Annotated in this window: 111 protein-coding genes, 4 tRNA genes and 1 pseudogene (2 of these 116 only partly in view); 73 read left to right on the top strand and 43 right to left on the bottom strand. The window is 59.3% G+C overall.

Annotated features, from left to right (window positions below):
* The 8 genes from dnaE to ispD form a co-directional block, all read left to right on the top strand.
* Window positions 1-733, top strand: partial view of a DNA polymerase III subunit alpha gene (dnaE, locus tag LT42_RS14485; RefSeq protein ID WP_037014226.1) — the end only. The gene continues 2789 nt to the left of window position 1, outside the view; 733 of the gene's 3522 nt are visible here — the last part of the coding sequence; the start codon falls outside the window, past its left edge; it ends in the stop codon at window positions 731-733.
* A 127-nt stretch (window positions 734-860) separates the two neighbouring features.
* On the top strand, window positions 861-1808 hold the full coding sequence (gene accA / locus LT42_RS14480) for an acetyl-CoA carboxylase carboxyl transferase subunit alpha (protein WP_037014224.1): 948 nt from the start codon (window positions 861-863) through the stop codon (window positions 1806-1808).
* 80 nt (window positions 1809-1888) lie between these two features.
* The gene (gene tilS / locus LT42_RS14475; RefSeq protein ID WP_037014222.1) at window positions 1889-3226 is read left to right on the top strand and encodes a tRNA lysidine(34) synthetase TilS; all 1338 of its coding nucleotides are present in this window, start codon (window positions 1889-1891) and stop codon (window positions 3224-3226) included.
* A 271-nt stretch (window positions 3227-3497) separates the two neighbouring features.
* Window positions 3498-5129 carry a CTP synthase gene (locus LT42_RS14470; protein WP_037014220.1) on the top strand — a complete coding sequence of 544 codons (1632 nt, stop codon included), beginning with the start codon at window positions 3498-3500 and terminating at the stop codon, window positions 5127-5129.
* A gap of 15 nt (window positions 5130-5144) precedes the next feature.
* The gene (gene kdsA, locus LT42_RS14465; RefSeq protein ID WP_037014217.1) at window positions 5145-5990 is read left to right on the top strand and encodes a 3-deoxy-8-phosphooctulonate synthase; all 846 of its coding nucleotides are present in this window, start codon (window positions 5145-5147) and stop codon (window positions 5988-5990) included.
* 171 nt (window positions 5991-6161) lie between these two features.
* Entirely contained in the window at window positions 6162-7448 is a 1287-nt protein-coding gene (gene eno / locus LT42_RS14460; protein ID WP_037014215.1) for a phosphopyruvate hydratase, read from the top strand.
* 159 nt (window positions 7449-7607) lie between these two features.
* Window positions 7608-7886, top strand: coding sequence for a cell division protein FtsB (gene ftsB, locus LT42_RS14455; RefSeq protein ID WP_037014212.1), 279 nt, complete (start codon window positions 7608-7610; stop codon window positions 7884-7886).
* 10 nt (window positions 7887-7896) lie between these two features.
* Window positions 7897-8607, top strand: a complete 711-nt coding sequence (gene ispD / locus LT42_RS14450; RefSeq protein WP_037014210.1) for a 2-C-methyl-D-erythritol 4-phosphate cytidylyltransferase — start codon at window positions 7897-7899, stop codon at window positions 8605-8607.
* Between the two features lie 124 nt (window positions 8608-8731).
* Here the strand turns inward: ispD and LT42_RS14445 are convergent, their stop codons facing one another.
* The gene (locus tag LT42_RS14445; protein WP_037014209.1) at window positions 8732-9643 is read right to left on the bottom strand and encodes a LysR substrate-binding domain-containing protein; all 912 of its coding nucleotides are present in this window, start codon (window positions 9641-9643) and stop codon (window positions 8732-8734) included.
* Between the two features lie 103 nt (window positions 9644-9746).
* On the opposite strand from LT42_RS14445, the gene LT42_RS14440 reads away from it, so the two are divergent.
* The 8 genes from LT42_RS14440 (at window position 9747) to rpoS (ending at window position 17026) form a co-directional block, all read left to right on the top strand.
* A complete protein-coding gene (locus tag LT42_RS14440) occupies window positions 9747-10859 on the top strand; it encodes an S-(hydroxymethyl)glutathione dehydrogenase/class III alcohol dehydrogenase (protein ID WP_037014206.1) in 1113 nt (370 codons plus the stop codon).
* 94 nt (window positions 10860-10953) lie between these two features.
* Entirely contained in the window at window positions 10954-11799 is an 846-nt protein-coding gene (gene fghA, locus LT42_RS14435; RefSeq protein ID WP_037014204.1) for an S-formylglutathione hydrolase, read from the top strand.
* Between the two features lie 104 nt (window positions 11800-11903).
* Window positions 11904-12377 carry a 2-C-methyl-D-erythritol 2,4-cyclodiphosphate synthase gene (ispF, locus tag LT42_RS14430; RefSeq protein WP_037014202.1) on the top strand — a complete coding sequence of 158 codons (474 nt, stop codon included), beginning with the start codon at window positions 11904-11906 and terminating at the stop codon, window positions 12375-12377.
* Window positions 12374-13432 (top strand): tRNA pseudouridine(13) synthase TruD, encoded by a 1059-nt coding sequence (gene truD / locus LT42_RS14425; protein ID WP_037014199.1) that lies wholly within the window; start codon window positions 12374-12376, stop codon window positions 13430-13432. The genes ispF and truD overlap by 4 nt, the downstream gene beginning before the upstream one ends.
* Window positions 13420-14169 (top strand): 5'/3'-nucleotidase SurE, encoded by a 750-nt coding sequence (surE, locus tag LT42_RS14420; protein WP_037014196.1) that lies wholly within the window; start codon window positions 13420-13422, stop codon window positions 14167-14169. Before truD ends, surE begins: the two co-directional genes overlap by 13 nt.
* A gap of 41 nt (window positions 14170-14210) precedes the next feature.
* Window positions 14211-14846: a protein-L-isoaspartate(D-aspartate) O-methyltransferase gene (locus tag LT42_RS14415; protein ID WP_191944989.1), complete on the top strand. Its 636-nt coding sequence runs from the start codon at window positions 14211-14213 to the stop codon at window positions 14844-14846.
* Between the two features lie 178 nt (window positions 14847-15024).
* Window positions 15025-15918, top strand: coding sequence for a peptidoglycan DD-metalloendopeptidase family protein (locus LT42_RS14410; RefSeq protein WP_037014190.1), 894 nt, complete (start codon window positions 15025-15027; stop codon window positions 15916-15918).
* 103 nt (window positions 15919-16021) lie between these two features.
* Window positions 16022-17026 (top strand): RNA polymerase sigma factor RpoS, encoded by a 1005-nt coding sequence (gene rpoS, locus LT42_RS14405; RefSeq protein ID WP_037014187.1) that lies wholly within the window; start codon window positions 16022-16024, stop codon window positions 17024-17026.
* A 552-nt stretch (window positions 17027-17578) separates the two neighbouring features.
* On the opposite strand, the gene fdxA is transcribed toward rpoS, so the two are convergent.
* Both fdxA and mutS read right to left on the bottom strand, forming a co-directional pair.
* Window positions 17579-17902: a ferredoxin FdxA gene (gene fdxA, locus LT42_RS14400; RefSeq protein WP_037014184.1), complete on the bottom strand. Its 324-nt coding sequence runs from the start codon at window positions 17900-17902 to the stop codon at window positions 17579-17581.
* Window positions 17903-18138: 236 nt separating this feature from the next.
* On the bottom strand, window positions 18139-20706 hold the full coding sequence (gene mutS / locus LT42_RS14395) for a DNA mismatch repair protein MutS (protein ID WP_208855916.1): 2568 nt from the start codon (window positions 20704-20706) through the stop codon (window positions 18139-18141).
* A gap of 495 nt (window positions 20707-21201) precedes the next feature.
* On the opposite strand from mutS, the gene LT42_RS14390 reads away from it, so the two are divergent.
* The 3 genes from LT42_RS14390 (at window position 21202) to recX (ending at window position 23328) form a co-directional block, all read left to right on the top strand.
* The gene (locus tag LT42_RS14390; protein ID WP_037014178.1) at window positions 21202-21702 is read left to right on the top strand and encodes a CinA family protein; all 501 of its coding nucleotides are present in this window, start codon (window positions 21202-21204) and stop codon (window positions 21700-21702) included.
* 85 nt (window positions 21703-21787) lie between these two features.
* Complete coding sequence (recA, locus tag LT42_RS14385) at window positions 21788-22852, top strand: recombinase RecA (RefSeq protein ID WP_037014175.1); 1065 nt, start codon at window positions 21788-21790, stop codon at window positions 22850-22852.
* 8 nt (window positions 22853-22860) lie between these two features.
* Window positions 22861-23328, top strand: a complete 468-nt coding sequence (recX, locus tag LT42_RS14380) for a recombination regulator RecX (protein ID WP_037014172.1) — start codon at window positions 22861-22863, stop codon at window positions 23326-23328.
* Window positions 23329-23382: 54 nt separating this feature from the next.
* On the opposite strand, the gene LT42_RS14375 is transcribed toward recX, so the two are convergent.
* Both LT42_RS14375 and LT42_RS14370 read right to left on the bottom strand, forming a co-directional pair.
* On the bottom strand, window positions 23383-24498 hold the full coding sequence (locus LT42_RS14375) for an LOG family protein (RefSeq protein ID WP_037014170.1): 1116 nt from the start codon (window positions 24496-24498) through the stop codon (window positions 23383-23385).
* Between the two features lie 363 nt (window positions 24499-24861).
* On the bottom strand, window positions 24862-25287 hold the full coding sequence (locus LT42_RS14370) for a quorum-sensing-regulated virulence factor family protein (RefSeq protein WP_037014168.1): 426 nt from the start codon (window positions 25285-25287) through the stop codon (window positions 24862-24864).
* Between the two features lie 221 nt (window positions 25288-25508).
* Here LT42_RS14370 and LT42_RS14365 point away from each other — a divergent pair, with 221 nt between their 5' ends.
* Entirely contained in the window at window positions 25509-26240 is a 732-nt protein-coding gene (locus LT42_RS14365) for a tRNA-uridine aminocarboxypropyltransferase (protein ID WP_037014166.1), read from the top strand.
* Between the two features lie 59 nt (window positions 26241-26299).
* Here the strand turns inward: LT42_RS14365 and LT42_RS14360 are convergent, their stop codons facing one another.
* Complete coding sequence (locus LT42_RS14360; protein ID WP_037014163.1) at window positions 26300-27184, bottom strand: DMT family transporter; 885 nt, start codon at window positions 27182-27184, stop codon at window positions 26300-26302.
* Window positions 27185-27413: 229 nt separating this feature from the next.
* Between LT42_RS14360 and erdR the strand changes: the two genes are divergently transcribed.
* Both erdR and LT42_RS14350 read left to right on the top strand, forming a co-directional pair.
* On the top strand, window positions 27414-28061 hold the full coding sequence (gene erdR, locus LT42_RS14355; protein ID WP_037014161.1) for a response regulator transcription factor ErdR: 648 nt from the start codon (window positions 27414-27416) through the stop codon (window positions 28059-28061).
* Window positions 28062-28166: 105 nt separating this feature from the next.
* Window positions 28167-28535 (top strand): diacylglycerol kinase, encoded by a 369-nt coding sequence (locus tag LT42_RS14350; protein WP_037014158.1) that lies wholly within the window; start codon window positions 28167-28169, stop codon window positions 28533-28535.
* Window positions 28536-28562: 27 nt separating this feature from the next.
* Here LT42_RS14350 and LT42_RS14345 read toward each other — a convergent pair whose 3' ends face one another.
* Window positions 28563-29489, bottom strand: coding sequence for a LysR family transcriptional regulator (locus LT42_RS14345; protein WP_037014155.1), 927 nt, complete (start codon window positions 29487-29489; stop codon window positions 28563-28565).
* A 122-nt stretch (window positions 29490-29611) separates the two neighbouring features.
* On the opposite strand from LT42_RS14345, the gene fpr reads away from it, so the two are divergent.
* The gene (gene fpr, locus LT42_RS14340) at window positions 29612-30391 is read left to right on the top strand and encodes a ferredoxin-NADP reductase (RefSeq protein WP_037014152.1); all 780 of its coding nucleotides are present in this window, start codon (window positions 29612-29614) and stop codon (window positions 30389-30391) included.
* Between the two features lie 164 nt (window positions 30392-30555).
* Here fpr and tsaA read toward each other — a convergent pair whose 3' ends face one another.
* The 3 genes from tsaA to LT42_RS14325 all read right to left on the bottom strand — a co-directional run bounded on the left by tsaA (window position 30556) and on the right by LT42_RS14325 (window position 32521).
* Window positions 30556-31260, bottom strand: a complete 705-nt coding sequence (tsaA, locus tag LT42_RS14335) for a tRNA (N6-threonylcarbamoyladenosine(37)-N6)-methyltransferase TrmO (RefSeq protein WP_037014149.1) — start codon at window positions 31258-31260, stop codon at window positions 30556-30558.
* A gap of 17 nt (window positions 31261-31277) precedes the next feature.
* Window positions 31278-31739: a YehS family protein gene (locus LT42_RS14330; protein ID WP_037014146.1), complete on the bottom strand. Its 462-nt coding sequence runs from the start codon at window positions 31737-31739 to the stop codon at window positions 31278-31280.
* Window positions 31740-31810: 71 nt separating this feature from the next.
* Window positions 31811-32521 (bottom strand): rRNA pseudouridine synthase, encoded by a 711-nt coding sequence (locus tag LT42_RS14325; RefSeq protein WP_037014143.1) that lies wholly within the window; start codon window positions 32519-32521, stop codon window positions 31811-31813.
* 162 nt (window positions 32522-32683) lie between these two features.
* Here LT42_RS14325 and LT42_RS14320 point away from each other — a divergent pair, with 162 nt between their 5' ends.
* Window positions 32684-33679, top strand: a complete 996-nt coding sequence (locus LT42_RS14320) for an alpha/beta fold hydrolase (RefSeq protein ID WP_037014141.1) — start codon at window positions 32684-32686, stop codon at window positions 33677-33679.
* A gap of 145 nt (window positions 33680-33824) precedes the next feature.
* Here LT42_RS14320 and LT42_RS14315 read toward each other — a convergent pair whose 3' ends face one another.
* Together LT42_RS14315 and rimO are read right to left on the bottom strand one after the other, a co-directional pair.
* Window positions 33825-34280 (bottom strand): GNAT family N-acetyltransferase, encoded by a 456-nt coding sequence (locus LT42_RS14315; RefSeq protein WP_037014139.1) that lies wholly within the window; start codon window positions 34278-34280, stop codon window positions 33825-33827.
* A gap of 119 nt (window positions 34281-34399) precedes the next feature.
* Window positions 34400-35737, bottom strand: coding sequence for a 30S ribosomal protein S12 methylthiotransferase RimO (gene rimO / locus LT42_RS14310; RefSeq protein WP_037014136.1), 1338 nt, complete (start codon window positions 35735-35737; stop codon window positions 34400-34402).
* A gap of 269 nt (window positions 35738-36006) precedes the next feature.
* On the opposite strand from rimO, the gene LT42_RS14305 reads away from it, so the two are divergent.
* Entirely contained in the window at window positions 36007-37905 is a 1899-nt protein-coding gene (locus LT42_RS14305; RefSeq protein ID WP_037014133.1) for a potassium transporter Kup, read from the top strand.
* A 306-nt stretch (window positions 37906-38211) separates the two neighbouring features.
* Here the strand turns inward: LT42_RS14305 and LT42_RS14300 are convergent, their stop codons facing one another.
* The 4 genes from LT42_RS14300 to LT42_RS14285 all read right to left on the bottom strand — a co-directional run bounded on the left by LT42_RS14300 (window position 38212) and on the right by LT42_RS14285 (window position 42885).
* A complete protein-coding gene (locus tag LT42_RS14300) occupies window positions 38212-39504 on the bottom strand; it encodes a virulence factor family protein (RefSeq protein ID WP_037014130.1) in 1293 nt (430 codons plus the stop codon).
* A complete protein-coding gene (gene mprF / locus LT42_RS14295; protein ID WP_037014127.1) occupies window positions 39504-42146 on the bottom strand; it encodes a bifunctional lysylphosphatidylglycerol flippase/synthetase MprF in 2643 nt (880 codons plus the stop codon). The genes LT42_RS14300 and mprF overlap by 1 nt, the downstream gene beginning before the upstream one ends.
* Window positions 42147-42476: 330 nt before the next feature.
* Window positions 42477-42553, bottom strand: a tRNA-Met gene (locus tag LT42_RS14290).
* 255 nt (window positions 42554-42808) lie between these two features.
* Window positions 42809-42885 (bottom strand) — tRNA-Met (locus LT42_RS14285).
* 246 nt (window positions 42886-43131) lie between these two features.
* On the opposite strand from LT42_RS14285, the gene dinB reads away from it, so the two are divergent.
* Complete coding sequence (gene dinB / locus LT42_RS14280; protein ID WP_037014125.1) at window positions 43132-44190, top strand: DNA polymerase IV; 1059 nt, start codon at window positions 43132-43134, stop codon at window positions 44188-44190.
* 2 nt (window positions 44191-44192) lie between these two features.
* Here dinB and LT42_RS14275 read toward each other — a convergent pair whose 3' ends face one another.
* The 3 genes from LT42_RS14275 to LT42_RS14265 form a co-directional block, all read right to left on the bottom strand.
* A complete protein-coding gene (locus LT42_RS14275; protein WP_037014122.1) occupies window positions 44193-45149 on the bottom strand; it encodes a hypothetical protein in 957 nt (318 codons plus the stop codon).
* An 83-nt stretch (window positions 45150-45232) separates the two neighbouring features.
* Window positions 45233-46948 (bottom strand): proline--tRNA ligase, encoded by a 1716-nt coding sequence (locus LT42_RS14270; protein ID WP_037014118.1) that lies wholly within the window; start codon window positions 46946-46948, stop codon window positions 45233-45235.
* 173 nt (window positions 46949-47121) lie between these two features.
* Complete coding sequence (locus LT42_RS14265) at window positions 47122-48465, bottom strand: OprD family porin (protein ID WP_037014116.1); 1344 nt, start codon at window positions 48463-48465, stop codon at window positions 47122-47124.
* 982 nt (window positions 48466-49447) lie between these two features.
* Between LT42_RS14265 and LT42_RS14260 the strand changes: the two genes are divergently transcribed.
* Both LT42_RS14260 and LT42_RS14255 read left to right on the top strand, forming a co-directional pair.
* Window positions 49448-49873: an HIT domain-containing protein gene (locus LT42_RS14260; RefSeq protein WP_037014113.1), complete on the top strand. Its 426-nt coding sequence runs from the start codon at window positions 49448-49450 to the stop codon at window positions 49871-49873.
* 2 nt (window positions 49874-49875) lie between these two features.
* On the top strand, window positions 49876-50082 hold the full coding sequence (locus LT42_RS14255; protein ID WP_037014110.1) for a SlyX family protein: 207 nt from the start codon (window positions 49876-49878) through the stop codon (window positions 50080-50082).
* A 60-nt stretch (window positions 50083-50142) separates the two neighbouring features.
* On the opposite strand, the gene LT42_RS26555 is transcribed toward LT42_RS14255, so the two are convergent.
* Both LT42_RS26555 and LT42_RS26550 read right to left on the bottom strand, forming a co-directional pair.
* The gene (locus LT42_RS26555) at window positions 50143-50364 is read right to left on the bottom strand and encodes a cold shock domain-containing protein (protein WP_004667445.1); all 222 of its coding nucleotides are present in this window, start codon (window positions 50362-50364) and stop codon (window positions 50143-50145) included.
* A gap of 60 nt (window positions 50365-50424) precedes the next feature.
* A pseudogene (locus tag LT42_RS26550) lies at window positions 50425-50748 on the bottom strand (cold shock domain-containing protein membrane protein); the annotation flags it as partial.
* 448 nt (window positions 50749-51196) lie between these two features.
* Here LT42_RS26550 and LT42_RS14245 point away from each other — a divergent pair.
* The 17 genes from LT42_RS14245 to LT42_RS14165 all read left to right on the top strand — a co-directional run bounded on the left by LT42_RS14245 (window position 51197) and on the right by LT42_RS14165 (window position 64911).
* Complete coding sequence (locus tag LT42_RS14245; protein ID WP_037014103.1) at window positions 51197-51670, top strand: Dps family protein; 474 nt, start codon at window positions 51197-51199, stop codon at window positions 51668-51670.
* 404 nt (window positions 51671-52074) lie between these two features.
* Complete coding sequence (locus tag LT42_RS14240) at window positions 52075-52422, top strand: ribbon-helix-helix domain-containing protein (RefSeq protein WP_037014099.1); 348 nt, start codon at window positions 52075-52077, stop codon at window positions 52420-52422.
* 263 nt (window positions 52423-52685) lie between these two features.
* Window positions 52686-54461 (top strand): aspartate--tRNA ligase, encoded by a 1776-nt coding sequence (gene aspS, locus LT42_RS14235; RefSeq protein ID WP_037014097.1) that lies wholly within the window; start codon window positions 52686-52688, stop codon window positions 54459-54461.
* 130 nt (window positions 54462-54591) lie between these two features.
* Window positions 54592-55338 (top strand): YebC/PmpR family DNA-binding transcriptional regulator, encoded by a 747-nt coding sequence (locus LT42_RS14230; RefSeq protein ID WP_037014095.1) that lies wholly within the window; start codon window positions 54592-54594, stop codon window positions 55336-55338.
* Between the two features lie 125 nt (window positions 55339-55463).
* On the top strand, window positions 55464-55988 hold the full coding sequence (gene ruvC / locus LT42_RS14225; RefSeq protein ID WP_037014090.1) for a crossover junction endodeoxyribonuclease RuvC: 525 nt from the start codon (window positions 55464-55466) through the stop codon (window positions 55986-55988).
* A 60-nt stretch (window positions 55989-56048) separates the two neighbouring features.
* A complete protein-coding gene (ruvA, locus tag LT42_RS14220) occupies window positions 56049-56657 on the top strand; it encodes a Holliday junction branch migration protein RuvA (protein ID WP_037014085.1) in 609 nt (202 codons plus the stop codon).
* The gene (gene ruvB / locus LT42_RS14215) at window positions 56658-57713 is read left to right on the top strand and encodes a Holliday junction branch migration DNA helicase RuvB (protein WP_037014080.1); all 1056 of its coding nucleotides are present in this window, start codon (window positions 56658-56660) and stop codon (window positions 57711-57713) included.
* A 136-nt stretch (window positions 57714-57849) separates the two neighbouring features.
* Entirely contained in the window at window positions 57850-58320 is a 471-nt protein-coding gene (gene ybgC, locus LT42_RS14210) for a tol-pal system-associated acyl-CoA thioesterase (protein WP_037014078.1), read from the top strand.
* On the top strand, window positions 58310-59005 hold the full coding sequence (tolQ, locus tag LT42_RS14205; RefSeq protein ID WP_037014076.1) for a protein TolQ: 696 nt from the start codon (window positions 58310-58312) through the stop codon (window positions 59003-59005). The genes ybgC and tolQ overlap by 11 nt, the downstream gene beginning before the upstream one ends.
* Before the next feature lie 14 nt (window positions 59006-59019).
* Complete coding sequence (gene tolR / locus LT42_RS14200; RefSeq protein WP_037014073.1) at window positions 59020-59484, top strand: protein TolR; 465 nt, start codon at window positions 59020-59022, stop codon at window positions 59482-59484.
* The gene (gene tolA / locus LT42_RS14195) at window positions 59484-60575 is read left to right on the top strand and encodes a cell envelope integrity protein TolA (protein ID WP_037014070.1); all 1092 of its coding nucleotides are present in this window, start codon (window positions 59484-59486) and stop codon (window positions 60573-60575) included. The genes tolR and tolA overlap by 1 nt, the downstream gene beginning before the upstream one ends.
* Before the next feature lie 17 nt (window positions 60576-60592).
* Window positions 60593-61873: a Tol-Pal system beta propeller repeat protein TolB gene (tolB, locus tag LT42_RS14190; RefSeq protein ID WP_191944987.1), complete on the top strand. Its 1281-nt coding sequence runs from the start codon at window positions 60593-60595 to the stop codon at window positions 61871-61873.
* 53 nt (window positions 61874-61926) lie between these two features.
* Window positions 61927-62430 (top strand): peptidoglycan-associated lipoprotein Pal, encoded by a 504-nt coding sequence (gene pal / locus LT42_RS14185; protein WP_037014065.1) that lies wholly within the window; start codon window positions 61927-61929, stop codon window positions 62428-62430.
* A gap of 6 nt (window positions 62431-62436) precedes the next feature.
* Window positions 62437-63255 carry a tol-pal system protein YbgF gene (ybgF, locus tag LT42_RS14180; RefSeq protein ID WP_037014062.1) on the top strand — a complete coding sequence of 273 codons (819 nt, stop codon included), beginning with the start codon at window positions 62437-62439 and terminating at the stop codon, window positions 63253-63255.
* A gap of 179 nt (window positions 63256-63434) precedes the next feature.
* Window positions 63435-64082: a 7-carboxy-7-deazaguanine synthase QueE gene (queE, locus tag LT42_RS14175; protein WP_037014060.1), complete on the top strand. Its 648-nt coding sequence runs from the start codon at window positions 63435-63437 to the stop codon at window positions 64080-64082.
* A 15-nt stretch (window positions 64083-64097) separates the two neighbouring features.
* Window positions 64098-64772, top strand: coding sequence for a 7-cyano-7-deazaguanine synthase QueC (gene queC / locus LT42_RS14170; protein WP_162835407.1), 675 nt, complete (start codon window positions 64098-64100; stop codon window positions 64770-64772).
* A gap of 63 nt (window positions 64773-64835) precedes the next feature.
* Window positions 64836-64911: transfer RNA gene (locus LT42_RS14165), tRNA-Lys, on the top strand.
* Window positions 64912-65145: 234 nt separating this feature from the next.
* Here the strand turns inward: LT42_RS14165 and LT42_RS14160 are convergent.
* The 4 genes from LT42_RS14160 to LT42_RS14145 all read right to left on the bottom strand — a co-directional run bounded on the left by LT42_RS14160 (window position 65146) and on the right by LT42_RS14145 (window position 70017).
* Window positions 65146-65772, bottom strand: a complete 627-nt coding sequence (locus tag LT42_RS14160; RefSeq protein WP_037014054.1) for a glutathione S-transferase family protein — start codon at window positions 65770-65772, stop codon at window positions 65146-65148.
* A gap of 201 nt (window positions 65773-65973) precedes the next feature.
* Window positions 65974-68322, bottom strand: a complete 2349-nt coding sequence (fecA, locus tag LT42_RS14155) for a TonB-dependent Fe(3+) dicitrate receptor FecA (protein ID WP_037014051.1) — start codon at window positions 68320-68322, stop codon at window positions 65974-65976.
* A 217-nt stretch (window positions 68323-68539) separates the two neighbouring features.
* Window positions 68540-69517 (bottom strand): FecR domain-containing protein, encoded by a 978-nt coding sequence (locus tag LT42_RS14150; protein ID WP_037014049.1) that lies wholly within the window; start codon window positions 69515-69517, stop codon window positions 68540-68542.
* Window positions 69514-70017: a sigma-70 family RNA polymerase sigma factor gene (locus LT42_RS14145; protein WP_037014047.1), complete on the bottom strand. Its 504-nt coding sequence runs from the start codon at window positions 70015-70017 to the stop codon at window positions 69514-69516. The genes LT42_RS14150 and LT42_RS14145 overlap by 4 nt, the downstream gene beginning before the upstream one ends.
* A gap of 207 nt (window positions 70018-70224) precedes the next feature.
* Here LT42_RS14145 and LT42_RS25315 point away from each other — a divergent pair, with 207 nt between their 5' ends.
* The 5 genes from LT42_RS25315 (at window position 70225) to LT42_RS14120 (ending at window position 76130) form a co-directional block, all read left to right on the top strand.
* The gene (locus tag LT42_RS25315; RefSeq protein WP_081955392.1) at window positions 70225-70590 is read left to right on the top strand and encodes a hypothetical protein; all 366 of its coding nucleotides are present in this window, start codon (window positions 70225-70227) and stop codon (window positions 70588-70590) included.
* A gap of 175 nt (window positions 70591-70765) precedes the next feature.
* Complete coding sequence (locus tag LT42_RS14135) at window positions 70766-71458, top strand: type 1 glutamine amidotransferase domain-containing protein (RefSeq protein ID WP_037014040.1); 693 nt, start codon at window positions 70766-70768, stop codon at window positions 71456-71458.
* Between the two features lie 277 nt (window positions 71459-71735).
* A complete protein-coding gene (locus LT42_RS14130) occupies window positions 71736-73763 on the top strand; it encodes an FIST N-terminal domain-containing protein (protein WP_037014037.1) in 2028 nt (675 codons plus the stop codon).
* 53 nt (window positions 73764-73816) lie between these two features.
* A complete protein-coding gene (locus tag LT42_RS14125) occupies window positions 73817-74626 on the top strand; it encodes a helix-turn-helix transcriptional regulator (protein WP_037014033.1) in 810 nt (269 codons plus the stop codon).
* Between the two features lie 106 nt (window positions 74627-74732).
* The gene (locus LT42_RS14120; protein WP_037017289.1) at window positions 74733-76130 is read left to right on the top strand and encodes an NAD-dependent succinate-semialdehyde dehydrogenase; all 1398 of its coding nucleotides are present in this window, start codon (window positions 74733-74735) and stop codon (window positions 76128-76130) included.
* A gap of 413 nt (window positions 76131-76543) precedes the next feature.
* Here the strand turns inward: LT42_RS14120 and LT42_RS25740 are convergent, their stop codons facing one another.
* From LT42_RS25740 to LT42_RS25945, 5 genes are all read right to left on the bottom strand, one after another.
* Window positions 76544-76909 carry a hypothetical protein gene (locus LT42_RS25740; protein WP_152597677.1) on the bottom strand — a complete coding sequence of 122 codons (366 nt, stop codon included), beginning with the start codon at window positions 76907-76909 and terminating at the stop codon, window positions 76544-76546.
* A gap of 76 nt (window positions 76910-76985) precedes the next feature.
* Entirely contained in the window at window positions 76986-77675 is a 690-nt protein-coding gene (locus LT42_RS14115; protein ID WP_037014031.1) for a type 1 glutamine amidotransferase domain-containing protein, read from the bottom strand.
* 453 nt (window positions 77676-78128) lie between these two features.
* A complete protein-coding gene (locus LT42_RS14110) occupies window positions 78129-78731 on the bottom strand; it encodes a TetR/AcrR family transcriptional regulator (protein WP_037014022.1) in 603 nt (200 codons plus the stop codon).
* 147 nt (window positions 78732-78878) lie between these two features.
* Entirely contained in the window at window positions 78879-80738 is a 1860-nt protein-coding gene (locus LT42_RS14105) for an ABC transporter ATP-binding protein (RefSeq protein ID WP_037014019.1), read from the bottom strand.
* A gap of 27 nt (window positions 80739-80765) precedes the next feature.
* Window positions 80766-80933, bottom strand: a complete 168-nt coding sequence (locus LT42_RS25945; RefSeq protein ID WP_160176720.1) for a hypothetical protein — start codon at window positions 80931-80933, stop codon at window positions 80766-80768.
* Window positions 80934-80972: 39 nt separating this feature from the next.
* Here LT42_RS25945 and nadA point away from each other — a divergent pair, with 39 nt between their 5' ends.
* Window positions 80973-82031 (top strand): quinolinate synthase NadA, encoded by a 1059-nt coding sequence (gene nadA / locus LT42_RS14100; RefSeq protein ID WP_037014017.1) that lies wholly within the window; start codon window positions 80973-80975, stop codon window positions 82029-82031.
* A 178-nt stretch (window positions 82032-82209) separates the two neighbouring features.
* Here the strand turns inward: nadA and LT42_RS14095 are convergent, their stop codons facing one another.
* On the bottom strand, window positions 82210-83646 hold the full coding sequence (locus tag LT42_RS14095) for a M48 family metalloprotease (protein ID WP_037014015.1): 1437 nt from the start codon (window positions 83644-83646) through the stop codon (window positions 82210-82212).
* A gap of 146 nt (window positions 83647-83792) precedes the next feature.
* Between LT42_RS14095 and LT42_RS14090 the strand changes: the two genes are divergently transcribed.
* Window positions 83793-84044 (top strand): sulfurtransferase TusA family protein, encoded by a 252-nt coding sequence (locus tag LT42_RS14090; RefSeq protein ID WP_037014012.1) that lies wholly within the window; start codon window positions 83793-83795, stop codon window positions 84042-84044.
* Between the two features lie 34 nt (window positions 84045-84078).
* Window positions 84079-85149 (top strand): AI-2E family transporter, encoded by a 1071-nt coding sequence (locus tag LT42_RS14085; RefSeq protein ID WP_037014010.1) that lies wholly within the window; start codon window positions 84079-84081, stop codon window positions 85147-85149.
* A 103-nt stretch (window positions 85150-85252) separates the two neighbouring features.
* On the opposite strand, the gene LT42_RS14080 is transcribed toward LT42_RS14085, so the two are convergent.
* Both LT42_RS14080 and LT42_RS14075 read right to left on the bottom strand, forming a co-directional pair.
* Window positions 85253-85726: a peroxiredoxin gene (locus LT42_RS14080; RefSeq protein ID WP_037014007.1), complete on the bottom strand. Its 474-nt coding sequence runs from the start codon at window positions 85724-85726 to the stop codon at window positions 85253-85255.
* Between the two features lie 10 nt (window positions 85727-85736).
* Window positions 85737-86300, bottom strand: a complete 564-nt coding sequence (locus LT42_RS14075; RefSeq protein ID WP_037014004.1) for a glycine cleavage system transcriptional repressor — start codon at window positions 86298-86300, stop codon at window positions 85737-85739.
* Window positions 86301-86612: 312 nt separating this feature from the next.
* On the opposite strand from LT42_RS14075, the gene dapA reads away from it, so the two are divergent.
* From dapA to LT42_RS14050, 5 genes are all read left to right on the top strand, one after another.
* Complete coding sequence (dapA, locus tag LT42_RS14070) at window positions 86613-87491, top strand: 4-hydroxy-tetrahydrodipicolinate synthase (RefSeq protein ID WP_037014001.1); 879 nt, start codon at window positions 86613-86615, stop codon at window positions 87489-87491.
* Window positions 87492-87508: 17 nt separating this feature from the next.
* On the top strand, window positions 87509-88624 hold the full coding sequence (gene bamC / locus LT42_RS14065) for an outer membrane protein assembly factor BamC (RefSeq protein ID WP_037013999.1): 1116 nt from the start codon (window positions 87509-87511) through the stop codon (window positions 88622-88624).
* Window positions 88625-89383, top strand: coding sequence for an MBL fold metallo-hydrolase (locus LT42_RS14060; protein WP_037013994.1), 759 nt, complete (start codon window positions 88625-88627; stop codon window positions 89381-89383).
* Between the two features lie 49 nt (window positions 89384-89432).
* Complete coding sequence (gene purC / locus LT42_RS14055) at window positions 89433-90146, top strand: phosphoribosylaminoimidazolesuccinocarboxamide synthase (RefSeq protein ID WP_037017287.1); 714 nt, start codon at window positions 89433-89435, stop codon at window positions 90144-90146.
* Between the two features lie 104 nt (window positions 90147-90250).
* A tRNA-Ser gene (locus LT42_RS14050) sits at window positions 90251-90340 on the top strand.
* 114 nt (window positions 90341-90454) lie between these two features.
* Here LT42_RS14050 and LT42_RS14045 read toward each other — a convergent pair.
* Window positions 90455-90727, bottom strand: a complete 273-nt coding sequence (locus LT42_RS14045) for a DUF6555 family protein (RefSeq protein WP_052075284.1) — start codon at window positions 90725-90727, stop codon at window positions 90455-90457.
* Between the two features lie 354 nt (window positions 90728-91081).
* Between LT42_RS14045 and LT42_RS14040 the strand changes: the two genes are divergently transcribed.
* From LT42_RS14040 to LT42_RS14010, 7 genes are all read left to right on the top strand, one after another.
* On the top strand, window positions 91082-92770 hold the full coding sequence (locus LT42_RS14040) for an NAD-dependent malic enzyme (protein WP_037013985.1): 1689 nt from the start codon (window positions 91082-91084) through the stop codon (window positions 92768-92770).
* A 128-nt stretch (window positions 92771-92898) separates the two neighbouring features.
* A complete protein-coding gene (locus tag LT42_RS14035) occupies window positions 92899-94536 on the top strand; it encodes a GMC family oxidoreductase (protein WP_037013982.1) in 1638 nt (545 codons plus the stop codon).
* Between the two features lie 195 nt (window positions 94537-94731).
* Window positions 94732-96381 (top strand): phosphoethanolamine transferase, encoded by a 1650-nt coding sequence (locus LT42_RS14030; RefSeq protein ID WP_037013976.1) that lies wholly within the window; start codon window positions 94732-94734, stop codon window positions 96379-96381.
* The gene (locus tag LT42_RS14025; RefSeq protein ID WP_037013974.1) at window positions 96374-97033 is read left to right on the top strand and encodes a class I SAM-dependent methyltransferase; all 660 of its coding nucleotides are present in this window, start codon (window positions 96374-96376) and stop codon (window positions 97031-97033) included. The genes LT42_RS14030 and LT42_RS14025 overlap by 8 nt, the downstream gene beginning before the upstream one ends.
* A gap of 133 nt (window positions 97034-97166) precedes the next feature.
* A complete protein-coding gene (gene rnd, locus LT42_RS14020) occupies window positions 97167-98300 on the top strand; it encodes a ribonuclease D (RefSeq protein WP_037013971.1) in 1134 nt (377 codons plus the stop codon).
* Window positions 98297-98590, top strand: coding sequence for a YcgL domain-containing protein (locus LT42_RS14015; protein WP_037013969.1), 294 nt, complete (start codon window positions 98297-98299; stop codon window positions 98588-98590). Before rnd ends, LT42_RS14015 begins: the two co-directional genes overlap by 4 nt.
* A 129-nt stretch (window positions 98591-98719) precedes the next feature.
* On the top strand, window positions 98720-99652 hold the full coding sequence (locus tag LT42_RS14010; RefSeq protein WP_037013966.1) for a D-2-hydroxyacid dehydrogenase: 933 nt from the start codon (window positions 98720-98722) through the stop codon (window positions 99650-99652).
* Window positions 99653-99789: 137 nt separating this feature from the next.
* Here LT42_RS14010 and LT42_RS14005 read toward each other — a convergent pair whose 3' ends face one another.
* Entirely contained in the window at window positions 99790-100383 is a 594-nt protein-coding gene (locus tag LT42_RS14005; RefSeq protein ID WP_037013963.1) for a nitroreductase family protein, read from the bottom strand.
* Between the two features lie 298 nt (window positions 100384-100681).
* On the opposite strand from LT42_RS14005, the gene LT42_RS14000 reads away from it, so the two are divergent.
* The gene (locus tag LT42_RS14000) at window positions 100682-101131 is read left to right on the top strand and encodes a YcgN family cysteine cluster protein (protein ID WP_037013961.1); all 450 of its coding nucleotides are present in this window, start codon (window positions 100682-100684) and stop codon (window positions 101129-101131) included.
* Window positions 101132-101306: 175 nt separating this feature from the next.
* Here the strand turns inward: LT42_RS14000 and LT42_RS13995 are convergent, their stop codons facing one another.
* The 4 genes from LT42_RS13995 to LT42_RS13980 all read right to left on the bottom strand — a co-directional run bounded on the left by LT42_RS13995 (window position 101307) and on the right by LT42_RS13980 (window position 103576).
* The gene (locus tag LT42_RS13995; RefSeq protein ID WP_037013958.1) at window positions 101307-101678 is read right to left on the bottom strand and encodes a YgaP family membrane protein; all 372 of its coding nucleotides are present in this window, start codon (window positions 101676-101678) and stop codon (window positions 101307-101309) included.
* Between the two features lie 86 nt (window positions 101679-101764).
* On the bottom strand, window positions 101765-102253 hold the full coding sequence (locus tag LT42_RS13990) for an RNA methyltransferase (protein ID WP_037013955.1): 489 nt from the start codon (window positions 102251-102253) through the stop codon (window positions 101765-101767).
* A gap of 196 nt (window positions 102254-102449) precedes the next feature.
* Window positions 102450-102821 carry a YajD family HNH nuclease gene (locus tag LT42_RS13985; RefSeq protein WP_037013952.1) on the bottom strand — a complete coding sequence of 124 codons (372 nt, stop codon included), beginning with the start codon at window positions 102819-102821 and terminating at the stop codon, window positions 102450-102452.
* A gap of 68 nt (window positions 102822-102889) precedes the next feature.
* Window positions 102890-103576 (bottom strand): spermidine synthase, encoded by a 687-nt coding sequence (locus LT42_RS13980; protein WP_037013949.1) that lies wholly within the window; start codon window positions 103574-103576, stop codon window positions 102890-102892.
* A gap of 113 nt (window positions 103577-103689) precedes the next feature.
* On the opposite strand from LT42_RS13980, the gene LT42_RS13975 reads away from it, so the two are divergent.
* Window positions 103690-103977 (top strand): hypothetical protein, encoded by a 288-nt coding sequence (locus LT42_RS13975; RefSeq protein ID WP_037013946.1) that lies wholly within the window; start codon window positions 103690-103692, stop codon window positions 103975-103977.
* Between the two features lie 106 nt (window positions 103978-104083).
* Here LT42_RS13975 and LT42_RS13970 read toward each other — a convergent pair whose 3' ends face one another.
* Both LT42_RS13970 and LT42_RS13965 read right to left on the bottom strand, forming a co-directional pair.
* Window positions 104084-104551, bottom strand: coding sequence for a Crp/Fnr family transcriptional regulator (locus LT42_RS13970; protein ID WP_037013944.1), 468 nt, complete (start codon window positions 104549-104551; stop codon window positions 104084-104086).
* 113 nt (window positions 104552-104664) lie between these two features.
* Window positions 104665-106722: a S9 family peptidase gene (locus LT42_RS13965; RefSeq protein ID WP_037013941.1), complete on the bottom strand. Its 2058-nt coding sequence runs from the start codon at window positions 106720-106722 to the stop codon at window positions 104665-104667.
* Between the two features lie 152 nt (window positions 106723-106874).
* Between LT42_RS13965 and LT42_RS13960 the strand changes: the two genes are divergently transcribed.
* The 6 genes from LT42_RS13960 to LT42_RS13935 all read left to right on the top strand — a co-directional run bounded on the left by LT42_RS13960 (window position 106875) and on the right by LT42_RS13935 (window position 111485).
* On the top strand, window positions 106875-107378 hold the full coding sequence (locus LT42_RS13960) for a hypothetical protein (protein ID WP_037013936.1): 504 nt from the start codon (window positions 106875-106877) through the stop codon (window positions 107376-107378).
* A 51-nt stretch (window positions 107379-107429) separates the two neighbouring features.
* On the top strand, window positions 107430-108203 hold the full coding sequence (locus LT42_RS13955) for a class II glutamine amidotransferase (protein ID WP_037013934.1): 774 nt from the start codon (window positions 107430-107432) through the stop codon (window positions 108201-108203).
* 14 nt (window positions 108204-108217) lie between these two features.
* Entirely contained in the window at window positions 108218-108742 is a 525-nt protein-coding gene (locus LT42_RS13950; RefSeq protein ID WP_037013932.1) for a DUF2937 family protein, read from the top strand.
* Window positions 108743-109081: 339 nt separating this feature from the next.
* Window positions 109082-109846 (top strand): 5-oxoprolinase subunit PxpA, encoded by a 765-nt coding sequence (locus LT42_RS13945; RefSeq protein WP_037013930.1) that lies wholly within the window; start codon window positions 109082-109084, stop codon window positions 109844-109846.
* Window positions 109843-110547, top strand: coding sequence for a 5-oxoprolinase subunit B family protein (locus LT42_RS13940; RefSeq protein ID WP_037013927.1), 705 nt, complete (start codon window positions 109843-109845; stop codon window positions 110545-110547). The genes LT42_RS13945 and LT42_RS13940 overlap by 4 nt, the downstream gene beginning before the upstream one ends.
* Window positions 110544-111485, top strand: coding sequence for a 5-oxoprolinase subunit C family protein (locus LT42_RS13935; RefSeq protein WP_052075283.1), 942 nt, complete (start codon window positions 110544-110546; stop codon window positions 111483-111485). Before LT42_RS13940 ends, LT42_RS13935 begins: the two co-directional genes overlap by 4 nt.
* A gap of 110 nt (window positions 111486-111595) precedes the next feature.
* Here the strand turns inward: LT42_RS13935 and LT42_RS13930 are convergent, their stop codons facing one another.
* Complete coding sequence (locus LT42_RS13930) at window positions 111596-112774, bottom strand: vWA domain-containing protein (RefSeq protein ID WP_037013924.1); 1179 nt, start codon at window positions 112772-112774, stop codon at window positions 111596-111598.
* 46 nt (window positions 112775-112820) lie between these two features.
* A protein-coding gene (locus LT42_RS13925) for an AAA family ATPase (protein ID WP_037013922.1) crosses the window boundary here: on the bottom strand, window positions 112821-112954 show its final stretch. 712 nt of this gene lie beyond the right edge of the window; 134 of the gene's 846 nt are visible here — the last part of the coding sequence; the start codon falls outside the window, past its right edge — the gene reads right to left on this strand; its stop codon occupies window positions 112821-112823.

The raw sequence follows: 112954 nt of genomic DNA, 5'->3' as shown, positions 1-112954 counted from the left end.
CAGTCACGACAGCGGTCACGCCGATCTTTTTGGTGGTCTGTTCGTCGAGGCGGACGCCGACGTGTACGCGAATCATCGCAGCGCCAAGGAAGTCACCCTCAAGGAGCGGCTGCGTGGCGAGAAGGAAACCCTGGGTCTTTACCTGACGGGGCATCCGATCGATGAATACGAAGGCGAAATTCGCCGATTTGCACGCCAGCGCATCGTCGACCTCAAGCCTTCGCGCGAGACCCAGACCATCGCTGGCCTGATCATCGCGCTCCGGGTGATGAAAAATAAAAAGGGCGACAAGATGGGCTTCATCACGCTGGACGACCGTTCAGGGCGCATTGAAGCCTCGCTGTTCGCCGATTCATTCCAGGCCGCCCAGTCTTTGCTGCAAACCGACGCTATGGTTGTGGTGGAAGGTGAGGTCAGCACGGATGATTTCTCAGGTGGCCTGCGCCTGCGCGCCAAACGGGTGATGAGCCTTGAGGAGGCACGTACCGGGCTGGCGGAAAGTCTGCGTCTGAACCTGCGCGCCGAGGCGCTGAAGGGCGACCGGCTGCGCTGGCTGGGCGAACTGTGCAAGAAGCACCGGGGCGCGTGCCCGATCACCCTCGACTACACCGGGCAGGAAGCCAAGGCAGTGCTGCAGTTCGGCGAAGCGTGGCGAATTGACCCCGCGGACAGCCTGATTCAGGCGTTGCGTGACCAGTTCGGACGAGAGAACGTCTTCCTGCAGTATCGCTGACACCGATCAGCTCAACATTTGCGACTCGACACTTTAAACTCGACCGAAAGGCGCCCGCTCCATTAAGGTAGGGCGCTTATCGGATCAACCGGCCGGCCTCTTGGCCGTCGACCCAAGACGGATGCCTATGAACCCGAATTTTCTGGATTTCGAACAGCCGATTGCTGACCTGCAAGCCAAGATTGAAGAGCTGCGTCTGGTAGGGAATGACAACTCGCTGAACATCGGCGACGAAATCTCTCGACTGCAAGAGAAGAGCAATACGCTCACCGAAAGCATTTTCGGCAACCTGACCAGTTGGCAGATCGCGCGCATGGCGCGTCATCCGCGTCGTCCGTACACGCTGGACTACATTCAACACATCTTCACCGAGTTCGACGAGCTCCACGGCGATCGTCACTTCTCCGACGACGCCGCCATCGTGGGCGGCATTGCCCGTCTGGACGAGCAGCCGGTCATGGTCATCGGTCATCAAAAGGGCCGCGAAGTCCGTGAGAAGGTTCGCCGCAACTTCGGCATGCCGCGTCCTGAAGGCTATCGCAAAGCCTGCCGTCTGATGGAAATGGCCGAGCGCTTCAAGATGCCGATCCTGACGTTCATCGACACCCCCGGCGCCTATCCCGGCATCGACGCTGAAGAGCGTAACCAGAGCGAAGCCATTGCCTGGAACCTGCGTGTCATGGCGCGGCTGAAAACGCCGATCATCGCCACGGTCATCGGCGAAGGCGGCTCGGGCGGCGCACTGGCGATCGGTGTCTGTGACCAGCTGAACATGCTGCAGTACTCGACGTATGCCGTGATCTCGCCGGAAGGCTGTGCGTCCATTCTGTGGAAAACCGCCGAAAAGGCGCCCGATGCGGCTGAAGCCATGGGCATCACTGCCGAGCGCTTGAAAGGCCTGGGCATTGTCGACAAGGTGATCAGCGAGCCCCTGGGTGGCGCGCACCGCGATCCGGCCGCTGCCGCAGCATTGATCCGCGAAGAATTGAGCAGCCAGCTGAGCATGCTCCAGAAGTTCGATAACGAGGCGCTGTTGGCCCGCCGTTACGACCGCCTGATGAGCTATGGCCTTTAACCGGACCGTTCTCCACGACGAGCGTCACCGAACCCGGTGACGTCTCCCGGTCCGGCGAGCTTTAAGCAGGGTTAACCAGCATGAGCAAACCGGACAGCATCAAACTCGCACTTTCCAGACGTCTGCTGTCGCGCCTTGAACCCTGGCGCGCTGCAGGCGGCTGGCGCGTCGCATTCTCCGGTGGGCTCGATTCCACTGTTCTGCTTCATCTGCTGGCCGAATTGGCCAGGGCTCACGCATTTCCTCCTCTGACCGCTGTTCACGTCAATCATGGCCTGCAAGCGGTGGCTGCGTCGTGGCCGGTGCATTGCCGGCAGATGTGTCAGATTCTGGGCGTGCCGATGCAGGTCATCGACGTCCAAGTGCGTCCTGGCGCCAGTCTCGAACAAGCTGCTCGTGACGCTCGCTACGCCGCGTTCAACTCAACGCTTGGGGAGGGCGAAGTGCTGCTCGTAGCCCAGCACCGTGACGATCAGGCAGAGACGCTGCTGTTCCGCCTGCTGCGTGGCGCCGGGGTGCGCGGGCTGGCTGCCATGCCGGCGCAGCGTCCTTTGGGCGCTGGGCACCTGTTTCGCCCCCTGCTGGACGAAGCCCGCGCGACCCTTGAGGCCTATGCCCGCGAACAGGGCCTGAGCTGGATCGAAGACCCGAGTAACAAGGACAGCCGCTTTTCGCGCAACTATCTGCGCAGGGATGTGCTTCCCCTGGTGACAGCCCGCTGGCCTCAAGCGATCGCGAGCATGGCCCGCAGCGCCGCGCATCTGGCCGAAGCCCAGCAGTTGCTGGACGAACTGGCGATCCAGGACCTTGCTCCCGCCGAGACGCCGTGCCCCTGGCCCTGGCTCGATATGCCGTCCCTTGAGCTAGCGCCCCTCGAAGCGTTGTCACCCGCCCGGCAACGCAACGCATTGCGCCACTGGCTGGCCCCGCTGACTCGACTGCCGGACACCGACCATTGGGCCGGCTGGGATTCTCTGCGCGATGCCGGCCCTGATGGTCGGCCCATCTGGCGGCTGGCGGACGGGCAGGTCCACCGGGCCGAAGGGCGTGTGTGGTGGCTGTCGGGGATCTGGCTGAAAAACGTCGCCGGTTCACAACACTGGTCCCTGGCCTCGCAACCGCTCACGCTGCCGGGCAATGGCCTGGTGCAAATCCTAGGTGCAGCCCCCCCAGGCGGATTGCACGTGCATTACCGTCAGGGCGGCGAAACGTTCGACGTGCCCGACCGAGGTCGGCGCGACCTCAAACGGTTGCTCAATGAAAAGGGCGTACCGGTTTTTCTGCGCGGCCGATTGCCGCTGCTGTACCGCGGCGAACAGTTATTGGCCGTGGCGAACCTCCCCGGACTGGACGCAAGCCCCCGTGGCGACTGGCGATTGCACTGGTTGCCCCCGACGAATGACCAAAGTTTGAGCTGAAAGGGCGTTTCCGGTAGACTACGCTCCCTTCTTGATACAGCTTATGTCGATCCTTCCGGAACGATGCAAGTTGCCGATTACCAGCCAGTCTTTACTGGGCGATTCTCAAAAATGTGGCGAGCCACGGACAGACCTTTTCAAGGTCGTTCGCTGATGTGGGCGTGACAAATTCGAAAACGCACAGTGATGCAGCAGGTTGTCGGGGGCTTCGGCCTTCCTTCGCTTTCCCCGGCGGCTCTGACCGCTTTAACGCAGACTTCTAGGGTTTTTCATGACGCGCTACATCTTCGTCACGGGCGGTGTTGTTTCTTCATTGGGGAAAGGCATTGCCTCGGCTTCATTGGCGGCCATCCTGGAGGCGAGGGGACTTAAGGTCACCATGCTCAAGCTGGACCCCTACATCAACGTCGACCCCGGCACCATGAGCCCGTTCCAGCACGGCGAGGTGTTCGTCACTCACGACGGCGCCGAAACGGACCTGGACCTGGGTCACTACGAGCGTTTCATTCGCACCACCATGACCCAGAACAACAACTTCACCACCGGCCGTGTTTACGAACACGTCCTGCGCAAAGAGCGCCGTGGTGATTATCTGGGCGCGACCATTCAGGTGATTCCGCACATCACCGACGAAATCAAGCGTCGCATCATCAAGGGTGCCGGCGATGCCGACGTCGCCATGGTCGAAATCGGCGGTACCGTGGGCGACATCGAGTCACAACCGTTCCTCGAAGCGATCCGTCAACTGCGTTTCGAAGTGGGCGCCAAGCGCGCCATGCTCATGCACCTGACGCTGGTTCCGTACATCGCCACCGCTGGCGAAACCAAGACCAAACCGACTCAGCATTCGGTCAAGGAACTCCGTTCGATAGGCCTGCAGCCAGACGTGCTGGTCTGCCGCTCCGACCACCCGATCGACATCTCGTCGCGCCGCAAGATCGCCCAGTTCACCAACGTCGAAGAGCGCGCGGTCATCGCCCTCGAAGACGCCGACACCATCTACAAGATTCCGGGCATCCTGCACTCCCAGGGCCTTGACGATTTCGTCGTCGAGCGCTTCGGTCTGCAGTGCGGCAGCGCCGACCTGTCCGAGTGGGAAAAGGTTGTCGATGCCAAGCTCAATCCGGAACACGAAGTCACCATCGCGATGGTCGGCAAGTACATGGAGCTGCTCGACGCCTACAAGTCGTTGATCGAAGCCATGAGCCACGCCGGCATCAGCAACCGTACCAAGGTCAACCTGCGTTACATCGACTCCGAAGACATCGAGAATCAGGGCACCGGCCTGCTCGAAGGTGTTGACGCGATTCTTGTCCCGGGCGGCTTCGGTCTGCGCGGCGTCGAGGGCAAGATCACAGCCGTACAGTTCGCTCGCGAAAACAAGGTTCCGTATCTGGGCATCTGCCTGGGCATGCAGGTGGCGGTCATCGAGTTCGCACGTAACGTGCTGGGCTGGAAAGACGCCAACTCCACCGAGTTTGATCGCGCCAGCCAGCACCCTGTAGTGGGTCTGATTACCGAATGGGAAGACGCTACCGGAGCTGTCGAAACGCGCACCGAGACGTCCGATCTGGGCGGGACCATGCGCCTGGGCGCCCAGGAGTGCCTGCTTGAGCCGGGCTCTCTGGTCCACGATTGCTACGCCAACGACGTCATCGTCGAGCGCCATCGTCACCGTTATGAAGTCAACAACAAGCTGCTGCCGCAACTGGTCGAGGCGGGTCTGAAAATCTCCGGTCGCTCCGGTGATGGCGCACTGGTTGAAGTGGTCGAGTCCGCTGACCATCCATGGTTTGTGGCGTGCCAGTTCCACCCAGAGTTCACCTCCACGCCTCGCGATGGCCACCCGCTGTTCAGTGGCTTCGTCAAGGCAGCGCTTGCTCAACACCAGAAGAACGGCTGATAGGGAATTCATTACATGGCACAGAAAATCATCCGCGTCGGCTCGATCGACATCGCCAACGACAAACCGATGGTTCTGTTCGGCGGCATGAACGTTCTTGAATCCCGCGACATGGCCATGCAGGTCTGTGAAGAATACGTGCGCGTGACCGAGAAGCTCGGCATTCCCTACGTGTTCAAGGCCAGCTTCGACAAGGCCAACCGTTCGTCCGTGACTTCCTATCGCGGTCCGGGGCTTGAAGAAGGCATGCGGATCTTCCAGGACATCAAGCAAGCGTTCGGCGTGCCGATCATCACTGACGTGCACGAGCCTGATCAGGCGGCTGCGGTCGCTGAGGTCTGCGACATCATCCAGCTGCCGGCTTTCCTGTCCCGCCAGACCGATCTGGTGGTAGCCATGGCCAAGACCGGCGCCGTGATCAACATCAAGAAAGCCCAGTTCCTCGCGCCCCACGAGATGAAACACATCCTGGCCAAATGCGTCGAGGCGGGTAACGACCAGTTGATTTTGTGTGAGCGCGGTTCGAGCTTCGGCTACAACAACCTGGTCGTTGACATGCTCGGTTTCGGCATCATGAAATCGTTCGAATACCCGGTGTTCTTCGACGTGACACACGCTTTGCAAATGCCGGGCGGTCGCTCCGACTCCGCCGGTGGTCGTCGCGCTCAGGTGACTGATCTGGCCAAGGCCGGGATGAGCCAGGGCCTGGCCGGTCTGTTCCTGGAAGCCCATCCGGATCCGGACAATGCCAAATGCGACGGTCCCTGCGCCCTGCGTCTGGACAAGCTGGAACCGTTCCTGGCCCAGCTCAAGGCGCTCGACGAACTCGTCAAAAGCTTCCCGACGATCGAAACGGCTTAAAAACCCGCTTCACCGGCGCCGAGCCCTCCGGTAGAGTGCCGTTCGTTGTTTTCCCGACCAAAGGGTCGGGAAAATTGTCGTTTCCGGGCCTGCCCGTTGTCCTAGAGCCCTGAGACGCCGAATCGTTTTCCCAGCTGCGTCGTTTTCGTCAATCTTGGAGTGTTAACAACAATGGCAAAAATCGTCGACATCAAAGGTCGTGAAGTTCTCGACTCCCGTGGCAATCCCACCGTGGAAGCAGACGTGCTCCTCGACAACGGCATCATCGGCAGTGCATGCGCGCCGTCCGGTGCTTCCACCGGCTCGCGTGAAGCGCTTGAGCTGCGTGATGGCGACAAGAGCCGTTACATGGGCAAGGGCGTTCTGAAAGCTGTGGCCAACATCAATGGCCCAATCCGTGACCTGCTGCTGGGCAAGGACCCGGTTGATCAAAAGGCCCTGGATCACGCGATGATTCGGCTCGACGGCACCGAAAACAAGGCCAGCCTGGGCGCCAACGCGATCCTCGCCGTGTCTCTGGCGGCCGCCAAGGCAGCCGCTCAGGATCAGGACCTGCCGCTGTACGCTCACATTGCCAATCTGAACGGCACGCCGGGCGTCTACTCAATGCCGGTCCCGATGATGAACATCATCAACGGTGGCGAGCACGCTGATAACAACATCGACATCCAGGAATTCATGGTTCAGCCCGTCGGCGCCAAGACCTTCTCCGAAGGGCTGCGTTGGGGCACCGAGATTTTCCACCACCTCAAAGCAGTGCTGAAGGCGCGCGGCCTGAACACGGCGGTCGGTGACGAGGGCGGCTTTGCGCCAAACCTCAAATCCAATGCCGACGCACTCGATGCCATTGCCGAAGCGGTCGCCAATGCGGGCTACAAGCTGGGCACTGATGTGACCCTGGCACTGGACTGCGCGGCGAGCGAGTTCTACAAGAACGGCAAGTACGTATTGAGCGAAGAAGGCGAGTACGATTCGGCCGGTTTCGCCGACTACCTCGCTGACCTGGTCAGCAAGCACCCGATCATCTCCATCGAAGACGGTCTGGACGAGTCGGACTGGGATGGCTGGAAGGTCCTGACCGACAAAATCGGCGACAAGATCCAACTGGTGGGCGACGACTTGTTCGTGACCAACACCAAGATCCTGAAAGAAGGCATCGAGAAGAAAATCGGTAACTCGATCCTGATCAAGTTCAACCAGATCGGCACACTGACTGAAACACTGGAAGCCATCCAGATGGCCAAGGCAGCCGGTTACACCGCCGTGATCTCGCACCGTTCGGGTGAAACCGAAGACTCCACCATTGCCGACCTGGCTGTGGGCACCGCGGCCGGCCAGATCAAAACCGGTTCGTTGAGCCGTTCCGACCGTATCGCCAAGTACAACCAGTTGCTGCGTATTGAAGAGCAGTTGGGCGCCAAGGCGGTGTACCGTGGTCGCGGCGAGTTTCGCGGTTGATTGCAAAGATGTTAAAAAGGCAGCAGGCGTTGTAGGAGGAGTCGCTAAAAGGTGACTCCTCTTGTCGTCCTGATCCATAAGCCCGGTGACCACCGGGCTTATGGGCATTTGAAATGGTCGGTTTTGCTGTCTTTCTTCGCCGGGTAACAGATATTCACAATGCGCAGTCCTAACTGGTTGTTTCTCGTGCTGCTTTTGATGCTCGCTGGCCTGCAGTATCGCCTATGGGTAGGTAACGGCAGTCTTGCGCAGGTGGCCAGTCTGACCCAGCAAATCGCTGATCAACACGCTGAAAACGATGCCCTTCTGGAGCGCAACCGAGTGCTGGACGCGGAAGTGCTGGAGCTGAAAAAAGGCCTGGAAACGGTCGAAGAGCGTGCCCGTCATGAACTGGGCATGGTCAAAGACGGCGAAACCCTTTACCAGTTGGCTCAGTGACGTTGTCGCGATGACTCAATCCCTTCCTGCCTTCTGGGCAGTTATTCCCGCCGCGGGCATTGGCGCACGCATGGCGGCAGACCGTCCCAAGCAGTACCTGCAGCTGGGCGGCCTCACGATTATTGAACACAGCCTGCTTTGCTTTCTCGATCATCCCCGGCTCAAGGGCCTGGTGGTCAGCCTGGCTGTGGACGACCCCTATTGGCCCACATTGCCGTGCGCGCTGGATTCCCGTATCCAGCAAGTCGCTGGCGGCAAAGAGCGTGCGGATTCGGTGCTCAATGCGCTGCTGCACCTGCACGCCAATGGCGCCGATGACAATGACTGGGTCCTGGTTCACGATGCGGCGCGCCCGAACCTGACGCGTGCGGACCTCGACAACCTGCTGGCTGAACTCGCGGATGATCCGGTAGGTGGGCTTCTGGCGGTGCCGGCCAAAGACACCCTCAAGCGCGCCGACGCCAATGGCCGCGTGACCGAAACCGTGGATCGCAGCCTGATCTGGCAGGCCTATACGCCCCAGATGTTTCGCCTGGGCGCCTTGCACCGGGCACTGGCGGACAGTCTGGTGTCGAATGTGGCGATCACCGACGAAGCATCGGCCATCGAGTGGGCGGGCCAATCGCCGCGCCTCATCGAAGGACGCGCGGACAATATCAAGGTCACCCGCCCGGAAGACCTCGAATGGCTACGCCAGCGGCGCGTGGAATTCAACGGCTGATCCGTTTGCGATGAAGGCGGGTACATCCGCTGATTTTGCATGCGTAGGAGCGCTTGCCCGCGGACGCGATATGCCCGCGCCGTTGTTACAGCCTGACACTCTGCATTCGCGGGCAAGCGCGCTCCTACAAAGGATCGGCATGATTACTGTACTCATCCCGCGACGCCAGGCCCGCCTTCAGATAATCCACCAGCTTTCGCACCTTGGGCGACAGATGCCGTTGCTGCGGATAAAGCGCCCAGACAGCGGTGTTAGGTGGCTGATGAGCTTCCAGTAATGACACCAGCGAGCCGCGTTTTAGATGCTCCAGCACGTAGTAATCCGGGAGCTGGCAAAGGCCCGCTCCGCGCAGCGCAGCATCCAGTACCGCCTGCCCGCTGTTGCAGCGCCAATTGCCTTGTACCCGCTGAGAAAATTCCCTTCCGTTCTGCTGCAGCAGCCAGGTGTCAGAGCTGCCGATCAGACAATTGTGCCTGCTCAGCTCCGAGACGCTGTGGGGGCGGCCGTACCGCTCGATGTAGGAGGGCGAGGCGCACAAATACATTTTGCGCGGGGCGAGTCGCGCGGCAACCAGTCTGGATTCCTGCAAGCGACCCAGACGGATCGCCAGGTCCAGACCCTCATGGACCAGATCCAGCGTGTTGTTGGTCAGTTCGATGTCCACGCGCAGTTGCGGGTAGTCCGCCATGAAGCGTGTTACCAGCGGCGCGATGAACCGCTCGCCATACGCAACGGCGCAGGTCATGCGCAAGAGTCCCTTGGGCTCGCTGGTCAGGTCCGTCACCGCACGCAGCGCTTCCTCGCGCCCGTCCTGCAGCCGCTGGCAGTGATGCAGAAACGTTTGTCCCGCTTCGGTAAGCGCCACTTTGCGTGTGCTGCGATACAGCAGCCGCGTCTGCAAGCGTTCTTCAAGCCGGGCGATCTGGCGACTGATGTGCGAAGACGACACGCCCAGCCGTTCAGCGGCGGCAGTGAACTGTCCACACTCGGCGACGGCAACGAACTCATCCAGACCTTCCCAGCGATTTGCCTGCATCGATTGTCCCTGCACTGCATTAATGTTTTGCTTTCAGGCGGATTATTCATCAGCTGGCACTGTAATACACTCTGGGCTCGTTTTTATTTAGCTGGAGATCCTGATGATCAAGTCACGTGCTGCCGTCGCGTTCGCGCCCAATGAACCACTGCAGATTGTCGAAGTGGACGTTGAGGCCCCGAAAGCCGGCGAGGTGTTGATTCGTACCGTCGCATCCGGCGTTTGCCATACCGATGCCTACACCCTGTCCGGTGCTGATTCCGAAGGCGTCTTCCCGTGCATCCTTGGGCACGAAGGCGGCGGCGTGGTTGAAGCCATCGGCGAAGGCGTGACCTCACTGGCTGTGGGCGACCACGTCATTCCGCTGTACACCGCTGAGTGCCGTGAGTGCAAATTCTGCAAATCCGGCAAAACCAACCTGTGCCAGAAGGTCCGGGCCACTCAGGGCAAAGGGCTGATGCCCGACGGCACAACGCGCTTCAGCTACAACGGTCAGCCGATCTACCACTACATGGGTTGCTCGACATTCTCCGAGTACACCGTCGTGCCCGAAATTGCGCTGGCAAAAATCCCCAAGGAAGCGCCTTTGGAGAAAGTCTGCCTGCTGGGTTGCGGCGTCACGACTGGCATTGGCGCTGTGCTGAACACGGCCAAGGTCGAGGAGGGCGCAACCGTCGCCGTCTTTGGTCTGGGCGGTATTGGCCTGGCGGCGATCATCGGCGCGAAGATGGCCAAGGCTTCGCGCATCATCGCGGTGGACATCAACCCGTCGAAATTCGACGTGGCCCGTGAGTTGGGTGCCACCGAATTCGTCAATCCGAAAGACCACGACAAGCCGATTCAGGAAGTCATCGTAGAAATGACCGATGGCGGCGTTGATTACAGCTTCGAGTGCGTAGGTAACGTGAACCTGATGCGCGCTGCTTTAGAGTCGTGCCACAAGGGCTGGGGCGAATCGGTGATCATCGGCGTGGCCGGAGCGGGCCAGGAAATCTCAACCCGTCCCTTCCAGTTGGTGACCGGTCGCGTCTGGCGCGGTTCTGCATTCGGTGGCGTCAAGGGCCGCACCGAATTGCCAAGCTACGTCGAAAAAGCGCAGTCCGGCGAAATCCCTCTGGACACGTTCATCACCCATACCATGGGCCTGGACCGAATCAACGAAGCCTTCGACCTCATGCACGAAGGCAAAAGCATTCGTACGGTCATTCATTTCTGAAGAGCAGCGGCAAGCTACGAGCTTCTGGCCCGCCAGGGGAGGTGAATCAGCCCCTCGCCGCTTGAGGCTTGCAGCTTGCCGCTCGGAGATCCCCATGAGCCTGGAAAATATCTCGTGCCAGAAAAGCTTCGGCGGCTGGCACAAGCGTTACAAACATCATTCCGATGTGCTCGGTTGTGACATGACGTTCGCGGTGTATCTGCCTCCCCAGGCAGAGCAGAGTGGCAAGTTGCCGGTGGTTTACTGGCTGTCAGGACTGACCTGCACCGACGAAAACTTCATGCAGAAGGCCGGCGCCTTGCGCGTGGCGGCTGAGCTCGGCTTGATCATTGTTGCACCTGACACCAGCCCGCGCGGCGCTGACGTGCCGGATGACCCGGATAACGCCTACGACTTCGGCCTGGGCGCGGGCTTCTACCTGAATGCCACCGAACAGCCCTGGGCACGGCATTACCGCATGTACGACTACGTGGTCAGCGAGTTGCCGGCGTTGATCGAGGCGCACTTTCCAGCTTCGCAGAAGCGCAGCATCAGTGGTCATTCCATGGGCGGACATGGCGCCCTGATCAGCGCATTGCGCAATCCTGGCCGCTATCAGTCCGTCTCGGCGTTCTCGCCCATCTGCAACCCGATGGACTGTCCGTGGGGGCAAAAAGCCTTTTCGCGTTACCTGGGCGAAGACCGTTCGCGCTGGCGTGAATGGGATGCCACCGTGCTCATCGCCGAGGCCACCGAGCGCTTGCCGTTGCTGGTGGAACAGGGTGATCGCGACGACTTCCTCGACAATCAGCTCAAGCCGGACTCGTTGGTCCAGGCCGCGAAGGCTGCCGGTCATCCCCTGGAATTGCGCATGCAGCCTGGGTATGACCACAGCTATTACTTCATTGCCAGTTTCATCGAAGATCACTTGCGCTATCACGCACGGGCTCTGGCGGACTGAAACACCGCGTTCAATCGCAGCGGCACACGCAATTGAGCGCGGCCCGACCCCAACCGCAGCCAAAGTAGGTAGAATCACGCCCTGACTTTTCCAGGGCGTTTTTTATGCGTATTGGCCACGGCTATGATGTGCACCGTTTCGCTGAAGGCGATTTCATTACCTTGGGCGGCGTGCGAATTGCGCACACGGCGGGCCTGCTCGCTCATTCCGACGGCGACGTCTTGTTGCACGCGCTGAGCGACGCCCTGTTGGGCGCTGCTGCGCTGGGCGACATCGGCAAGCACTTTCCCGATACCGACCCGCAATTCAAGGGTGCTGACAGCCGGGTGCTGCTTCGCCACGTCTTGAAGCAAGTGCAGGGCAAAGGCTGGAAGGTGGGCAACGTAGACGCCACCATCGTCGCTCAGGCGCCGAAGATGGCCCCTCACATCGAGCGCATGCGTGCGTTGATCGCCGAAGACCTGCAGGTCGACATCGACCAGGTCAATGTCAAAGCCACCACCACTGAAAAGCTTGGTTTTACCGGGCGTGAAGAAGGCATTGCCGTCCACGCCGTCGCGCTGTTGATCAGAGCATGACCGAGCTTGAACTGCTGGGCCCGAGAGCTTACGGCGATGCGTTGGGTACTGCCGTGCTGAAGGCGACGGCCGAAGACTTCCAGGTTGATGAAGTGCTGGACATCCCGCTGTCCGGGGATGGTGAGCACTTGTGGCTCTGGGTCGAGAAACGCGGCTTGAATACCGAGGAAGCGGCCCGGCGCCTGGCCAAAGCGGCTGGCGTGCCGCTGCGCACCGTCAGCTATGCCGGTTTGAAGGACCGTCAGGCATTGACCCGCCAGTGGTTCAGCATTCAACTTCCGGGCAAGGCTGACCCGGATATGTCGGCGGCAGAAAACGACTCGCTGAAAATCCTCGACAGCATGCGTCACAAACGCAAGTTGCAGCGCGGCGCCCATGCAGCCAACGGATTTACGCTGCGTCTGACGCAATTGCAGGCTGATACGGTTCGGCTTGATGCACGCCTGGAATCGATCAGGCAGCACGGCATCCCCAATTACTTTGGCGCCCAGCGTTTCGGCCATGAAGGCGGCAACCTTGGCGAAGCCCGCCACTATGCCGAACGTCAGGCGTTGCCCGAGCAGCGCAATGTGCGCTCGCGACTGCTGTCCACCGCCCGCAGCTATGTGTTCAACCAGGTGCTCGCCGCCCGAGTCGCCGATGGCAGTTGGCAACGTGCGCAGGTGGGCGATTTGCTGGCGTTCACCGACAGCCGCAGTTTCTTCTCTGCAGGCGAGGCAGAGTGCAGCGATCCGCGGTTGGCGATCCTGGACCTGCACCCTACCGGGCCGCAGTGGGGCGAAGGTGAATCTCCGGCCAGCGGCGCTACCGCCGAGCTTGAAAACGATGTCGCCGCACGCGAGGCGTCACTGTGTAACTGGTTGATAAAAGCGGGAATGGAGCACGAGCGTCGTATCCTGCGACTGCCCATCGGGCGGCTGACGTGGCATTATCCCGAGCCTGACATTCTGCAACTGGAATTCGTCCTGCCGGCCGGGTGCTTCGCCACTGCTTTGGTGCGTGAACTCGTTGATCTGGCGACAGCAGGGCAGACGGACAGCTCATGCGTATTCTGATTTCAAATGATGATGGGGTCACGGCACCCGGCCTTGCCGCGCTTCATGGCGCGCTGGCGGGATATGCCGACTGCGTGGTCATTGCGCCCGATCAAGACAAAAGCGGCGCGAGCAGTTCGCTGACGCTTGATCGGCCACTGCACCCGCACACCCTCGACAACGGCTTTATCAGTCTCAACGGTACCCCGACCGACTGTGTGCACATGGGGCTGAACGGCCTGCTGCCCGATGAGCCTGACATGGTGGTATCGGGGATCAACCTGGGCGCCAACCTGGGCGACGATGTGCTGTATTCAGGCACCGTGGCTGCTGCGCTTGAAGGACGTTTTCTGCAGCGACCCTCATTTGCCTTTTCATTTTTATCCCGTCAGGTCGATAACCTGGCAACCGCCGCGCACTTTGCCCGGCTTTTGGTCGAAGCCCACGAACGCCTCGATCTTCCACCACGTACCGTATTGAATGTGAATATCCCGAACCTGCCGCTGGCCCATGTGCGTGGCATCCAGTTGACCCGCCTTGGCCATCGCACCCGAGCCGCGGCGCCCGTGCGCGTGGTCGACCCGCGCGGCAAGGCCGGTTACTGGATCGCTGCCGCCGGAGATGCCGAAGACGGCGGCCCGGGCACTGATTTCCATGCCGTCATGCAGGGTTATGTGTCGATCACTCCGTTGCAGCTGGATCGTACCTATCAGGACGGTTTCAACAGCCTGAACGCATGGCTGGAGGGAATGGCCTGATGTCGCGTGAGCAAGATGATCTGTTACGACGTGGCGTGGGGATGACATCCCAGCGTACCCGCGAGCGCCTGATTCAACGGTTGTGCGAAGAAGGCATTGCCAACACCCAGGTACTGGATGTCATTCGCAAAACGCCTCGTCACCTGTTTGTCGACGAAGCGCTGGCGCACCGTGCCTACGAAGACACCGCGCTGCCAATCGGCAATAACCAGACGATTTCGCAGCCTTACATGGTGGCGCGCATGAGCGAGCTGCTGCTGGCGGCAGGCCCGCTGGACAAGGTGCTCGAAATCGGTACGGGCTCGGGTTATCAGACCGCTGTGCTGGCGCAACTGGTCGAACGGGTTTTTTCCGTCGAGCGCATCAAGGTGTTGCAGGATCGGGCCAAGGAACGTCTTGTCGAACTGAACCTGCGCAACATGGTGTTCCGCTGGGGCGACGGCTGGGAAGGTTGGCCGGCGCTCGCACCTTATAACGGCATCATCGTGACCGCAGTGGCCACTGACATACCTCAAGCGTTACTGGACCAATTGGCCCCGGGTGGACGCCTGGTCATTCCAGTGGGTGCCGGGGAGGTCCAGCAGCTGATGCTGATCATTCGCGAGGAAAACGGCTTCTCCCGGCATGTGCTGGGCGCTGTTCGATTCGTTCCGCTGCTCAACGGGCCGCTCGCCTGAAGGCTATTTTGCGCGGTCAATGAATTCCCCAAGGCGCCGCCGGTCTACAGGCTGGCGTTTTGCGGCGACGCTTCGGTCAACGAGGGTCGCCTTGTTGCACACCATTATCCATGGCTGTCTGGTCGCTACACGGCACAAGGCGGCGTCTTTTTTCAGTCACCGGTAAAGGGAGTGGCGGGTGAGTCTCACAGTCATTCGGCAGCGTAGTTCTTCAACAAGTTTTCAGCGTCTGGTGATTGGAGTTGCCCTGAGTATCCTTCTGGTCGGCTGCTCCAGCACGCCATCGGGAGGCGTGCGCGTCGTTGATCGCAACGGCAAGTCCACCGTGCCAACGCGCCAGCCTGTCACCACGGGCCAGTACGTCGTGAAGCGTGGCGATACTCTCTTTTCCATTGCATTCCGTTACGGATGGGACTGGAAAGCGCTGGCTGCGCGCAACAATATTCCCGAGCCGTTCACTATCCATGTGGGGCAGACGATTCGTTTCGACGGCCGTGCCAGTTCACCCTCCACAGCGGTTGCAACCGGCCCGGCCAGTGTTCCGCAGACCACGACGAGCAGTTCGACATCGCCTTCCGGGTCGCTCAAAACCACGGTTATATCCAGGCCGGTGGGCGCTGTTTCCGCGACCACGCCACCCCCTTCGAGCAACTCGACGACCACGCCGGTCAACACCACGGTGGTCGCTGGCGCCCGTTCGCCGAGCGGCTGGACGTGGCCAACGAGCGGTGTTTTGATCAGCAAGTTCTCTTCAAACGGTAGTTTGAATAAAGGAATTGATATCGCTGGAGATTTGGGACAGCCTGTTTTGGCCGCGTCTGATGGGTCAGTGGTGTACGCCGGGAGTGGATTAAGGGGCTACGGCGAGCTGATCATCATCAAACACAGCGACACCTACGTCAGCGCATACGGACATAACCGTAGGCTTTTGGTTCGGGAGGGGCAGCAGGTCAAGGCAGGGCAAAGTATTGCCGAGATGGGATCCACGGGAACAGACCGGGTGAAACTGCATTTCGAGATTCGCCGCCAGGGCAAACCTGTGGATCCACTGGAATTCTTGCCACGTCGCTGATCGGTTGTCAGCCTGTTCCTGCGTAGAGGGGACAGGCTCAAGTGCTGCCATGGAAGAAGGCGTCACTGGAGCTTGAGGTCGAACTCACCAAAGGACTATAACAATGGCTCTCAGCAAAGAAGCGCCGGAGTTTGACATAGACGACGAAGTTCTCCTGATGGAGCCCGGAATCGTTCTGGATTCTGTAACGGATGAGAAGCCAGCTGCGCCTTCTGTTCGTGCAAAGCCCAAAAACTCTGCAGCACTCAAACAGCATAAATACATTGACTACACGCGGGCGCTGGACGCTACGCAGCTGTACCTCAATGAAATCGGTTTCTCCCCCCTGCTTTCCCCGGAAGAAGAAGTCCACTTTGCGCGCCTGTCGCAAAGCGGCGATCCGGCCGGGCGCAAGCGCATGATTGAAAGCAACCTGCGTCTGGTTGTGAAAATCGCCAGGCGTTACGTTAACCGTGGTTTGTCACTGCTGGACTTGATCGAAGAGGGCAATCTTGGCCTGATTCGCGCAGTCGAAAAATTCGACCCCGAGCGCGGGTTTCGTTTCTCGACGTACGCCACCTGGTGGATCCGTCAAACCATTGAACGGGCGATCATGAATCAGACGCGAACCATCCGTCTGCCCATTCATGTCGTCAAAGAGCTCAACGTCTACCTGCGTGCGGCGCGGGAATTGACGCAAAAACTTGACCACGAACCCTCCCCTGAAGAAATCGCCAACCTGCTTGAAAAGCCGGTCGGGGAAGTCAAACGCATGCTCGGTCTCAACGAGCGCGTGTCTTCGGTGGATGTATCGCTGGGGCCTGACTCGGACAAGACGCTGCTCGACACCCTGACCGACGATCGTCCTACCGACCCGTGCGAACTGCTTCAGGACGATGATTTGTCCCAGAGCATTGATCAGTGGCTCTCTGAGCTCACGGACAAACAGCGTGAAGTGGTGATTCGTCGCTTCGGGCTACGCGGCCACGAAAGCAGCACGCTCGAGGATGTAGGCCTGGAAATCGGGCTGACCCGCGAGCGCGTGCGCCAGATTCAAGTGGAGGGCCTCAAGCGTCTCCGTGAGATTCTGGAGAAGAACGGGCTATCCAGTGAATCACTCTTTCAATAGGGATCGATTCGCCCGTTCACTCTGCACACTGAAAAGCCTCGACGCGTCGGGGCTTTTTTTTGGGCCGCTGAATGGGCTTAAGAGTAGGTGCCCATCGGAGTGGCTCTGGTACCTCGCGCGTCACGACGGCAGCGATGTCTGCGATGCTTACTGAGGTTGTAAGCAGTTACTTACACGTGGCGTGAGTCATCGCCTCAGCTTGGGTTCAGCATGTCCCCATCAGATGAAGGTAAGCGATCAAATCATTGATTTAAAAGGCTATTATTTCGTTTGTAACAGGGGCGTGGAATTTTCCTGAAAAATTTCGGCTGTTGCTCCAGCCGGGGAAATGACTAATATCAGCCCTGTGCCAACGGATGGGTACAAGCGGTCAAGGATGACTGCTCAAGGACATCGCAGGACGCGATTCATCAGGATGATGAGCAAGGATTAAAGGGATTATGGAAACGTGGGCGGGTCATACCGCCCCTTTTTTCGTCTGCAGAAAAGTGACGACAGCTTTTCGAGCTCATGCAAAAAAGGCCCCGAAGGGCCTTTTTACGTTGCAACGCTCTAGCGTTCCAGGTCAGCGATCTTGCCGGTCTTGCCATCCCACTCCGCAGCATCGGGGAGCGCATCTTTACGCTCCGTGATGTTGGGCCAGACGTCTGCCAGTTCGGCGTTGAGCTGGATGAAGTTCTCCATCCCTGCCGGAATCTCGTCTTCCGAGAAAATCGCATTGGCGGGGCATTCAGGCTCGCACAGCGCGCAATCGATGCACTCGTCCGGGTGGATCACCAGGAAGTTCGGGCCTTCGTAAAAGCAGTCCACCGGACAGACTTCTACGCAGTCGGTGTACTTGCACTTGATGCAGTTGTCGGTGACGACGAAGGTCATTTCTAATTCTCTCCTCAGGCGGCGGCAGCAAGGCCGTTCAGTCCGGCTTGCCAGGTACGGGAAGTCCCCCGGCCGTAAAACTCAGCTTTTCGAGCAACGCGGCAGCCACGGTATGCTGCGGCGTTGTCCGACCTTGGTTCGCTGCGTTCAAACGCGGCCAGTGCGCTGTGAAGCCAGGCTAAAAGCTCACAGGGTCCCGAACCGCGCGGGATTCTAACAGCTTGTTACGGATCACGTTAGATGCGTGTTTTCATCGAATACAACAACTCAAGCGCCTGACGTGGAGTCAAGTCGTCGATCTTCAGGTTCGACAACTCGTCCAGCACAGGGTGCGGCAGACTCGCAAACATGTCGCTCTGCATGGGAAGCGGAGGCTTGCCTGGCTTGGCCTTGGGTTTTTCGTGGGGCAGGCTGGTGGTTTCGAGACGCAACAGATGCTCCTTGGCTCGCGTAATCACCCGGCCCGGAACGCCGGCCAACTGCGCAACCGCAAGGCCGTAGCTCTGGCTGGCAGGGCCCGGCAGTACGCGATGCAGGAACACAATGCGCTCGTTGTGCTCCGTCGCATTCAAGTGCACGTTGGCCACCAGCGGTTCGCTTTCAGGCAGGACCGTCAGCTCGAAGTAATGCGTGGCGAACAGCGTATAGGCACGAAGCTGCGCAAGGCATTCTGCCGCTGCCCATGCCAGCGAGAGCCCGTCAAAGGTGCTGGTGCCGCGTCCGACTTCATCCATCAGCACCAGACTCTTGTCGGTGGCGTTGTGCAGGATATTCGCCGTTTCGCTCATTTCAACCATGAACGTGGAGCGTCCACCCGCCAGGTCGTCGCTTGAACCGATGCGCGTGAAGATACGGTCCACCAGCGACAATTCACAGCTCGCCGCCGGTACGAAGCTGCCGATGTGTGCGAGCAGTACGATCAAGGCAGTCTGGCGCATGTAGGTGGATTTACCGCCCATGTTGGGACCGGTGATCACCAGCATGCGGGTGTTGTCGTCCAGGTCCAGGTCATTGGCCACGAACGGCGAGGACAGCACTTGCTCCACCACAGGGTGACGACCCTGCTCGATACGCATGCACGGTTCGTCAGTGAAGCGCGGACGGTTGAGGTCCAGATTGAGCGCGCGTTCGGCCAGATTGCTTAGCACATCCAGCTCTGCCAGCGCCGCTGCGGTGTCCTGAAGCGGCGCGAGGTGGCTGATCAAGTCCTCCAGCAGCGCCTCGTAGAGCATTTTTTCCCGGGCCAGTGCGCGGCTCTTGGCTGACAGCGCCTTGTCTTCGAACTCCTTGAGCTCTGGCGTGATAAAACGCTCGGCACCCTTGAGCGTTTGCCGGCGGATGTAATCGGCTGGCGCCTGTTCCGCCTGTTTGCTCGGCAGCTCGATAAAGTAGCCGTGTACGCGGTTGTAACCCACCTTCAGATTGGCGAGTCCGGTGCGCGCTTTTTCACGGGCTTCGAGGTCAATCAGGAACTGACCGGCGTTTTCACTCAACGACAGCAGCTCATCCAGTTCGCCGTCGTAGCCGGTTTTGAGTACACCGCCATCGCGGATGACTGCCGGCGGGTTATCAATGATCGCGCGTTGCAGCAGGTCCGCGAGCTCTGGATAGGTGCCCGCGGTTTTCGCGAGCTGCTGGATGTGCGGCGCTTCAAGCTCCGCCAGCGCCAATTGCAGTTCGGGCAACGCGCTCAGGGCATCACGCAGACGCGCCAGGTCACGGGGACGGGCATTGCGCAGGCCGATACGCGCGAGAATGCGCTCAATGTCGCCGATCTCCTTCAGCTGCGGTTGCAGGTTCTCGAAGCGGTAGCGCTCGAGGAAGCAGCCGATAGACTCCTGTCGCGCCTGAAGGGTCGTTAAATCGCGCAGCGGCCGGTTCAGCCAACGGGTCAGCAACCGCGTTGCCATGGCGGTCTGACAGCGATCCATGACCGACTGCAGGGTGTTGTCACGTCCGCCCGCCAGGTTAGTGTCCAGTTCCAGATTGCGGCGGCTGGCGCCATCGAGAATGACCGTGTCATCCAGGCGCTCATGACGCAGGCTGCGCAGGTGTGGCAACGCTGTGCGCTGGGTTTCTTTGGCATAACCCAACAGGCAGCCGGCCGCGCCGATGGCCAGGGTCAGGTTCTCGCAGCCGAAGCCTTTCAAGTCCTGCGTCGAAAATTGCTGACACAGGCTTTTATGTGCCGAATCGCGCTCGAAGTCCCATGGCGCACGACGCCGTGCCCCGCGCCGCTTTTCGGCTGGCAGGCCCTGCGGCCAGTCATCGGGAATCAGCAGCTCGACCGGGTTGATTCGTTCGAGCTCGGCCAGCAGGTTTTCCCAGCCCTTGATTTCCAGTACGGTGAAATTGCCGCTGGTGATGTCCAGCACGGCAAGCCCGAACAGGCGCTCGTCACCCAGCACGGCGGCGATCAGGTTGTCCCGACGCTCGTCGAGCAAGGCTTCGTCGCTGACGGTACCCGGCGTGATGATGCGCACCACTTGCCGGTCGACCGGCCCTTTGCTGGTCGCCGGGTCACCGATCTGTTCGCAGATGACCACCGACTCCCCCAGCTTCACCAGTTTGGCCAGATAGCCTTCTGCTGCGTGATAGGGGATGCCGCACATGGGAATGCTTTGCCCGGCTGACTGACCGCGCGCAGTCAATGTGATGTCTAGCAGCTTGGCTGCCTTCTTGGCGTCTTCGTAGAAAATTTCGTAGAAGTCACCCATGCGATAGAACATCAGCTGGTCGGGATGCTGATTTTTCAGCCGCCAGTACTGCTGCATCATGGGGGTGTGCGAGGTGAGGTCGGAAATTGCTTTATTCATCAGTGGGTTAGGCAAATTCTGTAGGAGATTGAGGCAGGTTTCGGGCGACGACGCGGATTCCACCTACGTGGTTCGCTGTCGGTTCCGATTGCTTTTGCGATGGCGGCAAGATTACCACGCACGTTCGCAGGCCGCAGGTCCGGGTGATTCGTCACGGCGCGTTTCTGAACCCCCACGAGGGCCGTTTAGCTGTCTAGGATGTCGAGGCACCGCCCGATTGGAGGCGGCAATATGAACAAGGATTGCTCTATGCAACGCAAACGAGGACGAGATTCAACCAACGGTCGCTTCATACCACTGGAGGAAGCCAGGCAGCGTCCACGGGAGACCATCGTGGAGACCGTGAAGAAACCCTGCTCCGAAAAACCGGAGCGCAAATAGTGTCTTGTGGGCGGATCAGGGGTCAGGTCGCATTCTGCCTTGCGCATCGAAGCTGCTCGTGTAGCGTGTCTTCTTTGCCCGCACCGACATGGAGAACTCCCCGTGGATGACATTACTCACTTGGCCGCTACGTTAGGCCAGCAGCTACTGGCTGCCGGCGCTCAGGTCAGTACGGCCGAGTCTTGCACCGGCGGCGGCATTGCCGAAGCCATCACCCGCATCCCCGGCAGTTCGGCCTGGTTCGAGGCGGGGTATGTGACCTATTCCAACCGACAGAAGACGCAACAACTGGCGGTCCCGCAAGCGTTGTTCGCGCAAGTCGGGGCCGTCAGCCGCGAGGTGGTCGAGGCCATGGCCAAAGGCGCGCAGGCTAACAGCGGCGCGCAGTTTTCGGTCGCTGTCAGCGGCGTTGCCGGGCCGGACGGCGGTTCAGAGGAAAAACCCGTTGGCACCGTGTGGATCTGCTGGGCAGCGGCGGAACGATTGATCTCCGAGCGCTTTCTATTTGCAGGTGACCGCGACGCGGTCCGCCGACAAACGGTGAGTGCCGCGTTAGAGGGCCTGCTGCGCCTCTCCCGTGGAGAAATACCAAATCAGGGGTAGGCGCGCGTCTGACCCTGTGGAATAATACTGGCTACTTATACAGTTATATCGGCCGTCAAGGCCTAACCTATTACGAGAGGATTCAATGGACGACAACAAGAAGAAAGCCTTGGCTGCGGCCTTGGGTCAGATCGAGCGTCAGTTCGGCAAAGGTGCCGTAATGCGCATGGGTGACCATGACCGCCAGGCTATTCCTGCTATCTCCACCGGCTCTTTGGGTCTCGATATCGCGCTCGGTATCGGCGGCCTGCCAAAAGGCCGAATTGTTGAAATCTACGGCCCGGAGTCTTCGGGTAAAACTACGCTGACGCTGTCGGTCATCGCAGAGGCCCAGAAAATGGGCGCTACCTGCGCATTCGTCGACGCCGAGCACGCCCTTGACCCGGAATACGCCGGCAAGCTGGGTGTGAACGTTGATGACCTTCTGGTTTCTCAGCCGGACACCGGCGAACAGGCCCTTGAAATCACTGACATGCTGGTGCGCTCCAACGCGATCGACGTCATCGTCGTCGACTCCGTGGCCGCATTGGTACCCAAGGCTGAGATCGAAGGCGAAATGGGCGACATGCACGTCGGCCTGCAAGCCCGATTGATGTCCCAGGCACTGCGCAAGATCACCGGTAACATCAAGACTGCCAACTGCCTCGTAATCTTCATCAACCAGATCCGTATGAAGATCGGCGTGATGTTCGGCAGCCCTGAAACCACCACCGGTGGTAACGCTCTGAAGTTCTATGCGTCGGTTCGTCTGGACATTCGCCGTACGGGCGCGGTCAAGGAAGGCGACGAAGTCGTCGGCAGCGAAACCCGCGTCAAAGTGGTCAAGAACAAAGTCGCTCCGCCATTCCGTCAGGCTGAGTTCCAGATTCTCTACGGCAAGGGCATCTACCGTAACGGCGAGATCATCGACCTCGGTGTGCTGCACGGTCTGCTGGAGAAGTCCGGTGCCTGGTACAGCTATCAGGGCAGCAAGATCGGTCAGGGTAAAGCGAACTCTGCGAAGTTCCTGGCGGACAACCCTGAAATCGGCACCACCCTCGAAAGGCAGATTCGCGAGAAGCTGCTGACTGCGGCCCCTGATGTAAAAGCCCAATCGTCCCGCGTAGCGACAGACGATGTGGCTGAAGTCGAAGCTGACGCGGATATCTGATCCCCGTCATGCCAGCTGTGCTTGATACACCCGTCGCTGTAAGGCGGACTGCAATGGACCTGCTCGCGCGCCGCGAGCACGGTCGGGTCGAGCTGACGCGTAAGTTGCGTCAGCGCGGCGCCCCTCCTGAATTGATTGAAGCTGCTCTTGACCGTCTGACGGAAGAAGGGCTGCTGTCTGAATCCCGATACCTTGAAAGTTTTGTTTCCTACCGTGCCCGTTCGGGCCACGGCCCTTTGCGTATTCGTGAAGAACTGGGTCAACGTGGATTGCAGCGCGCCGATATCGAACAAGCGCTGCGCGAGTGCGGCATCGACTGGCGCGAAAAGCTGGAAGAACTGTGGCAGCGCAAGTTCAGCGGGCAGCTGCCCAAGGACACCCGAGAACGTGGGCAGCAAATGCGCTTTCTGAGTTATCGCGGTTACCCGCCTGAACTGATTGGCCGTTTGCTAAGCGGGAAAAGCAGCGACGATTAATGATCAGCACACACACATAAAGGCGCACCTGGGTGCGCCTTTATGCATCTAGCCTCAGGTGGATTGCACAGGCTTGGCAGCCCGGGCTGGTTGGGTATGCCCAAGCCCAGCCCAGTTCTGTTTCAGATTTACGAAATCCACCAGTTCGCGCAAGCGGCCATGGTTGCGGCCGTTGAATTTGAACGCCAGGCGGGTGAGATGGCTGAATTGCGCCTCGTCATATTCGTCCTGATGTGCGTATTGCTGAAATTCATCGGCCAAACGCAAATCTGAAAACTGCTCTTGCAAGGTCTTGAGCGCGTGGTCATTCAGGGCGTGGTGCATGCGGATGACGAACGTATTCTTGAGCCAGCGGCTTGAATGGAAGTTGCTGTAGAACTGATCGATTTCGGCGACAGCTTCCTCAGCGCTGTACACCAGCTTCATCAAATTCATGTCGGCAGGAAGAATGTACTTGTTGGCTTCGAGCTCGTTCCTGATGAAACCGAGCGCCCCCTCCCAGAACGTTCCTCCGGGCGCATCCAGCAGCACAATCGGGACGAGAGGGCTTTTGCCGGTCTGGATCAGCGTCAGCACTTCCAGCGCCTCATCAAGGGTACCGAAGCCTCCCGGGCAGAGCACCAGGGCGTCAGCCTCTTTGACGAAGAAGAGCTTGCGTGTGAAGAAGAAGTGGAACGGCAGCAGGTTGCCTGTGCCATCCACGGTAGCATTGGCGTGTTGCTCGAACGGCAGTGTGATGTTGAACCCCAGGCTGTGATCCAGGCCTGCACCTTCGTGTGCTGCGGCCATGACCCCGCCACCGGCACCGGTGATTACCATCAGGTCCGCGGCGGCGAGCTGCTTACCCAGTTCACGGGCCAAGGCGTATACGGGGTGCTCAAGAGGCGTGCGTGCAGATCCAAATACCGTAACCTTGCGACGGCCTTTGAAACCCTCAAGCACGCGAAAGGCGTTCTCCAGTTCGCGCATGGCTTGCAGGGTGATTTTGGCATTCCACCGGCTTAGATCATCCTGAGCCATGCGCAGCACGGTCAGGGTCATGTCGCGGTAGAGCGCAAGATTCGGGCTGTCCGGGGCGACCGAACCGAGGAGTTCTTCTACCTTGAGAGCAAGGTCGATTCCGTTGTTCTTGAAGTGCTGAGGCAACGCGTCGCTGGGTACGTAAGGCATTACGCTTTCTCCTGATGCAGAATCAGTGCTCGACGCCATCGGGCGGGATCGCGACGCTTCGTGCGTCGTCGGCGCGTAACGCATCCGAAGGATGTGGCACCTGCCACTATGCGGCGCCTGATTCTGGCCTGATCCATGGGTGGCAAAAAGAAAACTCTGATGGCAAGCCCGACGACAGGCAACCCTTTCTTGCGCAAAGAGTGTGATGGGGCGTGACGGACACACAGACTGAAAGGGTCCGGCCCGGGCTGTTGCAAGGAGAGGCGTGCAATGGAAAAGGGAGGGACAGCGCAGTAGAGCAGGAAGGGCTGGGACCTGCGTGCTGAGCAAACTCGAAGCACGCAGACCGGAGAACGAGTTACATCACTTTTTCTTGGCAGGTGGTTTTGCAGCGCAATCGGCCGCTTTAATTTCCTGAGTAGTGATGAGTTTGTTGGTTTTGTATTCAGTGAACTGGTACCGCAGGATCGCGCCCTTGGCCATCAGCTGGCGATAGCCCGGGTTTCGGCAGACGCTGCCGCCCAATTGACCGCGGACGTCATCGAGGTTTTCACGCATTTGCGCGGCCTGGCCGGACTGAACGCTCAAGTGGTTGATGAGCATCTTGCCTTCGACGGTGTAGCCTTCGTCGAGAATGTCTTCGTTGATGGCGCGTGGCGTGCCGACACTGCTTTCCTTCGCGACTTTATCAAGCATCTGGCTCAGTTCGTAATCCTGCTTGGACGCCGCATTGGCGCACAGTGGAGCGAGGAGCAAAAGCGTGAGAGTGGGGGCGATGAGGCGCAGCATTGAATTCTCCTGGTGCGTGGACGGGTGGTGCAGAGGCTGGCCGTTGGACCGGCGACATTCCGAGGCGTTCACTGCTGGCGTGGCGGCTCTCAGGGCCGGTCAGTATAGGGATGAGCCTGGGCAGACACCAGAGAACACGGCGCGCCGGACTGCGTCTGATAGAATGCCGCGACTTTTCGACCTGCCGGATGCCCCTCGTGTCACTGCCTTCTTCCCCGTCAATGACCCAGACTATTTTTCACAAGAATTCGGTCGCCTGTCTGAGAGATGAGCGGGAGGAGGAGAGTACCAAGCCCTACCTGGCTCGTGGATCACGTGCGCCCAGGTGCCATTACTGTCGCGTGATTGAAAGCCATTGCCTGTGCAGATGGCGTCCAAAGGTCGAAACGCGGTCGGGGGTTTGCCTGATCATGACGAAAAAGGAAGTGTTCAAACCCAGCAACACGGGTTGGCTGATTGCAGACGTGGTTCAGGATAACCATGCGTTTGTGTGGTCACGCACTGAGGTCGATGAAAAGCTGATTGCATTGCTTAACGACCCGCAATGGCAACCCTATCTGGTGTTTCCGGGGGAATATGTAGCGGCCGAGCGCGTTACTGACACCGTGACCGTTGACCCAAACAAGCGGCCGCTGTTCGTGTTGATTGATGCTACGTGGACAGAAGCACGGAAGATCTTCCGTAAAAGCGCTTACTTTGACTCCATCCCCATTCTGAGCCTGATTCCCGAAAAGCTTTCGCGGTACAAGCTAAGGCGCTCGACGCGTAGCGAACATCTTTGTACTGCTGAAGTGGCCGCATTGTGTTTCGATCTGGCCGGCGATACTGAAGCGGGGTCGGCCCTAAGCTGCTACTTCGATGTGTTCAGTCAGCACTATTTAGGTGCCAAGAATCAGTTGCCCCTCGACCTGCTAAGCGATGCTCACCAAGAGTTGAAAGGCTACCTTGAATAACCATCAGTAATGCCCTTGCCAGCAAGCCGCCTTAGAACGGTTCGAGATGGCAGCATGAGTCAGGCGAGGGCTTTCTTCGGCCACAACTGCGCCAGCAGCATCCCGGCCAGCATCAATCCACAACCGATGTAACCACGCAGTTGCAGCGCCTCCCCAAGAATCCAGGCGCCAGCGATGGCGGCAAACACTGCTTCCAGCGACAGGATGATGGCCGCATGGGAGGCAATCGCGTGCTTTTGCGCCACTACCTGCAGCGTGTAGCCCACGCCCACCGCGACGATGCCGCCGTAGAGCAGGGCAGGGCCTGCGTCGATGATGGCGTTGAGAGCAATCGGCTCGAAGAACACCGCCAGCAGCAGACTGACTACCGAGCAGGTGGCGAATTGCAGGAAGGCGAGACGGATCGGGTCGTGGCGGCTGGCGAACAGACTGACCAATATCACATGCCCGCCCCACACGAACGCGCCGATCAGTTGCAGCCAATCCCCCGAAGCGACGTGAAAGTTATCGCCAATACTGAGCAGGCACATGCCCACCACCGCCAGCAGACACCCGAGCCAGGTGCCGAGCCCGGTCTTGTGACCGAGCAGCAACCCCAACAGCGGAACGACGATCACATACAGGCCAGTGATGAAGCCGGAGTTGGTCACACTGGTAAACAGCAACCCGACTTGCTGCAGATTGATCCCGAGTGCCAGCGCCAGCCCCATGATGATGCCCGCGCGCAGCATTCCGCGATTGAGCAGTGGCTCAGGCACGCGGGCAGTGCTGGCGTTACGCAGAATCAATGGCACCAGGCATAGCGAACCCAGCGCGAACCTCAGACCGGAAAACAGATACGGGCCGATATGGTCCATTCCCGCAGTCTGGGCGACAAAACCGGTGCCCCAGATCAATGCGGTAAGGAGCATGAGCAGGTCCGCTCGCAGGGCATGGTTTGGCATGATGGCACTCGTCAGGTCGGGGGCGCAGACTGTGCCGCAAAGCGTCAGGCTTGACCACCCCGACTTCGCTGGGCATCCTTGGCGCCGCCCAGCCGCAGTCCCTGTGTCGATATGCCGCGGGCCGCCCCGATCAGTGCAGATGTATATCGCGCTGGTGTGTCATTGAGGCAGGGCGGATGCCACCTTGGGTGTTGAAACGTCGGCGCTCAGCCACTTGCAGGATCATTAAATGCCCTACGAAATCCTGATTGCCGACGACCATCCGTTGTTTCGCAGTGCACTGCATCAGGCCCTGAGCCTGGGGCTCGGACCTGATGCAAGGTTGGTCGAGGCCGAGAGCATTGCTGACCTGGAAGCGCGACTGACCGAAAAGTCCGACTGGGATCTGGTTCTGCTGGACTTGAATATGCCCGGCGCTTACGGCTTTTCGGGCCTTGTGCTGCTGCGTGGTCAATACCCGCAAGTGCCGGTCGTGATGGTGTCCGCCCAGGAAGAAGCAGCCGTCGTGGTCAAGTCGCGCGAGTTTGGCGCCAGCGGCTTCATCCCCAAGTCCAGCTCCCTTGAAGTCATTCAGAAAGCCGTGCGTACGGTACTCGACGGGGACGTCTGGTGGCCGCCGCAGGTCAATGAAAGCGTCAGCGTGTCGCCCGAAGCCAAGGCCGCCAGCGAAGGCCTTGCCAGTCTGACGCCGCAGCAGTTTCGCGTACTGACGATGGTCTGCGAGGGGCTGCTGAACAAGCAGATCGCCTATGAGTTGAGCGTCTCGGAAGCGACGATCAAGGCGCATGTCACGGCGATCTTTCGCAAGCTCAATGTGCGCACGCGAACCCAGGCAGCGTTGTTGTTGCAACAATTGGAATCCATACCGCAGAGCTGAATCACCTGATTCCGCTCCAGGCCCCGGCTGGCGCGGTCGACCTTCACACTTTTTTGACCGTCGCCGCACTAGCCTCCACCGCTTTCATCCATCAGTAGTTTTCCTATGACGTCGCCATTCAAAGGTCAGACCGGCCTTAAACGTATTCTCAACGCATCGGGCTACTCCCTTGACGGCCTGACCGCCGCATTCAAGGGCGAAGCTGCGTTTCGCCAGTTGGTGTTGCTCAACGTCGTGTTGATCCCGCTGTCATTCGTGTTTCACGTCAGCCGTGGCGAGCGCGCGATCCTGATCGCGGTGTGCCTGTTGGCGCTGATTGTCGAACTGCTGAACTCGGCCATTGAAGCCGCCATCGACCGCATCTCTCTGGATCGGCATCCGTTGTCCAAGAACGCAAAGGATATGGGCAGCGCTGCCCAGTTCGTGGCGCTGACCATGATTGCGGTGGTCTGGGGCCTGATTCTGCTGGGCTGACAATTGCTTTTATTGTCGAGCTGCGCCTTAGGCGATGCTCGGCAGGACAATCTCGTCGCTGCGGTTGACGCCAGCGGTGAATGAGCGGCAGAGGTCGAGGAATTCGCGGATAGCGGACGTCTGATACTTCTGTTTGTGCCAGATGAAGTAGAACTGGCGCACCAGATCGAGCTCCGGCGTTTCAACCGCGACCAGACTGCCCCGACGGAAAGCATCGCGCAACGCCAGGCGCGAGATGCAGCCAATGCCCAGGCCTGACTCAACGGCGCGTTTGATGGCCTCCGTGTGTTCCAGCTCCAGCCGCACATTGAGGCTGTTCAAATGATGACGCATGGCCTGGTCGAACGTCAGGCGTGTCCCGGAGCCTTGCTCACGCAAGATCCACGCCTCGCGTGTCAGCTCTTCCAGAGACGCACGGCCTTTTTTCGCCAGCGGATGTCGGGGCGCGCAAAACACCACCAGTTCATCTTCAACCCAGGTCTGCACTTCAATGTCAGGGTGGCTGCAGTCCCCCTCGATCAGCCCCAGATCAATCTCGTAATGCGCGACCTGCTGGACAATGTTTGCGGTGTTCTGCACGTGCAGCTTCACCTGGCTCTCCGGATGGCGCTGCATGAAGCTGCCGATAAGCAGGGTCGCCAGGTAATTGCCGATGGTCAGCGTGGCGCCCACCGCCAGTGAACCGAAACCGGACTTGCCATTGAGCAAGTCTTCAATCTCCTTGGCCTGGTCCAGCAGCGCGACGGCTTGAGGCAGCAGCTGCCGGCCTGTGGCGTTCAGGCTCAGTCGCTTGCCTGCGCGGTCGAAGAGCTGGCAACTGGACTGGCGTTCCAGTTCAGTGATGGAAGTGCTCGCCGCTGATTGCGACAAGGACAGCAAGACCGCCGCGCGCGAGACGCTTTCCTGCTGGGCGACGGCCACGAAGATCTGGAGCTGACGTAGAGTAAATCGCATATCTATATAACCGATAACCTATATCTTGATAATTCAGTTAACAGATATTGTGTCTGCCACTAGAATGTCGCGCAATGGCGCATTGACCCGCGCACGTCATTTATCAGGAGCTCCCACGTACCATGAGCAACATGAATCACGAGCGTGTTCTCAGCGTTCATCACTGGAACGACACGCTTTTCAGTTTCAAGTGCACCCGTGATCCTGGCCTGCGCTTCGAGAACGGTCAGTTCGTGATGATCGGTCTTCAGCAGCCCAACGGGCGCCCGCTCATGCGTGCCTACTCCATTGCCAGCCCGAACTGGGAAGAGCATCTAGAGTTCTTCAGCATCAAGGTGCCAGACGGCCCGCTGACCTCGCAGCTGCAGCACCTGAAGGAAGGCGATGAGATCATCATCAGCAAGAAGCCTACGGGTACGCTGGTGCTGGACGACCTGAAGCCGGGCAAACACCTTTACCTGCTCAGCACGGGCACCGGGCTGGCGCCTTTCATGAGCGTCATCCAGGACCCCGAAACGTACGAGCGATTCGAAAAGGTCATTCTGTGCCACGGCGTGCGTTACGTGAACGAAGTGGCGTACCGCGAGTTCATCACCGAGCACTTGCCGCAGAACGAATTTTTCGGTGACATGCTGCGCGACAAGCTGATCTATTACCCAACGGTCACCCGCGAGCCATTTGAGAACGAAGGCCGTCTGACTGACCTGATGCGCAGCGGCAAACTGTTCAGCGACATCGGTCTGCCGCCGATCAATCCGCAGGATGACCGCGCCATGTTGTGCGGCAGTCCGAGCATGCTCGATGAAACCAGCGAAGTGCTGAACAGCTTCGGCCTGACCGTTTCGCCGCGCATGCGTGAGCCGGGTGACTACTTGATCGAGCGCGCGTTCGTCGAGAAGTAAAACCGTTCAGATACGACCCAATCGCCAATGAATCACCCGTGCTGCAATGCGCAGGTGGCGTCATCGGCGAATAGGTCAGTACAGGCACCTGCGTTTTGGGGTCTGAAAAAAACCGCCTGGAGGTCACGGACCAGGCGGTTTTTTTGTGGGCGGGCGATTGGGTGTCAGCTAACGGCAGGGACCACTTCCAGCACCCGGATAAGGCCTGACTGTGGATAGTGCCAGCGCACGTCCAGGTCCCAGAACTGCGCGCCATAGACTCGTTCGGGCGTGGGCGTCTGGTACGCCGGTCGAGGGTCTTGTGCCAGGCACTGCTCGATCAGCTCGGTCAACGGCTCGTCAAGGCGCAGGGCATGCTCCTGCGCCTGAATCAGCGCAGCATCCTCCCACTGCACCGGAACCCGCGCCGGCGCTGCGGCGGCCATGCTGTTACGTGCATCGGCGATGATGTCGGCGTAGGGCACGTAGGGTTTGATGTCCAGTACCGGCGTGCCCTCAAGCAGGTCGATGCCCGACAACCACAAGCGCCCCGGCTCGACCTTGTCCAGCTTGACCACCGATTGCCCGATGCCATTGGGCCGGTGGGTAGCACGCGTGGCGAACACCCCCATCGACTGATTGCCGCCCAGGCGTGGCGGCCGCACTTTGAGTCGCGGCGTGTCTTCCAGCGCCTGATGAAACAGGAACAGCAGCCAGACATGGCTGACCTGTTCCAGCCCCTGGACAGCGTCGCCCTGATCAAATGGCGCGATCAGTTCCAGCACGCCCCGCGCGGCGGGTGCAAGTTGGGGCTGTCTGGGGATCGCGAACTTCTCTTTGAAGCACGAGCGCATGAAGCCGATCGGCGCGACGCTGTAGGCCTGAGTCATCGATAGCCCTGCAGCGCTTAACCGCGTACGCGCAGGGTCAGACCACGCAGGAAATTGCGCAGCAGCTGGTCGCCGCATGGACGGTAGTTATTGTGGCCAGCCTTGCGGAACAATGCGCTGAGCTCAGGCTTGGACACCGGGAACTCGGCCGCTTTGAGGATTGCGTGCATGTCGTCTTCCTTCAACTCGAAGGCCACGCGCAGCTTTTTGAGGACAATGTTGTTGGTGATCGGCAGTTCGACCGGCAGTGCGGGCCGGCTCTCGTCCTTGCCGCGCTTGAAAAACACCAGGCCGTCAAGGAAATGCGCCATGACTTCATCGCTGCAAGGCAGGAAGCCTTCTTCTTCATCTTTCTTCATGTAGGCCGTGACATCGGCCTTGTTCGCGTCAAACCCGCCGAGCTTGATGATATCGACCACTTTGGCGTCGTTGATATCGAGCATGTAGCGGATGCTGCGCAGTACATCGTTGTTCATCATGGTGCGTGGTTTTCCTGGAGATTCGCAGATGAGCGCGCGCGGGACCTGATGCGGCGCTCGGGAAAAGGGATTCAGAATTTTTCTTTTTCGGTCATGTAGCGCCATTGGCCTTCAGGCACTTTGCCGATGGAAACGCCACCGATACGGATGCGCCGTACCGAAACAACTTTCAGCCCGACCGCTTCGCACAGCTGGGCAATGACGCCGGGCTGCGGGTTCTTCATGGCGAAGCGCAGACGGTTTTCGTTCTGCCAGCTGGCTTTGACCTTGGGCAGCTCCTTGCCCTTGTAGGTCATGCCGTGGTTCAGGCGGTTGAGACCGTGGGCAACCATGTCGCCAGCGATCTCGACGACGTACTCCTGCTCGATCTTGCTGCGGTCGTCGGTGAGCTTGCGCAGGATCTTCCAGTCCTGACTGAACACCATCAGCCCGCTGGCATTGGCCTGCAGCGTGGAGATCGCTTCCAGGCGCAGGAAGTGGCCCTTGAGCGGGCGCCGGCCAATGCTGTGATCGGCCGACAGTGTGCCGGGAGTGATCAACGTCAGCGCAGTCTCGGGCGCCATGCCGGCTGGGGCATTGAACAGCAGGGTCACGGCTTCGGGCGTATCGGCCTTCGCCTCTGCATTGAGCACCACTGTCTGGTTTTCGACCTTGAACTGGGGTTCGTCGACGACAACGCCGTCCACCGTGACCCAGCCGCCTTCAATGAACAGCTCGGCTTCGCGACGAGAGCAACCGACGAGCTCGATCAGGCGTTTGGAAAGGCGAATGGGGTCAGTCATGAGAAAAGCCGTAACAAAATGGAAAGGCGCCTATTGTACCCGTGCAGGCGCCGTTAATCGCGGCTGCATTGAAATTGGCGAGCGAATGGGGCCCCACTGGATGGATTTTTTCGGGAGCGACGCAGGTCTGTTCTCTATTCCTACACCGTTCGGAGCAAATTCATGACCAAATGGCTACCCGCGCTGTTGATGACCGTCAGCTTGCCACTGCTCGCCGCGCAGACCCCGTCTTACGGCCCGCAGCTGGAAGGTTTCCAGTATCCGTTCCCGGCGCAGAATTTCCGTTTTGAATCCCAGGGCACGTCAGTGCAGATGGGCTATATGGACGTCAAACCGACCGGCACTGCCAATGGTCGCAGCGTCGTATTGCTGCATGGCAAAAACTTCTGCGGTGCCACGTGGGAGGGGACTATCAAGGCGCTGAGCGCCGCAGGGTATAGGGTCGTCGCGCCGGATCAGATCGGCTTCTGCCGCTCCAGCAAACCGGCGGACTACAAATACACCTTCGAGCAACTGGCGCAGAACACCAAAGCGCTGCTGAGCCAGTTGGGGATTGATCACGTCACGGTCGTCGGACATTCCATGGGCGGCATGCTGGCGACCCGCTTTGCGCTGATGTACCCCGAGCAGGTGGATCAGTTGCTGCTGGTCAATCCCATCGGTCTGGAGGACTGGAAAGCCAAAGGGGTGCCGGATCGCAGCTTCGACGACTGGTACGCCCGTGAGCTGAAAACCAGTGCCGACAGCATTCGCAAATACCAGCAGTCGACCTATTACGCCAACGAATGGCGCCCGGAATTCGATCACTGGGTCGACATGCAGGCAGGCATGTTCAACGGCAAGGGCAAGGAGGAGGTTGCTCGGGCGTCTGCGCAGACATACGGCATGATCTTCAATCAGCCGGTGTTTTACGACTTTGAAAAGCTGAAGATGCCCACCGTGTTGTTGATCGGGCAGAAGGACAATACCGCCATCGCCAAAGACGCAGCGCCCGAGGCACTGCGCAAATCGCTGGGCAACTACCCGGAGCTTGGCAAGGCCGCCGCCAAACGCATACCGCAGGCGACGCTGGTGGAGTTTGCAGGGTTGGGGCATGCGCCGCAGATTCAGGACCCGCAACAGTTCAACAAGGTGCTGGTGGAAAGCCTGAGGCGCTGAGCCAGATCTGGCAGGCACACGCAGTCAGTGGAAACCGGCTCGTTAGCGAATGGGCTGGGTCAGACGATGCCCGGGGCGGCGACGTTCCGGGTTCGCCAGCAAGCCGGCTCCTACAGTCGCCACATCGCTCGGGGCCGGTTCAGTATCACAAACCCGCTTTCAACCGCATTCTCAACATCGGGTAGGGGCGGCCCAGCCCGTCCACTTCCGCCCGGCCCACTTCCTCGAAGCCCTGTCGCTGATAGAACCCCAGTGCTTGCGGATTCTGTTCGTTGACGTCCAGCTCGGTGATCTGGAAATGCTCGATGGCATAGTCCAGCAGCTTCTTGCCCAAGCCTATGCCACGGAAGTCGGGATGGATGAACAGCATCTCGAGCTTGCCTGGCGTAGTGCCGGCGAATCCGGTGATACGCAGATGCGAATCACGGGTGCAGAAAAGATTAACGGCGCCCAGGTATTGCGTTTCCAGAAGGTGCCGAAGCAGTGCGATGTAGTCATCCGGCAAAAAGTCGTGAGTTGCCCGTACCGAGGCCTCCCAGACTCGGGTGAGCTCGGCGAAATCCTGCTGCCTGGGTAAGTAGATGACCGACGGGTGGGTCATGGTTGCTGCTGCTCCCTGGGTGTCGACTTCATGTGGGGACGATAACCAGAAAAAACAAACCCCGCCGTTTTACGGGCAGGGCTGTGATGGGTGCAGTGGCTGTTCGACCGCGTCGCGACTTAGATTGGCTCAGCCCACAAGTCGTACTCATCCGCATCCACTACACGGCACATGACTTTGTCGCCCGGCTTGAAGTCACGGTCGCTTTCGACAAAGACGTTGCCGTCGATTTCCGGCGCGTCGAAGAACGAACGACCGACGAAGCCTTGCTCGTCCACTTCATCGATCAGCACTTCGATCTCTTTGCCGATTTTCATCTGCAGACGTGCTGCACTGATGGCCTGCTGGTGCGCCATGAAGCGGTCCCAGCGATCCTGCTTGATGTCGTCCGGCACGATCGGCGCATCCAGCAGGTTTGCCGGCGCGCCTTCGACAGGGGAGTACTGGAAGCAGCCAACGCGGTCAAGCTGGGCTTCGGTCAGCCAGTCCAGCAGGTACTGGAAGTCTTCTTCGGTCTCGCCCGGGAAGCCGACGATGAAGGTCGAGCGGATGATCAGGTCCGGGCACTGCTCGCGCCAGTTCTTGATACGCGCCAGGGTTTTGTCTTCGAAGGCCGGACGCTTCATCAGCTTGAGGATTTTCGGGCTGGCGTGCTGGAACGGGATGTCCAGGTAGGGCAGGATTTTGCCCGCCGCCATCAGTGGAATGATCTCGTCAACGTGCGGGTACGGATACACGTAATGCAGGCGCACCCAGACGCCCAGAGAGCTCAGCGCCTGGCACAGCTCGGTCATGCGTGTTCTGACAGGCTGGCCGTCCCAGAAACCGGTACGGTATTTGACGTCTACGCCGTAGGCGCTGGTGTCCTGAGAAATCACCAGCAGCTCTTTGACGCCGGCCTTGACCAGGCGCTGCGCCTCGTCGAGGACGTCGCCAATCGGGCGGCTGACCAGTTTGCCGCGCATGGACGGGATGATGCAGAAGCTGCAGCTGTGGTTGCAGCCTTCGGAGATCTTCAGGTACGCGTAGTGACGTGGGGTCAACTTGACCCCTTGCGGCGGCACCAGATCAATCAATGGGTTGTGATCCAGCTTCGGTGGGGCCGCATCATGCACAGCATTGACCACTTGCTCGTATTGCTGCGGGCCGGTAACGGCCAGCACGCTCGGGTGGACGCTGCGAATCACGCTTTCGTCCACGCCCATGCAGCCGGTGACGATCACCTTGCCGTTTTCAGCCAGCGCCTCGCCAATGGTTTCCAGCGATTCAGCCTTGGCGCTGTCGATGAAACCACAGGTATTGACCACGACCACGTCGGCGTCCTGGTAGGTCGGGACGACCTGATAGCCTTCCATGCGCAGCTGAGTCAGGATGCGCTCGGAATCGACCAGAGCCTTGGGGCAACCCAGGCTGACAAAGCCGACCTTGGGGGCGGCAGACGTGGTGACGGTGGACATTGACTAACCTCGGCGTAGGATGCCCGGCGAACGGCCGTGGCATTGACTGGGCGCTGGGTGCGCCTCTGATCAAAAAGTGCGCAATTCTAGCGGCGAGTCGAAGGATTGACCAGCGTTAAACCGAGAATTACGACGAGTGCTGCGCTATGCTTCGCGGCGTTGCGCCTGGCAAGCCTCGTCTGCCGGGCGCATCGGAATTTACCGGTGCGCTGCGGGTCAATCCGACAGCACCGGATCGCAGTGCTCGAGTCAGGGTTCAGGAGTGGTAAATGGTTCATGCAACGAGTCAGGCAGAAGCCGGGCATTCTTCGGCCAAGCCGTTGAGTCTGCTGGTGGGCGCGGTGGGTGTGGCCTATGGCGACATCGGTACCAGCCCGTTGTACACCATTAAAGAAGTCTTCGTCGGAGGTTACGGCGTGCAAGCCGGCCACGACAGTGTGCTGGGCATTCTTTCGTTGATCTTCTGGGCGCTGATCTGGGTGGTCTCCTTCAAGTACATGGCCTTGGTGCTGCGCGCCGACAACGACGGGGAGGGCGGCATCATGGCGCTCACGGCGCTGGCACGACGTGCGTCGGCCAGGTATCCGAAGCTGCAGGCGAGCATGATCGTGTTCGGGCTGTTCGGCGCGGCGCTTTTCTATGGCGACAGCATGATCACGCCGGCCATTTCCGTGCTCTCTGCAGTAGAGGGCATGGAGCTGGCATTTGACGGCCTCGATCACTGGGTGGTGCCGATCGCGCTCGTTGTGCTGGTGGCGCTGTTTCTGATTCAGCGCCACGGCACGGCACGCATTGGCGTGCTGTTCGGACCGATCATGGTGTTGTGGTTCGTGACCCTGGGCGTGCTCGGGGTACACGGGATCCTGCAGCAGCCGGAAGTGCTGCACGCCGTCAATCCGATGTGGGCTGTGCGCTTTTTCATCGACCATCCCGGCATCGGCGTTTCGGTACTCGGCGCGGTCGTCCTCGCGCTGACCGGCGCCGAGGCGTTGTATGCGGACATGGGCCACTTCGGTCGCAAGCCGATCTCGCGCGCCTGGTTCGCGCTGGTGTTGCCTGCGCTGGTGCTGAACTACTTCGGCCAGGGTGCGCTGGTCATTCAGGACCCGGAAGCGGTGCGTAATCCGTTCTACCTGCTGGCGCCGAGCTGGGCGCTGCTGCCTCTGATCGCCTTGTCGACACTGGCGACCATTATTGCCTCGCAGGCGGTGATCTCTGGAGCGTTCTCGATGACGTTGCAGGCCATCCAGCTGGGTTACATCCCGCGCATGTACATCCAGCACACCTCAAGTGATGCTCAGGGTCAGATCTACATTGGTGCCGTGAATTGGGCGCTGATGGTCGGGGTCATTCTGCTGGTGCTGGGCTTTGAGTCCTCCGGCGCACTGGCTTCGGCCTACGGCGTGGCAGTGACCGGCACGATGCTGTGTACGACGATTCTGGTGGCCTCGGTCATGTTGCTGGCCTGGAAATGGCCGCCGTTGCTGGCCGTGCCTATCCTGCTGGGTTGCCTGTTCGTCGATGGCATGTTCTTCGCGGCCAATGTGCCGAAGGTCGTGCAGGGCGGGGCATTTCCGTTTCTGGCAGGCATCGCGCTGTTCATTCTGATGACCACCTGGAAACGCGGCAAACAGCTGCTGGTGGAGCGCATCGACGAAGGCGGCCTGCCGCTTCCGATCTTCATCAGCAGTATCCGCGTGCAGCCGCCTCATCGTGTCCAGGGTACGGCGGTGTTTCTCACCGCACGTCCGGATGCGGTGCCCCATGCGCTGTTGCATAACCTGCTGCATAACCAGGTGTTGCACGAGCAAGTGGTATTGCTGACTGTCGTCTACGAGGACACACCACGTGTGCCAGCGGCCCAACGATTCGAAGTCGAGGCGTTTGGCGAAGGGTTTTATCGGGTGATCCTGCACTTTGGTTTCATTGATGAGCCAGACGTTCCGGCAGCACTGGGCCTTTGCCATTTGGCGGAGCTGGACTTCAGCCCAATGCGCACAACGTATTTCCTCAGCCGCGAAACCGTGGTGTCCTCGAAACTGGTGGGCATGGCGCGCTGGCGCGAGGGCCTGTTTGCGTTCATGTTGAAGAATGCCAACGGCAACCTGCGGTTCTTCAAGCTGCCGTTTAACCGAGTGATCGAGCTGGGGACGCAGGTAGAGATGTAAAGCAGCCTCGCCCTTGTGGGACCGCCTCTAGCCGGGCAGGCGTCGGGTGTTACGCCGCAAGATTGCTGGTGTGCAAACGGGCTTCTTCCCGGCTGAAGCCGGTCCCACTGAAACACCGCGCTTGCTTTGCGGGACCGGCTTTAGCCGGGAAGACGCAGGGCGTCATGCCGCGAGACTGGTGGTGTGCAAGCGGGCCTTTTCCCGGCTGAAGCCGGTGCTGCAGCGCCTGGCCTGAACTCACCGAGTGGCTTAAACAAAAAAATCCCCGCAATCGCAAGAGAGCGGGGATTTTTTATGGCCGTTTGGTTATTCGGCAGCGGGCTCTTTGCCTTTCCACTTATCGATGACCGCACTCAGGCGCTTGGCCAGGGCGGGGTAGTCCTCATCGAAGTGATGGCCGCCCGGCAGCTGCATCTTCTCGCCAGGTGCGGTGGCTTCGGTACAGCCGCTCTCGTCCTTTTCTTCGATCCCGTAGACACACAACACTTTGTCGCCGGGCAGCTTGGCCATTTCGGGGCCTGTGGCAGCCTCTTTGCCAGCCGCACCGAGCCAGCCTTCGACGGCAATCTCAAAGCTCCCCGTGCGGGCGAATGCAAGCAGGATGATGCCATCTACCCGTGCCTTGTCTTCCTCGGGCAAGCGGTTATAGATCGCAGGCAATACGTCAGCCCCGAACGAGTAACCCGCCAGCACAAAATGCTTGGCTCCCCACTTCTGCCGGTAATGCGCCATCAGTTCGGTCAGATCAGCGGCCGTCTGCTCAGGCGATTTGTGTTCCCAGTAGTAGCGAAGGGTGTCGATGCCAACGACCGGGTAGCCTCCCATCTTCGCCATGTCACCGGCGACCTCCTTGTCGAGGTCACGCCAGCCACCATCGCCGGAAAGGAACAGCGTCACGGTGTCGGAAGGTTGTGACGAGGGCACCTCGACGACCGGGATGTTTAACCCACCGCTGTCATCGCCACCGATCAATCGACGGCGCACTTCGTTGTTCAGCACTTGTGGGTACTTGATGTCGTAATCGCTGATGCTGGTTTCGGTGTTGGGCGCATCGCGTACCAGCGTAGCGCTTTCATCGTCCGGGCCGTCGTTCCAGGCGACCGTCCATTTGCCGTGGGCCGCAGCCTTCGGCACAGGTTCGGTGCAGCCCGGCTGATCGCGGACAAAACCCACTGAAATGGCTTGGGCATTGTCGTTGCTCTGGCCCGCCAGCCAGCGCCATGCCAGCGAAGCGCCCGGCCCGATGCCTGCGACCAGGTCAGGCGCGCCGTCGAGCTTCTGTAGCGCGGCGTTGAAGGTTTTAGCCTGCAATTGGCAATCATCTTTAGGCAGAGTGACCTGTATCACGCGGGCCGAAGCGTCGTAGCTCAGCGCGAGCAACTGCTTCTCGGTCATGGACTCCTCGGCGGTCACCGCAAGCGCCACCTGCGTCTTTACCTTCGTCGAAGGCACCACGCGAATCAGCGCCGAGCCATCATCGAGGGTGATGTGTTCCAGAGTCGGTTGCGCGGCAGGGCGGGTCCACAGCCAGTAAGCCACAGCTCCCAGCACAACAATCAACAGGGCTGCGAGCAAAAAGCGCAAGTAGCGTCGAATCATCAGCGTTTCACCAATCCAGTCAGGCCGCCCGCAATCAGGGCAGCGGTATCCGCCAGTGCCACGAGCGGATCAAGTCCTGCCGGCACGGCCATATATCGGGGTTCCCAGTCAGGCTGGAATTTGTCTTTGAAGCGACGCAGCCCCTGGAAGTTGTAAAGCTGTTCGCCACGACTGAAGACCATAGAGCCCAGACGCTGGGTCAGCGGTGCGCCACGGCGAGGTTGCAGCCCGGACAACGGCACCATGCCCAGGCTGAAACGGGCGTAGCCTTCTTTTTTGTAATGAAGGATGAGCCCGACCATCATGAATTCCATGGTCAGCTTGGGGGCTTCCGGGTGCGAACGCATGAGGTCCAGGCTCGCCAGGTCATTGCGCGAGGTCTCCAGCAGGTTGGAAAACGCCACTGGTTTGCCTTGGAAATGGACAATGGCGATGCGGAAATGCTTCAGGTATTCAAGGCTGAATCGGCCCAGCGAGAAACCTTTCTCACGGACATTCTTGCCGGTGAGCCAGGCGTCGGAGATGACCTTGAGCTCCTCCATGGGCGCCTGACCCACTTCGTAGATTTCCAGCGACAGACCATCGCGGCCACCTCTGTTCCAGGTGTAACGCAGGTCTTTCATCTCCTTGCCCTTGGCTTCGATGTCGAACTTGAGCAAGTCCACCCGGGCTTCTTCGCCCAGCTTGATCGCGGTCAATCCAATGTCCATATAGAACGGCAAGTTCTCTGCACGCACCTGATAAAACACCGGACGGGCGTGGTGAACGTCGCACAAATCGCGGAATTGCCAGATCAGTTCGGCGCGTTGTTGGGTTGGGCCGATTGGGTCATACAGCGCGACAAGGCTGCGGCCACGGTGGGCGTACATCAGAAAGGCATTGCCGTCCGGGTGCATGAGCACGGCTTTGTCACCGGTCAGAACCAGGCCGCCATCGGGCTGGCTGGAGGCCTTGATGATCTCGGCGGCTTTGGCCAGTTGCGCCTCATCCGGCAGATTGATCACCGGACGCGCCGTGCGCAGCAGCCACGTCAGCGAAACAATCAACAGCAACACCGCACTGCCCAGTGCCGAGCGCAGACCGCGCGGCGCATCGGCGTCCAGCGTGAACTGCCACCACAACTGGTGGCTGTACGGCACGTCCTGGTAAGCGAAAAGCAGCAACCAGACCGACGCACCCAGTACGCACACGCTGGCCACCAGATACAGCGGCGAGAATGGCAATTCCAGCAAGCGACTCGGCCGGTAGAACGAGCGGCGGAAGATTGCCAGCAGGAACGCGGTCATCAGCAGCAGGCTTGCTTCCTCCCAATCGAAACCTTTGAGGATCGACAGGATGGACCCGACGAATAGCAGGATGGTGGTCAGCATCCACGCTGCGGAAAGCCGGCGGCGCAAGCCCTGCGCGAGCAACAGGCAAAGGACGCCAATCAGACTTGCACCGAAGTGGGATGCGTCGATCAGCCGGTGCGGAATCAGGAAGCCCAGGCTCTCGAGGCGGGTGTCGATCTCGGGCGTCGACCCTGAAAACAGCAGCACCACACCAGAGAGAAACACCAGCAGCGCCAGAATCGGCGCGCCCAGCCCCGAGGCGACGCGCATGGCCTGCTGTGCGAACAGCAGTCTCTTCGCTTCGCTATAGAGCAATACCAGGCAGGCGATCAGCAGTGGCAATACCACGTAGATCAGCCTGTACAGCAACAGCGCGGCGGCCAATGGCGCAGCGCCCAGCTCATCGGCGAATGCTGCGAGCAGGATGGCTTCAAAGACGCCGACGCCACCGGGCACATGGCTGAGCACTCCGGCCGCCAGCGCCAGGAGATAAACCAGCAGAAATGCGCCAAACGGAGGTGCGGAGGGCAGTAAAAGATAGAGCACAGCGGCCGCAGCTGCGACGTCGAGTGCGGTGATGACCAGCTGCATCAGCGTCAGGCGTACGCCTGGCAGGCGCAAGGTTCGACGTCCGGCACGGACCAGCAAGTTATGCGGGATGGTTTGCTCCGGCAAACGTCGCCGGTAGACCGCGTATCCCAGAATCGCACTGATAGCCAATATCGCCACTGCACTGATCGCCAGGACTGGAACCGACAGGTGCAATGCCAGCGACGCGGCAGGCAAATCGCTCAACGTTGCCAATGCAGCCAGAGGCGGCAGCGCACAGCCCAGTGAAAGGCTGGCGAACAGCGTCATGTGGGCGACTTCGCCCGCACCGAGCCCCAGACGCGAATAAAGGCGATAACGCACCGAACCGCCGGAAAGCATCGACAGGCCGACGGCGTTACCGATGGCAAACGCGCAGAACCCGCCCATAACCAACGATTTGGCGGGCAACTGGACATTGGCGTAGCGACTGGCGGACCACTCATAGCCCAGCAAAATCACAAAGCCGATGGCGGTGGCGACCACTGCGCCAGCCAAAGAGGGCAGGGGCACGCTGAGCAGAGAGTCCTGCAGGGCGTAGATATCCAGCTCCATCAACATGTGCCGACAGGCAATCAAGGCAATGGCGAACAGGATAATGGTGACGCCTAACCCGATGGGCTGGCGATGCTTGCTGACCCATTCACGTGGACGCAGCCGTTTAGAGTGAGCCGGAGGATTCTCCGTCACAGCTTCATTTGTGTCGGACGGGTTGGCGCGCATCAATCACTCCTTGGATCGTGCGCGACAGGATGGAGGTATACAGCCAAGTTACCAATCCCTACGCGAAAAATAATTCAGGATGTTAGCGCTTCAACGTCTAACGGGCGAATACCACGGACACGCATCGGTGACCGTTCAGTCTAGGTTCAGTCGCTGGCCAGCGTATCGGCAGGGGAGATCAAAACTATTGCTCCCGGCAACATACAGTAACAAGACCTCTTGGCCGAACGCATCCCGGCTGTGGGATGTGACAAGGATTACTGCCGGCTGTTCGTCACCTTTCAGCGAGGCAAAAAAAAGGCCACTCTTTCGAGTAGCCTTTTTAGATGTTGGTTGCGGGAGCCGGATTTGAACCGACGACCTTCGGGTTATGAGCCCGACGAGCTACCAGACTGCTCCATCCCGCGTCTGTGTGGCGGCATTCTACAGCCGAACGAAGATGTGTCAACCTTTAACACCACATATCGACAAAATAACCACGTCGACGGGTCCATGACGTCTAAGCATCGGTCGCACAAGGCTTTTATAGAGAATCGCGCGTGACGGTCGGCGGCTCGGTTACGCTCATCTGGTTTGCCAAGGCCAACAAGGCCGGGTGAGATGAACTGGCCAAATGACGCCCACAAAAAAGGCCACTCTTTCGAGTAGCCTTTTTTGATGTTTGGTTGCGGGAGCCGGATTTGAACCGACGACCTTCGGGTTATGAGCCCGACGAGCTACCAGACTGCTCCATCCCGCGTCTGTGTGGCGGCATTCTACAGAGGATCGACGAGCTGTCAAGCAATAGGCAGAAAAAAAGGCTTTTTCTTCAAACGGTTAGCAGGAGGCGTTAGCTCGTGGCAGCGTCGGGCTCCGCCGTGTAAGTCGTTGACCACCCTTCATCAGACGACTGGGAGGCACCTTTGGTAGGGAGATAAGCTTTGGCAGTGTAAGACCCGTCCTGCGGATGAGATACTGCACGACCGTTTTCCTACGACCGTGTGTGATGCCGCAGCGCAAAATCATCCATATCGACTGTGACTGCTTCTATGCCGCCATTGAAATGCGCGATGACCCGCGTCTGGCAGGCAAGCCGCTGGCTGTGGGAGGGTCCGCCGATCGTCGAGGCGTTATCGCCACCTGCAACTACGAAGCCCGGGCCTACGGCATCCGTTCCGCGATGTCTTCTCGGCACGCGCTCACGCTGTGCCCGGACCTGACCATCGTCAAGCCGAGGATGGATGCCTATAAAGAAGCGTCCAGGGAAATTCAAACGATCTTCCGGGATTACACCGATTTGATCGAACCGCTGTCGCTGGACGAGGCGTATCTGGACGTCACGGAGTGCGAGCACTTCGCGGGCAGTGCCACACGCATCGCGCAGGACATTCGACGGCGGGTCTCCAATCAGCTGCACATCACCGTTTCCGCTGGCGTTGCTCCAAACAAGTTTTTGGCCAAGATCGCCAGTGACTGGAAGAAGCCCAATGGATTGTTTGTCATCACCCCCGACCAGGTTGAAGACTTCGTCTCCCAGCTGCCTGTTTCCAAGCTGCACGGGGTGGGCAAGGTGACAGCCGACAAGCTGGGTCGCCTCGGGATTGTCACCTGTACGGATTTGCGTGATTGGAGCAAGTTGTCGTTGGTGAGGGAGTTCGGCTCTTTTGGCGAGCGGCTGTGGAACCTGGCCCATGGGATCGATGATCGGCCGGTCCAAAATGACAACCGACGCCAGTCTGTCAGTGTGGAAAACACCTACGACACTGACCTGCCGGACCTCGCCAGTTGCCTGGCGATGTTGCCGACGCTGCTGGCCACCCTCAACGAACGCATCGCGCGCATCGACAGCCTCTACCGCCCGGGTAAGCCCTTCGTGAAGGTCAAATTCCACGACTTTACCCAAACCACGCTGGAGCAGGCCGGAGCAGGGCGAGACCTTGGCAGCTACGAACATCTGCTGACCCAGGCGTTCGCCCGCGGTGGCAAGCCGGTCCGACTGTTGGGAATCGGCGTGCGCCTGCACGACCTTCGCGCGGCTCACGAGCAACTGGAACTGTTTAGCTGAGGCTATTCGGCGCTGGGTGGCACCGCGACCAGTCGACCGGCGTCTTTGGCCAACGATCTGAGAAACTGGTGCTGCAACTGCGGATCGTTACGCGTCATTTCAATCAGCGACTGCTCCAGCTCACTGGCTTGCTCTTCAAGTCCCAGCTCCGACAGACGCTTGACGCGATGGACCCACTGGCTGACCTCATCGTCTTCCAGATCGTCGTAGATCAAATCGTGGGCCTCAAGCAGCTTCCCGCGCAGTGTTCGGCTGAGCGGCAAGGTGGCGTTTGCCTGGACGTTGCTCTGGTCATCCTGCACGCGGATCGCCAGCTGCGTCACATGGCTGAGATCCTGTTCGGCGAAGGGGCTGTCCAGCAGATTGACCCGCAGCACGCCATTGCGGTCCGTAGTCATTTCATGCGTTTGCTTGCCTGCGGTGACGTCGACCGGCGCATCGCTCCACGGCAGGCTCGAATGCTCGACGCGGTGGTCGCGCTGCACTTCATCGATGCCCGCCAGGTTTTGCTGGGCACGACCGTGAGACGGTGCATTCATGAAGGGGTTGATGCCGGCTACACCGTAGCTGAGCCAGTCTTTGGTCACGCTGTCCGGGAGGCTGCCAAACGTCAGCACGTTAACCACGTTTGCGCCCACCCCGGCCACGATCGCCACTGCTCCGAGCGGAATTTCGTAGACCTCCCGCCAGGGCTGATAGGGCGTGTATCGGTCGTAATGCCGCGTCACTTCAAATTCGGTGATGTCGAAAGTTTTCAGCTCGTGGATGCGTATCCGTCGCTGGGGTAACTCAAGCGTTTTGGGTTCACCGATGTCGACCTGAAAACTGTGCTGGAGCAATTTGCGCTCGACACGTTCTTCATGCTCGCTTCGTTGAGACAGATGATTGGCGCAGCCGCCGAGAAACAGGCTGGTGCACAAGACAGCGCCTGCGAGACGTGATGGATTTCGCTTGAACATGAGATCTCTGGGTGCAGATAGGCGCATAGCAGAAGCGTGGCGAATGAAGGTGCGCCTGCGGGGGTCGCAGGCGCGCGTTCCGGTCAGCGCTTGATCCGATCCTTGATGAAAGACAGCACATCGGCAACAGGCAACGCCTGAGCTTCGGCTTCGGTGCGGCTCTTGTACTCGAGGTTGCCCTCGGCAAGCCCGCGGTCGCTGACTACGATGCGGTGCGGAATGCCGATCAGTTCCATGTCGGCAAATTTGATGCCCGGACTGGTCTTCTTGTCGCGGTCGTCCAGCAGCACTTCGAAGCCCGCAGCGGTCAGTTCGGCGTACAGCTTGTCTGTGGCCTCTTTGACTGCTTCGGTCTCATAGCGCAGTGGCACGAGGGCGATCTGGAAAGGAGCCAGAGCGTCGCTCCAGATGATGCCGTTGGCGTCGTTGTTCTGCTCGATGGCCGCAGCCACTACGCGTGAAACTCCAATGCCGTAGCAGCCCATGGTCAAGGTAACCGGCTTGCCGTTTTCGCCGAGTACCTGGCACTTCATCGCGTCGCTGTACTTGGTGCCGAGCTGGAAAATATGCCCGACTTCAATGCCGCGTTTGATGATCACTGTGCCTTGGCCGTCGGGGCTTGGGTCGCCGGCGACAACGTTGCGCAGGTCAGCCACGGTCGGAACCGGCAGGTCGCGCTCCCAGTTGACGCCGAAGTAGTGCTTGTCATCTATGTTCGCGCCAATGGCAAAGTCGCTCATCAGCTCGACAGAGCGGTCAATGATGCACGGCAGCGGCAGATTCAACGGCCCGAGCGAACCTGCGCCGGCGCCAATGGCATCACGCAGTTCAGCTTCGGAAGCCATGACCAGCGGGCTGGCCACTTGCTCAAGATTAGAGGCCTTGATCTCGTTGAGTTCGTGATCGCCTCGGATGATCAGGGCGATCAGCTTCCCTTCTTCAGCGGCATGAACCACGAGGGTCTTCACGGTCTTTTCGATTGGCAGGTTGAACTGCTCGACCAGCGCCGCGATGGTCTTCGCGTCGGGGGTATCTACCAGGCGCATCTGCTCGGCGGCGGCAGGGCGGCTCGCTTCACGTGGAATGGCTTGTGCTTTTTCAATGTTGGCGGCGTAGTCGGAGGTGTCGCTGAACACGATGTCATCTTCACCCGACTCGGCGAGGACGTGGAATTCATGGGAGCCCGCGCCACCGATGGATCCGTTGTCCGCAACCACAGGGCGGAAATTCAGGCCCAGACGGGTGAACACGTTGCAGTACGCCTGGTGCATGCGATCGTAGGTTTCCTGAAGGGAATCCTGTGTCGCATGAAAGGAGTAGGCGTCCTTCATGATGAATTCACGGCCACGCATCAGGCCAAAACGCGGACGGATTTCGTCGCGGAACTTGGTCTGGATCTGATACATGTTGATCGGCAGCTGTTTATAGCTATTGAGTTCATTGCGGGCCAGATCGGTGATGACCTCTTCGTGGGTCGGGCCCGCGCAAAAATCTCGATCGTGACGGTCTTTCAGTCGCAACAGCTCCGGACCGTACTGTTCCCAACGGCCCGATTCCTGCCAGAGCTCCGCTGGCTGAATGCCGGGCATCAACACCTCAAGCGCGCCCGCTGCGTTCATTTCTTCACGCACCACCACCTCGACCTTGCGCAGTACTCGCAGGCCCATGGGGAGCCAGGTGTAAAGACCCGAAGCCAGTTTGCGAATCATGCCGGCACGCAGCATCAGCTGATGGCTGATCACGACCGCGTCGGATGGCGTTTCTTTCTGTGTGGCGAGCAAATATTGACTGGTACGCATGGTCGGCCGTTGTCGGTTGCTGTGACTGGGAAATGATTCGGGATTGTACGGTGGTGGTACCGCTGAGTACAGGCCGGGCGGGCGCCGCGGATGGAGGGAATGTCATACAGACGCCCATTAAAAAGCCCGGCGCGGGGGCCGGGCTTTTCATTAACGAGTGTCAGACAATGCGATTACAGGACCGAAATCGGGTAGTCGACGATCAGACGGAACTCGTTGATATCGCCTTCGCCTTCGTCGGCATTGGCGCGGTGCCATGCTTGACGAATACGGAACGACAGGTCTTTGGCCGGGCCAGCTTGAACAACGTACTTGGCCTCGACGTTGGTTTCGTGGTGGCTGCCGTCTTCGCCATACAGGCCGGCGTAAATAGCATTATTGCCTTTGGTGCCATCGATATTAGTACCGCTGACGTAACGAGCCATGAAGCTCAGGCCAGCCACGCCGTAGGGCGCCATGTTCAGGTCATAGCGACCTTGCCACGATCTTTCCCCAGGGGCGTTAAAGTCGGAGTATTGAATCGAGTTCGCAAGGAAGATCGAGTCGCCGCCCTTGTTGTTGTCGCCGATCCCGATGTAGTCGAACGGCGTGTTGCCATTAACTTTCTGGAACGCCAGGGTCAATGTATGCGCCGCCAGGAAGGAGTAAGCGGCGGAGCCCGACCAAGCGGTGTTGCTGATTGAGCCGGCCTTTGCGCTGCCAGTGTCTTTAGTGTTGTAAATGTTGAAGTCGAAAGCCAGTGCCTGATCGTCGGTCAACGGGAGTGCGTAGTTGATGTTGCCGTAGTACTGGTTCCACACGTCTTCGAGCTTGGCATAGTAGAAGCCTACGCCCAGATTATCCGTGATCGAATACTTACCGCCGCCAAAGTCCGCAGATCTGGCTTGCACGTTGGCGTATTGGGCGAAGATTGAGCCATCATGGCTTGTATCGTTTTGGCTGGTGCCCGAATAGAAGTGGCCAGCTTCAACGTCGAGGCCTTTGATCTCGCTGCTTTGAAGGCTCAGACCGCTTGCAGTTTGCGGCAACAGGCGCGAGCCACCCACTGCGAACACTGGGTTCTGAGGTTGCATGTCACCGATTTTCAATTCGGTTTTCGAAACCCGGAACTTGACGGCGCCACCGGCCTTGCCAAAGCTGTCGTGGTTGTCGCGGAAACCGTCGGAATTTGGTGTGGTATCCAGCGTCAAGTTGCCGGAACCCGAATGCTTGTCGTCGCCGCTGAGTTTGAAACCGGCGTAGCCGAACGCGTCAACACCCACGCCGATCAGGCCTTGGGTATAACCGGAGGTGAAGTTACCCCAGAAACCTTGAGTCCAGTCGCGTTGGTCCTTGCGGCCCTCGTCGTGCAGGATGTGACGGTTGAAATAGTAGTTACGAGCCTTAACGTCCAGCTTGCTCCCCTCTACAAAACCAGTTGCTTCGGACTGATCGCTTACGAATGCCGCAGCCGATGCCAATTGGGTGCTGGCTGCAGTAACGGCCAGTGCGATTGCGCTCCACTTCATCACTCTCATCGTGACTTTGCTCCTTTGGTTTTTAAGAAGAGTACTGCCGTCCACCTGTTTTTTTATCTGGCCGGCTTCTTTCTTTTTGGTGTCGGCGAAATCTATAGCACGCTGACATTATTGGCGATACTTACGAGCCTTTCCTTTCGGTTTTTTTACGGGCTGTCGCAGCCAGTGCTGTTCGTGTCGCGATTGAACAGCTTCCTTAGTCCGTGGATCGTGCAACTAGAGGAAGGGTGGCAAGGCGAGAATCGCTCTCAAATACCTCGACCCATCCCTGATGGCTTCCCCCTTGAAACGTCGCTGCATCCGTGTCGCCCCCGCATCCCGTTACAGCATGCTGGCGTTAAGGCTGTGTGTGACAAAGCAACAACCGTGCACAAAATTTCAACGAACATGAAAAAAATGTCGAAGGCGCCCTATTTACATGCGGTTAACAACGTAACCATTTGTATCTGTTGAATAAAATATTTTTAGATGGCCTGCGTAGTTGTCAGGATTTTTACGAGGCTAGCGTGTGCAGATGTCACTGGCGTTACCTGTTACTGCGTGTAAGTGGGTAAATCGCGGATAAGCGCCCCACTAATGGCGGGTAGCTGAGTCTTTTTGGTGCATTGCAAAGCCGCGCTGCATGGCTTTAGCACCGCTGACGGTTAAATGTCCTGGCGGTGATGTTGCGGTCAGCGGGAACTGGCACCGGCGTTTTGCTGAGAAGCCCGGCCGGCAAGGCCTGCGATGAAATCGAATGCATACTCCTCTCTTGGGCATCCGTGTAGGCAGGCGCATCATTCGAGTGCGTTGGAGAGTTTTTCGCGCAGGCTTGGTGCGAGTGGTGGCGCTGCTCATGGATCAACACTGAATCTGCAGAATGCTGCTAACCCCCCGCCCAGTGATTCGTCTGCGCTTCACGGGTATCCTGCCCCTCAGTCCATGTCAGGTTCTGGTCAGCCAGCCGAGCCGGCAAATCCATCCAGCGATCAGGAGTATTCACGTGTTCGTTCTAGATTCGCGCCTGCGGCAAGACACCCTGCCTATAGGTGACTTTCCGCTGTGCACATTGCTGCTGTCCAATGACTCGAATTACCCGTGGTTCATCCTCGTCCCAAAGCGTTCTGACATCAGTGAAGTCTTTCAACTGGAGGAGGCAGAGCAGGCGCAGTTATGGACGGAAACGACCTACCTGTCTGCCGTGCTGAGCCGTACCTTCGCTGCGGACAAGATGAATGTCGCTGCACTGGGCAATGTGGTCAGCCAGCTGCACATGCACGTCATCGTCAGACGCGTCGGCGATGCAGCCTGGCCGGCCCCTGTCTGGGGCAGGCATCCGGCCCGACCTTATTCAACGGATGAGGTCGGGCGGATCGTCTCGCAGCTTAAGCCGGTCTTGACCGAAACGTTCATTTTCAAAGAGGACTAACCATGGAGCTCGACTCCCGAGTGATGGAACTGGAGAGCCGTCTGGCGTTTCAGGACGACACCATCCAGGCCCTCAACGACGTGTTGGTGGCCCAGCAGCGCAGTATTGACCGCCTGGAATTGCAGATCACTGCTCTGATCAAGCGCCAGGAGGAAATGGGAGGGCAGGGCGATGGCTTTGCCGAAGATTCGCCTCCTCCCCATTATTAAAGGCAGGAATTGCAGCCATAAAAAAACCGCGCTTTGAAGCGCGGTTTTTTTTTGGAGATGTCAGCGGCGCGGCAGTGCGGCGATGACGTCTTCCGCTTGCAGTCCCTTGTCGCGGTTCATGACCGAAAACTCGACCCGTTGGCCTTCGACCAGAACGCGATGACCTTCACCCCGAATGGCACGAAAGTGAACGAAAATATCATCACCCGAGTCACGGGAGATGAAGCCGAATCCTTTCGAGGTGTTGAACCACTTCACCGTACCGGTATCCCGATTTCCCAGATCCTGAGACTGAGCGATCGGGGTAGGGGAGGAGCGGTAAAAGCTGACCGCCAGGTGCAGCGCCACCGCAATGACCACCGCCAGCAGGCTCACGAGAACGGCCGGTTGGCCGGCGATGGTTTCAAGTGGCACGAGCAGCGTGAGGATTTGAAGCACTACGGCAATAACGAGCAAACCGCTGACAAGATTTTGTAATTGATGACGTGGGCCTTTGTTCCAGTATGGAATCACCGGGGCCAGGACCAGATTGATGAGGCCGAAGAGCGCCAGGTACAGCGCATCCGGTTGGGACAGGTACGAAGACAGCGCTTCACTGCGCAGACTGGGTATGAAAGACAGCAGCAGGGCAGCTGCGCCTGTTAGCAGGTGGACTATTTTCAACATTTTGATGACTCACATTAAGATGGATCGCAAGGAAATAGCGGGTGACGTTCGGTACGCTTCGGGAAAAAGTGAGGCGTGATGCACGATTGTCGGTCCTGCCTATGCGCCACCGCCTGACGGCACTTTGGTGGCAACACGGCTGTATTTAACAGCAAAGGCGAGAGCTACTCAAATCAAGCGGTTAGCGTTCTCAGCGGTGGCTTGCGGGCCGGTGGTGTCAGTTTTTCCTGGATAGGTTGTCATGCTCGTCCCAGAGCAGTCGCCGGCGCTACCACAGCGCCGTCGCGAAAGCACTTTCACGGCAATTTAAAGTCGCTAATAAAGGAGAGGCATTTGGTCGTGGGTTGCTACGGCCGAACTAATCCCGACAGATGGCTGCGTCGGGCCGATGGTCTTGATAGAGTGGTCGGCAGTCGTTAAAACACACCATCATAGAAGAGGTCTGAACATGGCAATCGATATCGGCATCAGCGAAGAAGATCGCAAGTCCATCGTGGACGGTCTTTCCCGCCTGCTGGCAGACACCTACGTGTTGTATCTGAAAACCCATAACTTTCACTGGAACGTTACTGGTCCGGCCTTTCGTACGCTTCACCTGATGTTCGAGGAGCAGTACAACGAGTTGGCGCTGGCGGTCGATCAGATTGCCGAGCGTATCCGCGCACTGGGCTTCCCGGCACCGGGCACTTACTCAACGTATGCGCGTTTGTCTTCTATCAAAGAAGAAGAAGGCGTACCGGCTGCGGAAGACATGATTCGATCGCTTGTTCAGGGTCAGGAAGCCGTCACCCGGACCGCGCGGGGGATCTTCCCGCTGCTGGACAAAGTCAGCGACGAGCCGACTGCGGATTTGCTGACCCAGCGCATGCAGGTGCACGAGAAAACGGCCTGGATGCTGCGTTCGATGCTCGAAACACAGTAATGGGCCAGGGCGAGCATCGAAAACGATGCTCGCCCTGCGTGTCTAATTTCTCCCTCCCCCCTTCCGCATTTCCCCTGGCGCTTCGACGTCCATTAATCCTGGGCTCCCCCTGACCTTACGCGCTGCTCAGTGACCTTGCTTCACGCGTGGGCCCGCGGTTGCTCGCTGGGCAAATGGGGCAAAAGAACTCAGAAAAATATATATCTAATACCTCGGGACAGATAAATGTTCTGAGCTTTTTCAGCTTTCGGAAATCCCCCTTTCACCGTGGCAATCTCCTACGGGTTGAGAGTGCTCCTTCTGCTGGTTGCGCCTCGCGGAATACGGCTTGATAGGCACTTCTTTCATATGATTGCGAAGAGGTGCCGACGCCTATATCCGTGATCGCAAAATAGGGGGTCCGCATGAATCGGAATACTGATCAGGAGAGGTGGGAGCTGCCTCGATGTGTAAACGCCAGGGGAGACCCTTTTATCGACAACTTCAACATGAGCCTCGCCCAACCGCATGCCAGGTCGGTGAGGCTTAATGGGTTGGCCACCTGTCTGCGCCTTGAAGAGGTGTACTGGAATATCCTTTCCGAAATGGCACGATTCAACGACTGCTCCATAAACGCGGTGCTGTCCTATGTCGACCGCGAGGTTCACCTGCGTTACGGCGGCGTGAAGAACTTCAGCGGCTTGATCCGTGTGGTGTGCGTGGCTCACATACTGAGTGCCGAGGGGCTGAGGTTAACGCCGTCCCCGACCTGACCTGATTTCCGCGGGCCTGCTGCGTCGGGCCCGCATTCTCTGGCAGCCACTGCGAAGTCGCCCCTGGGCGCCTGCATCTTCTTTGCCGGTATCGGGCTGCGCGGCTGCACAGTGATGATTATCCCTATATAATCCCCCGCCTTACTGTGGAAGGCAGGAACCGGCCGCCGGGTCGGACTGCATGCCAAAGCTTGCGCACCCTCGCACCGGCGACGGGCGAAAGCTCCATCGAATTCCGAATTACGAGAAGTGAACACACGATCATGATGCGCAGCCATTATTGCGGCCAACTGAACGAGAGCCTGGAAGGTCAGGAAATTACCCTTTGCGGATGGGTCCATCGCCGTCGCGACCATGGCGGGGTGATTTTCCTCGACATCCGCGATCGTGAGGGCCTGGCCCAGGTGGTTTTCGATCCTGATCGTGCTGACACCTTCGCCATCGCCGACCGTGTTCGCAGCGAATACGTCGTCAAGCTGACCGGTAAGGTACGTGCGCGTCCTGCCGGCGCCGTCAACCCGAACATGGCGTCGGGCGCAATCGAAGTGCTGGGCTATGAGCTTGAAGTGCTCAACGAGTCGGAAACCCCGCCGTTCCCACTCAACGAGTATTCGGACGTCGGTGAAGAGACCCGCCTGCGTTATCGCTTCATCGACCTGCGTCGCCCGGAAATGGCTGAAAAGCTTCGTCTGCGCTCGCGCATCACTTCCAGCATCCGCGGCTTCCTCGACGGCAATGGCTTCCTTGACGTCGAAACGCCAATCCTGACTCGCGCCACGCCCGAAGGCGCTCGCGACTACCTGGTGCCAAGCCGTACGCATGCGGGCAGCTTCTTTGCCCTGCCGCAATCGCCGCAGCTGTTCAAACAACTGCTGATGGTTGCCGGTTTCGACCGTTACTACCAGATCGCCAAGTGCTTCCGCGACGAAGACCTGCGTGCCGACCGTCAGCCTGAATTCACTCAGATCGACATCGAAACCAGCTTCCTCAATGAAGCCGACATCATGGGCATTACCGAGGACATGATCCGCAAGCTCTTCAAGGAAGTGCTGGATCTGGAGTTCGATGATTTCCCGCACATGACCTTCGAAGAGGCCATGCGCCGTTACGGCTCCGACAAGCCGGACCTGCGTAACCCGCTGGAGCTTGTTGACGTTGCCGATCAGCTTCAGGCAGTCGACTTCAAAGTGTTCAGCGGTCCTGCCAATGATCCGAAGTGCCGCGTCACGGCCCTGCGTGTTCCCGGCGGCGCAAGCATGCCGCGCAGCAAGATCGACGAGTACACCAAGTTCGTTGGCATCTACGGCGCCAAAGGCCTGGCCTACATCAAGGTCAACGAGCGCGCCAAGGGCGTCGAGGGCCTGCAGTCCCCGATCGTCAAGAACATCCCTGAAGCCAACCTCAACGTGATCCTTGATCGCGTGGGTGCGGTTGATGGCGACATCGTGTTCTTCGGCGCCGACAAATTCAAAATCGTCAGCGAAGCGCTGGGTGCATTGCGCATCAAGCTGGGCCACGACCTCAATCTGCTTACGTGTGAGTGGGCACCGATGTGGGTCGTTGACTTCCCGATGTTCGAAGAGAATGACGACGGCAGCTTCTCGGCGCTGCATCACCCGTTCACCGCGCCGAAGTGCTCGCCTGAAGAGCTCGAAGCCAACCCGGGCACCGCACTGTCCCGTGCGTACGACATGGTCCTGAACGGCACGGAACTGGGCGGTGGTTCGATCCGTATTCACCGCAAGGAAATGCAACAGGCCGTGTTCCGTCTGCTGGGTATTTCCGAAGACGAGCAGCAGGAGAAGTTCGGCTTCCTGCTCGACGCTCTGAAGTATGGCGCGCCGCCACATGGCGGTTTGGCGTTCGGTCTGGATCGTCTGGTCATGTTGATGACCGGGGCTCAGTCCATCCGGGAAGTCATTGCGTTCCCGAAAACCCAGAGTGCTGCGGACGTAATGACCCAGGCGCCGGGTGTGGTTGATGCCAAGGCGCTGCGTGAGTTGCACATCCGTCTGCGCGAGACACCGAAAGCCGAGTAATTAAGACAAGAGTCCGGCGGACCGACCATTCGGTCCTCCGGTGCTCGCCCATATCGGGCAGGATTCGAGTGAAGCGTCTGCGTGTGAGTGATCTGCGCGGGCGTGCGTGTTTCAAGGTTTGGAGCGTGTTATGGCTGGTCATTCCAAGTGGGCGAACATCAAGCACCGCAAAGAGCGTCAGGACGCCAAGAAAGGCAAGATATTCACTAAATGGATTCGCGAGTTGACGGTCGCTGCTCGTCAGGGCGGCGGTGATCCGGCGTCGAATCCGCGCTTGCGTCTGGCGCAGGACAAGGCCCTTGGCGCGAACATGAGCCGGGACATCATCGACCGCGCCATTGCGCGCGGGGCCGGCGCTGCCGACGCCGATGACATGGTCGAGCTGGGTTACGAGGGCTACGGCCCGGGTGGCGTAGCAGTCATGGTCGAAACCATGACCGATAACCGCAACCGGACCGCGGCTGCCGTGCGTCATGCGTTCAGCAAGTGCGGCGGCAACCTGGGCACTGACGGTTCGGTTTCGTATCTGTTCGAGCGCAAGGGGCAGATTTCCTTCGCGCCGGGTGTGAACGAAGACGCACTCATCGAAGCGGCGATGGAAGCGGACGCCGATGACGTGGTAAGTCATGAAGACGGCTCCATCGATGTGTTTACCTCGTTCTCCAGTTTCTACGCTGTACGCAACGCGCTGGAAGCCGCCGGGTTCACGCCCGCCGACGCCGAGATCGTCATGCAGCCCACCACCAGTGCGGTGCTTGATCTAGACATGGCGGAGAAGGTCCTCAAGCTGATCGATATGCTTGAAGACCTCGACGACGTACAGAACGTCTATTCCAACGCTGAAATCCCGGACGAGGTGCTGGAGCAGCTCAGCTGATCTTCAGGCGAGTCGGAACTTGAGGCCGGAGCGCACGAAGCGTTGATCATCATCGCTATCGGCCTCCGGCTTCTGCCTTTATGCTGCATCCAACGGTTCGCGTCACCTCTCAAGCTGCAGGCGTTATGACTCTTATTTTAGGTATCGATCCCGGTTCGCGAATAACCGGCTTTGGCGTAGTGCGTGATACGGGGCGCGGCTGCGAGTACGTGGCATCGGGATGCATCCGAACGGGCACCGGTTTGCTTCACGAGCGGCTGCAAATTGTCTATCGCGGCGTGCGCGAGGTCATCCAGACCTACGGGCCGGTGACGATGGGCATTGAAAAAGTGTTCATGGCGCGTAACCCCGATTCCGCCCTCAAACTGGGCCAGGCACGCGGCGCTGCGATTGTAGCGGGTGCCGAAGAAGGCCTGGAAATTGCCGAATACACTGCAACTCAGGTCAAGCAGGCCGTCTCGGGAACGGGCGGGGCAAACAAGGATCAGGTGATGATGATGGTCATGCACCTGCTCAAGCTGACCACTAAACCGCAGGTGGATGCGTCGGACGCGCTGGCAATTGCCATGTGCCACGCCCATACCCGATCAAGCCTCATTCCCCACGGCCTCAATACCGCGCGCAGTCGTGGCGGCCGCTTGCGGCTCTGATGAAATTATTTGCGCTAGCCCGGTCCGTCGCAGCGACGGGCATCTGGAAAGGATTTATTCGTGATTGGACGTCTACGCGGTACGTTGGTCGAAAAGCAGCCGCCGCATCTGGTACTGGATGTCAACGGTGTGGGTTATGAAGTCGAAGTGCCCATGACCACGCTTTATCGCCTGCCGCATCTGGGCGAGACCGTGACGCTGCATATTCACCTGGTGGTACGGGAAGACGCTCACCTGCTGTTCGGGTTCTACGAAAAACGTGACCGCGAGATGTTCCGCGAGTTGATACGCCTCAACGGCGTCGGCCCCAAGCTGGCGTTGGCCTTGATGTCGACGCTTGAGGTGGATGAGCTGGTGCGTTGCGTTCAGGCGCAGGATACCTCGGCACTGACCCGCGTGCCGGGCGTAGGCAAGAAGACTGCCGAGCGTTTGCTGGTAGAACTCAAAGATCGCTTCAAGGCCTGGGACGCCTTGCCGGGTACGTTTGCACTGGTATCGGACGGCCCGGGTGCGCCTGTTCCGGTGGCGACTGCCGAGTCGGATGCCGTCAGCGCGTTGATCTCCCTGGGGTACAAACCCCAGGAGGCGAGCAAGGCCGTGACTGCGATTAAGGACAAGAATCTCAGCAGCGAAGACCTCATTCGCCGCGCATTGAAGGGGATGCTGTAAGTGATAGATGCTGATCGGCTGATCGCGGCCACCGGACGCGACCGTGACGAGCAACTGGATCGCGCGATCCGGCCGCTGAGCCTGGCCGACTACATCGGCCAGCCTACCGTGCGCGAACAGATGGAGCTCTTCATTCAGGCTGCTCGCGGCCGCAATGAAGCGCTCGATCACACGCTCATCTTCGGTCCACCGGGCCTGGGTAAAACCACCCTGGCCAATATCATCGCGCAGGAAATGTCGGTGTCGATCAAGAGCACGTCGGGCCCGGTGCTTGAGCGACCTGGCGACCTCGCTGCCATTCTCACCAATCTCGAGCCGCACGATGTGCTGTTCATCGACGAGATCCACCGGCTTTCACCCATCGTGGAAGAGGTCCTGTATCCGGCGATGGAAGACTTTCAGCTGGATATCATGATCGGTGAGGGGCCCGCTGCACGCTCCATCAAGCTCGATCTGCCGCCCTTTACGCTGGTCGGTGCAACTACCCGCGCCGGCATGCTCACCAATCCGCTGCGTGACCGTTTCGGTATCGTGCAGCGTCTTGAGTTTTATAGCACTGCGGATCTGGCGACCATCGTGTCGCGCTCGGCAAAAATTCTCGGGCTCTACATCGAGGACGAAGGCGCATTTGAAATCGCCCGTCGGGCACGGGGCACGCCGCGTATCGCCAACCGGCTGCTGAGGCGTGTGCGTGATTTTGCGGAAGTGCGTGCGAAGGGCGAGATCACCAAGGCGATTGCAGACCTTGCGCTGAACCTGCTGGACGTCGATGAGCGTGGTTTCGATCATCAGGACCGACGTCTGCTGCTGACAATGATCGAAAAATTCGACGGCGGTCCGGTTGGCGTCGATAACCTTGCAGCGGCCATTAGCGAAGAGCGTCACACAATTGAGGACGTGCTGGAACCCTATTTGATCCAGCAAGGCTATATGATGCGCACACCGCGGGGTCGCATGGTCACTCGACACGCCTATCTGCATTTTGGCCTCAATATTCCATCGAAAATGGGCGAGAGGGCGGTCATGGACGAACCCGCCGAAGACCCTGACGAATAACTCGACAATCGACCGATCTATTCGGGTGTTTCATGGTCAGACGGGCAGTCACCGAAATGTGATGTGCTGCTGGCGGCAAAAACGGTGAAAACAGTTGCCTGGCCGGATTGGCAACCTGAGGAGTAAGCACTAGAGTATGCGCGCGCAAAACGGGGCTCAGTCGTTCGCACATCGTTGTCGCGTTTATTACGAGGACACCGATGCCGGCGGCATCGTTTACTACGTCAATTACCTGAAATTCATGGAGCGGGCTCGAACCGAGCGACTGCGGGAGTTGGGGTTTGCCCAATCCGCAATGGCGGGTATCGAGAACCTGTTATTTGTCGTGCATTCCAGCGAGGCTCGTTACCACAAGCCTGCGCGGCTGGACGATGAGCTGCTGATCAGCGCCGAAGTAATCGAATTGAACCGCGCCAGCCTGCGCTTCATGCAACAGGTCAGGCGGGCTGCGGATGATGTACTGCTCTGCGAGGGGCAGTTTTTGGTGGCGTGTGTGCGCGCCGACAGTTTAAAACCCCGGGCCATTCCCGAAGCTCTGCGTACGGCCTTTGCCGGGCAGGGCGGCGCGGGGACACATTCAGAGCAGGAGATACAGCGTGGAAGCTAACGTCGTCGACCATTCCTCCATGTGGAGTTTGGTCAGCAATGCCAGCGTGGTTGTGCAGTTGGTAATGCTGATCCTGGTGGCCGCCTCGGTCACCTCGTGGATCATGATCTTTCAGCGCAGCGCCATGTTGCGCGCAGGGCGTCGGGCGCTGGACAGCTTCGAGGAGCGCTTTTGGTCAGGCATCGATCTGTCCAAGCTCTATCGTCAGGCGGGCAGCAACCCTGATCCGGATTCCGGCGTAGAGCAAATCTTCCGCGCAGGCTTCAAGGAATTCTCGCGTCTGCGTCAGCAGGCCGGGGTAGACCCGGATGCGGTCATGGAAGGTGTTGCGCGCGCCATGCGTGTTGCGATTTCCCGCGAAGAAGAGAAGCTTGAGCAAAGCCTGCCATTCCTGGCGACCGTCGGTTCAACCAGCCCGTATATCGGTCTGTTCGGCACCGTCTGGGGGATCATGAACTCCTTCCGCGGTCTGGCCACTGCGCAACAGGCCACGCTGGCTACGGTTGCACCGGGCATCGCCGAAGCCCTGATCGCGACCGCGATCGGTCTGTTCGCAGCGATTCCTGCGGTCATCGCCTACAACCGTTTCGCTGCTCGTGGTGAGAACCTGATCGGTCGTTACTACACATTCGCCGACGAGTTCCAGGCGATCCTGCACCGTAAAGTGCACACCAGCGAAGAATAAGCAGGTATTACCCAATGGCTTTAATCGCTCGCGGCCGACGCAACAAGCGCAAGCCGGTCGCCGAAATGAACGTGGTCCCCTACATCGACGTGATGCTGGTGCTGCTGGTCATCTTCATGGTCACTGCTCCGATGATCAACCAGGGCGTGAAAGTTGATCTGCCCAAGGTCTCCAGTGAGGCTTTGCCGCAGGACAACAACAATCAGGTCCTGACGATTTCGATCAAGGCCGACAAGACTTACTACTGGAACCTTGGCAGCGAAGTCGATACCGACAAGCAGATGGACAAGGCCATGACCTTGCCCCAGTTGACCAGCGCCGTGACCAAAATCATTGCGGCCGGTCGCGATGCGGGCAAGCAGACCCAGGTCTTCATCCGCGGTGACAAGACCGTCGACTACGGCGCCGTCATGGGCACGATGGGCGGGTTGCAGAAGGCCGGGGTCGGGAATGTTGGTTTGATTACCGAGGCCCCCTGATGCAGCCGATTCGAGAGCCGTCCGCCTCGGAAAGCTACTTCTGGCCGTCCGTCTGGGCGGTAGGGCTGCACGTCCTGATTTTTGGTTTGTTGTTCGTCAGCTTTGCAATGACGCCTGAGCTTCCCGAAGCCAAGCCGATCGTTCAGGCAACGCTCTATCAGTTGAAATCAAAAAGTCAGGCCACTACCCAGACCAACCAGAAGCTGGCCGGTGAGGCAAAGAAGTCCGCTGCGCGACAGACTGAAGTCGAACAGATGGAACAGAAAAAAGTCGAGCAGGAGGCGGTGAAGGCGGCGGAACAAAAGAAAGCCGATGCTGCTCAAAAAGCCGAAGAACAAAAGGCCGAGGAAGCGAAGAAAGCTGACGACGCCAAAAAGGCTGACGACGCTAAAAAAGCGGCCGATGATGCCAAGAAAGCCGAAGCCAAAAAAGCGGATGACGCGAAGAAAGTCGCTGAAGAGAAACAATTGGCTGATATAGCCAAGAAGAAAGCTGAAGACGACGCGAAGAAGAAAGCCGAGGAAGACGCCAAACGCGCGGCTGCCGAGGAAGCCAAGAAGCAGGCTGCCGAGGACGCGAAGAAGCAGGCTGCAGACGACGCCAAGAAAAAGGCTACGGAAGACGCGAAGAAAAAAGCGGCTGAGGACGCCAAGAAGAAAGCGACCGAAGACGCCAAAAAGAAAGCCCAGGATGCCGCTCGCAAATCTGCGGAAGACAAGAAGGCGCAAGCGTTGGCCGATCTGCTTTCCGACAAGCCGGAACGCCAACAGGCGCTGGCAGATGAGCGGGGCGATGAAGTTGCGGGCAGTTTCGATGATTTGATTCGCTCCCGGGCAGCCGAAGGCTGGGCACGTCCGCCTTCTGCGCGCAAGGGCATGACAGTGGTCTTGCAGATCGGCATGTTGCCGGACGGCACTGTCACTTCGGTGACTGTGGCAAAGTCCAGTGGCGACGGTCCTTTCGACAGTTCAGCTGTAGCAGCGGTCAAGAACATTGGTCGTTTGACAGAGATGCAGGGGATGAAGCCTTCGGACTTCGCGCCTTACCGTTCATTCAAGATGACATTCACACCTGAGGACCTAGCCTTGTGATTAACCTTCTTCGAGGAATGCTTGTCGTTCTTTGTTGCGCAGCGGGATTTGCCGCAGCTGACGAAAAGAACATTCTGGTAACAAGCGGCAGTGATCGTGCGACGCCTATCGCCGTTGTGCCGTTCGGTCTGCAGGGTGGGAGCGTCCTGCCTGAAGACATGGCCAAGATCATTGGCAACGACCTGCAGAACTCGGGCTACTACTCGCCGATTCCAAAGGAAAACATGATCAGCCAGCCGAGCCAGGCCAGCGAAGTCATCTTCCGTGACTGGAAGGCGCTGGGTGCTCAGTACGTGATGGTCGGCAGCATCGTTCCTGCGGGCGGTCGTCTGCAGGTTCAATATGCGCTGTTCAATGTCGCCACCGAGCAACAGGTGCTGACAGGTAACGTTTCGGGCACCGCTGATCAACTGCGCGATATGTCTCACTACATCGCCGACCAGTCGTTTGAAAAGCTGACCGGCATCAAAGGCGCGTTTTCGACTCGTATGCTGTACGTCACTGCCGAGCGTTTCTCGACGGATAACACTCGCTATACGCTGCAGCGCTCCGACTACGATGGGGCGCGGGCAGTCACGTTGCTGCAATCGCGTGAGCCGATCCTGTCGCCACGCTTTGCGCCGGATGGCAAGCGCATCGCCTATGTATCGTTCGAACAGAAGCGTCCGCGCATTTTTGTTCAGCACATCGATACCGGTCGTCGCGAACAAATCACCAATTTCGAAGGCCTGAACGGCGCGCCTGCGTGGTCTCCAGACGGCAGCAAATTGGCGATGGTGTTGTCGAAGGATGGCAACCCGGAAATCTACGTTATGAATCTGGCGTCGCGTCAACTGTCGCGAGTTACCAACGATTCTTCTATTGATACCGAGCCGTTCTTCGGTAAAGACGGGTCCACGCTTTATTTCACTTCTGATCGTGGCGGCAAGCCTCAGATCTATAAAACCAGTATTAATGGCGGGGGGGCAGAGCGCGTTACTTTCATCGGTAACTACAACGCCAACCCTAAGTTATCGGCGGATGAAAAGACGCTTGTGATGATCCATCGTCAAGATGGCTTCACTAACTTCAAGGTGGCGGCTCAGGATTTGCAGCGCGGTAGCGTAAAAATCCTCACAGACAGCAACCTTGATGAGTCGCCTACTGTTGCGCCTAACGGCACCATGGTAATCTACGCCACCCGCCAGCAGGGCCGGGGAGTCTTGATGCTCGTGTCCATTAATGGACGCGTAAGGCTCCCGCTTCCTACCGCTCAAGGCGAAGTCAGAGAACCTTCCTGGTCCCCTTACCTGAACTGACGCGGCGCTTTACGTTGTACTTAACACACTTGGGGTTCATTAGGAGTTTTACGATGGAAATGCTGAAGTTTGGTAAATTTGCTGCGCTGGCTCTGGCCATGGCCGTAGCTGTAGGTTGCTCGTCCAAAGGCGGCGACAATGCCGGTGCTGGCGGCGCTGCTGTAGATCCTAACGCTGGTTACGGCGCTAACTCTGGTGCTGTTGATGGCAGCCTGAGCGAAGAAGCTGCTCTGCGCGCTATCACCACTTTCTACTTCGAATACGACAGCTCTGACCTGAAACCAGAAGCCATGCGCGCTCTGGACGTTCACGCCAAAGACCTGAAAGCCAACGGCGCTCGCGTAGTTCTGGAAGGTAACACTGACGAACGCGGTACTCGCGAATACAACCTGGCACTGGGCGAGCGTCGTGCGAAAGCCGTTCAACGCTACCTGGTTCTGCAGGGCGTTTCGCCAGCTCAGCTGGAAATCGTTTCCTACGGTGAAGAGCGTCCAGTTGCTACCGGTAACGACGAGCAATCGTGGGCTCAAAACCGTCGCGTCGAACTGCGTAAGTAATTTGACATGCGAACGTGCCGCCGTGCTCTAACCGTTTTGGCTCTCACCCTTCCTCTTGCAGCGATGGGTGCGGTTCCTGTGGTCGATGACAACTCTGGCTCTGCTGGTAGCAGTTATCCGCCGTCGGGTTATGGTACGGCTGGCGCCTACGCCGGAGGTGCGGCTACGACTGCACCTTCGGCGCAAGGTCAGCTGTTCATGCAGTTGCAGCAAATGCAGGACGAGATTTCGCGGTTACGCGGAATGGTTGAAGTCCAGCAGAACGACATCCAGCAAATGAAGCAAGAAGCGCTGGACCGTTACAAGGATCTCGACTCTCGTATAGGAGCTGGCGGCGCACCTGCTGCACCAGCTGCCAATAATTCCACATCCGACGGCGGTGCCAATGCCGGCGGAGCACCTTCGACCCCTGCCGCCCAAGCTTCTCAGGCCAGCAGTGAACCCGGCGACCCGGCGAAAGAAAAGCTCTACTACGATGCTGCTTTCGACCTGATCAAGGCGAAGGATTTTGACAAAGCCAGCCAGGCGTTTGCCGCATTCCTGCGCAAATACCCAAACAGCCAGTACGCGGGCAACGCCCAGTATTGGCTGGGTGAAGTAAACCTGGCCAAGGGCGACCTTCAGGGCGCCGGTCAGGCATTCGCCAAGGTCAGTCAGCTTTACCCCAAACATGCCAAAGTGCCTGACTCCTTGTACAAGCTGGCAGACGTAGAACGCCGCCTGGGTCACACCGACAAGGTGAAGGGTATCCTTCAGCAGGTCGTTGCCCAGTATCCCGGTACTTCGGCCGCTCAGTTGGCCCAGCGGGACCTGCAGCGTCTCTGATTGCAGCGCAATCTGACCGCTGATTCAAGAAAGCCGCGCGTTGCGCGGCTTTTTTCGTTAGAATTCCGCCCCCGAAATTCCGGTATTGATTACGCTTCAGCGGATTCTGCGTGTGCAGGGTGTGCTGAAGTGCCTGACGGAGGCGGATGGCCTGTTTAGCCGTTACGCCCGTGGCCCCTATGCAAGACACATTACGCATCACCGAAGTATTCTATTCGCTGCAGGGCGAGACGCGCACAGCAGGCTTGCCCACGGTTTTCGTGCGTCTGACTGGCTGCCCTTTGCGCTGCGGTTATTGCGACAGCGAGTACGCCTTTAGCGGCGGAACCGTGCAGACCCTCGATTCGCTGATGGAGCAAGTTGCCAGCTATCGCCCGCGTTACGTCTGCGTCACCGGTGGCGAGCCCCTCGCTCAGCCGAACGCCATCCCTCTGCTGCAACGCCTTTGCGATGCCGGCTACGAGGTTTCCCTGGAAACCAGTGGCGCGCTGGACATCTCAAAAGTTGATACGCGCGTAAGCCGCGTCGTTGACTTGAAGACCCCTGGTTCCAAAGAAGTAGCGCGTAACCGATACGAAAATATCGAATTGCTCACGCCTAACGACCAGGTCAAATTCGTAATCTGCTCGCGGGAAGATTATGACTGGGCGGTATCGAAGATAATCCAGTACGGACTTGAGCGGCGCGCCGGCGAGGTATTGTTTTCCCCGGTCCACCGCGATCTGAACGTCACAGACCTGGCCGACTGGATCGTGGCCGACAACCTTCCGGTGCGTCTGCAGCTGCAGTTGCACAAGATCCTCTGGAACGACGAGCCGGGGCGCTGAATGAGTGAACAATCAATGAGTGACAAAAGAGCGGTCATCCTGCTGTCCGGTGGGCTGGATTCGGCCACCGTGGTCGCGATGGCGAAAGCTGATGGTTTCGACTGCTACACCATGAGTTTCGATTACGGCCAACGTCATCGCGCCGAGCTGCAGGCGGCCGAGCGCGTGGCATCGGACATGGGCGTCATCGAACATAAAGTCATTGGCCTGAATCTGAATGGCATCGGCGGTTCGGCATTGACCGACAGCAGCATTCCCGTGCCGGAGACGGCGGGTGAGGGCATCCCGGTGACTTACGTGCCGGCGCGCAATACCGTTTTCCTGTCGCTGGCGCTTGGGTGGGCAGAGGTACTGGGAGCCCGAGACATCTTCATCGGGGTCAACGCCGTGGATTACTCGGGATACCCTGATTGTCGCCCCGAGTTTGTGGAAGCCTTCGAGCGTATGGCCAACCTTGCGACCAAGGCAGGCGTTGAGGGGCAGGGCTTCACCATTCGTGCGCCTTTGCAGATGCTGAGTAAAGCCGACATCGTCAAAGCCGGGACCCGTCTGGGTGTGGATTACGGACTGACGGTTTCCTGCTATCAGGCCGACGAGCAAGGCCGTGCCTGCGGAAAATGTGACAGCTGCCGCCTGCGTGCGGAGGGCTTCGCGGCCGCTGGCGTCACGGACCCTACGCGTTATTTTTAAAATATTTTCACTCGGGTGTTGAATTACTGTGAAATATCAGTAATATACGCGCCACAACGAAGCGGGTCGTTAGCTCAGTTGGTAGAGCAGTTGGCTTTTAACCAATTGGTCGTAGGTTCGAATCCCACACGACCCACCATTTCGAAAATCTGGAAGGCCCATGAAAATGCGGATTTCCAGATTTTTTTTTTGCCTGAAATAAAGTGGGCGAAGGCTCATAGAGCAGTTCCAGCTTCGCCGAGCATCAAACAGCACCAGAGGTTGACGTTGACGCCCTGCGTCAGTCGAGCAAATCCAAATGCTCGAGCTGACCCAGGATGAATACCTCTGCAGAAGTGCTAGCGACGTCCTGACAGAACCGACCGTGTGGAGCTCATCCCGCGAACTTGTATTCACCACCCTTTTCGATTGCCTTGGCATACGCCGGACGCGCCTGGAACCGTTCGATCCATGCCTCCAGGTTAGGGTAGTGCTGCAGCATCCCTTGGGATTTGGCAAATTCGCCAATGAAGCTCATTTGGATGTCCGCGCCGCTCAGTTCTTCACCCACCAGGTACGGTGTAAGACTCAATGCAGCTTCCAGATAGCCCAGATAATTGGCCAGCTCGGATTCGATCCGCGGTTGCAGCGGCTTGCCGGCTTCCCCGAGGCGCCCAACATATAGGTTAAGCATCAACGGCAGCATGGCCGAACCCTCTGCGAAGTGCAGCCATTGCACGTACTCGTCGTACGTCGCAGTGCTTGGGTCGGGTTGCAGCTGGCCGTTGCCATGGCGGCGGATCAGGTAATCGACGATAGCGCCGGACTCGATCAGCACATGAGGGCCATCCTCAATAACCGGTGATTTGCCCAGCGGGTTAATGGCTTTCAGTTCAGCCGGAGCGAGGTTGGTGTTGGCGTCTCGCTGGTAGTGCTTGATCTCGTAGGGCAGCGCCAGCTCCTCCAGTAGCCATAAAATACGCTGCGAGCGGGAATTGTTGAGATGGTGAACGATGATCATGAGGTCTCCCTTGAGACGGTGAGTACCTAGGGAAGACTGCTCAGGCGCACGGGGGTTCTAAACGATTGTCATCTGTACGCGCGATAGCAAGACCCTGCGTTGACAGACAGCGTGCATGCTGGCTCTGACAGTGCCAGCCTGGATGAGGAATCCAAACCGGCAATGCCGCTGCAGCACCCGTGGGGTTGATCTGCCGAAGGGTCAAAACGCAACTGAAGTCTGTACGTAAACCGTACGGGGCTCCCCGACGTATTTGCCTCGGTTGTTATCGTCGAACGAGCGAGTGTAGTACTGGCGGTTGAGCATATTTTTGATGCCAACTGCAACATTCAAATCAGACAGCTGAGGGCCGAAGTCGTAGCCGGCGCGGCTGCTGAACACCATGTAGCCGGGAATGCGCCCGGTACTGCCGTCAGCGCTTTCGTCCGAAGTGTTGGCATTGTCGGCAAACTGACTGCTCTGAAACGAGCCGTCCAGGTTCAACTTCCATGGGCCCCCTGTGTAACTCACTCCCATCGTGCCCTTGTGCTTTGACGAAAACGGCACACGGTTGCCTTTGTTGGGGCCATTTTCTCGGATCGTAGCGTCGACGAAGGCATAGGTTGCATAGATGTCGTAACCCGCCAAGGCAGGCGTCAAGGCGTCCAGAGCGTAGTTGATGCTCGATTCGATCCCCTGATGGCGTGTCTCGCCGCGCGCGATAATGGTGTCGTTTGTCTGGTTGCTGTCGTACTGGTTGTCGAAGTTGATCAGGAACGTCCCGATCTCGGCCCGCAGGTTACCGTTGTCATAGCGGGTGCCGAGCTCCCATGTCCGCGCCTTCTCCGGCTTCACTTCGCCGCCGGTTACGCGGTTGGGCATCTGGCTGTATTGCACGCTTCCGAACGAGCCCTCGGTATTGGCGTACAGATTCCAGCTGTCGGTCAGGTGGTAAAGCACGTTCAGTGCAGGGAGTGCTGTGTTGTAGTCGCCCTGGTATTTGACACCGCTCAGGTTGTTGTTTTGAGCAGTGTCGATCATCTCGTAGCGAATGCCTGGGGTGACGGTCCATTTGCCGATGTCGATTCGGTCGTCAATATAAAATGCATGAGCCTCGGTCGCGCCACGGGTGTCACGGTCGTTGCGGCTGGCAGTTGTGGGCAAGTCACCATTTACCGGCTCACGATAGCGCATCTCATGACCTGCTTCGTTCACGTAGCGATAGCCGATGCCGACCTCATGCGAAGACTCCCCCACCGCGAAGCCCTGGGATAGACGGGTTTCCAGACCACGCACCCAATATTCTCGGGGCGACAGAGACACAAAGCTGCCTTGGTCCAGATAACCGCTGCGCAGCGTCTCGGTGAAGAATGTGTTGGCGGTGAAGACCCGCGCGTCCTGCTCGTAGCGATAACCAACGTTGAGCAGTGTGCGTCGGCCCCAGAACTTGTCTTTCAGACGCGTCGATTGATACGGATCGGCATCGTAGTCCGCGACGCTGAGGCCGCCCGGCATCTGGGCTTCGCCATCGTAGTACTGAGCCATCGCGTTCAGGCTGTTGGCCTCATCAATCTGGTATTTACCCTTGAGAATCAGGTCATCAATTTGCGTGTCGCTGTGCTCGCGCCAGTCGCCGCCGCGAACGCCGGAATAGAGAATCGCCCCGCCCATACCGTTATCAGCAGTCCCCCCGGCCAACAGGTTACCGGTGGTTTTGAAGCCGTCATGGCTGGAGCCTGGACTGGTCTCGGTCTGAACGCCGCCCTTGAGCGTGGCTTCGTCGGGGATGGCTCGGGTCACGAAGTTAACGATGCCGCCCACGTTTTGGGGGCCGTAGCGCACCGCGCCGCCGCCGCGCACGACGTCCACTGCATCCATGTTGCCCATGCTGATCGGCGCGAATGACAACTGAGGCTGGCCGTACGGCGCGAAGGGTACCGGGATGCCATCCATCAAGACGGTCGAGCGCGTCGCCAGGCGCGGATTGAGGCCGCGAATACCGAAATTCAGTGCCATGTCATGGCTGCCGGTGCCGTTATTTTCCGGAGCGTTGACGCCGGGCACGCGGTTCAGCACATCACGTGCCGAGGTGGCACCTGCGCGCTCGAATTCCTCGCGGCGAACGACGTCTCGTGCGCCAGGGTGTTCGAAAACATTGATCTGCTGCGCTTCACCCAGCCAGTCGCCGACTACCGTTGATACCCCCAACTCGATCGGTGCGGCAGATGCACTGGCAGCTTGCACGGTAAAGCCATTATTCCCATCGGCAACGGCTTGAAGACCCGTGCCTTCAAGCAACGCGGCCAGACCTTGCCCGGGTGTGTATTGACCTTGGAGGCCGCGACTCCTCAGGCCGCTGGCGACCTGTGAGCCATACGAGATCAGGACGCCTGATTCCCGACCAAACTGATTCAACGCCGTTTCCAGTTCACTCGGGGCGATGTCATAGGCTTTGGGCCCCGTCTCGGCGGCATGGGCTATCGAGAGGCTACCCAGCGAAAAGCTTGCGCTAAAAATGATGTGGCGCAACGTGCGTCCCAAAGGGGAGGGCTGTGTGGGGCGGGCTGACATGCAGGATTCCTTTGGCGGGAAGATTAGAGTGCTTACCTGTCTGTCACGCGAAGGACGCGATACGGCTCACGGATTTTCAAAATTCTTTGCGTAGCGCGGTTCCGCCGCGGAAAACTGCCTCTCCCGCGCTGAGGAATCGCGTCGAGCTGCGAGTCGCCATGCTCCGCTCAACCTGCGGCGCGGACGCCTGGCGTCTCGCTGAACGACGAGCGGGGACTTAACCCCGCGCCTGCACGTTGACCCAATAGCGAGTAAAACGCTGCACATGCACAGGCAAGACGGTTTCCAGCGTGTCGAGAATGCGTTCGCTGTCAGCCACTGGGTAAGTGCCGGAGATCAGCAGGTTGGCCACGTTCACATCGCAGTTCAGACGGCCACGGCGGTAACGCGACAGCTCGTCAAGGAAGTCGCCCAGCTTCATGCTCGACGCGACAAGCATGCCGTGGGTCCAGGCTCCGCTGCCGGCGTCCAGCGGTTGTATGCTTCCCCATGCAGTGCGGCTAAACGTCACCTGTTGCTGCGCTTGCAAGATAAGGCCAGGTCTCGCCTGGTCAGCGACTTGCAGCTCAACTGTTCCAGCGAACACCGCCAGTTGCGTGCGGCCCTTGAACTGACGCAGATTGATACGACTGGAGGCGGTCGCGACGTTGATGTTGCCTTCGGCAGTCAGGAGGCTCAGCGGGCGAGGGTCCACCGAATCGGTCACAAGGATTTCTCCGGACAGCAACCGTATCCGACGCTGCTGTGCATTGAATTCCACATCCACGGCGCTGGCAGTGTTCAGCTGAATCCGGCTGCCATCCCCCAGGGATACGTTGCGCTGTTCGCCTACGCCACTGTTGTAGTCCGCGAGCAGGGGCTGCAGCGCAAACTGGTCACGCAGGCTCAGACCCGCGACGGAGCCCGCCCCCAGCAGCAACAGCAGTTTGAGGGCATGGCGTCGCCCCTTGGAGTTGGGCGCACCCAGCGCCGCATGTGCGAGCGGTGAGGAAAGACCGCTCAGGCGTTGATTGACCCGCTGTATATGCGCCCATGCCCGCTGATGCTCGGCGTTGCCATTGAGCCAGACCTGCCAGGCCTTCTGGCGAGCTGCGCTTAAAGGCCCTTCTTGCGTCTCCAGCAGCCAGTCGATGGCCTGCTGCGCTACTTCAGGCGGGATATCGGACTTATTGAGGGAATCGCCGTTGGGGTTCATAGGGCGAAATAGCAGCGCAACGCAGCCTTATTGATATGGCGTTTGACCGTTGCGATGGAAATGCCAAGCGCACTGGCGATATCGCCGTGGCTCAAACCATCGACTTGGGACATCAGAAAAGCGCGCCTCACGGGAACAGGAAGCCCGTCCAGTAGCTGATCGAGTTCCACAAGGGTTTCAAGAATGATTGCCTTTTCTTCCTCAGACGGCATAACGCCTTCAGGCAGTTCTGCAAGTGTCTGGTAATAGGCGCGTTCAAGGTCCTGACGCCGGTAGTAATTGCACAGCACCCGCCGCGCTACCGTGGTCAGGAACGCTCTCGGCTCTTCAATTTGCTGTGCACTGCGGGAGACCAGGACTTTGATGAACGTGTCCTGCGCCAAATCAGCTGCGCTGTGGGGGCAGCCGAGCTTGCGCCTCAACCAACCCGTCAACCAGGCGTTATGCGCCCGGAACAGGCCGTCTACGGTGTGTGCAAGGGCAGGGTGGACGAGAGACATCGGGAAGAGCGATCCAGGGGATTCGTGCGGGGCATGGATTCTGTCAGACTCTGCTGCGTATGAGAATATTTATCATTCAAATAAGGTCCGTCTCTCGTCCTGTGCGCGCATTTGCCTCTCGCTTGCTACACGCATGCTGATAGGTTGCGCGATCACTGAATCACGGCGCTGGCCTTCCCACGAGCGTCATCCCCTTTTGGAGCTTTCATGTCGTCAAGCAAACGTGACATAGCGCGTGTTGAGCGTCGCCTCGCCGCCACGCTGACTGAGGCCTGCGAGACTGCCGCGGCTGAAATCCCTGGCTTCGAATGGCTTACTCACGCGGTAGACCATGCGCAGTTCCAGCAAAGCCTGCGGGTTATATGGGTTTTCGATACTGAGGCAAACAAGGAACAAGCGATCGCTGTAGGGCAGGACGCACGAATGCGTGAACTGACCGCCGCGGCGTTGAGCAAGATTGACGTGGAGGCTCAGAGTCTCGTCCGATGCGTGCGTTTTGATTCCGAAGAAGCGTGTCTGCGTCATGACGGTGGAGACTGGCGTGTGCGTCTGGCCAGGATTCATGGCGCGTAGAGGCGATGTGTCCAACCCCGACATGCCGACCTGCCCGAGCAGTCGTAACATAAGCGCCGAACGCAGGGACAGAGCCGGGCTGCGTCAATCAACTTGAACATCTGCCTCGACAAGGTCTCTGACAATAACGCGGCGCGACTCTGTGCTGCGCCATTCGCAGGGAGACTAGGCTCGCATGAACGTTCTTATGATTCTTACATCGCACGATCAGCTCGGCGACACCGGTAAAAAGACCGGGTTTTGGCTCGAAGAATTCGCGGCGCCGTATTACACCTTCATAGACGCAAACGCCCAGGTCACCTTGGCGTCGCCAAAGGGCGGACAGCCGCCGCTGGACCCAAAAAGCGACGAGCCCGATGCCCAGACCGAAGCCACGCGCCGCTTCAAGGCAGACAGCAATGCGCAGGCGGCCCTGGCAAATACGCTGCCGCTGGGCGAAATCGATCCCTACAATTTCGACGCCGTGTTTTACCCGGGTGGCCACGGCCCGCTGTGGGACCTGGCTGAAGATCTGGATTCCAAAGTGCTGATCGAAGCTTTCTACGCTGCCAATAAGCCGATTGCTGCCGTTTGCCACGCGCCTGGGGTATTTAAGAACGTCTGCACACCTGACGGCCATCCAGTGGTGCATGGGAAGAAGGTCACAGGCTTTACCAACTCTGAGGAGCAAGCCGCCGGCCTGACCGAGGTCGTGCCGTTTCTGGTCGAAGACATGCTCAAGGAAAAAGGTGCCCTTTATTCCAAAGCTGCAGATTGGGCCAGCTATGTGGTGGAAGACGGCCATTTGATCACCGGTCAGAACCCGGCTTCGTCCGAAGCCGCGGCTGAGGCACTGCTCAAGCGCCTGGCCCAGGAACAGGCGGACTGATCCAGCCTGCCTGGCCTGCCCCTGTGCAGGCCAGGCAGAATGTGCGCAGCGAGCGGCGTCCTGGCCTCTGCGTTAACAACGCTTGCACCTGAACGCGAACCCCATCGACACCACCCGCCGCCGTATCCCCCTCGCCGTACCGCCCTAAGCATCCCCCCGTTGTTCACCCGACCAGTGCCCGCGCCCTCGCTTCAAGTCGGCTTTCCCACAGCCGATACAGAAAAAAGCGTTGCGTACGCCATGGCTACGCACCGCAATCCTTTCTAGTGAGCCAGCGATGAACCCATTCAACCTCTTAAATCGATCCCGAGCCAGCGGCCAGGGAGCGATCAGCCTTAACTGCACGGCAGGCGAACTCGACCGTGTCCTGGCAGGGGTGCGTTCAATGCCCGTTCTGGTCACAGGTTTTGTCTCGCCGCATTTGGACATCGACCAGATCGCCGCGCGCATCAAGCAACGCTTCCCCGACAGCACACTCAGCCTGTGCACCACCTCGGGCGAGCTGTGCAACAGTTCTGGCAGCCTGTACTGCGCCACCGGAGATCGCTGGGATCGCATCGTGTTGCAGCTGTTCGAACGAAGCGTGATTGCCTCGGCCGAGGTGGTGATGGTGCCGCTGGAGTGCGAAGACATACGCAGCGGCGGCAAGCGAATGGAGATGCGCGAGCGCATTGATAAGCTGGTCGGCAACATCCGCCGCGCTCAGGTGACCACCAGCATTGATCATCGCGACACCCTCGCCTATGTGGTGTTCGACGGGCTGTCGGCATCCGAATCGTTCTTCATGGAAGCGCTGTATGAGTCCGGTCGTTTTCCCTGCCTCTTTGTAGGCGGCTCGGCCGGGGGCAAATCGGATTTCAAGAAGACGCTCATTCACGACGGCAAGCGCAGCTACCAGAACCATGCGCAAATAGTCTTCATCAAGACCGCCCCCGATATTCGGTTCGGCGTGTTCAAAAGCCAGAACTTCAAGCCTGCCGGGCTGACCCTGAGCGTTCTGACCGCGTCCGTTGAAGATCGTACGATCGATCAGGTGATCGACGGCCAGGGCAACATCATGAGCATGGTGCAGGCCCTGTGTAATGCATTCAGCTGTGATGCCCAGGCGCTGGAAAAGAACCTCGCGGATTACTCGTTTGCCATTCGGGTGGGCGATGAGTTGTTTGTGCGTTCCATTGCGCGGATCGACCATGCACAGCAAATCATCCAACTGTTCTGCGACGTGGCACCTGGCGAAGAATTGGTGATGGTCAAACGCACCCCGTTGCGCGAAGCCACGCGCGTCGATTATGAGCAGTTCCTCAGGGGCAAGGGCGGGCAACCCGTCGCCGCCATCCTCAATGACTGCATCTTGCGCAGGGCGAACAACGGCAAGGATCTGGGCAGCATGGCCGGATTGTTTGGGGATGTGCCTCTGGTGGGATTCTCGACGTTCGGTGAAATTCTGGGCCTGAACCTCAACCAGACGCTCACGGCGATCTTCTTTTTCAGAGTGGCGAAAGGCGCGTCTTTCGCGGACGAGTATGTTGATCGCTTCATTGCGCACTATGGCGAGTTCAAGGCGTTTTTCCTGCGCCGCCAGTTGAAGAAAATGGTCGGCCTGAACCACGTTATCGTGAAGCAGATCGAGTCCTTCAAGCTGAACGATTTCAACAATGCGCTGGATACCCGTGGGTTGGACACCAAGGTGTTGCCGGTTTTCGAAGGCCTGGCTGCACTGGGTCGCGTTTTGGCTCAAGCCGGCCAGCAGCAGGAAGAGATGTCCACTCAAATCAAGCACTATTCTGGCGAGTTACACCTGTCGATGGACGATCTGGCAGGCACCATAGACCAACAGAACGCGGTGTCGGCGAATGCCGGCAGCACGGTTGAAGCACTGGCCAGCCAGGCGGACGAAGCGGTGGTCGGCGCGCGTGCGCTGGCCGGGTCAAGCCTGCGTATTCAATCGATCGTACAAGTGATCCAGCAGATCGCCGGCCAGACCAATCTTCTTGCCCTCAACGCAGCCATTGAGGCAGCACGGGCGGGTGATTTGGGTCGCGGCTTTGCGGTCGTGGCGGACGAGGTGCGCAAGCTGGCGGAAATCACGCGCAAGAATGCCGCAGAAATCGGCGTTGATATCGATTTGCTCTCAAGCGAGATCCAGCGCGTGGCGCAGCAGATCGAGGACCAGTCCACCGGCGTGAGTGCCTTGCGCGAAATGCTCGACACGCTGGAACACTCCAGTCAGGCCACCGAAGGCACTGCTCGGCGGACCAAGGCCATCGCTGACACATTGACCGGCTTGACCCACGCCAGACCTTGACCCACGATGCCTGCTTGTCGGTAATCGACAAAAACCGGGACCACGAGTGAGTTATGGCAAAAAGACCGTCCATTGAACAGCGACGCGAGTTCGGCAAGTTTCTCTCCAGCCGCCGCGCGCGGCTTGATCCGAAAGATTTCGGTTTGCCTGAAGGACCGCGTCGGACCCCGGGATTGCGTCGCGAGGAAGTCGCGGCTTTGGCTGGCGTGAGTGTCAGCTGGTACACCTGGCTCGAACAGGGCCGGGACATTCAGCCTTCTCCGGATGCGCTGCAACGGATCTCCAAGGTGCTCAAGCTGGATCGTGTGGAGTCCGCTCACCTGTATGCGCTCTCTGCGCTTGAGGTGCCGACCGCGCCAACCGGGGGAGGGGTGACCGCCGGCCTGGAAATGCTGGTGCGCGCGGTCAATCCCATCCCCGCCTATGTTCGCAACGCCCGCCTGGATATCCTCGCGTGGAACGACGCCATCGCCGAGCTGTTCGTGGATTACGGCTCGCTGCAGCCTCATGAGCGCAACACGTTGCGTCTGTTGTTTTTGTATATCCCGTACCGGACCATCATCCTTGACTGGGAACAGATGGCCCGAGGCATGATCAGTGCGTTTCGGGCTTCACGCGCGCTGGCTCAGGACAAGGCACCGTTCGACAGTCTGGTTGAAGAGCTCTCCGCCCTCAGCCCCGAGTTTCAGGAGTGGTGGCAGGACACCGAAGTCAAAGGATTCGAAGAAGGCCGCAAGCGCCTGTTGCATCCCATCAGCGGCTATATCGATTTCACCTACGTCGCCCTGACACCCGAGGGGCGACCGGACTTGTCGCTGGTGACCTACATCCCGCGCCACACTGCCTATGACTCACGGTCATAGGATAACAACACGCCTTCCTGGCCTTTCCGGGCTTACCTAGAGTGACGGTCATCGCAGCGCAAAAGTGCTGCACCGACCGCCAAACGAGGTAATGACCATGTCTGATTTGAGCTCGATCTCTACGCCAAATGTCGCCACGTCGCGCAACCCCGCTACCGGCGAGCTGATCGCCACCTATCCTTTCCAGACGCAGAGCGAAGTCGAGCAATTGCTTGATGCCAACGGTGCGGCTTTTCGCCTCTGGCGCGCCACGCCGATGGCCGAGCGAGTATTGGCTTATCGCCGTCTGGCCGCCACGCTGCGCGAGCGCTCGGAGTCCTTTGCTGCGTTGATCACTGCCGAGATGGGCAAGACCCTGGGCGCCGCGCGAGGGGAGGTGGAGAAATGCGCCGCCACGATCGAGTGGATTGCCGATAACGGCCCAGCGATTCTCGCCGACGAGCCGGTCAAGGTAGAGGGCGAGGATGAGGTCCACGTTTCGTTTTTGCCGATTGGCACTGTGCTGGCGGTGATGCCCTGGAATTTCCCGCTGTGGCAGGTGATTCGCGCTTCCGGGCCGATCATGCTGTCGGGCAACGGCTTCATGCTCAAGCATGCACCGAACGTGATGGGCTCGGCTTATGCGTTGCAAGAGGCCTATGAATCCGCTGGCTTCCCTAAAGGGTTGTTCACCAACCTCATTGCCGATAACGAAACGGTCGCCCGCACGATTGAAGACCCACGCATCGCGGCCGTGACCTTGACCGGCAGCATGCGCGCTGGTTCGGCGGTGGCGGCCACTGCCGGCAAGGCGCTCAAGAAAAGCCTGTTGGAACTGGGCGGTTCGGATGCGTTCATCGTTCTGGCCGACGCCAACATTGACCTGGCAGTGAAAGCGGCCGTCGAAGCACGCTTTCAGAATGCCGGTCAGGTCTGCCTGGCCGCCAAACGCTTTATCCTTGAAGCGCCAATAGCCGAGCAATTCACGCGCAAATTCGTCGCGGCGGTTGAGCAACTGAAGGTCGGTGACCCGCTCGACAGCGCAAATAATGTCGGCCCTATGGCCCGTGCCGATTTGCGTGACGAGCTTGATGGCCAGGTGCAACGCACACTCGCCGCTGGCGCGACTTTGCTGCTGGGCGGGCACAAGATTGACGGCCCGGGCAACTTTTATGCACCTACCGTGCTGGGCGATGTGGCGCCAGGCATGGCGGCCTTTGATGAAGAAACATTTGGCCCGGTGGCAGCCATCACTGTCGCTGCGAATGCGGAAGAAGCCATCGTGCTGGCCAACACCAGCGATTATGGTTTGGGCGGCAGCCTGTGGACCCAGGACATCGCGCGGGCCCAGCGCATCGCCCGTCGTCTGGAGACCGGTGGCGTGTTCATCAATGGTTTCCCGGCCACCAATGCGCGTATCCCGGTGGGCGGCGTCAAGAAGAGCGGCTATGGCCGCGAACTCTCGCACTTCGGCCTGCGCGAGTTCACTAACGCGCAGGCTGTCTGGGCCAAAAGCGTTGACTGATATCCAGTGAGCGATATCAGCGTGGGTGGAGCTCTGTAACCGCCCACGCTGCAAAAAGCCGTCGCACGTGCGACGGCTTTTTTATGCCTGCCATTCGGCCGCGCCTGATTCAGCTGATGGGGTGCAGGTCGGCGGGGTCAGGCCTATCAGTTCGATGGGCGCGGCGTCTCAGTGTGCGTCTGCATAGGCCTCAATCAGATCCTGAAGCGCGGCGACACAGCTTGTCGCGAGACCCGTCAGGCAGTGAGTCCTACGCTGCGCTGATGGCGTGCTGGTCTCGCTACGCCCATGTTTGTCGGCGCTGTTTGTGGGCGTTAGACCGTAACGCTGGCGAAACCCTCAGTACCCAGTTGGTCGGCGTGGATACTTCCAGCCAGATTGCAACGGCTTGCCCTAGGCATCCGTCTGTGGGATCAGGCGTCTTCGATATCTGCTCCCGCGTCGTCCGCCATCACAAGATCGCTATTGCGACCATGGTCTGCGCGCGTGGGTCCGAGTACCGTCAGGTTGAGTGCGTTATGACGTTGAAGTGTTTTACCAGCAGTAAACAGGAGCTTGTCAGGCGAAGCATCTGTCCGTCGCTGACCGGCATACAAAGGTGTTTGCACAGTAATAGAAGGGGCGGGCGATGATCGTTTCAACGCCAGAGCGGCGCTGTGCCGCGCCTGTTCCCTTGAAGTATGTTCGGGTTCCTGTGATGTACCAGAGGCTGTCAACGCCGCGATCAAACGACAAAGCCCGACATAAAGTCGGGCCTGGGCTTGGATGAATCCGTTCATTACCAGTTCATGGCGTTGATCTCGCTAGAGGTGTTGGAAGAGAGAGGTGCGCACACCTCTCGCCCTTGGCTGTGCATCAGGCTGATTTGTTTTGCAGTGCCTTGATCAGTACGTCTGCCGCCGGGCCTGAAGACGCCGGGTTCTGGCCGGTGATGAGCAGGCCGTCAGTCAGCACGTAAGAGCCCCAGTCCGGGCCTTTCGAGTAGACGCCGCCCAGCGATTTGAGAGCATCTTCGACCAGAAAAGGTACGACATCAGTCAGGCCGACGGCTTCTTCTTCGCTGTTGGCAAAACCGGTGACTTTCTTGCCATCGACCAGCGGCGTGCCGTCGGCGTTTTTCACATGACGCAGGACACCAGGCGCGTGGCATACGACTGCGACCGGTTTATGTGCCGCGATGAACGACTCGATCAATTGAATGGAGTTTTGGTCTTCAGCCAGATCCCACAATGGGCCATGGCCACCCGGATAAAACACAGCGTCAAAATCTGCCTGGGAGACGCTGTCCAGGCGCACGGTGTTGGCGAGTTGAGCGGTGGCTTTTTCGTCTTTTTCGAATCGACGCGTCAGGTCGGTCTGGAAGTCAGGCTCGTTGCTTTTCGGGTCCAGCGGAGGCTGACCACCTTTTGGTGAAGCCAGAATGATCTCGGCATTGATGTCGCTGAACGCGTAATAGGGCGCGGCCAGTTCTTCAAGCCAGAAACCGGTCGGACGACCAGTGTTGCCAAGGGTGTCGTGAGAAGTCAGAACCATAAGCACTTTCATCGTGTATTCCTTTTTAGCTGAGTTGAAGACTGCTGCGCAGTCAAAGTTGTGGAACAGTAGGTGGAACGTTAATAGACCAGTCGTCTAAGAAGTGGGCAAAAAAGAGCTTGGTTAGCCGCTTTGATCACCCACTGTCTTGGCAGTAAGCGATGCAGCGGGGTGAGCTGAAGGGACGCCTGCATCCGCCAGCGATGTGAGTGAGGTTGCAAGCGCAGTAAGCGTTGTCCTGATCTTCATCACGTCAGTCCTCATGGCGGGTCAATGTGGGTACACCTTAACTCTGAGTAGACCAGTCGTCTATAGATATTTCAAAATATTTTTATGCTGGTCAGGGGTCGTGGGAGAAGGTTGGTTACCGGCGAGCAAAGACCGGCCCTAGAGCAGGACACAGTCTGGGCTCAGATGAAGAAAAGTCGAGATCGGAGAATGGATATCCAGGCTAGCGGTGCCTGTTCAGGCAAGCCGCAATATTGCGCGCGTCGAGGCCATTGCAGTCTCGAACGGGGCGAGGCTCTTCTCAATCTTGACCATTACGCTGGCGCCGACCCAAAGCTGGTAGAGACTTTGCGCAACGGCATAGGGATGCTCGCAGGCGGGCAGTGAGCCGTCGGCAACGCCGGCCTCAATCGCGCTGCCCAGGCGGTCAGTGATCCCGGAAGTCCCGCGCTTGAGAACGGCGCGCATCGATTCCGAAAGATCGGCCACTTCCACGCCGAGCTTCACAGCAAGGCATTTGCCCTGGCAGTTCTCGAACGACTGGGTGTTCTGCCAGACCCGCCAGTAATTCATCAAGCGTTCGCCCATGGTCAAACCGGGCTCGCCGAGAATGCGGTCGATGTCCGCGAGGTAATCGTCGAAGTAGTTTTCAAGCAAAGCCTCGCCAAAGGCGTCCTTCGAACCGAAGTAATGGTAGAAGGAGCCTTTCGGTACGCCGGCGGTGGCCAGAAGCTCGTTCAGACCGACAGCGGAATACCCTTTGGCGGCCATGAGACGCTGGCCGACGTCGAGGATTCCTTGACGGACATCAGATGAACCGCGTGCAGTGAGAGTAGTCATGGTGTCGGAGAATACATCCTAGTAAGTCGGTCTACTAGCGGAATCTGATGGACGCGCAGGTCAGCGCACGCGGCAGTTGCAAGAGGTGGCCGACGGCTCCGTTGAAAAGCCGTCGTGCCGAGAGGGCGGACGCTGGATCAAAAGGGGCTAGATGTGATCCGCGCCCTCGGCTACTCCCTGATCCTCACCCAGAAACCCGCCGCTCTGATGGTGCCAAAGCCGGGCGTAGGTACCGTTCCTGGCCAGTAACTCGGTGTGTGTGCCCTGCTCGATGATGCGCCCATCGTCCATTACGATCAGTCGGTCCATGGCTGCGATGGTCGACAAACGGTGGGCGATCGCGATCACGGTTTTGCCTTTCATCATCTCGTCCAGGCTTTCCTGAATCGCCACTTCGACCTCGGAGTCCAGCGCACTTGTGGCTTCATCAAGTAGCAGGATCGGCGCGTTCTTCAGCATCACGCGGGCAATGGCTACACGCTGGCGCTGGCCTCCCGAAAGCTTGATACCGCGCTCACCCACCAAGGTGTCGTAACCACTGTGACCCTGCTTGTCGCTGAGCTGACTGATGAATCCGTCGGCCTGAGCGTTGGCTGCGGCAGCGCGGATTTCTTCGTCGGTCGCGTCGGGGCGGCCATAGGCAATGTTGTCGCGAATCGAGCGATGCAGCAGCGACGTGTCCTGCGTGACCATGCCGATAGCACTGCGCAGGCTGTCTTGCGTGACCTGTTTGATGTTTTGGCCATCGATGCGGATCTCCCCGCTGTCCACATCATAGAAACGCAGCAGCAAGTTGATGAGCGTGGATTTACCCGCGCCGGAACGGCCCACCAGACCAATCTTCTCGCCCGGACGGATAGCCAGGCTCAGGCCGTCCAGCACCTGACGCTCGCCGTTGTAGTTGAAGCTGACGTTATCGAAAGTGACCGCACCACCGGTAGTCACCAGCACGCTTGCATCAGGCGCGTCTTGCACCTTCGGCCCCTGGGTCAAGGTCGCCATGCCGTCCTGCACCGTGCCGATGCTCTCGAACAGCGAGGTCATTTGCCACATGATCCAGTGGGACATGCCGTTGATGCGCAACGCCATGGCGGTGATGGCCGCCACGGCGCCGGTCCCTACGTCACCCTGGTGCCACAGCCACAAGGCATAACCGCCGGCGCCGAGAATAAGCGCTACCACCAGCGCCTGATTGACGATCTCGAACTGGCTGACGAGGCGCATCTGGCGGAAGCCGGTTTGCTTGAAGTCCTCCATGGCTGCGCGCGCAAAATGCGCCTCACGCTTGGAGTGGGAAAACAGTTTCACGGTGGTGATGTTGGTGTAGGCGTCCGAGATTCGCCCCGTCATCGAAGAGCGGGCGTTGGCCTGCTCCTGGCCGACTTTGCCCAGGCGCGGCACGAAGTACAGCATCGCCAACCCGAACAGGACGATCCAGGCAATGAACGGCAGCATGAGCTTCAGGGCAAAGCCGCCTGCCAGGGCGATGATTGCCAGGAAATACACACCGATGCCGGGCGCGATTTCAATCAGAGTGAAGAGTACTTCCCGCACCGCCAGCGCGGTCTGCATCACCTTGGTGGTGACCCGGCCGGAAAACTCATCGGAGAAGAACGACAGGCTCTGCCGCAGCATCAAGCGGTGAAAGTCCCAGCGCAGTCGCAGCGGCAGGTTGATCGCCAGCACCTGATGCTGAACCATGGTGCGCAATGCAACCAGGCCAATGCTGACGACCAGCACAATGCCAATGCCCCACAGCGCCCGACTTTCCTGTTCAGCAGCGACGCCTCCGGCTTTCCATGTCGAAAGAAGGTCGACGACCTGCCCGAGAAACGAAAACAGCCAGGCCTCATAAAGCGAAACGCACGCACTGAGCACCGCGAACATGAGGATGTAACCCCGGGCGCCGCGGGTGCAGGCCCACAGAAAACGGGCCAGCCCCACCGGTGGGGGCGGTGCTTCATCGGGGGGGAAGGGGTCGAGCCGTCGTTCAAATACGCCCAGCATGAAGGTCTCCAAAAACTGTCCAGTGAATCAGATTCTGCCATCGATTGGCTGGCTTGCGGGTTTCGCAGGCAATGCGGCGAGCTTTGTCTCTTTAATAAATGACTCTCCTGCGATTTCGAACGCTTCATTCAACGGCCTGCTGTTAAGTGATCGCTCAACGGATGCCGTGCTACTTTTCCTGCCGATTTCAATCATGCGGACCTTCCGTCCGCATGCGCATTCAGGTTATTGCCCATGACACACATCTCCGAACGCCTCCTGGTCCAGGCGCATCTGGACGCCAGGCAGCCCAGAACCCTGAGCGAGGAAGAAGAGGCCCGGTACCGCCAGTTGATTGCGGCCGAGCTCAAGGCGCGGGACGCTGTGCTGGTGGCTCACTATTACTGCGACCCGGTCATTCAAGCGTTGGCCGAAGAAACAGGGGGTTGTGTTTCCGACTCTCTGGAGATGGCGCGGTTCGGCAAAAACCATCCGGCGAAAACTGTTCTGGTCGCCGGCGTGCGCTTCATGGGGGAAACCGCGAAAATTCTTACCCCCGAGAAACGCGTTCTGATGCCAACGCTGGACGCCACGTGCTCCCTGGATCTGGGCTGCCCCGTCGAGGATTTTTCCGCGTTCTGCGATCAGCACCCCGACCGTACCGTGGTGGTCTACGCCAACACTTCAGCCGCCGTGAAAGCGCGGGCCGACTGGGTGGTGACCTCCAGCTGCGCGCTGGAAATCGTCGAAAGCCTCATGGACAACGGTGAAAAAATAATCTGGGCACCTGACAAGCACCTGGGTCGTTACATTCAGCGTCAGACCGGTGCCGACATGTTGTTGTGGGACGGCGCCTGCATCGTTCACGAGGAGTTCAAGTCCCGTCAGTTGGAAGACATGAAGGCGTTGTACCCCGATGCAGCGATTCTGGTGCATCCCGAGTCACCTGAGTCCGTCATTGATCTCGCTGACGCGGTGGGGTCTACCAGCCAGTTGATCAAGGCGGCGCAAACGTTGCCCAATTCAATGTTCATCGTTGCCACCGATCGCGGCATCTTCTACAAGATGCAACAGCTGTGCCCCGACAAGACGTTCATCGAAGCGCCGACGGCGGGCAATGGCGCGGCTTGCCGCAGTTGCGCGCATTGCCCCTGGATGGCGATGAACACCTTGGCGCGTACGCTTGAGTGTTTGCGCGAAGGCACCAACGAGATATTCGTCGACCCGGCAGTTATCCCCCACGCCGTTCGGCCGTTGCAGCGCATGCTCGACTTCACTCAGGCGGCGCGCATGAGGAACACGGGAAATGCCTGACACGGCGTGTTCAAAGTAGGACCGGCTTCAGCCGGGAAGGCGTCACTCGCTAGATAGCAAATCCCAAATGTCCTCCTGGCCTTTCCCGGCTGAAGCCAGTCCTACAAGCGACAAGCGGATTCGATGCATTCTATCTTGCAGCTTAGGGCTTACCGCTTGTAGCTGAGCACAACTCGCCTCAGTTCATCATGTCCTTCACGGCACGTTCCTGAGCGATGATTTCCTGCTGGCGCGCATCGATCCTTGAGGCCAGCTGGAAGTTGTTGTTGGCACGCCGTTTGGCGAATTCGAGCTGCTGAATCGCCTGCTTGAAGTCGCCCATCAACGCGAAGTATTCCGCGCGAGCCTGATGCAGGCCGATGGTATTGCCTGACAGGCCACGGGTGTCCGCCACCTGGTTCCAGATGTCGGGGTCATCCGGTCGACTCTTAAGCAGGATCTCCAGCGACTTCAACGCTTCCGGGGCTTTGGACTGCTTGAGCAGGACATCGACCTTCGCTTGATTGAGCGGGTAATTATCGGGGTACAGATTCAGCATCCGGTCCACTCGCTGCTGGGCGTCGGGCAGGCGGTTATTGGAGATGTCGAGATTAACGGCAGCGAGGTTGTAGACGATGTTGTCCGGCGCCTTGTCGAGCAGCGGCTTCAACGTCTCACGGCCTTCGTTCAACTGACCCGCCTTGGTCTGCGCGAGCGCCAGGCCGTAGCGAGCGGCGTCGTTTTTCGGGTTCTCGGCCAGTTGCGCACGGAAACGCTTGGCGGCCATGCCGGGAGTTTCTTCGTAGATCAGCACCGTTCGCGCGCGCATCAACTGGTACGCCGGGCTGTCCTCCTTGCCGCCGGGCTTGGCTTGTTCGGCGCGGTTGCGGGTGTCGGCGATACGCGATTCGGTAACCGGGTGGCTCATCAGGAATTCCGGAGGCTTGGCGTCGTAGCGGTACTGACGCGCCAGGCGTTCAAACATGGTGGGCATGTTGCGCGGGTCGTACCCTGCCTTTTCCAGATTGAGAATGCCGATGCGATCGGCTTCCGATTCGTTCTGCCGTGAGAACCGCGCCTGCTCCTGAATGGCAGCTGCCTGAGTGCCAGCAATCGCGGCAATACCGGCATCGCCCGCCCCGGCGGCGGCCATGACGATACCCGCCAGCATCGCCGCCATTACCGGCACCTGCATCCGCTGCTGCGCCTGCACGCCCCTGGCGAAGTGCCGTTGTGAAAGGTGAGCCAGCTCGTGGGCGAGTACGGCTGCGTATTCGCCCTCTGTTTCAGCGTGCAGAAACAGCCCGCCGTTGACCCCGATAATCCCGCCCGGCGCCGCAAAGGCGTTGATCTCCGGGGTGTTGATCAGGATGAACTCGAGTCGGCGATCCTGCACCTGACTGGTTTCGGCAAGGCGGTAGACCGATGATTCGACAAAATCCTTGAGCAATGGATCGGACAGCTGCGCGACTTCAGAACGCAGCAACCCGAGCCACGCGCGCCCCAGGTCATGCTCTTGCTGCGGAGAAACGATGGATGAACTCGCGTCGCCGAGGGACGGCAGATCGTCTTCCGCAAAGCTCGGAGCCGCCAGCAGGCAGGCGAGTGTCAGCAGCGTGGGGCGCAAAAAATTCATGCACGAAACTCTGGGGCAGAAAGGCGCCACTGTAGCTGGCTCAATGGCTTGCTGACCAGAGTGGGGTATTCTGGAAAACTTGTAAGAATGTTCTTCCGCCGTTTTGCCTTTATGCAAACGCGGATGTGTCTAGCCGGAGAGAAGTGATGTCTGACGCTGTAGGACAACCCGCGGTCTGCGATGCAGAGCTCGACGCCAGCGGTCTTAACTGTCCGCTTCCTTTGCTTAAAGCCAAGATGGAACTCAATCGGCTGGCCAGCGGTGCGGTGCTAAAAGTGACGGCCACCGATGCGGGCTCACAGCGCGACTTCCGCACCTTCGCAAAACTGGCAGGGCATGTGTTGTTGCATGAGGAAAACGCTGACGGTGTTTACCGGTATTGGCTACGTAAAGCGTGAGCGCTTCTGACCTCCCGCACCCATAGGATATTTGATGTTCAAAGTGCTTCGCGACTGGATGCAGCGCTACTTCTCCGACGAAGAAGCGGTAGTGCTGGCGGTGCTGTTGATTCTCGGGTTTACCATTGTTCTCACCCTCGGCGGCATGCTCGCCCCGGTGCTGGCCGGGCTGGTACTGGCGTTTCTGATGCAGGGTCTTGTGAATCTGCTCGAACGCCTGCGTGTCCCAGAAGGCGGCGCGGTGGGGCTGGTTTTCGCCTTGTTCATGGGGGCGCTGGCCGTGTTTCTGCTGGTATTGGTGCCGTTGCTTTGGCATCAACTGATCACACTGTTCAACGAGCTGCCCGGGATGCTCGCCAAGTGGCAATCGCTGCTGTTACTCCTTCCTGAGCGCTATCCTCATCTCGTGTCCGATGAACAAGTGCTCCAGGCAATCGAAGTGGCGCGTGGTGAAGTCGGAAAATTCGGTCAGTGGGCGCTGACGTTTTCCCTCTCCAGCTTGCCGCTGCTGGTCAACATGATGATCTATCTGGTGCTGGTACCGATCCTGGTGTTTTTCTTCCTCAAGGACCGCCGGATGATCAACCAGTGGGCGAGGGGGTATCTGCCTCGCGAACGTACGCTGATCACTCGGGTAGCGGTGGAGATGAATCGACAGATCGCCAACTACATTCGTGGCAAGGTCATCGAGATCTTCATCTGCGGCATCGTCACCTATGTCGCCTTCGTCACCATGGGCCTCAATTACTCGGCGCTGCTGGCCATGCTGGTGGGTATCTCGGTGGTGGTGCCCTATGTGGGCGCGGTAGTTGTGACCGTGCCGGTGGCGTTCATCGCGCTGTTCCAATGGGGCTGGAGCGATCAGTTCATCTACCTGATGGCGGTCTACGGCATCATCCAGACGCTGGATGGCAATGTGCTGGTGCCATTGCTGTTTTCGCAGACCGTGAGCCTGCACCCGGTGGCGATCATCTGCGCAGTACTGCTGTTCGGCGGGCTGTGGGGGTTCTGGGGGATTTTCTTTGCGATCCCGCTGGCGACCCTGTTCAAGGCCGTGCTGGATGCCTGGCCTCGGAATGAGCCGACGGTGGCGCCCTTGTTGTAGCGACGTGCAGGAGCGCGCTTGCCCGCGATCGGCGTTGTCAGGGTCAATAGACGATGACTAAACGAATCCGATCGCGAGCGAGCTCACTCCCACATCATGGCGATCAGGCCTTGGCGAGTGCCTGAGCGGCTTCAAGCACTGCTGCAACATGCCCCGGCACCTTCACGCCGCGCCATTCCTGGCGCAGCACACCGTCCTTGTCGATCAGGAACGTGCTGCGGTCCACACCCAGGTATTCCTTCCCGTACAGCTTTTTCAACTTGATCACGTCGAACAGCTGGCACAGCGACTCATCCTTGTCGGAAATCAGCTCGAACGGGAACGCCTGCTTGGCCTTGAAGTTCTCGTGGGATTTCAGCCCGTCCCGCGAGACGCCGAACACCACCGTGTTGGCGGCCAGGAAGTCGGCGTGATGATCGCGAAAGCCCTGGCCTTGGGTCGTGCAGCCGGGCGTGCTGTCTTTTGGATAGAAATACAGGACAACCTGCTGGCCTTTCAGCCCCGACAGGGTGACCGCCTGCTCACTGGTGGCCTGCACCTGGAAGTCGGCGACCGGTTGATCGAGTTCTACAGCCATTCGGGAATCCTTACATCGGTGCTTGAGGGCGCCATGGTTCGATCAGCGCATCGAGGTTGAGTGCGTCGGCGAAGTCCAGAAACTGGTCACGCAGCCAGCTGATCTGGGTGCCGGCCGGCAATGTCACGGTGAACGTCGCGTTGAGCATGGTGCCGCCGGTCTGCGGTGCCTGATAGGTGTCGCAGATCAGATTTTCCAGTTCGACATTGTGGTCGATGAAGAACTGGCACAACTCATTGATGATGTCAGGACGATAGGCCGAGCTGACGTAGGCCACATAAGGCAGTGCCTCCGGGCGATTTTCCAGGGAGGCACTGCGCACTACGTTGACGGTAAAGGCATGCTTCTTGGCCAGATTTGGCAGCCCGGTTTCCAGGCGCGCCAGAGCGTCCCAGCTGCCGGAGATCTGCAGGATCAGCGCGCTGCATTCACCATGACGGGTAAGGCGCGAGCTGACGACCGAGCAACGGCTTTCGTTACTGGCGCGGCACAGCACGTTGGTCAGCTCCATTGGGTTGGCGCCAAGGGCACTGATGACAAGGAATTGTTCGCGAACTGTGGGGATGGATGACATGCAGCATTCCTAAACGATGAGCGGTCGGTACGCAGCAGGCCTGTGCCGGCGGGCTCGACGAACGAAGACGTTGCAGGTTGCCCCGGCCCACGACCGCCAGTCGCTGCCATGAGCCTGTCATGGCGCGCGATAACGACGCTGGGTGGGGTGATTGGCAACAAAATCGAGCAGTCGAACGAGCCGGGCAGATGACCCGTACCGATCAAAGACCGAAGGGTAGCGAAAACCGTCGCCGAGGGGAATGCTCGCCTTGTGCAAGGATCATGGCGCCAGTACCATTACCGCTCTCTTTTTCCGGCAGGAGCGGTTTGCATGATTGCGGGCAGTATGGTGGCACTGGTCACACCCATGGATGCACAAGGTCGTCTCGATTGGGACAGCTTGAGCAAACTGGTGGACTTTCACCTGCAAGAAGGCACCAACGCCATTGTTGCCGTCGGCACCACAGGTGAGTCCGCGACGCTCGACGTCAACGAACACATCGAAGTCATCCGCCGTGTTGTTCAGCAGGTTGCCGGCCGCATTCCGGTCATCGCCGGTACGGGCGCGAACTCCACCCGCGAGGCGGTCGAACTGACCACCAACGCCAAGAACGCCGGTGCCGATGCCTGCCTGCTGGTCACCCCGTATTACAACAAGCCGACCCAGGAAGGCTTGTATCAGCATTTCAAGCATATCGCCGAAGCCGTCGATATCCCGCAGATTCTGTATAACGTGCCTGGCCGTACAGCCTGCGACATGTCAGCCGAGACCGTTATCCGCCTGTCGAAAGTCAAAAACATCATTGCCATCAAGGAGGCCACAGGTGACCTGCAGCGCGCCCGCGACATTCTCGCCGGTGTCAGCAGCGACTTCCTGGTGTACTCCGGCGACGACGCAACGGCGGTGGAACTGATGCTGCTGGGTGGCAAAGGCAATATCTCTGTCACCGCCAACGTTGCTCCGCGTGCCATGGCTGATTTGTGCAAGGCCGCCATGGCTGGCGATGCCGATGCCGCCCGCGCCATCCATGAAGAGCTGATGCCGCTCAACAAGACACTGTTCATCGAATCGAACCCTATTCCCGTGAAGTGGGCCTTGCATGAGATGGGTTTGATGCCAGACGGAATCCGTCTGCCACTCACCTGGCTCAGCGAGTCCTGCCACGAGCCGCTGCGTCAGGCCCTGCGCCAGTCCGGTGTATTGGTCTAATGAGGAAGCACTACGCAATGAAGCGACTGGCCGGACTTTCCGCACTAGCCTTGATTATCTCCAGCACCAGCGGTTGCAGCTGGCTTTTTGGTCAGGACGGTTATTTCCGTGATCGCAGCAGCGATTACCTTGAAGCCACCCAGAAGCCGCCAATGCAGCTGCCCGAGGGCGTTCAGGAAGTCAAACGTCTGGACCCGCTGCTGCCTATCCCGCGCAACGTGGCCGACGACACCCAGAAGGGCGCATTCAACGTGCCGCGTCCGCAGCCGTTGTCCACCGTTCAGGACTCCGGCGACTACACGTTGCAGAAGAGCGGCGACAACCGCTGGATTCTCGCCCAGCGCGCCCCGGCCGAAGTCTGGCCAGTGGCCCATCAGTACTTTGAAGACAACGGTTTCCGCATCGCCGAAGATCGTCCGCAGACCGGTGAATTCAACACCACTTGGCAGCGCATGGATGAATTGTCCGCGTCGGTTGCCAAGCGCATGGGGGCCAGTGGCGATGCCGCCAACACCGAAAGCCGCGTCCGTGTGCGTATCGAGCCAGGTGTGCAGCGCAACACCAGTGAAATCTACGTGGTCAGCGTGCAACGCCCGGCGGGCAGCAACGACGATCCAGCCTTCCCGTCACGCAGCACCAACGTCGGCCTGGACTCTGTGCTCACCGACGACATGCTTGCCAGCCTGACCCGCACCGCCGAGAAGGGCGGGTCGGTCTCGCTGCTTGCCGCCCGTGATTTCGATACCCCTAGCCGCGTTTCCCTCAGTGAAGACGGCAGCGGCAACCCGGTGCTGAACCTGGGTGCAGACCTGGATCGCGCGTGGTCAAGCGTCGGTCGCGCCCTGAATCAGGGTGACTGGCGTGTTGAGGATATCAACCGCAGCCTGGGTCTGTACTACATCAACCTGGCGGAAAAAGCCGACAAGCCTGAGAACAAGCCGGGCTTCCTCAGCCGCGTGTTCGGCAGCGAAGAGTCGAAAGAAGAGAAAGAAGCCCGCGCCGAGCGTTATCAGGTTCGCCTGAGCAAGGTTGGCGAAAACGTTCAGGTAACGGTCGAGAAGAACATCAACACCGTAGCCCCGACGGATATCGCGCGCCGCGTGCTGAGCGTCATTCAGGACAACCTGGGTTAAGTGCGCTTCGCAGTTCTGGGTAGCGGCAGTCGCGGTAACGGTACACTGGTTGCGAGCAACGACACCTACGTGTTGGTCGACTGCGGTTTCTCTCTAAGGGAAACCGAGCGACGGCTCGACCGGCTGGGCGTCAGCGGCAAACAGCTCAGTGCCATTCTAGTGACCCATGAACATGCCGATCATGTGCATGGCGTGGGCTTGCTGTCTCGGCGCTACGATGTACCCGTGTACCTCAGTGATGGCACGCTGCGCGGCATGCGCAAGCCGGTTGAAGCAGGTTTGCGGCTGGCCGGTGGGCAGGACCTGCGCATTGGCGGTCTAAGCGTCGATGTGGTGTCCGTGGCTCATGACGCGCTGGAGCCCACCCAATTCGTCTTTAACGACGGGCGCCGTCGCTTCGGCTTGCTGACCGATCTGGGTTCGTATTGCCCGGTAGTGCTGGACAGCTATCGCGGGCTGGATGCGCTGATGGTCGAATCCAATCACTGTCGCGATCTGCTTGCCCGTGGTCAGTACCCGTACTTCCTCAAGCAGCGTGTAGGCGGGGACCGGGGTCATCTGAACAACCATCAGGCCGCCAGCCTGGTGAACGAGCTTGGGTGGCAGGACTTGCAACACTTGGTGCTGGCCCATCTGAGCAGCAAGAACAACCTGCCGCATCTGGCCCGGCAATGCTTCGTCGACACCCTTGGCTGCGACGCAGACTGGCTACAATTGGCCGATCAGGATTCCGGGCTCGACTGGCGTGAAATCGCCTGACGTCCCAAACGGGCGATTCGCCCACATCATTCAGCAAGCGGAGCCCATCATGGAAAAACGTGAAGAACTCTACCGCGGCAAAGCCAAGTCGGTTTACAAGACCGATGACGCTGACCGCTTGATCCTTGTGTTCCGCAACGACACCTCGGCGTTCGACGGCAAGCGCATCGAACAGCTCGACCGCAAAGGCATGGTGAACAACAAGTTCAACGCCTTCATCATGCAGAAGCTCGAAGCTGCAGGCATTCCGACCCAATTCGACAAACTGCTGGCCGACAACGAAGTGCTGGTCAAAAAGCTCGACATGATCCCGGTCGAGTGCGTCGTGCGTAACTACGCCGCCGGCAGCCTGGTCAAGCGCCTGGGCGTGGAGGAGGGCATGAAGCTGAACCCTTACACGTTCGAATTGTTTTTGAAGGACGACGCCAAGGGCGACCCGTTCATCAATGATTCCCACGTCGTGGCGTTCGGTTGGGGCACCGCCGAGCAATTGGTTCGCATGAAAGAGCTGTCCCTCAAAGTCAACGAAGTCCTGACCAAGCTGTTCGACGATGCCGGCCTGCTGTTGGTCGACTTCAAGCTTGAATTCGGCGTGTTCAGTGATGGTTCCATCGTTCTCGGCGACGAGTTCAGCCCGGACGGCTGCCGCCTGTGGGACAAAGAGACCCGCAAGAAGATGGACAAGGACCGCTTCCGTCAGGGCTTGGGCGATGTCATTGAAGCGTACGAAGAAGTCGCTCAGCGTCTCGGCGTACCGCTCTGATCCGTTGCTGCACCTGCAAAATGCTGCAAGCACCTGAAAGAACGCGAAAAAATCCTTAAAAAGGATTCGCGTTCTTTGAACGACCTGTTATGATGCGCGCCGTTGGAGAGATGCCGGAGTGGCCGAACGGGACGGATTCGAAATCCGTTGTACTGGCGACAGTACCTAGGGTTCAAATCCCTATCTCTCCGCCATTATTTGAAAAGCCCCAGAAGCCATGCTTCCGGGGCTTTTTTTGCGCAAAAAAAGGAGCAAGTTTCACTTCGCTTCAGTCGCTGGCGCTGTCAGAAGCGCCATCGGCATCCAACCTAAGCCCATTCCGCCCAGCGCACCGCCGTCAATCCATACCGACGTCCATGAGCGATCAGGGCGCTCAGCTCTTCTCTCGTCTTCGACACGTTGTGCAACACGCCAATGCCCGCGTGCAGGCAGGCGTAGTACCAGGCATCTGCTTCATTCAACTCTGAATCGGGTTGGAGAAATACACGGTGCTCCCCCAGAAAGCGGTAGTGGATGCGAAAGATGCGCTGGCCTGACATTAATATCTCCGGTTTGATATCAATGTGACTGCGATGGCTCATCGCCAGTTCAATGCGCGATGTATTTTGCTGCGGTCCCAGCGTGACCTTAACTGAACACCAGCACCTGACTTGAGCGCAACGCTATGCCGTGGTCTCGCGCGTGACCGTGCACGTCTGATCAGTTTCCACTCGGTAGGGCGTTGCTGATTGGTTTGATGAAATCCGGCCATCATGGCGCAATCAACAGGCGACAAAATGTCGCAATCGATTTCAGGCGAGTAAGATAGGCACCCTGTTTTCACCCCCTATTTCTTCGGGCGGAGTCCCGTATCGAGCGTCGTGTGGTATCCGACCTCCGGGCGTCGTTTCGACTACGTATTGATAGAGCAAACAGAGAAAAGGCGATCACTGCAAATGACCAAGACCTCGCGACCTTTATACATTTCCTACGCCGGCCCTTCCTTGCTGGAGATGCCGCTGCTCAACAAGGGCAGTGCATTCACGCCGCAGGAACGCATCGATTTCAATCTGGTTGGCCTTCTGCCACAGAACGTAGAAACCATCGAAGAGCAGGTCACCCGCGTTTACAGCCAGTACCAGCAGTGCGCGAGTGACCTGGATAAACATATTTATCTGCGCTCCATTCAGGACAACAACGAAACGCTGTTCTTCCGCTTGCTGGATTCGCACCTCGACGAGATGCTGCCCATTATCTACACCCCGACGGTAGGTCAGGCGTGTCAGGAATTCTCGAAAATCTACCGCACCCACCGCGGGCTGTTCATTTCCTACCCTGAACGCGATCGCATCGATGACATCCTGCGCAGCGCGACCAAAGATCGCATCAAAATCATCGTGGTCACGGACAGCGAGCGCATCCTTGGTCTGGGCGATCAGGGCATTGGTGGCATGGGCATTCCGATCGGCAAATTGTCGCTGTACACTGCATGCGGTGGCATCAGCCCGGCTTACACCTTGCCGATCGTGCTCGACGTGGGCACCAATAACAAAGAATTGCTGGACGACCCGATGTACATGGGCTGGCGCCATGAGCGCGTGACCGGCAAAGAGTACGAAGACTTCATTGCGCTGTTCATCGAGGCCGTGCAAAGCCGCTGGCCGGACGTGCTGCTGCAGTTCGAGGATTTCGCCCAGACCAACGCCATGCCGCTGCTGGAAAAGTACCGCGACGAGCTGTGCTGCTTTAACGACGACATTCAGGGGACGGCATCGGTTGCCGTGGGCACATTGCTGGCGGCGTGCAAGGCGAAGAACGAAACCCTCGGCCAGCAGCGGGTCGTGTTCCTGGGCGCGGGGTCGGCGGGTTGCGGGATTGCCGAGCACATCATCGCGGCGATGGTGATCGAGGGCTTGAGCGAAGCCGAAGCGCGCAAACGCGTGATGATGGTTGATCGCTTCGGGCTGCTCACGGACAGCATGGACAACCTGCTGGACTTCCAGAAGAACCTCGCGCAGAAGTCTGGCGATGTCGAGGGTTGGTCGAGCGGCGAAGGCTCGCCCGAATTGCTGGATGTGGTCGCCAACGGCAAGCCAACGGTGCTGATCGGCGTGTCCGGCCAACGCGGGCTGTTCACCGAGCAAGTCATCCGTGAGATGCACAAGCACTGTGCCAAGCCGCTGGTCATGCCGTTGTCCAACCCAACCTCTAAAGTGGAAGTCACTCCACAGGAAGTTCTGACCTGGACCAATGGCGACGCGCTGGTCGCAACGGGCAGCCCCTTTGCCCCTGTCACGGTGGGTGATCGCACGTTCCATATCGCTCAGTGCAATAACTCCTACATCTTCCCGGGCATCGGCCTTGGGGTCGTGGCGTCGAAGGCGACGCGCATCACGGACAAAATGCTGATGGCGGCTTCCAATGCGTTGGCAGAGTGCTCGCCGATGGTGACGGGCAAAGGTGATGCGGTATTGCCGCCGCTCAAGGAGATTCAACAGGTGAGCAAGAAGATCGCCCTCGCCGTTGCGTTGCAGGCTCAGGCTGAGGGTTTTGCGCTGGAGACCACCGAAGAAATGCTCGTTGAAGCCATAGAGCGCAACTTCTGGATGCCCAACTACCGCAGCTACCGTCGCAGCGCGGTGTAACGCACCGCCGCTGACGGCCAGAGCTTCAAAATAAAGACCGCCCATGGACACATGCGGCGGTCTTTTGTTTTGTGGCGAAAAACATCAGGATGAACCTCGGATAAAAATAACAACACAAGCGAGGCCGCATGCAAACGGACGTGAGTCTCTACGACTACATCATCGTCGGCGCAGGCCCGGCGGGGTGCCTCTTGGCCAACAGGCTTTCTCAAAATCCCGCGCACCGGGTGCTGCTTCTCGAAGCCGGCGGCCAGGACAATTACGCCTGGATTCATATACCGGTGGGGTATCTGTATTGCATCGGCAATCCGCGCACTGACTGGTGTTTCAAGACCGAAGTGGAGCCTGGACTCGGCGGTCGTGCCCTCAACTATCCTCGCGGCAAGGTGTTGGGCGGTTGTTCGTCCATCAACGGCATGATCTACATGCGCGGTCAGTCCCGCGACTACGACGATTGGGCAGAGCAGGGCAACAAAGGCTGGAGCTGGAATGAAGTGTTGCCGTTCTTCAAACGCTCCGAAGATCACTATGCAGGAGACTCGGAACTTCATGGCGGGCAAGGCGAATGGCGAGTCGAACAGCAGCGTCTTTCCTGGAAATTGCTGGACGCCTTTCGTGAGGCGGCGGCTCAGACCGGCATCCCGTCTATCCCCGATTTCAATAGCGGCGACAATGAGGGATGCAGCTATTTTCAGGTCAATCAGCGGCGCGGAGTGCGCTGGAATGCGTCCAAAGCCTTTCTGCGGCCGGCATTGAAGCGACCCAACCTGACAGTGATCACCGGGGCAGAAGTATCGCGGGTGGTGTTTGAAAACAGGCGAGCCAGCGCAGTGCTGGCTCGGGTAAACGGGCAAGAGAAAACGCTTCACGCCCGGCGCGAAATCATTCTCTGCTGCGGGGCAATCGGTTCGCCCATGGTGCTACAGCGCTCAGGCATCGGGCCGCGAGGGTTGCTGGAGAAGCTTGGAATTGGTGTGCGGCACGAGCTGCCCGGCGTCGGCGCCAATTTGCAGGATCATCTGCAGCTGCGCCTGATCTACAAAGTCAGCAACGGCCAGACGCTGAATAAAATGGCGGGTAGCCTGTGGGGCAAGATGAATATGGGGCTGCGCTACGCCGTCAATCGCAGCGGCCCGTTGGCCATGGCGCCGAGTCAATTGGGCGCGTTCGCGCGTTCAGGGCCGGAGCAGTCAACCGCCAATCTCGAATATCACGTCCAGCCGTTGTCTCTTGAGCGCTTTGGCGAGCCGCTGCACGGTTTTCCGGCGTTCACCGCATCGGTCTGCGATTTGCGTCCGCAGAGCCGTGGCAGCGTGGAGATTCGCTCAGCGCTGGCCGATGCCACGCCCATCATTCGCCCTAATTACCTGAGCCACGACACCGACCTCAAGGTCGCTGCCGATGCGATTCGCCTGACCCGTCGCATTGCCGCGGCGCCCGCGCTCGCCCGCTTCGAGCCGGTCGAATACTTGCCTGGCGCAGGCTTGCAAACCGAGGAAGAGCTGCGCCAGGCAGCCAGCGTTATCGGCACCACGATCTTTCACCCCGTCGGCACCTGCAAGATGGGGCAGGGCCGTGACGCAGTGGTTGACGAACGCTTGCGCGTGCACGGCGTTGTGGGTCTGCGCGTCGTCGATGCCTCAATCATGCCGAGCATCACCTCCGGCAACACCTGCTCGCCGACTGTGATGATCGCCGAGAAGGCGGCGCAGATGATTATTGAGGATGGGTTGAGGGGTGGGGCGCGATCCCTGTCCCCTTTTTGATCCTCATAATTACGTGGATGCGCGCTGAATCTGACGCTGCGCTTTCCAGCGAAATAGCTGGAGAGCGCGACAATCCCACCCCACCAATCGTTCTCATCCTTTTCACAAAAAATTGATGGCCCGATGCCTAAAGTTCGCGGCATCGGCGGGGTTCCTCCCGCGTTTATACTCTCATTTCCAACCAAGCAGACTTTTATGCTCAACGTAAAAGCAGTTCGCCCCGAGCGTGTGACATTGCTTGCCAGTGCTTTTTTGCTGGTCGGATTTAATTTGACCCTTTGGCAGCATCTATTTGCAATTACCGACTCCGACGGAAAAGGCATGTTGCTGCGCGGCGCTTTTGCGCTGATGGTGTTCTGCGTTTTCAATATCTTTTTCACGCTGTTGGCATTCAAGCGCGTATTAAAACCTGCATTGATTTTGGTGTTTTTTGTCAGTGCCGGCGTGGCTTATTTCATGAGCCAGTACGGCGTGATGATTGACGCGGGGATGTTCAGAAACTTCGCTGAAACCAATGTCACGGAAGTGCGCGATCTGCTGTCTTTGAAGTTGCTGGCTTATTTATTTTTTCTGGGTGTGCTGCCTTCACTCATCCTGCTCAAAACGCCTGTCGTTTATCGCCGCTGGCCGCGAGAGTTGCTCAGCAAAGCGCTGGTGTCTGTGGTGTGTGCAATCGCCATCGGCGGCGTGGCGCTGTTGAACTATCAGGGGCTGTCGTCGCTGTTTCGTAATCATCATGAACTGCGCCTGATGGTGGTGCCGAGCAATTACCTGGCGGCCTCTGTGGGGTATTTGAGCGAGCAGGTCAAATCTGCGCAACGGCCGTTTGTGAGCATCGGCCAGGATGCCAAACTTGCCGGCGACTGGCAGCAGCACACGCGTAAATCGCTGACGGTGCTGGTCGTGGGCGAAAGCGCGCGAGCGGAGAATTTCGGGATACTGGGGTACAACCGCGATACCACCCCTCAGTTGAGCAAGGAAAATGGCCTGCTCACCTTTACCGACGTGCATTCCTGCGGCACGGAAACAGCAGTGTCGGTGCCCTGTATGTTTTCCAACATGGGCCGCAAGGATTACAACGCCAGCACTGCGCGCAACGAGGAAGGGATGCTGGACGTCCTGAAGCGCGCCGGGCTGGACGTCATCTGGCGCGACAATCAGTCAGGCTGCAAAGGCACGTGTGATCGGGTAACGCTGCAGGACGTGAGTAACTTGAAGGACCCGGCGCTGTGCGCCAACAATGAATGCCGTGACGAGATTCTGTTGCAGGGCTTGCAACACTTCATTGACTCGCTGGACAAGGACACCGTGCTGGTACTTCATCAGATGGGCAGTCATGGGCCCGAATACTTCAAGCGTTATCCAAAAGAATTCGAGAAATTCACCCCAGTGTGCGAAAGCAATGCGCTGAACAACTGTTCGCGCGAAAGTATCGTCAACGGTTATGACAATACGCTGCTGTACACCGATCATGTGCTGGCGTCGCTGATTGATATATTGCGCAATAACCAAAACAAAGTAGACACGGCCATGGTTTACCTCTCCGATCATGGCGAGTCGCTGGGCGAGTACAACCTGTTCTTGCACGGCACGCCTTATATGCTGGCGCCTGATCAACAGAAACACGTGCCGATGCTCGCCTGGTTTTCCGATAACTATCAGCAGTCCTTCGCCGTGGACACCCATTGCCTGCAAAAAGAACGGAACGCACCGCTCAGTCAGGACAATCTTTTTCACTCGATGTTGGGCCTGTTGCAGGTGCGCACGAGCGTCTATAACCCGGCGCTGGATATGTTTGCGGGCTGTCGGGGGATTTATACGGACGGGGTACTGGCCAATGAATGAGTCCGCGCGCAACAAGCCCGGCATGGAACATTCCGTGCCTGAACATCCCCACACGCTTGGTCGACGTCTGAGCTCATGGCGCGATGCGCAATTGGCGCGGATGGCGTTGCGCGATGCCGGTGAGCCCGGACTGGTGCTGGACGTGCCGTCGGGTTCCGGGCGCTTCTGGCCGGTGCTGGCCGAGCACGCCAACCGGGTCATACTCGCCGCCGATCCCTCTACAGACACGCTGGCGCACGCCGAGGCGCAGACCGCAAATGAGGTGCGCAAGCGCATCCGTACGTTTCAAAGTTCGGCTTTCTCCATCGGCCTGTCAGCAAACGCAGTGGACTGTATCTTTTGCATGCGGCTGTTTCATCATCTGGGCGACAGTGAAAAACGCGGCGCGGTGCTCGACGAGTTTCATCGAGTGACCCGTGACACCGCCATTGTTGCGCTGTGGGTGGACGGTAACGTGAAGGCCTGGCGCCGCAAACGTCAGCTGGGGCAGCTCGCGCCGGGTACGTTCGCGCCGCGCAATCGGTTTGTGGTGTGCCGCAGCGACATTGAAGCCGAGTTTTCTCACGCCGGGTTCAGGATCGTCGGTCACCGTGACTTTTTGCCTGGCTACGCCATGTGGCGTGTGTACGTGCTGCGCAAGGCCGGTGAATGATCCGATGGGCGACCGGTCTGGCTAGCCTGATTCAGGTTCGTCGAACATGAAGTTGATCGAGACTTGCAGGACGGATGCCCGGTAACCGCATGTAGCGATATATACTGCGCGCCATTCTTCGAGGGAGAGCCGTGTGGCCATCGATATTCACTGGATTCGCGACGACGATAGCCTCGCCGACCATTGCGCACAGTGGCAGACCCTGCCTTATGTGGCGCTCGACACCGAGTTCATGCGTGTCGACACCTTCTATCCCATCGCCGCGCTGTTGCAGATCGGCGACGGTTCACGCGCTTACCTGATCGACCCGTTGTTGATCAGCGACTGGAAACCTCTGGCCGCGTTGCTGGAAAACCCCGACGTCATCAAAGTCGTTCACGCCTGCAGTGAAGACCTTGAGGTGCTGCTGCGCCTGACGGGTAGCCTGCCCGTGCCTTTGTTTGATACGCAGCTGGCGGCGGCCTACCTGAACCTGGGTTTCTCCATGGGTTATTCGCGCCTGGTGCAGGAAGTCCTGAACATCGATTTGCCGAAAGGCGAAACGCGTTCCGACTGGCTGCAGCGCCCGCTGTCTGATACCCAGATCAGCTATGCGGCAGAAGACGCCGTGCATCTGGCCGAAGTCTACAATCTCCTGCGCCCCCGTCTGTCCGACGAAAAGTACGCATGGGTGCTGGAAGACGGCGCCGAGCTGGTGGCCAATCTTCGTCGTGAGACCGATCCCTACGACGCGTATCGCGACGCCAAGCTGGCGTGGAAGCTGTCGCGTGCGCAACTCGCGGTGCTGCGCGAATTGTGCGCCTGGCGCGAGCAGCAGGCGCGCTTGCGCAATCAGCCGCGCAACCGCGTGCTACGCGAGCACTCGCTGTGGCCGCTGGCCAAGTCCCAGCCGGACAATCTTGCCGCGCTGGCGAAAATCGATGACATGCACCCCAAAACCGTACGCCAGGACGGCGAGTTCCTGCTCGACCTGATCAAGAAAGCCGGCAGTGTCTCGCCGGATCAATGGCCCCCGGCGCTACCCGAGCCGCTGCCGATCGAAGCTTCCAACGTACTCAAAAGCCTGCGCGCCATTGGGCAACAGCAAGCCGAACGCCTGGACATGGCGCCGGAATTGATGCTGCGCAAAAAGACCCTCGAGGCCTTGCTCAAGACCGGTTACCCGGACGGCCCTTATAAATTGCCCGATTCGTTGCGTGGCTGGCGCCGCGAATTGATGGGCCAGATGCTGCTCGACAGCCTGGCCAACGTTGGAGAACAGCCTTGAAACGTATTTGCTCTATCTATCGCAGCCCGCGCAGGAACGAAATGTACCTGTATGTCCTCAAGAGCGACGCCCTGGAGCGCGTTCCGGAGGAGTTGCTGACGGCATTCGGCAAGCCGCACCATGCCTTCGACCTGGTGCTGTCTCCTGAGCGCGCATTGGCCCGCGAGGACATCCACACCGTGCTCGCCAATCTGGAAAAGCAGGGCTACCACCTGCAGATGCCACCGGCCGAAGATGAGTACATCGAGCACTTGCCGGAAGAGCTGTTGCGCCGCAACGACCCTATGTAACGCTTAACTGACCCTGCAATTCATCGCAGGGGTACACCGGGCCGTTGCACGCGTCAGGCCAGTCGGGACACTCATGCCCGGCTGCGGACGCCGTACGGCCGCATGCCCTGTTTATCGAGTTTTGAATCCATGCGCGTTCTGATCGCCGAACACGATTACCCCATCTACACCGAACTCCTTCGCAAGACTGCCCCGGACATCGAAGTGCTGAGCAGCGGTCATTCCGCTGAACTGTCGAAAATGGCCGCAGAGGCACCTGTCTGGCTTGGCCAGCCCGACTTGCTGGCCAACCTGTTGCGTCAGGGCCACAAACCCAAATGGCTGCAGTCCACCTGGGCGGGCGTCACGCCGCTGCTGGCTGACGGTCTGTACCGTGATTATCAGCTGACCCGTGCTGTGGGTATTTTCGGTCAGGTGATGGCCGAGTTCGTGCTGACCTACATGCTGGTGCATGAACGCGAGGTCCTGGCGCGACTGGTCAGCCAGGTTGAACGCAAGTGGGACAACCGCATGGCCCAGAGCCTGGCCGGACGCAAGGCGCTGATCGTCGGAACGGGCGACATCGGCATGCAGGTGGCGCAGTTCCTTGTGCCGTTTGGTGTCGAGCTGTATGGCATCGCTTCCAGCGCGCGGGTTCAGGCGCCGTTCGTTGAAGTGGCTGCGCTGGAGGACCTGCCGCGTCTGGCGGCGGAGGCTGATTTCGTCATCAACCTGCTGCCCAACACACCGCACACCCATGACCTCTACAACGCGAAACTGTTTGCCTGCTTCAAGCCCTCGGCGTTGTTTATCAACGTTGGTCGTGGCACGGCGGTGGTCGATGCTGATCTGGTTGAGGCGCTGAAAGTAGGGCACCTGGCCGGGGCGGTCATCGACGTCTGCCGTCAGGAGCCGCTGCCCCAGCGTCACCCGTTCTGGACCGCATGGGGCCTGTTGCTGACAGGGCACAGCTCCGCGCCCACGTCGCCACCGGCCATGACCCAGCTGTTTGTCGACAACTTCAGAGCCTACGCAGCGGGAGAGGCGCTGCGCGGAGAAGTGGACTTCGCCAAGGGTTATTGAGCACTTCAATTGTAGGACCGGCTTCAGCCGGGAAGAGGCCGATGTGTACGCCATCCATTTTGAGGCGTGGCTCCCGACGCCTTCCCGGCTAAAGCCGGTCCCACAAAAGCAGCGCGATCCTTCGCGCCGTCCTTTCCCTACAAACTGAAATCCCCCTCAGCTGCCAATTCAGCCAGCGGCCGACGCGGGCTCGGCATTTCGCGGGCCTGAAGGTACTCGGCAAGCGTCGATTTATCGCCCAGCTTGCCGATCGCCACGGCCGCATGCACCGCGTAATTCTCAGGAATCTTCAGCTCCTGGCGAGCCAGTTCTTGATCGAAACCGGCCATCCCATGGGTGTGCCAGCCGCTGAGACTCGCTTGCAGCGCCAGATATCCCCACGCCGAACCCGTGTCGAAGGTGTGCCACAGCGCCGGTGTCTCTTCGGTCGCGCCGGGGGCGGTGAAGCTCGTCTTCGAAATAATGATTACCAGAGCCGAGGCCTGTTGCGCCCAGCCGCGATTGAATTCATTCAGCAGGCCGAGGAAGCGCTCCCAGTTCGGCGTATCGCGGCGGGCGTAAAGAAACCGCCAGGGCTGGGAGTTGTAGGCCGAAGGCGCCCAGCGCGCTGCTTCAAAAAAACTCAGCAGCGTTTCTTCGGGAATGCTGTCGCCGCTGAAAGCGCGTGGCGACCAGCGCTCGATGAATTGCGGGTCGATGGCATGGTCAGGGACACGTGGATTGGCGCTCATGAAGTTGATCCTGATAGGGAAGCACGCTGCCCGGGTAGAAATTGCAACGAGATCATTCAGATGGGCCGTGGCCGGCAGGCATCATGAGAGGGCTTTCGAAAGCGCGGACGATGGTTGATTCGCCTGCGTGGGCCTAAAGCTACTGCGCCGCGCGGGGGCTGACAACCCCGCTGCGTTGCTTATCAGCCGGGCATGGGCGAAACGGGTCATCGACCGGCAGTCGCCAATGCTTGGCCCAACCGCTGCGTGGCTCTAGACTGGCGGCCCTTTACCGCCCGAGCGTTGTTGCGCGAGAACCATGGCCGCCAAAGTAGAACCCTTCTGGATACGCAAAACCCTCGCGCAGCTCGACGCAGTCGAGTGGGAGTCGCTGTGTGACGGCTGCGGTCTGTGCTGCCTGCAAAAGCTCGAAGACGAGGACGACGGCAGCGTCTATTACACGCGCATCGCCTGCAAGCTGCTGGACCTCAACACCTGCGCCTGCACCGACTACCCCAACCGTCGGGCGCAGGTCCCGGACTGCATCCAGCTCACGCCGGGTCAGGCGGATGAATTCAAGTGGCTTCCACCGACCTGCGGTTACCGCCTGGTGAGCGAGGGCAAAGACCTTCCGCTCTGGCACCATCTGGTCTGCGGAGACCGGGAACAAGTGCACAAGCAGCGCATCTCGCAATCCGGACGCATGCTCGCCGAAGGTACCGTGCCCGAGGACGACTGGGAGGACCATCTGATTTTTCGCGCGGGATGAAGCCCATGCTTCGAGAGTAAGTCTGCTTCCGCGAAACCTGCTGCGGGATCGACAGTAGTCGGGGAAATCATGAGGCGCGCATCTCGCCTTCAGCAGGCCAAGCCGTTGCTGGCCGCCGCAGACAGGCATTGCGCCGGTGCCTCTGGAGAAGAGGCAGCCGGCGCGGCCACATCAATCAGACGCCTTTCGGGCCTTTCAACGCGTCAACACCGGTGTCGACAGCGTCTTCGACGGCAACTTCGGCTTTGGTTTTCAACTTGCTCAGCTCAGCGCCGGCCTGCTCGATGCGCGAGCGGGCAACGTCCATTTCACTGCGGCTTTTGTCAACCAGTGCCTTGGCCGAGCAGTGGCCGGTAATGCCGCGAGCCAATACGGCGCCGCCAATGGCCAGCTGAACCAGACCGAAGATGCCGCCGCGGCGCAGGCCTTTGCCCATCATCAATACACCACCCGCCAGCGAGCCAATGCGCTCCCAGCCCTGTACGTTCTGCTCCGGGTAGTCGTGCAAAGGTCGTTCGATGCGTTCAACGATCGGGGTGTCGCTCATGGTGTGTTCTCCGTGAAGGGATAGGGTCCTTAAAGCTGACTGTCACAAGCGCAAACTGTTCAATGCGTTTCGTCTTCGCGCATGGATCAAGTGCGATCGGTTTCCCTGCCGAACTGGGGGCCGGAGCGGGTGTTGTTGCCCTTCGCCATGCGGTCGTAGAGCACGACGTTGACCGTCGCGGCCAGGTTCATGCACCCCGTGGTGGGGATGTACACCACGTCCTCGCACCAATCGCGGATTTCCTTATCGAGCGAGCCGTCTTCCGGGCCAAAAATGTAAATAGCGCGGTCCGGGTGGGTGTATTCGGGAAGCGCACGCGCGCCGTCCACCAACTCCACGGCCACCGGCACACAGCCCAGCGGAATGATTTTCCTCAGGTCATCGATGCCGATCAGCGGGATGTCCTGATGGATTTTCTTGGTGTCGGTCACAAAATCACGCGCACGCTCGTAGCGCTTGCCGGTGTAAAACACCGACGCGACGCCATAGCAGCCTGCTGCGCGCATCACCGAACCAACGTTTTCCGGGGATTTGGGATTGAACAAGCCGATGCAGGCATAGCGTTTGTTGGCCACGGGGGAGGGTGCTCATCAGAGAAAGCGCGGGATTATAGGCGAAGAAGCCGCGGCAAGCCTCAGCATCAAGCCTTAAGCCACAAGCCACAAGCCACAAGCCACAAGCCACAAGCCACAAGCCGGGCAATCGGTAACTTCATGAGCGCCGCCGTTGCCCTTGCTTGCCGCTTGCAGCTTAAAACTTGCAGCTGCCTTGCTAGTCCTTCTTCATCAACCCCGCCAGTGCGGCGAAGGGGTTATGGGTCGCCTTGGCGGTTTTCGGGCTGCTCGTGGAGCTTTCTGAAAAATACTGCTGATCGGTGTAACGCGAGTGCTCGTTGTCGTGGCAATACAAGCACAGCAGCTCCCAGTTGGAACCGTCCTGGGGATTGTTGTCGTGGTTGTGATCGCGGTGGTGAACCGTCAGCTCACTCAGGCGTTTGCCCGCGAATTCCCGAGCGCAGCGACCGCACACATGCGGGTACATGCGCAGGGCCTTGTCGCGATAGCCCATTTCGCGGTCGCGCTGGGCGTCGGCGAGGATGCGGTCCAGCTTGGAGGTATTGGTTGGCGTGTTGGCCGAACTCATGGCGTCACCTGTTTCATGTTCTGTTGGCAATGGAGGCTTTGCGGCCAGTCTAGCGTGTCGCCGTAAAATCAGCCCTTGAGTTTTTCGGCGATCCAGATGGTGTGGCGGGTGCCCTTGTTGCCGTGGGCATACACCTTGACCTCTTCGGCCTTGAAACCCGCTTTGCGCAGTTTGTCGCTGAAGGCGGCGTCAGCGCTGGCCGACCACACCGCCAGCACCCCCTTGGGCCGCAAGGCACTGGCGCAGGCGGCAAGTCCGCCGGCGGAATACAACCAGCTGTTGGACTTCTGCGTGAGGCCTTCCGGGCCGTTATCGACATCCAGCATGATCGCATCAAAGCCCTGAGGCTCGGCCTTGAGTACCTGGGCAACGTCTTGAACCACTACTCTGGCGCGCGGGTCCTGCAACGGATTGCCCGACTTTTCGCCCAGGGCCCCGCGATTCCACTCGACCACGCCGGGCACCAGTTCGGCGACCACCACTTCGCCGTTCTTGCCCAGATGCTTGAGCGCCGAGGCCAGGGTGAAACCCATCCCAAGCCCGCCAATCAGCACTCGCGGGTGGGTGCGCGACGCCACCTTCTTGCAGGGGATTTCAGCCAGCGCGTCTTCAGAGCCATGCATGCGGGTGTTCATCAGTTGGCCGCCGTCACCGCCCTGAATCTTGATCACGAAATCTTCGCCGTACTCGAACAGGCACAAGGCGCCGCCGTTATCTGGGATCGGAGTGGTGTCGAGCAGAACAAAACGTTTCATGGATAACTCGTTCAAAAAGGGGCAAACCGCCTGCAGCGCAATTTGTCAGAGCGCAATGCCTTGCGCAGGAGTAGCCTGAGCGGGAAGCGATAGATTGGCAGGGGAGGCCAACGATGAAGTGCTCCATTCTACTGACGATTTTCATCACGGTGCTCGGCGCATCGCAGGCATTTGCCGAGACCTTGCAGCCTGTCCTGAATACGCCGGAGCCGATTGCTGCGTCCGCCGGTTCTCCCGGCACTGCAACACCGACTCCCTATCCGCAAGTCGCACCGCCCGGCGTTCCCCACGCAGGCGGGCAAGGCAACCCGCCGTTATTGCCGAAGATTCCCCAACCTGGCCCGCCGAAAGAAGACGAGCCGTTGCCGGGGCTGCAGCCGGCGACCAAGCCCAATCCTTGAACCAAGTTTGACAGCATCGTCATGCAGAGCCGGCCTGCTGGCGAACCGGCTGGGCAGACATTCGACTGTCTCCGTGTGTTCCGTCCTGAAGGTCAATGCAACCTGTTCAGTCCTGCTGCGCCACGACTTGCCCATCCATCATGCGAAGCCGTTTCGACATCGCCACGGCGATGGCGCGGATGATCTTGGCCGCTGCCTTCGGCGCTTCATTGAGCATCTTGTCCAGAGAGTCCTTGCCCAGGTTCAGCAGGTAGCACGAAGACGCGGCAACGCAGGTCGCCGAGCGGCGCTCTCCGTCCAGCACGGCCATCTCGCCAAACGCCCGGCCGCTGCGCAGAATGGCAGTCTCCACAGCCATTCCCTCACCGTTGAGCTTGCGCACCGAGACCGTGCCAGAGTGAATGATGCACATGAAGGTGCCCGCGTCGCCTTCGTTGAAGATCGCGTCGCCCTTCTCAATGCTGCTGATGCTGAAATAGCCTGCCGCTGCAGCAAATTCAGCCGGTGTCAGGGCGACAAACAGACCGCAGTCCATCAGCATGTCGCGTATTTCGTGGTTCAGTGATGTAGACATGGCGAGTTCTTGTTGGGTGTGTTGAAAAATTGCTTGAAGCGCTGGCCGGCCGCCAAGTGCCCCGGTGTGTGTGCCGGGGCCTCTCATGTGACAGCCTGCAGGCGCAGGTGTTGTCAGGCCATTTGCAGCACTTTGAGGATAAATCCGTATTCAAGGGCCACGTCACGCAATCCCTGGTAACGCCCGCTCATGCCACCATGCCCTGCACCCAGCTCGGTCTTGAGCAGGAGTGGATGATCGTCGGTTTTCAGGTCGCGCAGTTTCGCTACCCATTTGGCGGCTTCCCAATACTGCACTCGGCTGTCGTTATAGCCAGCGATGACCAGCATGGCGGGATAATCCTGCGGCGCGACGTTTTCGTAGGGCGCGTAAGCCTTGATCCGCGCATGGACCTCCGGCTCCTGCGGATTGCCCCATTCGTCATACTCGGTGACGGTCAGCGGCAACTCGGGGTCGAGCATCGTATTCAGCACGTCGACGAATGGCACCTCGGCGATGGCCGCCTTGAACAGCTCGGGACGCTGGTTCACGACGGCGCCGATCAACAGACCACCGGCGCTGCCGCCACTGATCACTAATTGCTCGGCTGTCGTCAGCTTCTGCGCCACCAGGTGCTCTGCGCAGGCAATGAAGTCGCTGAACGTGTTCTGTTTGTTCTCCTGTTTGCCATCGCGGTACCAGGCCTCGCCCAGCTCACCGCCCCCGCGCACATGTGCGATGGCAAAGGCGATACCGCGATCAAGCAGGCTCAGACGCGCATGAGAAAACCACGGGTCCAGGCTCGCGCCATACGCCCCGTAACCGTAAAGGTAAAGTGGAACGGTCTGACCGGCCAGTTCACGTTTGACCACCAGGCTGATCGGCACTTGCGTACCGTCGGGCGCGGTGGCCCACAACCGCTGGCTGACGTAGGCATTGGCATCAAACACGCCCAGTACCGGCGTCTCCTTGAGTACGACTTGATCCCCGGCGGCCAGTGACAACTGCCACACTTGCGGCGGGCGATTCAGTGACTGATAGCGCAAGCGAATCCTGTCGCTGTCGAATTCAAGAGTGTCCTGGACGTACAGGTTGTAGGCGGCATCCGGGAGTTGTACGCGATACGCCGGCAAACCTTGCGGGTGAACCTCGACGATCGGCAACCCACCCTCGCGCAGGCTGAGGGTCAGGCCTTTGGCGTTGAGGCTGAAGCCGTCAAGCATGACCGTCTCGCTGTGGGCAATCAGGTTCTGCCAGTCGCCACGCTCGGGTATGCCATGGGCTTGTTCGGGCGCGTGATAGAGCGCGAAGTTGATGCCGTCCTGGTTGCTGCGGATCACCCAGCTCCATTGACCTTCGATCAGGCCATGGTCTACCGAGTACTCATGACCCTCGCTGCGCGGCGCGATGCACGCAAAAGCCTGGTCGGGTGTGTCAGCATCCAGCACCCAGGCTTCGCTGGTGGTTTTACTGTCCAGCCCCAGAATCAGTTGCCGCTCCGAGCTGCTGCGATAGCAGTGCAGGAAGAAGCGTCCATCGGGCTCGGTGAAAATCAGCTGCGCGCCGGTGTCACCCAGCGTGTGGCGATAAAGCTTGTGCGGACGATGCGTGTCGTCCAGTTCACCAAAGAACAGGGTCTGGCTGTCATTGGCCCAGGTCATGCTGCCATCGCAATCTTCAAACGGCAGCGTGCTGACCACGCCGTTGCTCAACTCCTTGACGAACAGCTGATAAACCTCCTCGCCGCTGGTGTCGAGGCTGTACGCCAGACGCTGATGGTCAGGACTGATGCTGAACGCGCCGAGGGAAAAGAAGCCGCCGCCCGCCAGCGCGTTGGGATCAAGCAGCAACTCTTCGGCGCTTTCGTCGATCGTCAGGGCGTCGTCTGCCGGACGCGGGCATCGATAGTGACGGGCGTATTCGTCGCCTTCGGTGGTGCGCGTGTAGTAGAGATACGGACCCCAAGGGGAGGGCAGAGACAGGTCGGTTTCGAGAATGCGGCCCTTGATCTCTTGAAACAGGGTCTCGCGCAACGGCTGCAAATCGGCGAGTTGCTGCTCCTGCCAGGCGTTTTCGGCCTTCAGGTAATCGAGCACTTCATCGGTGTCGCGGTTTTGCAGCCATGCATAGGGATCGCTGCCCTCGGCCTTGCGGGCAATAGGGGCACTGGAAAAGTCAGGGGCGGAAGGCATGCTGGGCTCTCTCACGTTGGGCTCATCTGTAAGGGACCGGTCGCGCTGCCTGGCGTTGCACAGCCAGCAGACCGATAACTGAAGCCGGGGAAGCCGGGCTGGTGAAAAGCCGTTATCATAAGCGCCTCTTTACCTGCCTTACCACGGACGTCATGACCGACAACGACTATCTGATTGCCTGGGGCCTCTACGCGTTCGCCGCGTTGGGCTGTCTGTGGGTGTGGTTCAAGCTGACCGGCTGGATGTGGCGCTACCTGCGCGAGCCGCTGCGGGTGATCGGCGCGGTGCTGTTGTTCTGCCCGACGGTTGTTGATCCCGCCAGGGATCAATACGCCCCGGCGCTGGCGATCAGCGTGCTGGACCTGGCGCTGAAGGTCGGCAACAACGTCTGGCGCGCCGTGCTTGACCTGGCCACCTATGGCGCCGTCGCGCTGGGCCTCTACCTCGTTTTTGCCTTGATCCGCCTGCCGTTTCTGCGCAAGAAAAAAGCCCGTCTCGCCCATGCCGAAGCGGCCGCCGCACAGGCTGCAGCCGAGCATAAGGAGCACGACGAGCCCTACGCAGAACCACCGGCAGGGCGCTTCGCCGGTCAACCGCCAGCGCCTGATGCTCAGGCGCCCGCCAGCGGTCGTTATCGCGTCGAACCCAAACTGTGATCCTGACCGACCCGCTCGCAGGCGCGCGTTTCAACCCATCGAGGCTTGAGCATGTGTGAACTCCTGGGCATGAGCGCCAACGTACCCACCGACATCGTGTTCAGTTTCACCGGGCTGATGCAGCGCGGCGGTCGTACCGGTCCGCACCGCGACGGTTGGGGCATCGGTTTCTACGAAGGCCGCGGTCTGCGCCTGTTCCAGGACCCCGCCGCGAGCAGCGAGTCGGAAGTCGCGCAACTGGTACAGCGTTACCCCATCAAAAGCGAAGTGGTCATCGGCCACATCCGCCAGGCCAACGTCGGCAAGGTCTGCCTGTCCAATACCCATCCTTTCGTGCGTGAGCTGTGGGGGCGCAACTGGTGTTTCGCCCACAACGGTCAGCTCGCGGACTTCCATCCCGCAGCGACGTTCTACCGCCCGGTGGGTGATACCGACAGCGAAGCGGCGTTCTGCGATCTGCTCAACAGGGTCCGCGAAGCCTTTCCCGAGCCGGTCGAGATCGAGCAGTTGCTGCAAACGCTGGTCGAGGCCTGCAACGAATACCGCAGCAAAGGCGTCTTCAATGCGCTGCTCAGTGATGGCGACTGGCTGTTTTGCTACTGTTCAACCAAGCTGGTGCATATCACCCGTCGTGCACCGTTCGGGCCGGCTCGCTTGAAAGACGTCGACGTCATCGTCGATTTCCAGGCAGAGACCACGCCTGACGATGTGGTGACGGTGATTGCTACCGAGCCACTGACCGAAAACGAGACCTGGAATCGCTACGAGCCCGGTCACTGGAGTCTTTGGCGCCGCGGCGAATGCGTTGCCGAAGGCGCGGCCTGACACGAGAGGGATCTATGCTGCGTAGTTATGTGCGACTGGTGCTGTTCACACTGGGGTTGCTGGTAGGTGTGCAGGTTCCGGGGTTTATCAGTGATTACGGCAAGCGTGTCGAAGCGCACATGCTCGAAGCGCAACAAAGCCTGCGCGGCTATAACGAGACCGCGCTGCGGTTCTTCAATGGCGATGTGCAGGCGCTGATCCAGCATTACCGCACCAGCGAAGACCCGGTATTTCGTGCCGACGCCGACAATATAAATAACCTGCTCACTCGTAATCAGGCCCTTGACCGTGAGTGGCTCGCGCTGCAAGGCCCATGGTATGCCCGCGCCTGGCATGTGTTGACCGACGCAGATACCGCCATCCGCAACGAAACCTGGAATGGCTATACCTGGCAGGTGTTGCTGTCTCCGGAAGTCATCGGCTGGGGGCTGCTGGGCGCCTTGTTGTTCTCGCTGGTGATCGAAAGTGTTGTGGTGTTCATCGACTGGCTGTTTGTCGGTCGCCATTACGTGCGCCCGGTCAGCCGCGAATGGCGTTGAAGCAGATGGCCGGCGCTCGCTTGATTGGGCAGTGATCTCGCTGACGCCTTCCCGGCTGAAGCCGGTCCCACTGACGACCACGCGTACCCATCGGACTTCCTGACACGCCACACACCCAGTGGGACCGGCTTCAGCCGGGAAGGGGGAGTCCCGGTCAGCGGAGAGGCCGGGTACCGTTCACTTTTTCTTATCCTCCCCTCGCGCTTTTATTAGTTGGACGCTTCGGCCATTCCCGCCGAAGAATGCCCCCAACGCACAGCCCCGTGTCCCGCGCTGCCAACCTGACGACCCCGCGCGTACACTCGAGCTTCCCCGCTTTTTCGCACAGGAGTCACGCCCTTGAGCCGCCTGCTATTGAATTGTGATATCGGCGAAAGCTACGGCGCCTGGACCATGGGTCTGGATGCCGAGGTCATGCCTTACATCGATTGCGCCAACATCGCCTGCGGCTTCCACGCCGGGGACCCGAGCGTCATGCGCAAAACCGTAGCACTGGCGCTGGCCAACAACGTCACCATCGGTGCCCACCCGGCTTATCCCGACCTTGTAGGGTTCGGCCGTCGTTCGATGGCCTGTTCCCCACAGGAAATTCAAGACCTGCTGCATTACCAGATCGGCGCCCTTGAGGGGGTATGTCGAGCGCAGGGCAGCCACGTCAGCTACGTCAAACCCCACGGCGCGATGTACAACGACATGATGGCCAACCCGTCCCAGCTGCGTGCCGTCATCGAAGCCATTGCCCGTTACAACCCGCAATTGCCACTGATGTTGCTGGCGATGCGCGACAACTCGGCAGCGCAAGCCATCGCTGATGAGTTCGGGGTGACGCTGTGGTTTGAAGCATTTGCCGATCGCGCCTATGACAACGCAGGCCGTCTGGTCTCGCGTAACCTGCCGGGCGCTGTGCACCACGACGCGGATGTCATCATTGCCCAGGCCATGACGTTGTCCCGGGGCGAAGCGTTGACCGCCAGCGATGGCAGCGAACTGCGCCTCCAGCCTCACACGCTGTGTGTGCACGGCGACAACGCCAGCTCCATTGATGCCGTTCAGCGTATTCGTCAGGCGCTGGACGCTGCGCAAAGCGGCCCGGTCAGCCAATGAACGTGCGCATCGAAGCCGTCGCCATCGATTGCCTGATGGTGCGTTTGTTCGACGCCATCGACGAGAGCAACATGCCGTGGATGCTCGCTGCGACGTTGCGGTTGCGCGAGGGTTTTGGTGCGCAGTTGATCGATCTGGTGCCGTCCTACACCACATTGATGGTTCATTACGATCTGTTGGCGCTGAATCCGACGCAGGCCAGGGCACTCATCACCGATGCGCTGACCGATCTCGCACCTGACGCCAGCCAAAGCGGTCGGCAGCATGTGTTGCCGGTCTGGTACGACCTCAGCGTGGGGCCTGAATTAAGTCTGTTGTCGAAGCGCAGCGGGCTGGCGGTGGACGAGGTCATCCGCCGCCACAGCCAGCGCGAGTATCAGGTGTTCGCGCTCGGCTTTGCGCCGGGCTTCGCCTTCATGGGGCTGGTGGAAGAAGCCCTCGCCGCGCCGCGCATCAAAACACCGCGCAAGCGGGTGGCAGCGGGAAGCGTCGGCATTGCCGAGCGACAGACAGCGGCGTACCCGCTGGAGTCGCCCGGCGGCTGGAGCATTCTTGGGCGTACGCCGGCAAAACTCTTCGACCGGGAGATTGATGGCTACAGCCTGATGCAACCCGGCGATACCGTGCGTTTTGCCCCCGTGGATCACGCCGAGTTCCTACGTCTGGGTGGCGACGATACGCCGCTGGAGGGTCTGGCATGAGCGTGTTGACGGTAAAAAGCAGCACGCCGTTGTGCCTGTTGCAGGACGCCGGACGGTTTGGGGTGCGGCATTTGGGCGTCACTCAGGGTGGTGCGCTGGATTGGGTGTCGATGTCGTGGGCCAACAGGCTGCTCAATAATCCGCTGGACGCCGCCGTTATCGAGGTGACGCTGGGCGGTTTGACACTGGTGGCCGAGGCTGATTGCTGCCTGGCGCTGGCCGGCGCAGACCTCGGTGCCATGCTGGACGACCGCCCGATTGCACCGTGGCGCAGTTTTTTCATTCGCAAAGGCCAGCAACTTCGCTTGATCCGGCCGGTCAGCGGAGCGCGTGCCTACCTCGCCGCGCCCGGAGGCTTTACTGCCGTCAACGTGCTGGGCAGTTGCGCCACAGTCTCACGTGAAGGTCTGGGCGGGCTGGAGGGAAACGGCAAAGCCTTGGCCGAGGGCGACCGACTGACCTATTCGGAAGCGTCGTTCGAGCTGCATGCGTTGCCCGCGCATCGGATTCCGGACATCAGCTGCTCGCGTCCGCTGGACATGGTGATGGGTGCCCAGATCGGCCAATTCAGTGGTGTAAGCCTGTTTGACGTGTTCAACAGCGACTGGACCCTCGACAGCCGCGCCGACCGCATGGGCATGCGCCTGTTGGGTCCGGAGCTGGTCTATCAGGGCAAACCGATGATCTCCGAGGGCATCCCGCTTGGCGCCATCCAGGTCCCGCCGGACGGCCAGCCGATCATCCTGCTCAACGACCGCCAGACCATCGGCGGCTACCCGAGACTCGGCGCACTGACCCCGCTGTCCCTGGCCCGGCTGGCGCAGCAGTTGCCGGGGAGTGTGGTGCGGATGAAAGCGGTGGTGCAGGATGTGGCGCATCGGGAGCAGCTGGGTTTTATGAGGACGCTGCAACATACAACGCAGGACTTCACGTTGTAGGCGCCGGCTTGCTGGCGAACACGGTGGATCGTTAACGGACGCCCACCGCTACCTGATGTGTTCGCCAGCAAGCCGGCTCCTACAGTCGATGCGCGAGCGCCCCGCAGCCTTTATTTCGCCAAATACCGCATCCCTTCCTCCAGCCCTCGCAGCGTCAGCGGGTACATCTGATCTTCGATCAAGTCCCGCACGATATTGGTGGAGGTGGTGTAGGCCCAGGCGTCTTTGGGATAGGGGTTTATCCAGATGATCTTCTTGAACTTGGCCATGAACCGCTGCATCCACACATAACCCGCTTCTTCGTTCCAGTGCTCGACACTGCCGCCCGGTTGGGTGATTTCGTAGGGCGCCATGGCTGCGTCACCGATGAAGATGACTTTGTAGTCGGCACCGTATTTATGCAGCAGGTCCTGGGTCGCGGTACGCTCGGAGGTGCGGCGCAGGTTATTCTTCCAAACCGTCTCGTACACGAAGTTGTGGAAGTAGAAATACTCCATGTGCTTGAACTCGGTCTTGCACGCAGAGAACAGCTCTTCGCAGACCTTCACATGCGCGTCCATCGAACCGCCGATGTCAAACAGCAGCAACAGCTTGATGGTGTTACGGCGTTCCGGCCGCATCTGGATGTTCAGCAGGCCTGCATCGCGCGCGGTGTGATCAATCGTGCCGTCGATGTCCAGCTCGTCGGCCGCCCCCTGACGCGCGAACTTGCGCAGACGCCGCAGGGCCACTTTGATGTTGCGCGTGCCCAGTTCAACCCCATCATCGAGGTTCTTGTACTCACGCTGGTCCCAGACCTTTACCGCCTTGCCCTGCCGCTGGCCTGCGTCACCCACCCGAATCCCCTCGGGGTTATACCCGCCCGAGCCAAACGGGCTGGTGCCGCCGGTGCCGATCCATTTGTTGCCGCCGGCGTGACGCTCCTTCTGCTCTTCCAGACGCTGCTTGAATGCCTCGATCAGCTTGTCCAGACCGCCCAGCGACTGGATCTGCGCGCGCTCTTCGTCGCTCAGCGAGCGCTCGAATTCCTTGCGCAGCCAGTCCTCGGGGATCAATGCCTGCAGGTGGTCATCGAGCTTTTCCAGGCCGTTGAAGTAGGCGCCAAATGCCCGGTCGAACTTGTCGAAATGACGCTCGTCCTTGACCAGAATCGTACGCGACAGGTAGTAGAACTCGTCCATGTCGGCGAACGTCACGCGCTGCTTCAGCGCGTTGATCAGGTCGAGCAGTTCGCGCAGCGACACCGGCACCTTGGCCGCGCGCATCTCGTTGAACAGGTTGAGCAACATAATCGGCGTCCCGCCTTTGATCTAAATAAGCTTGACCGGAAAAGGCTCAGCGATTGCCGCGACGACTCATGAACGCCAGGCGCTCCAGCAGCTGCACGTCCTGCTCGTTCTTGACCAGGGCGCCGGCCAGCGGCGGGATGGCTTTGGTGGGGTCGCGTTCGCGCAGCACCGCTTCGCCGA

It is taken from the genome of Pseudomonas lutea (assembly GCF_000759445.1).
Taxonomy (GTDB): domain Bacteria; phylum Pseudomonadota; class Gammaproteobacteria; order Pseudomonadales; family Pseudomonadaceae; genus Aquipseudomonas; species Aquipseudomonas lutea.
The sequence above is the reverse complement of the archived record's forward strand: the minus strand, read 5'-3'. Positions and strand labels throughout refer to the sequence as shown.

What these genes read in the sequence shown, in the direction of transcription:
- accA (WP_037014224.1), top strand. Translation starts at nt 861, where the DNA reads ATGAACCCGAATTTTCTGGATTTCGAACAGCCGATTGCTGACCTGCAA.
- tilS (WP_037014222.1), top strand. Translation starts at nt 1,889, where the DNA reads ATGAGCAAACCGGACAGCATCAAACTCGCACTTTCCAGACGTCTGCTG.
- LT42_RS14470 (WP_037014220.1), top strand. Translation starts at nt 3,498, where the DNA reads ATGACGCGCTACATCTTCGTCACGGGCGGTGTTGTTTCTTCATTGGGG.
- kdsA (WP_037014217.1), top strand. Translation starts at nt 5,145, where the DNA reads ATGGCACAGAAAATCATCCGCGTCGGCTCGATCGACATCGCCAACGAC.
- eno (WP_037014215.1), top strand. Translation starts at nt 6,162, where the DNA reads ATGGCAAAAATCGTCGACATCAAAGGTCGTGAAGTTCTCGACTCCCGT.
- ftsB (WP_037014212.1), top strand. Translation starts at nt 7,608, where the DNA reads ATGCGCAGTCCTAACTGGTTGTTTCTCGTGCTGCTTTTGATGCTCGCT.
- ispD (WP_037014210.1), top strand. Translation starts at nt 7,897, where the DNA reads ATGACTCAATCCCTTCCTGCCTTCTGGGCAGTTATTCCCGCCGCGGGC.
- LT42_RS14445 (WP_037014209.1), bottom strand. Translation starts at nt 9,643, where the DNA reads ATGCAGGCAAATCGCTGGGAAGGTCTGGATGAGTTCGTTGCCGTCGCC.
- LT42_RS14440 (WP_037014206.1), top strand. Translation starts at nt 9,747, where the DNA reads ATGATCAAGTCACGTGCTGCCGTCGCGTTCGCGCCCAATGAACCACTG.
- fghA (WP_037014204.1), top strand. Translation starts at nt 10,954, where the DNA reads ATGAGCCTGGAAAATATCTCGTGCCAGAAAAGCTTCGGCGGCTGGCAC.
- ispF (WP_037014202.1), top strand. Translation starts at nt 11,904, where the DNA reads ATGCGTATTGGCCACGGCTATGATGTGCACCGTTTCGCTGAAGGCGAT.
- truD (WP_037014199.1), top strand. Translation starts at nt 12,374, where the DNA reads ATGACCGAGCTTGAACTGCTGGGCCCGAGAGCTTACGGCGATGCGTTG.
- surE (WP_037014196.1), top strand. Translation starts at nt 13,420, where the DNA reads ATGCGTATTCTGATTTCAAATGATGATGGGGTCACGGCACCCGGCCTT.
- LT42_RS14415 (WP_191944989.1), top strand. Translation starts at nt 14,211, where the DNA reads ATGACATCCCAGCGTACCCGCGAGCGCCTGATTCAACGGTTGTGCGAA.
- rpoS (WP_037014187.1), top strand. Translation starts at nt 16,022, where the DNA reads ATGGCTCTCAGCAAAGAAGCGCCGGAGTTTGACATAGACGACGAAGTT.
- fdxA (WP_037014184.1), bottom strand. Translation starts at nt 17,902, where the DNA reads ATGACCTTCGTCGTCACCGACAACTGCATCAAGTGCAAGTACACCGAC.
- recA (WP_037014175.1), top strand. Translation starts at nt 21,788, where the DNA reads ATGGACGACAACAAGAAGAAAGCCTTGGCTGCGGCCTTGGGTCAGATC.
- recX (WP_037014172.1), top strand. Translation starts at nt 22,861, where the DNA reads ATGCCAGCTGTGCTTGATACACCCGTCGCTGTAAGGCGGACTGCAATG.
- LT42_RS14375 (WP_037014170.1), bottom strand. Translation starts at nt 24,498, where the DNA reads ATGCCTTACGTACCCAGCGACGCGTTGCCTCAGCACTTCAAGAACAAC.
- LT42_RS14370 (WP_037014168.1), bottom strand. Translation starts at nt 25,287, where the DNA reads ATGCTGCGCCTCATCGCCCCCACTCTCACGCTTTTGCTCCTCGCTCCA.
- LT42_RS14365 (WP_037014166.1), top strand. Translation starts at nt 25,509, where the DNA reads ATGACCCAGACTATTTTTCACAAGAATTCGGTCGCCTGTCTGAGAGAT.
- LT42_RS14360 (WP_037014163.1), bottom strand. Translation starts at nt 27,184, where the DNA reads ATGCCAAACCATGCCCTGCGAGCGGACCTGCTCATGCTCCTTACCGCA.
- erdR (WP_037014161.1), top strand. Translation starts at nt 27,414, where the DNA reads ATGCCCTACGAAATCCTGATTGCCGACGACCATCCGTTGTTTCGCAGT.
- LT42_RS14350 (WP_037014158.1), top strand. Translation starts at nt 28,167, where the DNA reads ATGACGTCGCCATTCAAAGGTCAGACCGGCCTTAAACGTATTCTCAAC.
- LT42_RS14345 (WP_037014155.1), bottom strand. Translation starts at nt 29,489, where the DNA reads ATGCGATTTACTCTACGTCAGCTCCAGATCTTCGTGGCCGTCGCCCAG.
- fpr (WP_037014152.1), top strand. Translation starts at nt 29,612, where the DNA reads ATGAGCAACATGAATCACGAGCGTGTTCTCAGCGTTCATCACTGGAAC.
- tsaA (WP_037014149.1), bottom strand. Translation starts at nt 31,260, where the DNA reads ATGACTCAGGCCTACAGCGTCGCGCCGATCGGCTTCATGCGCTCGTGC.
- LT42_RS14330 (WP_037014146.1), bottom strand. Translation starts at nt 31,739, where the DNA reads ATGATGAACAACGATGTACTGCGCAGCATCCGCTACATGCTCGATATC.
- LT42_RS14325 (WP_037014143.1), bottom strand. Translation starts at nt 32,521, where the DNA reads ATGACTGACCCCATTCGCCTTTCCAAACGCCTGATCGAGCTCGTCGGT.
- LT42_RS14320 (WP_037014141.1), top strand. Translation starts at nt 32,684, where the DNA reads ATGACCAAATGGCTACCCGCGCTGTTGATGACCGTCAGCTTGCCACTG.
- LT42_RS14315 (WP_037014139.1), bottom strand. Translation starts at nt 34,280, where the DNA reads ATGACCCACCCGTCGGTCATCTACTTACCCAGGCAGCAGGATTTCGCC.
- rimO (WP_037014136.1), bottom strand. Translation starts at nt 35,737, where the DNA reads ATGTCCACCGTCACCACGTCTGCCGCCCCCAAGGTCGGCTTTGTCAGC.
- LT42_RS14305 (WP_037014133.1), top strand. Translation starts at nt 36,007, where the DNA reads ATGGTTCATGCAACGAGTCAGGCAGAAGCCGGGCATTCTTCGGCCAAG.
- LT42_RS14300 (WP_037014130.1), bottom strand. Translation starts at nt 39,504, where the DNA reads ATGATTCGACGCTACTTGCGCTTTTTGCTCGCAGCCCTGTTGATTGTT.
- mprF (WP_037014127.1), bottom strand. Translation starts at nt 42,146, where the DNA reads ATGCGCGCCAACCCGTCCGACACAAATGAAGCTGTGACGGAGAATCCT.
- dinB (WP_037014125.1), top strand. Translation starts at nt 43,132, where the DNA reads ATGCCGCAGCGCAAAATCATCCATATCGACTGTGACTGCTTCTATGCC.
- LT42_RS14275 (WP_037014122.1), bottom strand. Translation starts at nt 45,149, where the DNA reads ATGTTCAAGCGAAATCCATCACGTCTCGCAGGCGCTGTCTTGTGCACC.
- LT42_RS14270 (WP_037014118.1), bottom strand. Translation starts at nt 46,948, where the DNA reads ATGCGTACCAGTCAATATTTGCTCGCCACACAGAAAGAAACGCCATCC.
- LT42_RS14265 (WP_037014116.1), bottom strand. Translation starts at nt 48,465, where the DNA reads ATGAGAGTGATGAAGTGGAGCGCAATCGCACTGGCCGTTACTGCAGCC.
- LT42_RS14255 (WP_037014110.1), top strand. Translation starts at nt 49,876, where the DNA reads ATGGAGCTCGACTCCCGAGTGATGGAACTGGAGAGCCGTCTGGCGTTT.
- LT42_RS14245 (WP_037014103.1), top strand. Translation starts at nt 51,197, where the DNA reads ATGGCAATCGATATCGGCATCAGCGAAGAAGATCGCAAGTCCATCGTG.
- LT42_RS14240 (WP_037014099.1), top strand. Translation starts at nt 52,075, where the DNA reads ATGAATCGGAATACTGATCAGGAGAGGTGGGAGCTGCCTCGATGTGTA.
- aspS (WP_037014097.1), top strand. Translation starts at nt 52,686, where the DNA reads ATGATGCGCAGCCATTATTGCGGCCAACTGAACGAGAGCCTGGAAGGT.
- LT42_RS14230 (WP_037014095.1), top strand. Translation starts at nt 54,592, where the DNA reads ATGGCTGGTCATTCCAAGTGGGCGAACATCAAGCACCGCAAAGAGCGT.
- ruvC (WP_037014090.1), top strand. Translation starts at nt 55,464, where the DNA reads ATGACTCTTATTTTAGGTATCGATCCCGGTTCGCGAATAACCGGCTTT.
- ybgC (WP_037014078.1), top strand. Translation starts at nt 57,850, where the DNA reads ATGCGCGCGCAAAACGGGGCTCAGTCGTTCGCACATCGTTGTCGCGTT.
- tolR (WP_037014073.1), top strand. Translation starts at nt 59,020, where the DNA reads ATGGCTTTAATCGCTCGCGGCCGACGCAACAAGCGCAAGCCGGTCGCC.
- tolA (WP_037014070.1), top strand. Translation starts at nt 59,484, where the DNA reads ATGCAGCCGATTCGAGAGCCGTCCGCCTCGGAAAGCTACTTCTGGCCG.
- tolB (WP_191944987.1), top strand. Translation starts at nt 60,593, where the DNA reads ATGCTTGTCGTTCTTTGTTGCGCAGCGGGATTTGCCGCAGCTGACGAA.
- pal (WP_037014065.1), top strand. Translation starts at nt 61,927, where the DNA reads ATGGAAATGCTGAAGTTTGGTAAATTTGCTGCGCTGGCTCTGGCCATG.
- ybgF (WP_037014062.1), top strand. Translation starts at nt 62,437, where the DNA reads ATGCGAACGTGCCGCCGTGCTCTAACCGTTTTGGCTCTCACCCTTCCT.
- queE (WP_037014060.1), top strand. Translation starts at nt 63,435, where the DNA reads ATGCAAGACACATTACGCATCACCGAAGTATTCTATTCGCTGCAGGGC.
- queC (WP_162835407.1), top strand. Translation starts at nt 64,098, where the DNA reads ATGAGTGACAAAAGAGCGGTCATCCTGCTGTCCGGTGGGCTGGATTCG.
- LT42_RS14160 (WP_037014054.1), bottom strand. Translation starts at nt 65,772, where the DNA reads ATGATCATCGTTCACCATCTCAACAATTCCCGCTCGCAGCGTATTTTA.
- fecA (WP_037014051.1), bottom strand. Translation starts at nt 68,322, where the DNA reads ATGTCAGCCCGCCCCACACAGCCCTCCCCTTTGGGACGCACGTTGCGC.
- LT42_RS14150 (WP_037014049.1), bottom strand. Translation starts at nt 69,517, where the DNA reads ATGAACCCCAACGGCGATTCCCTCAATAAGTCCGATATCCCGCCTGAA.
- LT42_RS14145 (WP_037014047.1), bottom strand. Translation starts at nt 70,017, where the DNA reads ATGTCTCTCGTCCACCCTGCCCTTGCACACACCGTAGACGGCCTGTTC.
- LT42_RS25315 (WP_081955392.1), top strand. Translation starts at nt 70,225, where the DNA reads ATGTCGTCAAGCAAACGTGACATAGCGCGTGTTGAGCGTCGCCTCGCC.
- LT42_RS14135 (WP_037014040.1), top strand. Translation starts at nt 70,766, where the DNA reads ATGAACGTTCTTATGATTCTTACATCGCACGATCAGCTCGGCGACACC.
- LT42_RS14130 (WP_037014037.1), top strand. Translation starts at nt 71,736, where the DNA reads ATGAACCCATTCAACCTCTTAAATCGATCCCGAGCCAGCGGCCAGGGA.
- LT42_RS14125 (WP_037014033.1), top strand. Translation starts at nt 73,817, where the DNA reads ATGGCAAAAAGACCGTCCATTGAACAGCGACGCGAGTTCGGCAAGTTT.
- LT42_RS25740 (WP_152597677.1), bottom strand. Translation starts at nt 76,909, where the DNA reads ATGAACGGATTCATCCAAGCCCAGGCCCGACTTTATGTCGGGCTTTGT.
- LT42_RS14115 (WP_037014031.1), bottom strand. Translation starts at nt 77,675, where the DNA reads ATGAAAGTGCTTATGGTTCTGACTTCTCACGACACCCTTGGCAACACT.
- LT42_RS14110 (WP_037014022.1), bottom strand. Translation starts at nt 78,731, where the DNA reads ATGACTACTCTCACTGCACGCGGTTCATCTGATGTCCGTCAAGGAATC.
- LT42_RS14105 (WP_037014019.1), bottom strand. Translation starts at nt 80,738, where the DNA reads ATGCTGGGCGTATTTGAACGACGGCTCGACCCCTTCCCCCCCGATGAA.
- LT42_RS25945 (WP_160176720.1), bottom strand. Translation starts at nt 80,933, where the DNA reads ATGATTGAAATCGGCAGGAAAAGTAGCACGGCATCCGTTGAGCGATCA.
- nadA (WP_037014017.1), top strand. Translation starts at nt 80,973, where the DNA reads ATGACACACATCTCCGAACGCCTCCTGGTCCAGGCGCATCTGGACGCC.
- LT42_RS14095 (WP_037014015.1), bottom strand. Translation starts at nt 83,646, where the DNA reads ATGAATTTTTTGCGCCCCACGCTGCTGACACTCGCCTGCCTGCTGGCG.
- LT42_RS14090 (WP_037014012.1), top strand. Translation starts at nt 83,793, where the DNA reads ATGTCTGACGCTGTAGGACAACCCGCGGTCTGCGATGCAGAGCTCGAC.
- LT42_RS14085 (WP_037014010.1), top strand. Translation starts at nt 84,079, where the DNA reads ATGTTCAAAGTGCTTCGCGACTGGATGCAGCGCTACTTCTCCGACGAA.
- LT42_RS14080 (WP_037014007.1), bottom strand. Translation starts at nt 85,726, where the DNA reads ATGGCTGTAGAACTCGATCAACCGGTCGCCGACTTCCAGGTGCAGGCC.
- LT42_RS14075 (WP_037014004.1), bottom strand. Translation starts at nt 86,300, where the DNA reads ATGTCATCCATCCCCACAGTTCGCGAACAATTCCTTGTCATCAGTGCC.
- dapA (WP_037014001.1), top strand. Translation starts at nt 86,613, where the DNA reads ATGATTGCGGGCAGTATGGTGGCACTGGTCACACCCATGGATGCACAA.
- bamC (WP_037013999.1), top strand. Translation starts at nt 87,509, where the DNA reads ATGAAGCGACTGGCCGGACTTTCCGCACTAGCCTTGATTATCTCCAGC.
- purC (WP_037017287.1), top strand. Translation starts at nt 89,433, where the DNA reads ATGGAAAAACGTGAAGAACTCTACCGCGGCAAAGCCAAGTCGGTTTAC.
- LT42_RS14045 (WP_052075284.1), bottom strand. Translation starts at nt 90,727, where the DNA reads ATGAGCCATCGCAGTCACATTGATATCAAACCGGAGATATTAATGTCA.
- LT42_RS14040 (WP_037013985.1), top strand. Translation starts at nt 91,082, where the DNA reads ATGACCAAGACCTCGCGACCTTTATACATTTCCTACGCCGGCCCTTCC.
- LT42_RS14035 (WP_037013982.1), top strand. Translation starts at nt 92,899, where the DNA reads ATGCAAACGGACGTGAGTCTCTACGACTACATCATCGTCGGCGCAGGC.
- LT42_RS14030 (WP_037013976.1), top strand. Translation starts at nt 94,732, where the DNA reads ATGCTCAACGTAAAAGCAGTTCGCCCCGAGCGTGTGACATTGCTTGCC.
- LT42_RS14025 (WP_037013974.1), top strand. Translation starts at nt 96,374, where the DNA reads ATGAATGAGTCCGCGCGCAACAAGCCCGGCATGGAACATTCCGTGCCT.
- LT42_RS14010 (WP_037013966.1), top strand. Translation starts at nt 98,720, where the DNA reads ATGCGCGTTCTGATCGCCGAACACGATTACCCCATCTACACCGAACTC.
- LT42_RS14005 (WP_037013963.1), bottom strand. Translation starts at nt 100,383, where the DNA reads ATGAGCGCCAATCCACGTGTCCCTGACCATGCCATCGACCCGCAATTC.
- LT42_RS14000 (WP_037013961.1), top strand. Translation starts at nt 100,682, where the DNA reads ATGGCCGCCAAAGTAGAACCCTTCTGGATACGCAAAACCCTCGCGCAG.
- LT42_RS13995 (WP_037013958.1), bottom strand. Translation starts at nt 101,678, where the DNA reads ATGAGCGACACCCCGATCGTTGAACGCATCGAACGACCTTTGCACGAC.
- LT42_RS13985 (WP_037013952.1), bottom strand. Translation starts at nt 102,821, where the DNA reads ATGAGTTCGGCCAACACGCCAACCAATACCTCCAAGCTGGACCGCATC.
- LT42_RS13980 (WP_037013949.1), bottom strand. Translation starts at nt 103,576, where the DNA reads ATGAAACGTTTTGTTCTGCTCGACACCACTCCGATCCCAGATAACGGC.
- LT42_RS13975 (WP_037013946.1), top strand. Translation starts at nt 103,690, where the DNA reads ATGAAGTGCTCCATTCTACTGACGATTTTCATCACGGTGCTCGGCGCA.
- LT42_RS13970 (WP_037013944.1), bottom strand. Translation starts at nt 104,551, where the DNA reads ATGTCTACATCACTGAACCACGAAATACGCGACATGCTGATGGACTGC.
- LT42_RS13965 (WP_037013941.1), bottom strand. Translation starts at nt 106,722, where the DNA reads ATGCCTTCCGCCCCTGACTTTTCCAGTGCCCCTATTGCCCGCAAGGCC.
- LT42_RS13960 (WP_037013936.1), top strand. Translation starts at nt 106,875, where the DNA reads ATGACCGACAACGACTATCTGATTGCCTGGGGCCTCTACGCGTTCGCC.
- LT42_RS13955 (WP_037013934.1), top strand. Translation starts at nt 107,430, where the DNA reads ATGTGTGAACTCCTGGGCATGAGCGCCAACGTACCCACCGACATCGTG.
- LT42_RS13950 (WP_037013932.1), top strand. Translation starts at nt 108,218, where the DNA reads ATGCTGCGTAGTTATGTGCGACTGGTGCTGTTCACACTGGGGTTGCTG.
- LT42_RS13940 (WP_037013927.1), top strand. Translation starts at nt 109,843, where the DNA reads ATGAACGTGCGCATCGAAGCCGTCGCCATCGATTGCCTGATGGTGCGT.
- LT42_RS13935 (WP_052075283.1), top strand. Translation starts at nt 110,544, where the DNA reads ATGAGCGTGTTGACGGTAAAAAGCAGCACGCCGTTGTGCCTGTTGCAG.
- LT42_RS13930 (WP_037013924.1), bottom strand. Translation starts at nt 112,774, where the DNA reads ATGTTGCTCAACCTGTTCAACGAGATGCGCGCGGCCAAGGTGCCGGTG.